114 protein-coding genes, 1 pseudogene and 2 riboswitches (1 of these 117 cut by a window edge) are annotated in these 111637 nt (G+C 74.3%); of the genes and pseudogenes, 47 read left to right on the forward strand and 68 right to left on the reverse strand.

The annotated features are described in order from the left end of the window. Positions 1-229: 229 nt before the first annotated feature. Positions 230-613, reverse strand: a complete 384-nt coding sequence (locus KPL59_RS02440; protein WP_226359801.1) for a hypothetical protein — start codon at positions 611-613, stop codon at positions 230-232. A gap of 18 nt (positions 614-631) precedes the next feature. Next, entirely contained in the window at positions 632-937 is a 306-nt protein-coding gene (locus KPL59_RS02445; RefSeq protein ID WP_226359802.1) for a hypothetical protein, read from the reverse strand. A gap of 290 nt (positions 938-1227) precedes the next feature. Between KPL59_RS02445 and KPL59_RS02450 the strand changes: the two genes are divergently transcribed. Further along, complete coding sequence (locus KPL59_RS02450) at positions 1228-1542, forward strand: hypothetical protein (protein ID WP_226359803.1); 315 nt, start codon at positions 1228-1230, stop codon at positions 1540-1542. A gap of 470 nt (positions 1543-2012) precedes the next feature. Beyond that, positions 2013-2489, forward strand: a complete 477-nt coding sequence (locus KPL59_RS02455; protein ID WP_226359804.1) for a hypothetical protein — start codon at positions 2013-2015, stop codon at positions 2487-2489. A gap of 28 nt (positions 2490-2517) precedes the next feature. On the opposite strand, the gene KPL59_RS02460 is transcribed toward KPL59_RS02455, so the two are convergent. From KPL59_RS02460 to KPL59_RS02530, 16 genes and pseudogenes are all read right to left on the reverse strand, one after another. Next, entirely contained in the window at positions 2518-2808 is a 291-nt protein-coding gene (locus KPL59_RS02460) for a hypothetical protein (RefSeq protein ID WP_226359805.1), read from the reverse strand. 717 nt (positions 2809-3525) lie between these two features. Next, positions 3526-4035, reverse strand: a complete 510-nt coding sequence (locus KPL59_RS02465; RefSeq protein ID WP_226359806.1) for a hypothetical protein — start codon at positions 4033-4035, stop codon at positions 3526-3528. Further along, positions 4028-4432: a hypothetical protein gene (locus KPL59_RS02470; RefSeq protein ID WP_226359520.1), complete on the reverse strand. Its 405-nt coding sequence runs from the start codon at positions 4430-4432 to the stop codon at positions 4028-4030. The genes KPL59_RS02465 and KPL59_RS02470 overlap by 8 nt, the downstream gene beginning before the upstream one ends. Beyond that, positions 4429-4704, reverse strand: a complete 276-nt coding sequence (locus tag KPL59_RS02475) for an HK97 gp10 family phage protein (protein ID WP_226359519.1) — start codon at positions 4702-4704, stop codon at positions 4429-4431. The genes KPL59_RS02470 and KPL59_RS02475 overlap by 4 nt, the downstream gene beginning before the upstream one ends. A 24-nt stretch (positions 4705-4728) precedes the next feature. Beyond that, positions 4729-5037: a hypothetical protein gene (locus KPL59_RS02480; RefSeq protein WP_226351479.1), complete on the reverse strand. Its 309-nt coding sequence runs from the start codon at positions 5035-5037 to the stop codon at positions 4729-4731. An 8-nt stretch (positions 5038-5045) separates the two neighbouring features. Next, a complete protein-coding gene (locus KPL59_RS02485; protein WP_226351478.1) occupies positions 5046-5465 on the reverse strand; it encodes a Gp19/Gp15/Gp42 family protein in 420 nt (139 codons plus the stop codon). A 274-nt stretch (positions 5466-5739) separates the two neighbouring features. Further along, on the reverse strand, positions 5740-6654 hold the full coding sequence (locus KPL59_RS02490; protein ID WP_226351477.1) for a phage major capsid protein: 915 nt from the start codon (positions 6652-6654) through the stop codon (positions 5740-5742). A gap of 9 nt (positions 6655-6663) precedes the next feature. After that, positions 6664-6834 carry a hypothetical protein gene (locus KPL59_RS02495; RefSeq protein ID WP_226359518.1) on the reverse strand — a complete coding sequence of 57 codons (171 nt, stop codon included), beginning with the start codon at positions 6832-6834 and terminating at the stop codon, positions 6664-6666. Between the two features lie 32 nt (positions 6835-6866). After that, positions 6867-7169 (reverse strand): hypothetical protein, encoded by a 303-nt coding sequence (locus KPL59_RS02500; protein WP_226351475.1) that lies wholly within the window; start codon positions 7167-7169, stop codon positions 6867-6869. Positions 7170-7202: 33 nt separating this feature from the next. Beyond that, positions 7203-7337, reverse strand: a complete 135-nt coding sequence (locus KPL59_RS35400) for a hypothetical protein (protein WP_255676110.1) — start codon at positions 7335-7337, stop codon at positions 7203-7205. Positions 7338-7812: 475 nt separating this feature from the next. Beyond that, positions 7813-8004: a hypothetical protein gene (locus KPL59_RS02505; protein WP_226359517.1), complete on the reverse strand. Its 192-nt coding sequence runs from the start codon at positions 8002-8004 to the stop codon at positions 7813-7815. A 40-nt stretch (positions 8005-8044) separates the two neighbouring features. Next, a pseudogene (locus tag KPL59_RS02510) lies at positions 8045-9298 on the reverse strand (phage portal protein); the annotation flags it as partial. Between the two features lie 77 nt (positions 9299-9375). Continuing rightward, complete coding sequence (locus KPL59_RS02515; protein ID WP_226359516.1) at positions 9376-10374, reverse strand: hypothetical protein; 999 nt, start codon at positions 10372-10374, stop codon at positions 9376-9378. Positions 10375-11377: 1003 nt separating this feature from the next. Continuing rightward, positions 11378-12142 (reverse strand): rRNA adenine N(6)-methyltransferase family protein, encoded by a 765-nt coding sequence (locus tag KPL59_RS02520; protein WP_255676275.1) that lies wholly within the window; start codon positions 12140-12142, stop codon positions 11378-11380. Between the two features lie 204 nt (positions 12143-12346). Beyond that, positions 12347-13255, reverse strand: coding sequence for an enoyl-CoA hydratase-related protein (locus KPL59_RS02525; RefSeq protein ID WP_226352207.1), 909 nt, complete (start codon positions 13253-13255; stop codon positions 12347-12349). 24 nt (positions 13256-13279) lie between these two features. Then, positions 13280-14032, reverse strand: coding sequence for a DUF1990 family protein (locus KPL59_RS02530; protein WP_226359808.1), 753 nt, complete (start codon positions 14030-14032; stop codon positions 13280-13282). Positions 14033-14090: 58 nt separating this feature from the next. Between KPL59_RS02530 and KPL59_RS02535 the strand changes: the two genes are divergently transcribed. The 5 genes from KPL59_RS02535 (at position 14091) to KPL59_RS02555 (ending at position 16276) form a co-directional block, all read left to right on the forward strand. Beyond that, complete coding sequence (locus KPL59_RS02535; RefSeq protein ID WP_226352209.1) at positions 14091-14321, forward strand: hypothetical protein; 231 nt, start codon at positions 14091-14093, stop codon at positions 14319-14321. A gap of 56 nt (positions 14322-14377) precedes the next feature. Then, the gene (locus tag KPL59_RS02540) at positions 14378-15043 is read left to right on the forward strand and encodes a DUF1990 family protein (protein WP_226359809.1); all 666 of its coding nucleotides are present in this window, start codon (positions 14378-14380) and stop codon (positions 15041-15043) included. A gap of 31 nt (positions 15044-15074) precedes the next feature. Continuing rightward, positions 15075-15497, forward strand: a complete 423-nt coding sequence (locus tag KPL59_RS02545; protein ID WP_226352211.1) for a DUF5313 family protein — start codon at positions 15075-15077, stop codon at positions 15495-15497. Positions 15498-15611: 114 nt separating this feature from the next. Continuing rightward, positions 15612-16013 (forward strand): nucleotidyltransferase domain-containing protein, encoded by a 402-nt coding sequence (locus KPL59_RS02550; RefSeq protein WP_226352212.1) that lies wholly within the window; start codon positions 15612-15614, stop codon positions 16011-16013. After that, positions 16013-16276 (forward strand): DUF86 domain-containing protein, encoded by a 264-nt coding sequence (locus KPL59_RS02555; RefSeq protein ID WP_226352213.1) that lies wholly within the window; start codon positions 16013-16015, stop codon positions 16274-16276. Before KPL59_RS02550 ends, KPL59_RS02555 begins: the two co-directional genes overlap by 1 nt. A 74-nt stretch (positions 16277-16350) precedes the next feature. On the opposite strand, the gene KPL59_RS02560 is transcribed toward KPL59_RS02555, so the two are convergent. Both KPL59_RS02560 and KPL59_RS02565 read right to left on the reverse strand, forming a co-directional pair. Next, the gene (locus KPL59_RS02560) at positions 16351-17301 is read right to left on the reverse strand and encodes an aldo/keto reductase (protein WP_226359810.1); all 951 of its coding nucleotides are present in this window, start codon (positions 17299-17301) and stop codon (positions 16351-16353) included. Positions 17302-17434: 133 nt separating this feature from the next. Next, a complete protein-coding gene (locus KPL59_RS02565; RefSeq protein ID WP_226360113.1) occupies positions 17435-18577 on the reverse strand; it encodes a Glu/Leu/Phe/Val dehydrogenase dimerization domain-containing protein in 1143 nt (380 codons plus the stop codon). A 327-nt stretch (positions 18578-18904) separates the two neighbouring features. On the opposite strand from KPL59_RS02565, the gene KPL59_RS02570 reads away from it, so the two are divergent. The 5 genes from KPL59_RS02570 to KPL59_RS02590 all read left to right on the forward strand — a co-directional run bounded on the left by KPL59_RS02570 (position 18905) and on the right by KPL59_RS02590 (position 26580). Next, on the forward strand, positions 18905-19855 hold the full coding sequence (locus KPL59_RS02570; protein WP_075307351.1) for a LysR family transcriptional regulator: 951 nt from the start codon (positions 18905-18907) through the stop codon (positions 19853-19855). 122 nt (positions 19856-19977) lie between these two features. Further along, positions 19978-21537, forward strand: coding sequence for a molybdopterin-dependent oxidoreductase (locus tag KPL59_RS02575; protein ID WP_226359811.1), 1560 nt, complete (start codon positions 19978-19980; stop codon positions 21535-21537). A 130-nt stretch (positions 21538-21667) separates the two neighbouring features. Beyond that, positions 21668-22342 (forward strand): fasciclin domain-containing protein, encoded by a 675-nt coding sequence (locus tag KPL59_RS02580; RefSeq protein ID WP_075307353.1) that lies wholly within the window; start codon positions 21668-21670, stop codon positions 22340-22342. A 332-nt stretch (positions 22343-22674) separates the two neighbouring features. Beyond that, complete coding sequence (locus KPL59_RS02585; RefSeq protein WP_226359812.1) at positions 22675-25827, forward strand: arabinosyltransferase domain-containing protein; 3153 nt, start codon at positions 22675-22677, stop codon at positions 25825-25827. A gap of 264 nt (positions 25828-26091) precedes the next feature. After that, positions 26092-26580, forward strand: a complete 489-nt coding sequence (locus KPL59_RS02590) for a carbonic anhydrase (protein WP_020622184.1) — start codon at positions 26092-26094, stop codon at positions 26578-26580. A 101-nt stretch (positions 26581-26681) separates the two neighbouring features. Here the strand turns inward: KPL59_RS02590 and KPL59_RS02595 are convergent, their stop codons facing one another. Next, positions 26682-27485 (reverse strand): helix-turn-helix domain-containing protein, encoded by an 804-nt coding sequence (locus KPL59_RS02595; RefSeq protein WP_226352217.1) that lies wholly within the window; start codon positions 27483-27485, stop codon positions 26682-26684. Between the two features lie 47 nt (positions 27486-27532). Between KPL59_RS02595 and KPL59_RS02600 the strand changes: the two genes are divergently transcribed. Further along, positions 27533-28453, forward strand: a complete 921-nt coding sequence (locus tag KPL59_RS02600; RefSeq protein ID WP_043276436.1) for a TIGR03564 family F420-dependent LLM class oxidoreductase — start codon at positions 27533-27535, stop codon at positions 28451-28453. 187 nt (positions 28454-28640) lie between these two features. On the opposite strand, the gene KPL59_RS02605 is transcribed toward KPL59_RS02600, so the two are convergent. The 8 genes from KPL59_RS02605 to KPL59_RS37385 form a co-directional block, all read right to left on the reverse strand. Further along, the gene (locus tag KPL59_RS02605; protein ID WP_020622181.1) at positions 28641-28844 is read right to left on the reverse strand and encodes a hypothetical protein; all 204 of its coding nucleotides are present in this window, start codon (positions 28842-28844) and stop codon (positions 28641-28643) included. A 109-nt stretch (positions 28845-28953) separates the two neighbouring features. Beyond that, a complete protein-coding gene (locus KPL59_RS02610) occupies positions 28954-30582 on the reverse strand; it encodes an ABC transporter ATP-binding protein (RefSeq protein ID WP_226359813.1) in 1629 nt (542 codons plus the stop codon). Then, positions 30579-31481 (reverse strand): ABC transporter permease, encoded by a 903-nt coding sequence (locus KPL59_RS02615; protein WP_226359814.1) that lies wholly within the window; start codon positions 31479-31481, stop codon positions 30579-30581. The genes KPL59_RS02610 and KPL59_RS02615 overlap by 4 nt, the downstream gene beginning before the upstream one ends. Continuing rightward, positions 31478-32428, reverse strand: a complete 951-nt coding sequence (locus KPL59_RS02620) for an ABC transporter permease (RefSeq protein ID WP_226359815.1) — start codon at positions 32426-32428, stop codon at positions 31478-31480. The genes KPL59_RS02615 and KPL59_RS02620 overlap by 4 nt, the downstream gene beginning before the upstream one ends. Then, positions 32425-34056, reverse strand: coding sequence for an ABC transporter substrate-binding protein (locus KPL59_RS02625; protein ID WP_226359816.1), 1632 nt, complete (start codon positions 34054-34056; stop codon positions 32425-32427). The genes KPL59_RS02620 and KPL59_RS02625 overlap by 4 nt, the downstream gene beginning before the upstream one ends. Beyond that, positions 34053-35429 (reverse strand): NtaA/DmoA family FMN-dependent monooxygenase, encoded by a 1377-nt coding sequence (locus tag KPL59_RS02630; protein WP_226359817.1) that lies wholly within the window; start codon positions 35427-35429, stop codon positions 34053-34055. Before KPL59_RS02630 ends, KPL59_RS02625 begins: the two co-directional genes overlap by 4 nt. Next, positions 35426-36679 (reverse strand): LLM class flavin-dependent oxidoreductase, encoded by a 1254-nt coding sequence (locus KPL59_RS02635; protein WP_226359818.1) that lies wholly within the window; start codon positions 36677-36679, stop codon positions 35426-35428. Before KPL59_RS02635 ends, KPL59_RS02630 begins: the two co-directional genes overlap by 4 nt. A 117-nt stretch (positions 36680-36796) precedes the next feature. Further along, positions 36797-36895: a putative leader peptide gene (locus KPL59_RS37385; protein WP_337819522.1), complete on the reverse strand. Its 99-nt coding sequence runs from the start codon at positions 36893-36895 to the stop codon at positions 36797-36799. A gap of 5 nt (positions 36896-36900) precedes the next feature. Beyond that, a riboswitch (SAM riboswitch) is annotated at positions 36901-36995 on the reverse strand. 583 nt (positions 36996-37578) lie between these two features. On the opposite strand from KPL59_RS37385, the gene KPL59_RS02640 reads away from it, so the two are divergent. The 9 genes from KPL59_RS02640 to KPL59_RS02680 all read left to right on the forward strand — a co-directional run bounded on the left by KPL59_RS02640 (position 37579) and on the right by KPL59_RS02680 (position 46340). Continuing rightward, positions 37579-38673, forward strand: coding sequence for an ABC transporter substrate-binding protein (locus tag KPL59_RS02640; protein ID WP_226359819.1), 1095 nt, complete (start codon positions 37579-37581; stop codon positions 38671-38673). Between the two features lie 28 nt (positions 38674-38701). Next, positions 38702-39502 carry an ABC transporter ATP-binding protein gene (locus KPL59_RS02645; RefSeq protein ID WP_075307369.1) on the forward strand — a complete coding sequence of 267 codons (801 nt, stop codon included), beginning with the start codon at positions 38702-38704 and terminating at the stop codon, positions 39500-39502. Between the two features lie 10 nt (positions 39503-39512). Then, on the forward strand, positions 39513-40388 hold the full coding sequence (locus KPL59_RS02650; RefSeq protein WP_226359820.1) for an ABC transporter permease: 876 nt from the start codon (positions 39513-39515) through the stop codon (positions 40386-40388). A gap of 740 nt (positions 40389-41128) precedes the next feature. Next, complete coding sequence (locus tag KPL59_RS02655; RefSeq protein ID WP_226359821.1) at positions 41129-41974, forward strand: ABC transporter permease; 846 nt, start codon at positions 41129-41131, stop codon at positions 41972-41974. Then, on the forward strand, positions 41971-42690 hold the full coding sequence (locus tag KPL59_RS02660; protein WP_226359822.1) for an ABC transporter ATP-binding protein: 720 nt from the start codon (positions 41971-41973) through the stop codon (positions 42688-42690). Before KPL59_RS02655 ends, KPL59_RS02660 begins: the two co-directional genes overlap by 4 nt. Beyond that, positions 42687-43802: an LLM class flavin-dependent oxidoreductase gene (locus tag KPL59_RS02665; RefSeq protein WP_226359823.1), complete on the forward strand. Its 1116-nt coding sequence runs from the start codon at positions 42687-42689 to the stop codon at positions 43800-43802. Before KPL59_RS02660 ends, KPL59_RS02665 begins: the two co-directional genes overlap by 4 nt. Next, complete coding sequence (locus KPL59_RS36670; protein ID WP_308187822.1) at positions 43799-44881, forward strand: Rrf2 family transcriptional regulator; 1083 nt, start codon at positions 43799-43801, stop codon at positions 44879-44881. The genes KPL59_RS02665 and KPL59_RS36670 overlap by 4 nt, the downstream gene beginning before the upstream one ends. 68 nt (positions 44882-44949) lie before the next feature. After that, complete coding sequence (locus KPL59_RS02675) at positions 44950-45360, forward strand: cupin domain-containing protein (protein ID WP_051050164.1); 411 nt, start codon at positions 44950-44952, stop codon at positions 45358-45360. Continuing rightward, entirely contained in the window at positions 45357-46340 is a 984-nt protein-coding gene (locus KPL59_RS02680; protein ID WP_020623945.1) for an ABC transporter substrate-binding protein, read from the forward strand. Before KPL59_RS02675 ends, KPL59_RS02680 begins: the two co-directional genes overlap by 4 nt. A 76-nt stretch (positions 46341-46416) precedes the next feature. On the opposite strand, the gene KPL59_RS02685 is transcribed toward KPL59_RS02680, so the two are convergent. Further along, positions 46417-47586 carry an LLM class flavin-dependent oxidoreductase gene (locus KPL59_RS02685; protein WP_226359824.1) on the reverse strand — a complete coding sequence of 390 codons (1170 nt, stop codon included), beginning with the start codon at positions 47584-47586 and terminating at the stop codon, positions 46417-46419. A gap of 210 nt (positions 47587-47796) precedes the next feature. Between KPL59_RS02685 and KPL59_RS37390 the strand changes: the two genes are divergently transcribed. The 3 genes from KPL59_RS37390 to KPL59_RS02695 all read left to right on the forward strand — a co-directional run bounded on the left by KPL59_RS37390 (position 47797) and on the right by KPL59_RS02695 (position 50725). After that, positions 47797-47877 (forward strand): putative leader peptide, encoded by an 81-nt coding sequence (locus KPL59_RS37390; protein ID WP_369804877.1) that lies wholly within the window; start codon positions 47797-47799, stop codon positions 47875-47877. Positions 47878-48098: 221 nt separating this feature from the next. After that, on the forward strand, positions 48099-49322 hold the full coding sequence (locus KPL59_RS02690) for an acyl-CoA dehydrogenase family protein (protein ID WP_226359825.1): 1224 nt from the start codon (positions 48099-48101) through the stop codon (positions 49320-49322). Continuing rightward, complete coding sequence (locus KPL59_RS02695) at positions 49319-50725, forward strand: LLM class flavin-dependent oxidoreductase (protein ID WP_075307383.1); 1407 nt, start codon at positions 49319-49321, stop codon at positions 50723-50725. The genes KPL59_RS02690 and KPL59_RS02695 overlap by 4 nt, the downstream gene beginning before the upstream one ends. A 114-nt stretch (positions 50726-50839) precedes the next feature. Here the strand turns inward: KPL59_RS02695 and KPL59_RS02700 are convergent, their stop codons facing one another. The 6 genes from KPL59_RS02700 to KPL59_RS02725 all read right to left on the reverse strand — a co-directional run bounded on the left by KPL59_RS02700 (position 50840) and on the right by KPL59_RS02725 (position 57740). After that, entirely contained in the window at positions 50840-52468 is a 1629-nt protein-coding gene (locus KPL59_RS02700; RefSeq protein ID WP_226359826.1) for an ABC transporter ATP-binding protein, read from the reverse strand. Continuing rightward, positions 52465-53355, reverse strand: a complete 891-nt coding sequence (locus tag KPL59_RS02705) for an ABC transporter permease (protein ID WP_226352291.1) — start codon at positions 53353-53355, stop codon at positions 52465-52467. Before KPL59_RS02705 ends, KPL59_RS02700 begins: the two co-directional genes overlap by 4 nt. Next, positions 53352-54311 (reverse strand): ABC transporter permease, encoded by a 960-nt coding sequence (locus tag KPL59_RS02710; protein ID WP_226359827.1) that lies wholly within the window; start codon positions 54309-54311, stop codon positions 53352-53354. Before KPL59_RS02710 ends, KPL59_RS02705 begins: the two co-directional genes overlap by 4 nt. A gap of 1 nt (position 54312) precedes the next feature. Next, positions 54313-55935, reverse strand: a complete 1623-nt coding sequence (locus KPL59_RS02715) for an ABC transporter substrate-binding protein (RefSeq protein ID WP_226359828.1) — start codon at positions 55933-55935, stop codon at positions 54313-54315. Further along, positions 55932-57335 (reverse strand): ROK family protein, encoded by a 1404-nt coding sequence (locus tag KPL59_RS02720; protein ID WP_226352294.1) that lies wholly within the window; start codon positions 57333-57335, stop codon positions 55932-55934. The genes KPL59_RS02715 and KPL59_RS02720 overlap by 4 nt, the downstream gene beginning before the upstream one ends. Positions 57336-57602: 267 nt before the next feature. Beyond that, positions 57603-57740, reverse strand: a complete 138-nt coding sequence (locus KPL59_RS02725) for a putative leader peptide (RefSeq protein WP_158071509.1) — start codon at positions 57738-57740, stop codon at positions 57603-57605. A 296-nt stretch (positions 57741-58036) separates the two neighbouring features. Between KPL59_RS02725 and KPL59_RS02730 the strand changes: the two genes are divergently transcribed. Next, positions 58037-58966, forward strand: coding sequence for a TauD/TfdA family dioxygenase (locus KPL59_RS02730; RefSeq protein WP_226352295.1), 930 nt, complete (start codon positions 58037-58039; stop codon positions 58964-58966). A 108-nt stretch (positions 58967-59074) separates the two neighbouring features. Continuing rightward, positions 59075-61429, forward strand: coding sequence for an arylsulfatase (locus KPL59_RS02735; protein ID WP_226359829.1), 2355 nt, complete (start codon positions 59075-59077; stop codon positions 61427-61429). Positions 61430-61510: 81 nt separating this feature from the next. Here KPL59_RS02735 and KPL59_RS02740 read toward each other — a convergent pair whose 3' ends face one another. Together KPL59_RS02740 and KPL59_RS02745 are read right to left on the reverse strand one after the other, a co-directional pair. Beyond that, complete coding sequence (locus tag KPL59_RS02740; protein ID WP_226359830.1) at positions 61511-62263, reverse strand: alpha/beta fold hydrolase; 753 nt, start codon at positions 62261-62263, stop codon at positions 61511-61513. Continuing rightward, positions 62263-62631 (reverse strand): DUF1330 domain-containing protein, encoded by a 369-nt coding sequence (locus KPL59_RS02745; RefSeq protein WP_226352298.1) that lies wholly within the window; start codon positions 62629-62631, stop codon positions 62263-62265. The genes KPL59_RS02740 and KPL59_RS02745 overlap by 1 nt, the downstream gene beginning before the upstream one ends. A gap of 71 nt (positions 62632-62702) precedes the next feature. Here KPL59_RS02745 and KPL59_RS02750 point away from each other — a divergent pair, with 71 nt between their 5' ends. Together KPL59_RS02750 and KPL59_RS02755 are read left to right on the forward strand one after the other, a co-directional pair. After that, a complete protein-coding gene (locus KPL59_RS02750; RefSeq protein ID WP_226359831.1) occupies positions 62703-63293 on the forward strand; it encodes a TetR/AcrR family transcriptional regulator in 591 nt (196 codons plus the stop codon). A gap of 176 nt (positions 63294-63469) precedes the next feature. Next, positions 63470-65821: a molybdopterin-dependent oxidoreductase gene (locus tag KPL59_RS02755; protein ID WP_226359832.1), complete on the forward strand. Its 2352-nt coding sequence runs from the start codon at positions 63470-63472 to the stop codon at positions 65819-65821. Between the two features lie 12 nt (positions 65822-65833). Here KPL59_RS02755 and KPL59_RS02760 read toward each other — a convergent pair whose 3' ends face one another. The 12 genes from KPL59_RS02760 to KPL59_RS35405 form a co-directional block, all read right to left on the reverse strand. After that, positions 65834-66943 carry an LLM class flavin-dependent oxidoreductase gene (locus KPL59_RS02760; protein ID WP_226359833.1) on the reverse strand — a complete coding sequence of 370 codons (1110 nt, stop codon included), beginning with the start codon at positions 66941-66943 and terminating at the stop codon, positions 65834-65836. After that, entirely contained in the window at positions 66940-68655 is a 1716-nt protein-coding gene (locus KPL59_RS02765; RefSeq protein ID WP_226359834.1) for an ABC transporter ATP-binding protein, read from the reverse strand. The genes KPL59_RS02760 and KPL59_RS02765 overlap by 4 nt, the downstream gene beginning before the upstream one ends. After that, a complete protein-coding gene (locus KPL59_RS02770; RefSeq protein WP_020623332.1) occupies positions 68634-69491 on the reverse strand; it encodes an ABC transporter permease in 858 nt (285 codons plus the stop codon). The genes KPL59_RS02765 and KPL59_RS02770 overlap by 22 nt, the downstream gene beginning before the upstream one ends. Next, positions 69488-70453: an ABC transporter permease gene (locus tag KPL59_RS02775; RefSeq protein ID WP_226359835.1), complete on the reverse strand. Its 966-nt coding sequence runs from the start codon at positions 70451-70453 to the stop codon at positions 69488-69490. Before KPL59_RS02775 ends, KPL59_RS02770 begins: the two co-directional genes overlap by 4 nt. Positions 70454-70460: 7 nt before the next feature. Next, positions 70461-72104 carry an ABC transporter substrate-binding protein gene (locus KPL59_RS02780; RefSeq protein ID WP_226352302.1) on the reverse strand — a complete coding sequence of 548 codons (1644 nt, stop codon included), beginning with the start codon at positions 72102-72104 and terminating at the stop codon, positions 70461-70463. Continuing rightward, a complete protein-coding gene (locus tag KPL59_RS02785; protein WP_226359836.1) occupies positions 72101-73300 on the reverse strand; it encodes an acyl-CoA dehydrogenase family protein in 1200 nt (399 codons plus the stop codon). The genes KPL59_RS02780 and KPL59_RS02785 overlap by 4 nt, the downstream gene beginning before the upstream one ends. Continuing rightward, positions 73297-74526 carry an LLM class flavin-dependent oxidoreductase gene (locus tag KPL59_RS02790; RefSeq protein WP_226359837.1) on the reverse strand — a complete coding sequence of 410 codons (1230 nt, stop codon included), beginning with the start codon at positions 74524-74526 and terminating at the stop codon, positions 73297-73299. The genes KPL59_RS02785 and KPL59_RS02790 overlap by 4 nt, the downstream gene beginning before the upstream one ends. Positions 74527-74635: 109 nt before the next feature. Then, a complete protein-coding gene (locus KPL59_RS02795) occupies positions 74636-76003 on the reverse strand; it encodes an FAD-binding oxidoreductase (protein WP_226359838.1) in 1368 nt (455 codons plus the stop codon). 154 nt (positions 76004-76157) lie between these two features. Continuing rightward, a complete protein-coding gene (locus KPL59_RS02800; protein ID WP_020622810.1) occupies positions 76158-76301 on the reverse strand; it encodes a hypothetical protein in 144 nt (47 codons plus the stop codon). 125 nt (positions 76302-76426) lie between these two features. Beyond that, positions 76427-78244, reverse strand: a complete 1818-nt coding sequence (locus KPL59_RS36675) for a rhodanese-like domain-containing protein (RefSeq protein ID WP_308187825.1) — start codon at positions 78242-78244, stop codon at positions 76427-76429. Then, entirely contained in the window at positions 78241-79005 is a 765-nt protein-coding gene (locus tag KPL59_RS02815) for an alpha/beta hydrolase (RefSeq protein ID WP_226352305.1), read from the reverse strand. The genes KPL59_RS36675 and KPL59_RS02815 overlap by 4 nt, the downstream gene beginning before the upstream one ends. Before the next feature lie 124 nt (positions 79006-79129). Next, positions 79130-79261: a hypothetical protein gene (locus KPL59_RS35405; RefSeq protein WP_255676263.1), complete on the reverse strand. Its 132-nt coding sequence runs from the start codon at positions 79259-79261 to the stop codon at positions 79130-79132. Between the two features lie 96 nt (positions 79262-79357). Here KPL59_RS35405 and KPL59_RS02820 point away from each other — a divergent pair, with 96 nt between their 5' ends. Continuing rightward, the gene (locus KPL59_RS02820; RefSeq protein WP_226359839.1) at positions 79358-80233 is read left to right on the forward strand and encodes a LysR substrate-binding domain-containing protein; all 876 of its coding nucleotides are present in this window, start codon (positions 79358-79360) and stop codon (positions 80231-80233) included. Between the two features lie 11 nt (positions 80234-80244). On the opposite strand, the gene KPL59_RS02825 is transcribed toward KPL59_RS02820, so the two are convergent. The 7 genes from KPL59_RS02825 to KPL59_RS02855 all read right to left on the reverse strand — a co-directional run bounded on the left by KPL59_RS02825 (position 80245) and on the right by KPL59_RS02855 (position 86740). Continuing rightward, the gene (locus tag KPL59_RS02825) at positions 80245-81231 is read right to left on the reverse strand and encodes an ABC transporter substrate-binding protein (protein ID WP_226359840.1); all 987 of its coding nucleotides are present in this window, start codon (positions 81229-81231) and stop codon (positions 80245-80247) included. A gap of 35 nt (positions 81232-81266) precedes the next feature. Then, positions 81267-82046, reverse strand: a complete 780-nt coding sequence (locus tag KPL59_RS02830; protein WP_305080512.1) for an amino acid ABC transporter ATP-binding protein — start codon at positions 82044-82046, stop codon at positions 81267-81269. Further along, positions 82043-83002, reverse strand: a complete 960-nt coding sequence (locus KPL59_RS02835; RefSeq protein WP_226359841.1) for an amino acid ABC transporter permease — start codon at positions 83000-83002, stop codon at positions 82043-82045. The genes KPL59_RS02830 and KPL59_RS02835 overlap by 4 nt, the downstream gene beginning before the upstream one ends. Then, on the reverse strand, positions 82999-83520 hold the full coding sequence (locus KPL59_RS02840) for a GNAT family N-acetyltransferase (protein WP_020627245.1): 522 nt from the start codon (positions 83518-83520) through the stop codon (positions 82999-83001). Before KPL59_RS02840 ends, KPL59_RS02835 begins: the two co-directional genes overlap by 4 nt. A gap of 221 nt (positions 83521-83741) precedes the next feature. Next, positions 83742-83834: riboswitch (SAM riboswitch) on the reverse strand. A gap of 158 nt (positions 83835-83992) precedes the next feature. Then, positions 83993-84871 (reverse strand): ABC transporter ATP-binding protein, encoded by an 879-nt coding sequence (locus tag KPL59_RS02845; RefSeq protein WP_226359842.1) that lies wholly within the window; start codon positions 84869-84871, stop codon positions 83993-83995. Next, complete coding sequence (locus KPL59_RS02850) at positions 84852-85892, reverse strand: glycine betaine ABC transporter substrate-binding protein (protein ID WP_226352310.1); 1041 nt, start codon at positions 85890-85892, stop codon at positions 84852-84854. Before KPL59_RS02850 ends, KPL59_RS02845 begins: the two co-directional genes overlap by 20 nt. After that, positions 85889-86740 carry an ABC transporter permease gene (locus KPL59_RS02855; protein ID WP_226359843.1) on the reverse strand — a complete coding sequence of 284 codons (852 nt, stop codon included), beginning with the start codon at positions 86738-86740 and terminating at the stop codon, positions 85889-85891. The genes KPL59_RS02850 and KPL59_RS02855 overlap by 4 nt, the downstream gene beginning before the upstream one ends. Positions 86741-87437: 697 nt before the next feature. Between KPL59_RS02855 and KPL59_RS02860 the strand changes: the two genes are divergently transcribed. Next, complete coding sequence (locus tag KPL59_RS02860) at positions 87438-87923, forward strand: OsmC family protein (protein ID WP_226352312.1); 486 nt, start codon at positions 87438-87440, stop codon at positions 87921-87923. Between the two features lie 110 nt (positions 87924-88033). Here the strand turns inward: KPL59_RS02860 and KPL59_RS02865 are convergent, their stop codons facing one another. After that, positions 88034-89134: an LLM class flavin-dependent oxidoreductase gene (locus KPL59_RS02865; protein WP_075307424.1), complete on the reverse strand. Its 1101-nt coding sequence runs from the start codon at positions 89132-89134 to the stop codon at positions 88034-88036. Between the two features lie 381 nt (positions 89135-89515). On the opposite strand from KPL59_RS02865, the gene KPL59_RS02870 reads away from it, so the two are divergent. The 10 genes from KPL59_RS02870 (at position 89516) to KPL59_RS02910 (ending at position 99059) form a co-directional block, all read left to right on the forward strand. Then, a complete protein-coding gene (locus tag KPL59_RS02870) occupies positions 89516-90613 on the forward strand; it encodes an LLM class flavin-dependent oxidoreductase (protein ID WP_226359844.1) in 1098 nt (365 codons plus the stop codon). A 112-nt stretch (positions 90614-90725) separates the two neighbouring features. After that, a complete protein-coding gene (locus tag KPL59_RS37395) occupies positions 90726-90839 on the forward strand; it encodes a putative leader peptide (RefSeq protein WP_020621591.1) in 114 nt (37 codons plus the stop codon). 211 nt (positions 90840-91050) lie between these two features. Next, a complete protein-coding gene (locus KPL59_RS02875) occupies positions 91051-91806 on the forward strand; it encodes an ABC transporter permease subunit (protein ID WP_226352339.1) in 756 nt (251 codons plus the stop codon). Continuing rightward, the gene (locus KPL59_RS02880; RefSeq protein WP_075307428.1) at positions 91803-92516 is read left to right on the forward strand and encodes an ABC transporter ATP-binding protein; all 714 of its coding nucleotides are present in this window, start codon (positions 91803-91805) and stop codon (positions 92514-92516) included. The genes KPL59_RS02875 and KPL59_RS02880 overlap by 4 nt, the downstream gene beginning before the upstream one ends. Further along, the gene (locus KPL59_RS02885) at positions 92506-93633 is read left to right on the forward strand and encodes an ABC transporter substrate-binding protein (protein ID WP_226352314.1); all 1128 of its coding nucleotides are present in this window, start codon (positions 92506-92508) and stop codon (positions 93631-93633) included. Before KPL59_RS02880 ends, KPL59_RS02885 begins: the two co-directional genes overlap by 11 nt. Beyond that, entirely contained in the window at positions 93630-94733 is a 1104-nt protein-coding gene (locus tag KPL59_RS02890) for an LLM class flavin-dependent oxidoreductase (protein WP_226359845.1), read from the forward strand. Before KPL59_RS02885 ends, KPL59_RS02890 begins: the two co-directional genes overlap by 4 nt. Positions 94734-95070: 337 nt before the next feature. Next, positions 95071-95967, forward strand: coding sequence for a MetQ/NlpA family ABC transporter substrate-binding protein (locus KPL59_RS02895; protein WP_226359846.1), 897 nt, complete (start codon positions 95071-95073; stop codon positions 95965-95967). Beyond that, positions 95967-97034 carry a methionine ABC transporter ATP-binding protein gene (locus KPL59_RS02900; protein ID WP_226359847.1) on the forward strand — a complete coding sequence of 356 codons (1068 nt, stop codon included), beginning with the start codon at positions 95967-95969 and terminating at the stop codon, positions 97032-97034. Before KPL59_RS02895 ends, KPL59_RS02900 begins: the two co-directional genes overlap by 1 nt. Continuing rightward, positions 97031-97693, forward strand: a complete 663-nt coding sequence (locus KPL59_RS02905) for a methionine ABC transporter permease (protein ID WP_075333627.1) — start codon at positions 97031-97033, stop codon at positions 97691-97693. The genes KPL59_RS02900 and KPL59_RS02905 overlap by 4 nt, the downstream gene beginning before the upstream one ends. Positions 97694-97715: 22 nt before the next feature. Further along, positions 97716-99059: an NtaA/DmoA family FMN-dependent monooxygenase gene (locus KPL59_RS02910; RefSeq protein ID WP_075307440.1), complete on the forward strand. Its 1344-nt coding sequence runs from the start codon at positions 97716-97718 to the stop codon at positions 99057-99059. Between the two features lie 100 nt (positions 99060-99159). Here KPL59_RS02910 and KPL59_RS02915 read toward each other — a convergent pair whose 3' ends face one another. Then, positions 99160-99558 (reverse strand): DUF3040 domain-containing protein, encoded by a 399-nt coding sequence (locus tag KPL59_RS02915; RefSeq protein ID WP_158071510.1) that lies wholly within the window; start codon positions 99556-99558, stop codon positions 99160-99162. 141 nt (positions 99559-99699) lie between these two features. Here KPL59_RS02915 and KPL59_RS02920 point away from each other — a divergent pair, with 141 nt between their 5' ends. Then, the gene (locus KPL59_RS02920; RefSeq protein WP_226359848.1) at positions 99700-100872 is read left to right on the forward strand and encodes a magnesium transporter; all 1173 of its coding nucleotides are present in this window, start codon (positions 99700-99702) and stop codon (positions 100870-100872) included. On the opposite strand, the gene KPL59_RS02925 is transcribed toward KPL59_RS02920, so the two are convergent. Then, on the reverse strand, positions 100836-102029 hold the full coding sequence (locus KPL59_RS02925) for a TerC family protein (RefSeq protein WP_226359849.1): 1194 nt from the start codon (positions 102027-102029) through the stop codon (positions 100836-100838). The genes KPL59_RS02920 and KPL59_RS02925 overlap by 37 nt on opposite strands. A 280-nt stretch (positions 102030-102309) precedes the next feature. Beyond that, positions 102310-103440, reverse strand: a complete 1131-nt coding sequence (locus tag KPL59_RS02930) for an SDR family oxidoreductase (RefSeq protein WP_226352319.1) — start codon at positions 103438-103440, stop codon at positions 102310-102312. A 199-nt stretch (positions 103441-103639) separates the two neighbouring features. Here KPL59_RS02930 and KPL59_RS02935 point away from each other — a divergent pair, with 199 nt between their 5' ends. Then, entirely contained in the window at positions 103640-103822 is a 183-nt protein-coding gene (locus KPL59_RS02935; RefSeq protein WP_020622520.1) for a DUF1508 domain-containing protein, read from the forward strand. A gap of 229 nt (positions 103823-104051) precedes the next feature. Beyond that, positions 104052-104870, forward strand: coding sequence for a sigma-70 family RNA polymerase sigma factor (locus tag KPL59_RS02940; RefSeq protein WP_226359850.1), 819 nt, complete (start codon positions 104052-104054; stop codon positions 104868-104870). Between the two features lie 46 nt (positions 104871-104916). Here the strand turns inward: KPL59_RS02940 and KPL59_RS02945 are convergent, their stop codons facing one another. After that, positions 104917-105714 carry an SDR family oxidoreductase gene (locus KPL59_RS02945; protein ID WP_226352341.1) on the reverse strand — a complete coding sequence of 266 codons (798 nt, stop codon included), beginning with the start codon at positions 105712-105714 and terminating at the stop codon, positions 104917-104919. A gap of 263 nt (positions 105715-105977) precedes the next feature. Between KPL59_RS02945 and KPL59_RS02950 the strand changes: the two genes are divergently transcribed. Beyond that, the gene (locus KPL59_RS02950; RefSeq protein WP_226352321.1) at positions 105978-106337 is read left to right on the forward strand and encodes a TraR/DksA C4-type zinc finger protein; all 360 of its coding nucleotides are present in this window, start codon (positions 105978-105980) and stop codon (positions 106335-106337) included. 69 nt (positions 106338-106406) lie between these two features. Here the strand turns inward: KPL59_RS02950 and KPL59_RS02955 are convergent, their stop codons facing one another. Beyond that, a complete protein-coding gene (locus tag KPL59_RS02955; protein WP_020622524.1) occupies positions 106407-106985 on the reverse strand; it encodes a type 1 glutamine amidotransferase domain-containing protein in 579 nt (192 codons plus the stop codon). Between the two features lie 153 nt (positions 106986-107138). On the opposite strand from KPL59_RS02955, the gene KPL59_RS02960 reads away from it, so the two are divergent. Both KPL59_RS02960 and KPL59_RS02965 read left to right on the forward strand, forming a co-directional pair. Next, positions 107139-107645: a helix-turn-helix domain-containing protein gene (locus KPL59_RS02960; RefSeq protein WP_226359851.1), complete on the forward strand. Its 507-nt coding sequence runs from the start codon at positions 107139-107141 to the stop codon at positions 107643-107645. Beyond that, complete coding sequence (locus tag KPL59_RS02965; RefSeq protein WP_075307454.1) at positions 107642-108166, forward strand: PaaI family thioesterase; 525 nt, start codon at positions 107642-107644, stop codon at positions 108164-108166. The genes KPL59_RS02960 and KPL59_RS02965 overlap by 4 nt, the downstream gene beginning before the upstream one ends. 72 nt (positions 108167-108238) lie before the next feature. Here the strand turns inward: KPL59_RS02965 and KPL59_RS02970 are convergent, their stop codons facing one another. The 5 genes from KPL59_RS02970 to KPL59_RS02990 all read right to left on the reverse strand — a co-directional run. Further along, a complete protein-coding gene (locus KPL59_RS02970) occupies positions 108239-108799 on the reverse strand; it encodes a hypothetical protein (RefSeq protein ID WP_226359852.1) in 561 nt (186 codons plus the stop codon). A gap of 183 nt (positions 108800-108982) precedes the next feature. Then, entirely contained in the window at positions 108983-109321 is a 339-nt protein-coding gene (locus tag KPL59_RS02975) for a nitrile hydratase accessory protein (protein WP_226359853.1), read from the reverse strand. Between the two features lie 8 nt (positions 109322-109329). Further along, positions 109330-109917 carry a nitrile hydratase subunit alpha gene (gene nthA, locus KPL59_RS02980; RefSeq protein ID WP_226359854.1) on the reverse strand — a complete coding sequence of 196 codons (588 nt, stop codon included), beginning with the start codon at positions 109915-109917 and terminating at the stop codon, positions 109330-109332. Then, the gene (locus KPL59_RS02985) at positions 109914-110645 is read right to left on the reverse strand and encodes an SH3-like domain-containing protein (RefSeq protein WP_226352325.1); all 732 of its coding nucleotides are present in this window, start codon (positions 110643-110645) and stop codon (positions 109914-109916) included. Before KPL59_RS02985 ends, nthA begins: the two co-directional genes overlap by 4 nt. Further along, positions 110646-111637, reverse strand: partial view of an MSMEG_0569 family flavin-dependent oxidoreductase gene (locus KPL59_RS02990; RefSeq protein ID WP_226359855.1) — the 3' portion only. 343 nt of this gene lie beyond the right edge of the window; the window shows 992 of its 1335 coding nt (coding positions 344-1335); its start codon lies beyond the right edge, outside the window; its stop codon occupies positions 110646-110648.

Genomic DNA, 111637 nt, shown 5'->3' on the forward strand with positions numbered 1-111637 from the left:
CGTGCCATACACCGACGTGAACATGTCCGACATCCGCTGCCAGCCAGCTTTGATCAGGTCGAACACCGGCGATAGGGCATTGTTCCACAGCCAGCTGCCGACAGCGCAAAACGCCCGAAACACAGGCGCCACAATCGTGTCGTAGCACCACTGGATCAGAGTACACATGAGCTGCCACGCCAACTTGATGCCGTTACATGCGGGTCTCAACGCGTTCTCGCTCAGCCAGCTAGCCATCTCGGCGAAAGCCTCGAACGTCGGGCTTAATCAGCGTGTCGTAGCCACCACTGGAACGCGACGCCGAGACCTTCCAGGCAAGTACCAGCGGACCGATCGCCAGCGCAATGATCGCCTGGCCGACAAAGATGGCGATATCGTGGAATAGGTCGAGAACTGGTTTAATCAGCGTGTTCCAGGTCCACGAGATCGCATCTCCCAGGCCCGTCCAGGCCACAGTGAATACGCTGGATATCCAGTCGCCCACCGATTGCAGCTTCGCCCACAAATTGAGAATGCCTTCGCGGAACCAGTCCACATTGTTCCAAGCCCACACGATGGCTGCGACGAACGCCGCCAGCGCGATCACGACGAGCGCAATCGGATTTGCCGCCATGACCGCGTTGAACGCCGCCTACGTAACCGTGCAGATTTTCATCCACGTATTGACCAGCATTTGCTTCGAAACGGTCCACGCGAGCCCGTTGCGGAACGCTGCGTACGCATTCGTGCACAATTCCACGGACTTCTTGGCGCCGTCCCACGCAATTTCGAACCCTGCACGACCGGCGTCAACGCAAGCTGCGCAGCCTATACGGATGCCACCGCGATCTTCTGACCGATGAACGCCGCAGACACCGGCGCCGATCGCGATACCCAGAGCCGCCGCGACCGACTCGTGCGCCGAGAGCCAGTCGCCGAACTCGCCCAGCACGTTCATGGAGCGGCCGTAACGCGACCATCGCGGCACCAAACGCGACGCCGAGCCCTACCATGATGCCGCCGGAACACCGGAAGCGCGCCCTGGACGAGTCGCGCGACCGCTGACCGGAAGTCCTCGATCGCAGCCGTGACACCCCAGTCGTCAGCGGTCCTCTTGATCTCCCGGAACGTGCTGGGGATTTGCCGGAGCCCGTCACTGACTCTCGCGCCGAGCTGTGCGATCTGTGGGCGCCCACCGGTCGGTCATGGGCTCCAGCATCTCGCCGAGCGTTATGCGCACGTTTGTCAGTGGCGATCTTCCACTGGTTCTTCATCGATGTACTGGCGCTCTCGGAGCCAGCAATCGTCATCTGGAATGCTTTACTGCTTCCGCTGCCGATCGTGGTCAGCACGTCGTCGATCTTCACGACGCCTTCGGTGACCATCTTCTTGAGCTGTTTCGGTCGTGACGCCCATGTGCTCGGCAAGCGAGGCATAGATCGGGACGCCGGTCTAGGACAGCTGCTGAAGGTCCGAGGCGTACACGCGGCCGGAGTTGACCATCCCGCAGCAGCGTCGTCTGTGCGCGTTCCATCGCGGACGAGTCGCCGCCAGCATTCGTGATCGAGGCGCCCCATTGCGGAGGACATCTTCGGCCTGCTGGCCCTTGACGCCCATGTAGGCGAGCTGCTGCCTCGCTTTCGCGTAGGCCTGGTACTCGATCGGTGAGTTCGACGAGAGCCGCTTCAACGCTCCATCATGTCCCCGGCGTCCTGCGCGGACCCGTAGAGTCCCGTCACGTCAGCCGCGTGTTCTAGATGTCCTGTGCGGCCTGTAGTGCGCTGGAGCCGAGGCTTCCGAGTCCCACGGCGGCTGCGAGCCCACCGGCCCTCCGTGCGACACCTCGCAGTGGAGTGTCGATGCCGTTCTGGATCGATGCACCAATCGACTGGGCCGTTGCACGGATAGAGGTTCCCACGCGGGCGAACGTGGAGCCGAGTCCGCCAATCGCGCGGCGACGACTGACACCCGCCGAGTGTGCCCATGCGCCCGGAGAACGCCGATGACGCCGCGCCGAGCTGTGTGAACCCGGCATGGAAGTTCCGCAACGGTTGCGCTGCGGCCTCGAACGCGCGGCGACTGAGCCCACCCAACGAGCCCATGCGACCGGTCAACGCCGATGCGGCACCATCGGCGCTACGGAAGCCGCGTGGAAGTTCCGTAGCGGCGCCGACGTGCTGTCGAGTGCCCGGCGCGTCGTCGCACCGAACTGGTGCATGCGCGCCGCGACACCGTTTCGCCGTCGACTCCACGCGTTGAAAGCCCGCCGCGAACTGCGCTACGGCTGCCGACGCACGTGGCATCTGCGCTGCGAACGCCTGCGCCACGCGCACGGACGCACGCGCCGCATGGCTCTGCACGCTGTCGAACGCGCGACGCATGCCGACGACCATGCGATCGGTCGCGACCCGCATGGGTACACACGCACCGGCTGGAGCTTTCGCAGCGGTCAGATCACGGCGGACCTGACGTTGGAAGCCGCTCACACTCGGGTACCACGCGGACACTGACCTGGGCGGTCGTGAGCGCCACTGTCGTTCACCTTCCTGGTGTAAGCACTGCTGAGAGCGCATCGAGCTGTTGACGTGACCGACGCCGCTCAAGCCGGTCGAACGCGGTCTCCGGTCTCGGCATGAATCGGGTCGACGGCGCCCGACCGCTCTCGGAGTTCACCGCGACCACCGTCGTGCGCAGCGACAGCAACAGGTCCGCGATGTCGGTCAACCGCGCAAGCACCGGGTCATAGCCCCGGTAGCTCGGCGCCACGCGATCAGCACCGGCGTCGCCCTGAACGCCCATGCGTTCGGCGTACTCGTCGTCATCGAGCATCGCGGCTTTGAAACGAGCCGTGCTCCGGCAGCCGCGCGCTGAGCCGCACGAGTTTGCTCCACCGGTGTTTCGCCGCGGAACCAGTCCAGAAGATCGAGCCCCAGCTCATGGTGCAGGTCGTATTCCAGCTCGGGTCCGTAGCGGTCGATGAGCTCCCAGCAGCGGATCATTTCCCATGTCGTCGAGACCCAGATCGCGCATCACGTCGGTGACGAGAGCTTGTAGCGCGGTGATCGGCTCATCCCCGGCGACCCCGGCGCAGCTTCGCACCGTTCTCGTCGCCGAAGAGCACGTCGATCTGGGACCACTGGTCGTTCGCGTCCAGCGTCGACACCGCTCCATCGCCGTCGACGACGGCACATACACGCGCACGACGCCCTCAGCGCCGAGATCGACCTCGGAGTACTTCTCGCGGGACTCGCGGACATAGGCGTCCCACGACCTGCGCTCAGACCTGCTGCTCATCCACTTCCGTCGGCCCGGCTTGGCAGCGTCATCATCGGAACCGGAACCGGAACCGTTGCCACCTCGCGGCGGCTTCGGCGCAGGCTCAGGCGACGGCGACGGCGACGGCGAGTCCTCCGCTGAAGTCCATGTCGGCGGCCCTCGACTCAAAGCCGGGCCCCGCGAGCACCTGCCGGAAGCTGTACTTGAGGTCCTGGTCCACGGTGGCAGACCACGTCAGTGGATACGTCAGCGCGTCCTCATCCGACCAGGTCAGCTCGCCGTACTCGGAGATCGTCGCGCGCGCGGCAGCACGTTGATCACGTAGAACGCGTCGCTCCCGGAGCCGTCGATGCCGATCGCGATCAGGCGCCAGTAACGCGTCGACGGCGCGACCTGACGCGTGTAGCTCAGCTCCCCGTCGACAAGTCGGGCCTCCGACAGGTCCACGTTGTTCGACAGCTCCAGCGTCAGCCGCGAGGTCTCCTGCGCGGTCATCGCGAGCCCGGTGACGTCCTTGGTGATGTCACGGCGCGTGGGCTCCACCGAGCCGTGGGACTCGATGTCGCTGCTGTCGGTGTCACGGGACCACTTGTAGCCGTCCTTCTTCGACACCCAGCCGATCGTGCGGTACTCCGGCGGCAGCTCCTGCAGCGCGCCAGCCACGGTGAACGTCTCCGGCACCGGTGCGCTCATCGGCGCCACCGCGACCACCGCGTCGAGAACCTTGCGAATGTTGCCTGCCTTCGCACGCTTGAGCGTGAGAAGGTCCGTGTCAGCCATGTGAGCTGTCCTCCATGTAGGGACTGCGTCTGCGCAGTCCGAATCGGTAGCTGGAACTCACCGCGCGGATGTCCAGCCGTGGGTCCGAGAGCTGCTGAGCGGGCGTGACGGTCGACGCGGTGTCGATCAACACCGTGTCGACGACGGTCGCGGCACACGCGAGTACCCGCTGCCGTACGAGACCGTCGAGCGCCCATGACTCCACGCGCGTGGCGCCGTAGCACGTGGTCTCCACGATCGGAGAATCGGTGAGGCCATCGTCGGAGCCGCCGGTCCGGCTCACGCGCACCATCGGCGGTGTGAATCCCTCCGGTGCCTCGGTCACCGTCGGCGCGATGTCGGCGAACAGTGTCACGAGCACCTGTTCGATGTCCGGGAACGGCTCCATGTCGCTCATGCCGACTGCGCTGTACGCCGGAGCCAGAACGAGCCGCGCATACGGCTCGTGCCGAACTCGACTGATGCCGCGTACGGCGCGCTCACCGTGACGTGTGCGACCACGCGGTCGCGCGTGGTGCCGCTGTTGCGCTCGGTGAAGACGTCTACAGAGCCCGCGAGAGCCCCGGTGCGTCGCGGTGCGCTGGCTTGCGCCGATCGCGCGATTCGCCGAGCGACCGCAGCAAGCTCCCGTTCGAGCCTGTCGCTGTTGAGCACCTGCGACAGGTCCACGGAACCTTCATAACGCACGACCTGTCACCCTTCGTATCGTTTTAGCTGCACTACGTAACCGCCGAGTCGTGACGTGAACGGGGACTCCGCACGGGCCGGAACACCGTCCACGTCGAACCAGCTGCCGTCGATGTTGACTTGATCGCCTGCACGGGCCTCCGTGCTCTGTGCGGGCACATAGCACTCGATCCGAGTGCTCGTGCGGTTCTGGCGGCCGTCGGAGTCGTCATGGCTCGACGCGATCCCGATCACCCACGGACTCGTGTCCCAGAACTCGGCGGCCTCCGCGCGGTCGCCGAACGCATCCGGTGGACCCGGTCGACGAAGTTTCACCCGGCGCCTCATGCGAAGTCCCACCACCAGTCAGGTTTCGAGCCACGGCGAACACCGTCGTCGGCTGCACTGATCACCGGCCGGATCGTGAACGCCCCGGTCGCGAGCCCCAGCAGCGCCCACTCGTCTGCGGTGAGCCAGTCGCCGGAGCCCGTCGACGACTGGTCCCGGATCGAGAACGGCCCGATGACCTCGAAACTGCTGGTACCGCCGGTCGGATTACTGATCCGCCGCGCGACGACACTCGCGATCACGTAGTTGACTCGGTCGGCGAAACCGGCCTCACGCGCCACGCGGTCGTCGAGGTCCGGTATCCGCGCCCGCAAGCGTGCTTCGGTCATGGCGATCATGCGCGCGGCGAACTCGCGCTCGGTGTCGGCGAGCTCCCGCATGAGCAGCGTCTCGACGTCAGCGACCGTCGCGTGCATTCCGTCGGCCTCCCGCAGGTCGATGGCCCCAGATGGAATCCGGGGGTCGTACCGGTCGCGACTCCGGTGGAGTCGACTCCGCTGGTTCCGGGGATTCGGTCACCGGGTCCGACTCGGGCTCCGGTGGGTTCGACTCCACGGGGTCCGTAGCTGATCCCGGTGGAGTCGGCTCCGGCCCGGGCGACCCGGTAGCTGGTCCCGGCTCCGGTGCCGGAGGAGTCGACTCCGCTGGTTCCGGTGTCGGCTCCACCGGGACCGCGATCAGCTCCGGTGTTTAGGCCTGCTCCGGGTCCTTGGCGGGCTTACGACCGCCGCTGGCAGCAGCAGGCTTTGCCTTGTCGCCGCTGGTCGCGAGTTCCCACGCGACGAATGCGGTCGGGTCGTTGACGTACCAGCCGAAGGTGCACTCGGCGAGCACCGCGACCTGGTTCGTCTCCCACATCGAGACTCCGCGCACGACCGCCTGGTCCGAGACCTTGATCCGGATCGCGTCGGCGAAGCCGTAGGCGAACTGGGAGAAGTCCCCGCCGATCAGCTTCACGTCGGTACCGGCGTTGTTCCCGATACGACCGGAGACCGCCTTGCCGAACGCCACCGGTAGGCCCAGGAAGCTTCCGACCTGCGCGGTCAGGTTCACCGGGCCCTTGGACTCGACCCCGGTGGCATATGCCAGGTTCCCGAGCCGGTCGCGTGCTGTGGCGAGCTTCGCACGGAACTGCGGGTGCGCGGCAAAGCCGGTGAAGTCGAAATTCTTCTGCTCCGCCGACACGATCAGGTCGTAGCCGGTGAGAATCTGCTCCACGAGACTGTCGGTCGCGTTGACCTGCAGCTTATGGTCGTCGGGGATCGAGCCGATCACGGAGCCGTTGGCGTCGGTGCCCTGGATCGGCTCACCGGTCAGCGAGTTACGGTTGTGGAACGCCGCGAGCTCCACCGCGCGGGAGATCGCGCCGGACAGCTTACCCGCAAGCTCGCTGTAGAGCCCGTCCGGATTCGCCCGCAGGAACTCCTCCGACACGGGCACGATCGTCGCGAACTTCACCGGCGAGAACGTACGCTCCTCACCGTAGGCGAAACCCGACAGCGGCTTGAGGTGACCCTCACGCTCGACGAGCTTCGTGCCGACGCCGACCTGACCGGCCTCGGGATTCGTCGACGCCCGCCGGATCACGTTCTCTCGGATCGACACCGGGATCTGCTATCCCAGGGACAGCAGCGACGAGTTCTCCGCGACCTTGGTGAAGATGTCGCCCGAGACCTCCTTCGGCAGTAGATGCTCTGGCGTGTCCGGGCGCCCGAGGCGTCCCTGACCGTGCGCGATGTCGTCGGTGAACCGGGGATCGATGGGCGCGCCAGAGGCGACATTCACCGGGGCCATAGTCTTCGTCCTTCGTGTAGTGGTCAGTCCCGCCCTAGCTGCGCCTGAATCAAGTCGCGGAGCTGGTTCGCGGGATCAAGTGGTGCAGCATCGCGACGGTTACCGCGACCCTGCGAGTGGTCGACACCGTGCGCGGTGGACCCAGTCGGCGCCGGACGTGTCTGTGTGAACATCCGTGCGAGTTCCACCGCGTCGGCCGTGATCTCGGCGGCATCGGTGCCGCGCAGTCTCGACGCGAAGTCCTCCACGTTCTCCAGCGGCACGCCTGCGTTCACCGTGGCCCGGTAGCGCAGATGCTCCAGTTGGGCCGTGTTCAGCGCCTCCACGTGCTGCGCGTTCTGCTCGGTGAGCTGCTGGTTCTACGCGGTCAGCGCGTTCTCGGAGCTTCGCCGTCGGGCGCACTCGTCGCGCACCGCGCGGAGCTCCTTACGCCAGTGCTCGGGAAGTTCCTCGAACTTGAGCTCGGCCGTGGCGCCAGTGTCGGTGTCTGTCATGGGTCCTCCTGGGGCCTCATGCGGCTCGCCGGGAGCCGTCGGTAGCCAGTGAGCGCCGGAACGCGGTCACTGCTGAGGCACCCGTGGTGCCTCGTGTGGAATCGATCCACTGCTGCTCTGCGCGCATGAACTCTGCGCGACCTGGAAATGAATGTTTTGTGAACACCGGTACGACGACGCAATCACAGTGATTGTGGAAACTCGTCATGGCTCCCGCGCTGACAGCCGACCGGTACACGGGCCCACGGCTGATCAACATCAGGCAAAACGCACACGACGACGTGCCGCCGCTGGTGCGCGCGAACCCGAGCGCGGACCGATCTGTGTGCGTCAGGTCCATGACTCGCAACCGTGGCGCAGCACGTGTGTGTCGAGTCACGGTCGCTACCGCGTGTGGCAACGACGTGAACCGGTGCCCCGGCCGCAGACCCACACGCGCGAGACCCGACGCGAGCGCCGAAGAGCCATAGCGCCGCTACGGTAAGCTGACATGCGACCGCGCGCCGACGTGAACGTCACGTTGACTCTGGTAGAACTCGTCCGCCAGGTGCTCCAGCACCCGACGGGCGCCGAGCACCGTGGACTCCAACGCCCCCGCGACCGCGACGACATCAGACTCGACCGGCTCCGCATCCAACAGCGGCGTCAACACCGACGCTGCTGCCACACTCACACGAGCCGCGACGACGTTCTGGGACCGCTTGAACTCACTCAACCGCACCGCGTGGAGCTTCCTCGCGCGGTGGCGGCACCAACGACTCAAGTACCTGCTGCAACGGATCACCCGACATTAGCGACCGGTACAAGGCCCGCTTGTCCGCGTCATAGCCGAGTTCCAGCCACGCGCCTTCCACCGGCAGAATCCGCGACTGCACGAGCTTCACGACCGCATCAGCTTTCGCCGCCACCGTGGGCGTCGACGCATCCGACCACGTCGTCGACACCGGTAACTGTGCACCCGCGACCAGCCGCAACGCGATGTCACTGACCTGCGACCACGCGGAGCCGAACCCAGACTGCTTACGTTCAGCACGCTTGACATGCCGCGACTCGCCCGAGCGGATCGCATCGGCAGAACTCGGATTCCCGTTCGGCGAAATCCCCAGATAGTGCACCGGTAGGCCCGTCAACGACGACACGACCTTGCCGTACAGCTCAATCGTCTTCGTGAAGTTCTCAAGGCTTGCCCCGTCGAGCTGCACCACGCGGGCCTCAGCGTTGCTCAGCGCGTTCAACCGGCCGAGATAGCCCTCCCACACCGGGATCGGCTCGCCGGTTTCCGCGTCCACGAAGTCATCGCGCGATGCACCGATCACGTACCTCGACGGCACCGCCAGTGTCTCCGACGCCGCCGACAGATTAGTCGCCGTCCGACACACCGCGTCCACGATGGTCATCACGTCTTTCATCTCGGTCTCACCGAACCAGTCGGTGACCCGAGACCTGTTGACCACCGGCACGACCGGCACGACACCCAACCGGTGTTCGTCCTCGTCCACGAGATGCCAGCGCGCATGACGCTGCTGGTAGCTTCTCGTGACGTTCGGCCCATACAACGTCACGAACAGCTCGCCGGTCTCCGGCTCAATGTAACGGCGCAGAGCCGCCCGCAAGTGACGCCCGAACTGGTCGAACTCCACCGTAAGCGCCTCGGAAGACTCCACCGTATAACGCGGCACCGACGGCTCGTCCGGATCACGGCCGACGACCACAAACGCGATGCCTTGCACGAGAGCTTCCGTGTGCGCCGCATCGGAGGCAACCACCATGTCGTTGCGCTTCCACCACGACCACAGCAGCTCATCGGCGCCCGGATCACCCGTGCGGAAACCGCTGACATCGAGTCGTTCGGCTAACGCGTCCACCGTGGTCCGGCACCAGTTCACCACCGTCTGAAGCGACTGCATTTCCGGCGGCGTCGCAAGACCCAACATCGCCAGGCGCTGCGAGCCTCGATAATAGCGGTCCCGCGTCCGCCGCTTCCACTAGAGGCTGCTGCCCGTCGCGAGCAACCGCTCGATCAGCTCCACATCCGGCATCACCGAAACACCACTACCTTTGAGCCCTGAGATCGCCGTGTGTACGCGTCGGACTCCAACACCGATCGGCGCATGAGTCGTGCGAGTACCAACGACACCGCACCATCGATCTTACGGTCCCGGTGACCGCGCCCCAGCGACACGTATTCTCGATACGGGCGGCGCTGAGCGTTGACCACATGCGTCGTCAACAGCGGGTCCCCGACATGCGGGCACGACTTGTTCGCGATGTCGTCTGCGACGAGTTCTGCGGCCCGCGCGACATCGAGCTTCAACGCGCGCATGTCGAAACCAATCAGGTGCTTCGCCGACGCATCAAGCCACAGCCGATCGCCGTACGCGGTCGGCCAGTCCACCAACACGCGACCTTCCAACGGATGTACGTCCGCAGCGAACGCGCGGACCTGAAACCGATCGAATGCGTCCGCGACAGCCGCGTCGAGCGCCGCCACGTCCAGGTCCCGATGCATCGTCGCTGGGTCCCACGTGAATAGCGGCTGTGCGAGCCCGTCCGACAGTCGACAGCCGATAAGGACCGTGGCGTCTTCGGTGAGCGCCGGGTCTAGAGCCAGCACGATCTCGTCGCCATCGACGATTCGATCGTCACACGCGTTGGCGTCCCAGTCCTGTTTCGAAACCCATGAACTCAGGTCCGACACGATCAGATTCCCGAATTCGCGCATGGAACTCGCCACGGGTTTCATCGGCGCCATGATCTTTGACAGAACCTGCGACTGGTTCACCCACGGACACTCATCGTAAATGTATGCCAGTGTCCGTTCGATCGACGCCGGGTCCGACCAATCGGTGTCTGCGGATGCCTCCCGCGACCAATACAACAGCGGACGCTCGTTCACTGTAGCACCAGTGCGTTCGTTAAGCCAGCTATCGTAGATGTCTTCCGCGACGGAGCCCGAGCCCGGTGACCATGTGTTCATGAGTGCGAGCACCCGGGAACCGTCGACCTTCGTCGCGTTGTCGTCAATGGTCTCCCACAAGCGTCGACCACCGTTGGACACTGTCCACTCGGAACACTCGTCCGCGATGACCAATGTCGGGCGAGAGCCGCGAATCGTGGCAGCCCGCGAGGAGACCACGGTGATTTTGCCACCGGCTACGTTACGGGCCCCCGGCGAGAAGATGTGCTTCTTGCCGGGGTCCAGATCGTAGTTCTTGACGAGTTCTGTGCCGCGCGCGTTCCAGCCCGCAACATAGTTGAACGTGTTCTAAGTCTGGCTCTCCGAGACCGCCGCGATCTGAATCAGTGGCATCGACTGCCGTCGACCCAGGAGCTCACCGCAGCGGTTCCGAGACTGGAACCCATTGAATCGCACGGGCCCCGTGAGTTCCACGGTCGCGAGCCAGGCTCCCAGCGGAGACTTCAGCGAGCCGCGCGCGAGCCTAATCGCGCCGCCACGGTAGTAGAACTCTCCGTCGTCGCGTAGCCGGTACCAGTGGCAAATGAACGCGTACTACGACCGCGTGGGTACGAACAAAGCGCCCGCAGACTTGCCGTCGAGGACCCGGAGACCGTTCTCCAGGGACCACCTCACGATCGCGGGACCCAGTGTCGCAAACATGTCAGGTTCGTACGGTGGCAGCGTGTCGGTTCCGACGAGGGGCTCGGTCATCAGGGTCTCTCCGGTGCGGTAGGGTGCTCTGACCTGGGACTTTGGCAGACGTGTGTGATGACCATCATGATTCGGGAACACGAGCGCCGCGGCGGTGGCGTAGAGGTAGAAGTCGTACCACTCGATGGTGGTCCCGACGAGGCTGGCGACGGCGGCGCGGCGCGGGGTGGCGCCGGGCGTCGCAGGAGGGGAACTGGACACGGGTGACCTGCCGGTGTGAGGCGGAGCGGGGCGTCGGGGGCGGGTCAGCGACAGGCGTGCGACGACAGGCGGCCGTGGTCCAGCCACCGCCGCCGGGTCAGCTCCGAGTGCTCCACGTCGCCCACCCGAGCAGACCGCCCCCGCCCGGCGCAACGGAGCGGGACCGGGGTCACCTCCGCCCCGCCACCCTGGCGTGCAGGCTGACCCAGTGCCCCGCGTCGAGGTCGCGCGGCAGCGTCCGCGGCCCGAGCCCGCACTCGCGCGCCCAGTCCCGTGCCAGCGCGCGGCCGAAGCGCCGTCCGACGACGTCGACGGCCCCGCGACCACGGCCGGTGAACACCGCGTCGACGATCCGGTGGTGGTCCCGGGGCCGGGCGTCGAGCAGCGGCACCTCCCGGCGGGCGATCTCCAGCACCCCGCCGTCGACGGCCGGGACCGGCCGGAACGCCCTGGCCGGGACCCGGTCGTGCAGGGTGAAGGTGAACCACGGCCACCAGCGGGCGGTGAGGGCGCTGGTGCCGCCGACCGCGGCCCGCTTGCGGGCGACCTCCCACTGCACCAGCACCAGCGCGTGCGCCCAGCGCGGGGCGGCCAGCAGGCGTCGCAGCAGTGGGGTGGTCAGGGCGAACGGGACGTTGGACACCACGTCGACGGGCCGGTCCAGGCGGACGTCGAGCAGGTCGCCGTGGACGACGGTGAGGGCGTCGCCGAAGCGTCGTCGCAGGCGGGCCACCCGGTACGGGTCGAGCTCGACCGCGGTCAGGGGCCTGCCGGGCAGGCGCAGCAGCGCGGCGGTCAGCGCGCCGTCACCGGGGCCCAGCTCCAGCAGCGGCCGGGGCGGGTACCCGGCGACGACGGCGGCCATCGCGGCCGGGACGGCGTCGTCGACGAGGAAGTTCTGGCCGTGCTCGTGACGGCCGAGCGGACGTGGCAGAGGGGATCGCACAGGAGGCTCCCGGGTGGGGAGCCGGGGGCGCGGCGGGGCGCCGCCCGGCAGGGGTACGAGGACCGGCTGCTCGGACGGCGGCGCCAGGAGATCGGCAGGGATCAGGTGTGGCGCCGCCGACGGGCGACGCGCAGGCGTATCGAGGCCACGGGGGCACGGTAGGGGCGCCGGGGGCGGCGGCGCACCCGGATTTCAGTCCGTCAGGTCGGCGGGCGGGGCGGGCCAGTGCGGCAGGACGTGGCCGGGGTAGTCCTCGGAGACGGTGTCGGGGAAGGCGGGCGGGCGCTTCTCCAGGAACGACGTGACGCCCTCGGCGACGTCGCGGCCCTGCCCGAGGTGCGCGATCGCGGCCGAGTCGACGCGGTGGGCGTCCCACGGGCTGGGCGCGCCGAGCATTCCCCACAGCAGCTGCCGGGTCAGCGCGACCGACACCGCCGAGGTGTTGTCGGCGATCTCGCGGGCGATCGCGTACGCCGCGCCGAGCAGCTCGTCGTCGGGCAGGACGCGGGAGACCAGCCGGCCGTCGAGGGCCTCGGCGGCGTCGAACACCCGGCCGGTCGCGGCCCACTCCATCGCCCGGGAGACGCCGACGATCCGGGGCAGGAACCAGCTCGACGCGGCCTCCGGGACGAGCCCGCGGCGGGCGAACACGAACCCGAACCGGGCCGAGGCGCCGGCCAGGCGGATGTCGGCGGGCAGCGTCATCGTCGCCCCGATGCCGACCGCGGGCCCGTTGACGGCGGCGATCACCGGGGTGCGCAACGCCGCCATCCGCATGGTCACGGTGCCGCCGCCGTCGCGGACGACGCCGCCGATGGTGCCGATGTCCGCGCGGTCCGCGGCACGCTCCGGGTCGGTCGGGTCGAACGAGGAGCCGCCGCGGCCCAGGTCGGCGCCGGCGCAGAAGCCGCGGCCGCGACCGGTGAGCACGATCGCGCGGACGGTGTCGTCGGCGTCGGCGCGGTCGTAGGCGGCGATCAGCTCGCGGGCCATCGTCGCGGTGAACGCGTTGAGCCGGTCCGGACGGTCGAGGGTGATCGTGGCGACCCGGTCGTCGACGTCATAGGAGATCTCGGTGAAGGCGGGAGCGTCGGTGCTCATGACCGGCGAGTCTGCCCCGCCGCGTCACCCGGTGGTCGGGAACCGCCGGGTGTGCACCGTCACGCCGCCGTCCGGCCGGCCGCCGGCGATGGCGGCCGCCCGGATGCAGGCGTGCGTCCACATGTTGAACTGCACCTCCTTGGCCACGCGCAGCGTGTTGTAGAGCACGTGCGACAGCCGGTCCCCGGGCCGTGCCCAGGACTCGATGTCGAAGCGCAGCATCTCCGGGTGGTCCGGGTCGCGACGGGTGCGGAAGTCGATCCGACCGGCCTCCAGGTGCCCGTCCAGGGTGACGAAGGAGAACTCGGTGGGCCCGGCGGCGGCCACCCGCACCGGGCCGTCCCACGGGCCGGGCATGCGGATCAGGAACTCGTCGCCGACGTCCATCCCGCCGGGCTCGCCGCGGGTGCGGCGGAAGACCGCGAACTCCGGTGACCAGCGGTCGGGGTCCGCGCCGAGGCGCGTCATGAGCTCCTCGGGGCTGCACCGGGACCCGCGGATGCGCACGCCGTAGCGCCGGTGCAGCAGGGTGCCGTACCCGTCCGACGGGCGCTGGACGTCGTCGGCGTCGGCGCCCTGCGGCGAGGCGGGCGGCAGGTCCCCCAGGTCCCCGACGACGTCGCTGCGGTGGATCGGTGTGGTGCGCCAGAAGTAGCGCCACGACACCAGCAGCAGACCCACCGGCCAGCGGAGCACCGCCGACACCCGGCGGGACCGCCGGTCACCGGTGACCGGGGTGGTCCGTCCGCTCGTCGAGGCCGTCGTGGGGGTCCGCATCGACCACGGGTACCCCCTGTGCGGGATTACATCCGCCGGCAGCGGGGAACGGACCGCCATGACGGTCGGACGTGTCCTGCACCGGGCCGGGTTGCGCGGTGCCCAGCTCCAGTGGTTCTCCCTCGGCTCGGTGGGCTTCGCCATCGCGCTGTGGCTGCGCGCGAAGACCGTGGACCAGGACGAGCGCGGCAACGCCGAACGCCGCGCGATCTTCGTCGGCCTGTGGCCGTCGATGTTCTGGCTGATCGGCGACGCGATGCGGCGCGAGGAGAAGGGCGCTCGGTCCTGAAGCGCCCCGGCCCCGAGGACCGTCGCGCCGACCTGGACGGGCTCGCCGCACGCGGCGTGAACTTCGACGACGCCGAGACCCCCACCGACTCCCACGACCCGCGCTGGCACGTCGACCACGGCCGGGCGCTGGTCGGCACCGAGCCGCCCGGTGACCCGGTGCCCGACGGCCCCTGGGAACGCGCCTGCGCGGTGCTGCGCGACTACCAGTTCACCGCCCCGAACCGGCTGCGTGGCGTGTTCCGCCCGGCCGACCCGCTGCTGGGCCGCGACATGCTGCTGGAGGGCCGGTTCGGGCCGATGCGCTTCCACCTCGGCGTCCGGGTCACCGGGCTGGTCGACGAGACCGTCGACGGTCGGCGCGTCTGGGGCTGGACCTACGAGACCCTGCACGGACACCTGGAGGAGGGCCGGCTCACCTACGAGGTGGTCAAGGACCTCACGACCGGCGACGTCGAGTTCGTCATCCGCGCGTTCTCCCGGCCCGCGCACATCCCGAACCCGCTGTTCCGGCTCGGCTTCGGGCTGTTCGGCCGGGCGGTGCAGCTGGAGTTCTACCATCGGGCCGGGCAGCGAGTGCGTGAGCTCGTCGCCGGCGCGGCGGCGGGCAGGCCGCTGCCGCAGCCGCTGCCGGGTGCCGACGGTGTGACCGTCGCCCCGCAGAACGCCGGACGGCACTGGACGGACCCGTTCGCCGTGCTCGTCCGGCATCCGGGTGTCTGACCCGGGTGCCCGACCCGGAGGGAACCTGCAGATGGACGACCCGATCCGGCGGCCGAACCCGTTCCGCTGGGTGGCCTACGCGTTCGGCGCCCGGCTGCCGGCCCGCAACCGGCGCTGGGTGCTCCACGACGTCACCACCCGCACCTGGGTGCTGCGCCACCTCGTCCGCACCACGGTCCAGCTGATCCCGCTGCTGGCCCTGCTCTACCTGGTGGTGCCCGGCCCGCCGTGGGTGCGGCTGGGCGCCATCGCCTCGGGCGCGGTGATCGGCTACTTCTACTCGGCGGTCTACACGGTCGAGGCGTGCGAGACCCGGGTGATGAAGGCCGGCTACCCGGTGGGGGCGGCCGCGGCGACCCGGGAGGCGCGCCGCGCCGAGCAGCACGTCGACGCCCGGCTGCGGCACGACCGGGAGTTCGGGGCGGACCGCGAGCGGGACGACCGCCGGGGCTGAGCGGCCGCCGGGGCTGAGTGGCCGCCGCGGTGCGCCCCGGTCGCGCTCACGCCGCGCCGCCGGGCCGGGCCCGTCCGGGTCGACGCCCACGTCGGGGCACGGGTGTGTGCCACGATGACCGGCGTGGAGCCCGACCTCGACCCGGTGTTCGCCGCGCACGATGTCGCGGTGGCCTACCTGTTCGGGTCGCGTGCCGCCGGTACCGCCCGCCCGGACAGCGACCACGACGTCGCGGTGCTGTTCGCCGGCGTCCCCTCCCCCGTGGCCACCGAGCTGCTCGCCGGCGACCTCGCCGCCCTGCTCGGGACCGGGGTCGACGTCGTCGACCTCGCGCGGGCCGGCCTCGAGCTGCGGGGACGGGTCGCCGAGTCGGGCCGGCTCCTCTACAGCGCCGACGAGGTCGCGCGGGTCCGCTTCGAGGTGGACGCCCGGATGCGCTGGATCGAGTTCCGCCCCGTCCTGGAGGAGACGACCCGGTCGTTCCTCGCCCGTGTCGCACGGGAGGGGTTGCGCTGATGGTCGACACCGACCGCGTCCGTCGCTTGCTGGTGATGCTGGAGCGCTACCGAGACCTGCTCGCCGAGGACGCACCCGACCCGTTCCGACGTCGTCACCTGGTGCAGACGGCCGCGCAGATCTGCATCGACCTGGCCAACCACGTCATCGCCGCCGACGGCCACCGGACACCCCGGGACTACGGCGACGCCTTCCGCGTCCTCGCCGAGGTCGGAGTGCTCGACGACGGTCTCGCGGGCCGCATCGCCGCCCTCGGCGCCTGACCCCGTGCCCGCACGCCTACCCGGCGGGGCGGCCGCGGCACCCCGGGAGGTGCGCCGCAGCTGACCGGTCGCGGTCACGCCGCGCCGTCGAGGACCGCCCGGTGCTCCTCGGTGAGGTGCAGGTCCCGGGCGTCGAGGGCCTCGTCCAGCTGGGCGGTCCGGCTGACCCCGACCAGCGGCCATGCCGGTCCGACGGCGAGCTCGCCCGCGAGCCCGGTCCGGCCGTGACCCCCGGTCATGATCCAGGCGAGCACGACCTGGTTGCGGGTGGCGCCGGTGTCGGCGGCGACGGCGTCGAGCGCGGCCAGCCGTGCGGTGGTGCCGGGGTGGTCGTAGGCGTCGGGCAGGGCGCGGTCGGTGCGGGTGAGCGCCCCGTTGACCAACGGCGTGTAGGCCCACAGGGTCAGGCCCTCGGTCGCCGCGAGGTCCGCCGCGCCGGCGTCGAGCAGCATGTGCCCGGAGTCGGGCAGCGCCGCGCCCGGGCGCGGGAGCACGTAGGAGTGCCGGTACTGGACGGCGTCGAACGCGGCGACGCCCTGCGCCGCGGCGGCCGCGCGGGCCCGCTCGACCCGCCACGACGCGTGGTTGGACGCGCCCAGCCGCGCCGCCAGCCCGTCGGTGACCAGGGCACCGAGCGCGGCGACCGTCTCGTCGAGGTCGGTGCCGCGGTCCTCGACGTGCGCCCAGAACAGGTCGACCGACCCGACGCCGAGCCGGTCCAGGCTGCCCCGTGCGGCGGTGCGGACCGCGGCGGCTCCGAGCCCGCCCCGCACCCCGGTCTTGGTGGAGATCCGGACCTGCTCGCGGACGCCGGGCCGCGCCGCGAGCCACGCCCCGAGCACCCGCTCGCTCGCCCCGGGCTCCCCGGCCGGGTCGTTCCAGAACGCGTAGACGTCGGCGGTGTCGAGCCAGACGCCGCCGCGCTCGACGAAGCGGTCGAGCAGCGCGAACGAGGTGGCCTCGTCGACCCGGGTGCCGAAGTTCATGGTGCCGAGCACCGGCTGCGGTGTGGTCGCGGGAGTCATGCCCCGAGGATCCGGCCCGGCGCGCGCCGCGGTTCACGCGGGTACCCACCCCGACACGTGCCGGTACCCCGGGCCGACGCGCGGCACCCACCGTCGGAGTGTCGCACGGCGGCCCGGGGCGCCGGGGGTGGGATCAGGGGATGACGACCGGACCGGTGGTCGGCGCCGGGTCGTCGGCCCAACGGTGCCCGGTCTCGCGCGGGGTGACGCCGTCCTCGGTCCACGCGGCCAGCAGCTGCGCGACCTTGGCGTGCATCACGGTGCGCAGCCGGTCGAAGGAGTTCTGCGGGTCGTCGTCGACCTCGCCGAGCAGCAGCCACCAGGCCCAGGCGACCGCACCGGCGTTCGCGACGAAGTCCGGCAGCACCGGCACCCCGCGCGCGGCGAGCATGGCCTCGGCCTCCGGGGTCGTCGCGGCGTTCGCGGCCTCGACGATCACGCGGGGGCGGACGTCGTAGGAGTTGTCCGGGGTGATCGCGTAGGAGATCGCGGCCGGCACCAGGATGTCGACCTCGGCCGGCAGGATCGCGGTGCGCGGGAGCTGCTCGACGCCGGCGGGCAGCCGGGTGCGGTCGATCTCGCCGTAGCCGTCGCGCAGGTCCAGCAGCGCGGGCACGTCGAGCCCGTCCGCGCAGTGCAGGGTGCCCGCGGCGTCGGCCAGCGTGGTGACCTTCATCCCCGCCTCGTGCAGGTAGTAGGCGGCCGCACCACCCATCGTGCCGACGCCCTGGATCGCGACCGTGGTGTCGGCCGGGATCTGGCCCCAGGACACCGCGGAGGCCAGGCAGGCGTGCGCGACGCCGTAGCCGCCGATCACGTCGCCCAGCTCGAACCCGCCGTCGACCTCGGCCTTCAGCCCGGTGCGGACCCGCTCCAGGGTGGCGGCCGGGTCGGCGGCGCGGCTGATCGCGGCGTGGTAGCTCTGGCCGAGGCCGAGCTTCTCGAAGACCTCGTCGATCAGGTGCTGCGGGACGCCGAGGTCCTCCGCGGTCACCCAGTGCGCGTCGATCCAGGGGCGCATGGCCTCGCAGAAGCGCTGCAGCACCTCGACGGCGCGCGGGTCCTTCGGGTCGAAGTCGATGCCGCCCTTGGCCCCGCCGATCGGCAGGTCGAAGGTGGCGGTCTTGTTGGCCATGCCGCGTGCGAGGTCCTCGACCTCGGACAACGTACAGCCGGCCCGCATCCGGGTGCCGCCGGTGGCGAGCCCTGCCCGCAGGGTGTGCACGACCAGGTAGCCGACGGCGCCGGTCACGGCGTCGTTCCACTGCAGGCGCATGTAGGGCTCGGGACGGCGGACGACCGGGGCGACGGTGGGCGCCGGGGCGCCGGGGACGTAGGGGGCGGCCGTGGCCGCCGTCTGCGGGGTGCCCCCGGCCGGGTTCTGCATCGTCGTCATGGCGACCCACCTCCTGCTCGTACTGCACCGGTCGTCGCCACCAGGGGCCGTTCCGGTCTCGTCGACATCGCGGACCTCGTCGTCCCCCCGGCGGCAGTCGTTCCCGACCGGTGGCCCCAGGTTGCGGGCGCACCGGGCTCCGCGTCCATTTACGGATCATTCACGCCGCTGTTCACCGTTCCTGCACAGCGCAATAGGCTCGGTCGCATGGAGCTGTCCCTGTCCCGGCTGCGCATGCTGCGCGAGCTGCACCGGCGGGGAACCATCACGGCGGCGGCGACGGCGCTGCACTACACGGCGTCGGCGGTGTCCCAGCAGCTCGCGCAGCTCGAGCGCGACGTCGGGACGCGGCTGTTCGAGCGGAGGGGGCGCCGGGTCCAGCTCACCGACCTCGGTGTCCTGCTGGCCGAGCACGCCGAGGAGATCCTCGCCTCGGTCGAGCGCGCCACCCAGGCGCTGGAGGAGGCGGGCGAGACCGTTGCGGCGAAGCTCACCGCCGGGGTGTGGGCCTCGGTCGCCTCGGGTCTGCTGCCCGACGCGCTGACCGCGCTGGCCCGCACCCACCCCGGTGTCGAGGTCCGCACCCGCGAGCTCGCCCCGGAGGAGACCGCGGCCGCGGTGCGCGACGGCGAGCTCGACCTGTCGTTCGTCATCGACTACTCGAACTACCCGATGACGTGGGACAAGGGCCTGGAGCGGGCGGTCATCGCCGTCGAGCGGGTCTACGCGGCGGTGCCCGCCGGGGCGGTGCCCGCCGCGAGCGTGATGCTGGCGGAGCTGGCCGAGCACCCGTGGATCGTCTCGCCCGCCCGGTCGCACTTCGGTCAGGCGGCCCGCCTGGCCTGTCAGAGCGCGGGCTTCGAGCCGCGGATCGACCACGAGGTCGAGGAGCAGGCCACCGCCATGGCGATGGTCGCGGCCGGGCTCGGTGTCACCCTGGTGACGGACCTGGGTCTGGCGCTGCGACCGCCGGGGGTCGACATCGTCGCACTCGGCGACGCCCTCACCCGCACGGTGTCGCTGGCCTACCGCACCACCACCGCGCGCCGGGCCGCGGTGCCGCTGGTGATCGAGGCCGTCCGGACCGCGGCGGCGCAGAAGGGGCTCGGCGCCGACGCCCCGATCCCGGTGCAGCCGGAGTCGCTCGGCCTGACCTGACCCCGTTCCGCAGCGGAATCCGCGGGCCGGTCGAACCGTTTCCGCCGGGGTTCCGAAGAACGGTTGTGCTGACCGAGAACCGGACCGAGGGAAACGGGCCCCTGGTCCTTCCGTCGCGTTCCGTGGCGATCCTGGTGGAACTGCTGGCGATCGCTGCGGCGGTGGCGTCGGGGCACCTCGTGGCGGCCCTGGTGGCGCCGGCGTCGTCACCGTTCGTGGCGGTCGGCGACGCGGTCGTGCGGCTCTCGCCGCAGCCGGTGGTGGAGTTCGCCAAGTCCGCGTTCGGGACGGCCGACAAGCCGGTCCTGCTCGCCGGCATCGGTGTGCTGCTGGTGCTGCTCGGCGCACTGGCCGGGCTCGCGGCGCGCCGGCAGGCGGTGGTGGGGACCGCCGCGGTCGCCGTGCTGGGGCTGCTCGCGGTGGCGGCGGTGCTGACCGGGCCGGTGCCGACCGCGACCGACCTGGCCGCGCCGGTCGTCGCGCTGGTGGTGGGTGTGGCGGTGCAGCGGGGGCTGGACGGCCTCGCCCGCCGTCCCGGCACCACCCGCACCGGGGACGGCGGCGCCGGTGACGGCGGCGCCGGTGACGGTGACGGTGTCCCCCGGCGCACCGTGCTCGCCGGGGCGTCGGCGGCGGTCGCCGCCGGGACGCTCGTCGTGGGCGGGACCGGCCTGGCGCTGTCCTCCGCCGGCAGCGGGATCGTGGCCTCACGGGCCGCGCTGACCGGCAGGCTGGCCGCGGCGACGCTCGCCGAGACCGCGCCGCCGGTGCCGGCCTCGGCCGCGTTCCCCCAGCTCGGGACCGTTCCGTTCGTGACCCCGAACGCCGACTTCTACCGGATCGACGTCGCCCTGACGATCCCCGCGGTCCGGGCCGAGGACTGGTCGCTGCGGGTGCACGGCCGGGTCGGGCGCGAGCTCGTCCTCACCGTCGACGACCTGCTGCGACGTCCGCTGGTCCAGCGGACGATCACGATGACCTGCGTCTCCAACACCGTGGGCGGGAACCTGGTGTCCACCGCGGACTTCGTCGGCGTCGAGCTGGCCCCGCTGCTGCTGGAGGCCGGCGTCGACCCGGCCGCGGACCAGATCGTCTCCACCAGCCGCGACGGCTGGACCGCGGGCACCCCGACCGCGACCGTGCTGGAGCCCGGCCGCGGCGCGCTGCTCGCACTCGGCATGAACGGCGAGGCGCTGCCGGTCGAGCACGGGTTCCCGGTCCGCATGGTCGTCCCGGGGCTCTACGGCTACGTCTCGGCCACCAAGTGGCTCGCCGACATCGAGCTGACGACCTTCGCCGAGCGCAGCGTCTACTGGCGCGACCGCGGCTGGGCCGAGCGCGCCCCGATCAAGACCCAGTGCCGCATCGACGCCCCGGTCGGGTTCTCCCGGCTGCCGGCGGGGCGCGTGCAGGTCGCCGGGGTCGCGTGGGCGCAGCCGGTCGGGATCACCGCCGTCGAGGTCCGCGCCGACGACGGCCCGTGGGTCCGCGCCGAGCTGGCCACCGAGGTCAACCCGAACACCTGGCGGATGTGGCGGGCCGAGCTCGACCTCTCCCCCGGCAGCCACACGCTCACCGCCCGCGCCACCGACCGCCGCGGGCTCGTCCAGACCGACGTCCGTGTCGACCCGATCCCGGACGGTGCGACGGGGTGGCCCAGCACCATCGTCACCGTCGTCTGAACCGATTCCCGAGCCGTCGAAAAAAGATCCGGAAATCTTCCGGAACACCCGAACCGCCCGGCCCCACGACCCGAACAATCAATCGACAGTCCATGTAGGACAGACAGTTTCCTCGAAAGGGAATCCAGCCATGCGCGCTTCTCGCACCCTCGCCACCGTCGGTCTGCTCGCCACCCTGTCGCTCGGCCTCACCGCCTGTGGCGGCGGCAGCGACACCGCCGCCCCGCCGGCCGCGGCCCCGGCCACCTCCTCGGCACCGGCAACCACCGCCGCCGCCGACGGCGTCACCACCAACGCCGACGTCTTCGGCCCGGCCTGCAGCCAGCTGCCGCAGGGCAACGAGCCCGGCTCGCTCGACTCGATGGGCCCGCAGCCGGTCGCCACCGCCGCGAGCACCAACCCGCTGCTGACCACGCTGGTCACCGCCGTCGGCAAGGTCCCCGGCCTGGCCGACACCCTGAACCAGCAGAAGGGCATCACCGTCTTCGCCCCGGCGAACGACGCCTTCGCCGCGGTGCAGAAGCAGCTCGGCGAGCAGAAGTTCAACGCCCTGCTGGCCGACACCAGTGCCCTGCAGGGGCTGCTCTCCTACCACGTGACCCCCGAGCGCCTGGACGCCGCGGGCATCGTGGAGAAGAAGACCCTCACCGAGCTGGCCGGCGGCGACCTCACCATCGGCGGCACCCCCGAGGCCCCCACCGTCACCGACGGCCAGGGCAACACCGCGAACATCCTCTGCGGCAACATCCCGACCGCGAACGCCACCGTCTTCGTGATCGACAAGGTCCTCATGCCCAAGAGCTGACGACCGCCGCACGACACGACGGGCCCGGGGTGCGAACCCCGGGCCCGCCGTCGTACGAACACCCTGCTGTCACGACGGACGTGGCGCATCGAGATCGACCCGGGACCCGGTGAGCGCACCCTGCGCGTGCGCGCGACCGAGCGGACCGGCACGGTGCAGACGGAACGGGAACACGGCTCGATCCCCGACGGCGTGACCGGCCTGCACACGGTGCCGGTCGCCGCCGTCGGACGGACGGCCCGGTCCCGCGCCGCGCTCCCCCCGCCGAGTCGATCCGGAAGTCGATGCACCCCTCAGACCGCTCCGCCCCGTCGCCCGTCTCCCGTCGCCTGGTGGTCGCGACCCTGGTCGCCGGACTGCTGGCGGGGTTGTTCGCCGTGCTGGTGCCGTTCGCCCCCGTCGACACCCGCACGACGACCGTGTCCTGGCCGCGGGCGGGCGAGCGGCCCACGTCGACGACGGCGGCGTTCCAGCCCGCCGCGCCGGAGGCGGTGCGCGTCGAGGTGCCCTGCCGGGTGCTGCGCGCCGCGCAGGCCCGCTCCGCCGGCACCGGGGCCGCGACGACCGTCGTCGGCTCGGAGCGGCCCGGTGCCCCGGGGACCGGGTTCGCCGTGCTCACCGGGGCGGGCGGGGAGCTGCGGGTCCAGGTCGGCGGCCGCGAGCTGCTGCGCGCGCCCGTCCCGTCCGGCGACGCCTGCGGGCTGGTCCTCGACACCGACGAGGCCGGGTCCCGGGTCACCCTCGGCGACGACGCCCCGCGCGCCTTCCCCGGCTATGTCGTGCGCGCCGTGGCCGCGTTCGGCACCCAGCTCTCCCCCGCCGACGCCGACGGGCTGCGGGTCACCGCGCGGACCGCGGACTGGTTCGCCGCCGCCTCGTCGCCGGCCAAGACGGCGCTGCTCGGGCTGCAGTGGCTCGCCGCCGCCGTCGCCGCCGTGCTGCTGGCACGTCTGGCCGGTGACCGGTTCCGGCGCCGCCGCCGCACGGCCCGGGTCCGGCGGGCCCGCCTGGCCGCGGTGGGCACCCCGGCCGGGATCGGGCGGGCCGCCGCGGACGTGCTCGTCGTCGCCACGCTGGCGGGGTGGACGGTGCTAGGGCCGCTGTCGACCGACGACGGCTTCACCGAGGCCATCGCGCGCAACGCGACCGGCACGGCGACCGGCGACTTCGGCAACGTCTACCGCTGGGGCAACGCCTCGGAGGCGCCGTACACGCTGGTGATCCGGCTGGTCCGGGCGCTGGCCGAGACCGGTGTGGGGCCGTTGGTGCTGCGTGTGCCGTCGGTGCTCGCCGGGATCGCGGTGTGGCTGCTGCTGTCGCGGGTCGCGCTGCCCGCGGTGCTGGCCCGCCACCACCGACGGGCCTGGGTGCGGGGCACGCTCGGCGTCGCACTGCTGGCGTGGTGGCTGCCGCTGAACCTCGGGGTCCGCCCCGAGCCGTTCGCGGCGCTCGCGACGACCGCGGCGCTGTGCTGTGCGCTGCGCGCCGCCGCCCGGCCGGGGCTCCGCGGCGGGACGTGGACCGCGGCCGCGGCGCTGACCGCGGGGCTGGCGCTGGCGGTGACGCCGTCGGCGGTGACCGTCGCCGGTCCGCTGGTGCTGCTGCTGCCCGCGCTGTGGCGGCGGGTCGTCCGCCACGGCGGCGGGGGGATCGCCGTCGGGGTGGCGGCGACCGTCGCCGCGGCCGGGATCGCCGCGGCGGGGCTCACGCCGGTGTTCACCGGGCAGAGTCTGTACACGGTCGCGCGGGCCACGCAGATGCACCAGTTCTACGGTCCGGCCACACCGTGGTTCCAGGAGCTGCGCCGATGGGACTACCTGCTCGGATTCGGCACCGAGCAGGGCGGCCTCGGCCGCCGGGTGCCGGTGCTGCTCGCCATCGCCCTGCTGGTCGCGGCGCTGCCGCTGGTCGCCCGCGGCGCGCACCGGTGGGGTCCCGGTCTGCGGTGGACCCCGGTGCCGCTGGTCGGGCTCGCACTCGGGTTCGTGCTGCTCACCCCGGCACCGTCGAAGTGGACCCACTACTTCGGGACGCTCGCCGGGACCGGGGCGCTCGCCGCCGCGGCGGGGGTGGTGCTGGTGGTGGCCGCGGCCCGGCGGCCCGGCGACCCGACCGTGCGCGGCGCGGCCGCCGCCGGGACCGTGGCGGCGGCTGTACTCGCCGCGCTGGCCTTCAGCGGGCGCAACGAGTGGTTCCTGTGGTCCGGCTGGGGTGTGCCGCGCGCCGACGGCCCGTTCACGCCGCTGGACTCGCCGCTGGTGTGGGCGCTGGTGGCGCTGGCGGTGCTGGTCGTGTCGGCCGCCGCGGTCCACCGGGCGGGCCGACGAGCAGGTCTGCTGGCAGGTCGACGGGCGGATCACGGACGGCACCGGACCGGGCGGGACTGCGTGGCCCGGGCCGCGGCGGCACTGCCCGCCGGGGTGGTCGTGGTGGCCCTGCTCACCGGGGTGTCGGTGGTGGTGGCGTCGTTCGTCGTCGCCCCGGTGCGCCAGGGCGGGGGCTACAGCGTCGGCGGACAGCTGTGGAGCGAGCTGACCGGCCGCGACACCTGCGGGATCCTCGACCACGTCACGGTCGGGGTCGACGGGGGCGCGCTGCCCGCCGCGGGCGGCGCCGACACGCTCACCGGGTTCACCGAGGGCCGTGGCTGGGTCGACGCCCCGCCGCGCGGCGGGCTCGCCTGGGGCAGCCTCGACGGCGGAGCGGGCACCACCGGCGAGCTCCGGACCCGCTGGTTCGCCGTCACACCGGGGCCACCGGACCGGGTGCTGTCGGTCGACGTCGCCGGGCGGACCGGGCAGGGCAACACCCTGGAGCTGGAGTACGCCCGCGCCGGTTCGCCGGGCCCGGACGGCCAGGTGTCGTTGGACGACACCGCGACCGGCGCCCGCGGCACCTACCCCGCCGAGCGGGTGCAGGAGGCCGTGCCGCTGGACCGGTCGGGCTGGCGCACCGTGCGGGTGCCCGTCTCCGCGTTCCCGGCGGACGTCGACCGGGTGCGGCTGCACGCCGTCGACACCACCGTCGGGCCGGGCGGCTGGGTGGCCGCCGCCGCCCCGCGGGTGGTCACCTCGGCGCCGGTGGTGCCGATGCTGCGCGACGCCGACGGGCCGGTCTACGTGGACTGGTCGATCCTCTGGGCGGCGCCCTGTCTGCGCGACCTGCCCGCCGTCCGGGCCGGTCTGGTGCAGACCCCGCGCTACCTGGTCCTGGGCCCGTCGTCGCTGGGGTTCGCCGTGGACGTGTCCTTCGCCGACGTCGCCGGGGGCAGCTTCGCGGCGATGCGCCGCACCACCACCGAGCAGGTCGTCGCGACCCGGATCGACACTGCCGACGTCCCGGGCCAGGCCGACTGGGGTGCGGTCGTCCGGATCGACACCGACCTCGCCGTCGACGCCTACGACGTCAGCTCGGTCCCGGTGCGCCGTTGGGGCTGGGAGGGCGACCGGAGTCCGATCGGGTACCCCGCCCTCCCGGTGCCCTGACCCCCGTGGGTCGGGGATGTGTCCGGACACATCCCGCCGCAGGTCCATCCGGTGGACGGCTCCTTGCTCCGGACCGGGTATCGCGATCGAATCATGCGGTGATGCGCACCCTGCTTGAGCCGTTCTGGCCCGGTCGGCGCATCGTCGCGTTCGACGAGCTGTGTCGGTGGGCCGCGTAGCGACCCCCGGGCCGCCGCGTGGCCGCCCCGTGCATCGCGCGCGGGTACGACGCCCGCGTCACCGACCACCACTCCGGAGGACCCCGTGTCCGTCACCGACGAACTGCTCGAGAACAACGCCCGCTACGCCGAGAGCTTCTCCGGCCCGCTGCCGCTGCCGCCGGCACGCAAGATCGCCGTCGTCGCCTGCATGGACGCCCGGCTCGACGTCTACCGCATCCTCGGCCTGGCCGAGGGCGACGCCCACGTCATCCGCAATGCGGGCGGCGTCGTCACCGACGACGAGATCCGCTCCCTGACGATCAGCCAGCGGCTGCTGGGGACCGAGGAGATCATCCTCATCCACCACACCGACTGCGGGATGCTGACCTTCACCGACGACGCGTTCAAGGCCTCGATCCGCGACGAGACCGGCATCAAGCCGCAGTGGGCCGCCGAGGCGTTCGACGACCTCGACGAGGACGTCCGCCAGTCGCTCGCCCGGATCCGGACCAACCCGTTCATCCCGCACACCGACGCCGTCCGCGGCTTCGTGTTCGACGTCGCGACCGGGCGGCTGAACGAGGTGAAGTAGGCCCGCCGCACCGCCCGTGCGGTCGTCGCACCCGTCGCGGCGGGTGCGACGACCGCGGCCCGGGTGCGACCGTCGGCGGGCCGCCACCGGGGCCGCGGGGGTCAGGACGGCAGCAGCACCAGCACTGCCGCGCCCGGTGCGCCGGCCTCGCCCAGCAGGTAGGCCGTGCGCTCGACACCGCCCAGGCGTACCCGGGGCCGCCCGAACGCGCCGACCCCGCGGCACTCCCACAGCGGGGCCCGCTCCGGGGCCTCGGCGTGCAGGACGTCGCGGACCCCGCGGGTGCCCGGGGCGGCCGGGTCGAGGTCGGAGGCCATCCGGAACCTGCGGTGCAGTGCGGTGAGCAGCTCGTCGGGGTCGGGGCCGATCCGGGCACGGGCCGCGGGGTCGGCGGCCAGCTGCCACAGCACGTGCCGGCGTCCCGGGTGCCCGTCGGCCGGGCGGCCGATCGCGGCCTCCCAGGCGTCGTTCACCGCGACGACGCCGAGCTGGGCGTCGAGCAGCGCCGCCGGGTCACCGGGCCAGCTCGCGAGCACCGGCAGCAGCTCCTCGGGCGCCGTCGCCGCCGGGGCCGCGCCGTCGCGGGACAGCCGGACCAGGTGTGCGACCCCGGGGGCGTCGATGCCGAGCACCCCGCCGACGGCGGCGAGCACCTCGTCCGAGGCGGTCACCCGGCCCTGTTCGAGCCACGTGTACCAGGTGAGACCGACCCCGGCGAGCGCCGCGACCTCCTCGCGGCGCAGCCCCGGCGTGCGGCGCCGGCCGCGGTCGGGCAGACCGACCGCGGCCGGCGCGACGCGCTCACGGTAGGAGCGCAGGCAGGCGCCGAGTTCCCGGCGGCGGTCGGTCGTCGTCGTGGGCCGCACACGCGCCGACGCCGATCCTGTCACCACGGGTACCCCCATCGGTTCGCTCCTGGTCCGGTCCCGGCCGCCGGCGGACGGTGGACCCCATGATCGGTATCGGTGTCAACCTCGCGGCCGGGCTCGATGATCCCCCACCCGCGAACCTGGTCGAGGAGATCGTGGCGCGGGCGCGGGTGGTGGCCGCCGCCGGGCTGCGCACGGTGTGGCTGCCCCAGGGGTACGGGGCCGACACGCTCACCCTGTACGCCGCCGTCGCCCGCGAGGTCCCCGACGTCGAGCTGGGCGCGTCGGTCGTCGTGGTGCAGCCGCGGCACCCGCGGGTGCTGGCCGCGCAGGCGCTGACCGTGCAGGCGGCGTCCGGTGGGCGGCTCACGCTCGGTCTCGGGGTGAGCCACCCGGGATTGCTGGAGGTGTACGGCATGCCGTTCACGCGGCCGGTGGCCGCGCTGACCGACCACCTCGACGTGCTCGCCCCGCTGCTGCGCGGCGAACGGGTCCCCGGCTCGTCCGGTCCCGGGTCGGACCCGGCGGACACGGCGGTGCCCGGCGCCACGCCCGAGGTCCCGCTGCTGCTCGGTGCGCTGGGCCCGCGGATGCTGCGGCTGGCGGGTGAGCGGACCACGGGCACCATCACCTTCCTCACCGGGCCGCGGACGATCTCCGAGCACGTCCGGCCGCTGCTCGACGCGGCGGCCGCCGGACGGCCGTCGCCGCGGGTGGTCGTCGGGGTGCCGGTGTCGGCGACGACCGCACCGGACCGGGTGCGGGCAGCGGCCGCGGTCGACTACGCGGACTACGCCCGGCTGCCGTCCTACGCCGGGGTGCTGGAACGGGAGGGGCTGGGCTCCCCGGGCGGGCTCGTCGTCGCCGGGGACGAGGACACGATCGCGGCCGGGATCGCCCGCTACGCCGACGCCGGCGCCACCGACCTGCTGGTCAGCCCGCTGGGCGACGCCGCCGAGCGGGCCCGCACCGTGGCCGTACTCGGCCGGATCGCGCGGTCCTGAGCAGTACCGCGCCCGGGCGGTGGCCGTACGCCGGCTGCCCGGTGGCGCCGTGGCGCGCGCTCCCTCGCCCGCCGAGATGCGGCCCAGCGGGCGCACGGGGTCACTCCGCGCCCCCTGAGCTGCATCTCGGCGTCTCCCCCGGGTCCGCCGGGACGCGACGGGCGTGCCGCGTCCCGGCGGGCGGGGATCAGGCGACGCGCGGTCGGCGGCGCAGCGCCGTGCGGGCCGCCGCGAGCTGCTGGGCCACCTCGGCGGTGATCAGCTCGGCGTGCAGGGCGTCGTTGACGGGGTCGCCGCCGCCACGCAGCGCGCGGTGGCGCCGCACGAGGGCGTCGAGCCCGTCGAGCAGCTGGGTACCCGGATCGGTGGTGGGCAGGGTCGGAACGCTCATGGGATGTCTCCTGGTGACGTGGCTGTCGGGGTCGATCGGCCGCGACGACACAGCGTCGAGGAGATCCGCACGTAGTCGATGTGACGCCGCCGGGACAGGACGGTGCGGGTCACGACACCACCCCCGCCCGTCTACCGGCGATCGCAGCGAGCAGCTCTGCGGTGTACTCGTCCTGCGGATCGTCGAACAGCTCCGCGGTGGGCCGCAGCTCGCGGAGCCGTCCGTCGCGCAGGACGCCGGTACGGTGCGCGACCCGCCGCACCACGGCGAGGTCGTGCGAGATGAACAGGTAGGACAGGCCGTCGCGCTGCTGCAGCTCGGCGAGCAGCTCCAGCACCTGGGCCTGCACCGAGACGTCGAGCGCGGACACCGGCTCGTCGGCGACGACGAGGTCCGGCGAGAGCGCGAGCGCGCGGGCGATCGCGACCCGCTGGCGCTGTCCCCCGGACAGCTCCTCGGGCCGCCGGTCGAGCACCCCGGCCGGCAGCGCGACCCGGTCGACGAGCTCCGCGGCCCGGTCGGCCTGCTCGGCGGCCGACCCGACGGAGAACGCCCGCAGCGGCTCGGTGACGATCTCGCGGACGGCGAACCGGGGGTCCAACGAGGCGTAGGGGTTCTGGTAGATCAGCTGGGCGCGGCGGCGCAGCTGACGCCACGCCTCGCCGCGGACGCGGGTGACGTCCTCGCCGTCGAGGAGCACCTGCCCGGAGGTGGGGTCCTCCAGGCGCAGCAGCAGCCGCGCCGTCGTCGACTTGCCCGAGCCGGACTCCCCGACCAGCGCGACGGTCTCGCCGCGGGCGATCGTGAACGACACCCCGTCCACGGCGCGGTGGGTGCGCCGCGTCCAGGACCCTCGCGCCCGCGGCAGCGGGAACTCCTTGACCAGGTCGCGGACCTCGGCGACCGGGGTCCCCGCCGTGTCGACGGGCGGCAGCACCGGCGGGGCGGTGATCGCGAGACCGGGGGCGGCGGCGAGCAGCTCCCGGGTGTAGGGGTCCTGCGCCCCGGCGAGCAGCTCGGCCGGGGTGCCCTGCTCGACGACCCGACCGTGCCGCATCACGACGATCCGGTCGGCCCGGTCGGTGGCGACGGCGAGGTCGTGGGTGATCAGCAGCAGCGCGGTGCCCCGCTCGCGGCGCAGCGCGTCGAGGTGGTCGAGGATCCGGCGGGCGACGGTCGCGTCCAACGCGCTGGTCGGCTCGTCGGTGACGACCAGCGAGGGTCCGGCGGCGAGGGCGATCGCGATGAGCACCCGCTGGCGCATCCCGCCGGACAGCTGGTGGGGGTACTGCCCGGCGCGGGTCCCCGGATCGTCGAGACCGGCCGCGGCCAGCAGCTCGACGGCGCGGGCCGCGGCCGTGCGGCGGTCGGCGAGCCCGTGGGCGCGCAGGCCCTCGGCGACCTGCACACCGACCTTCTGCACGGGGTTCAGCGCGACGCCCGGGTCCTGCGGGATGAACCCGATCCGGGCTCCGCGCACCGACCGGTAGGCGCGCTCGGACAGCCCGGTGAGGACGGTGCCGTCGAGTGCGACCGTGCCCGCGGTGACCGACCCTGCGGCGGGCAGCAGCCCGAGCACCGCGGAGGCCAGGGTGGTCTTGCCCGACCCGGACTCCCCGACGACGGCGACGACCTCCCCGGGCGCGACGGTCAGGTCGACGCCGCGCACGGCGTGCACCGTCCCGCCACCTCCGGCGTAGGCGACCTCCAGGCCCGTCACCTCCAGCAGGGCGCTCATGCCGACCGCCTCCACTCGCCGTCCAGGGCCCGGGCGATCCGGTTGACCGACAGCACGGTCGCGGCGATGACGAGGCCCGGCATCGCGCACACCCACCAGGCGACGGCCAGGTAGTTCCGGCCGTCGGCGACCAGCGAGCCCCACTCCGAGGCCGGTGGCGGGGCGCCGTAGCCGAGGAAGCTCAGCGCGGACACCGCGAGGATCGCCAGCCCGAACTCCAGCACAGCGAGCACGGCGACCGGTCCGGCCGCGTTGGGCAGGACGTGCCGCCACAGCGAGACGTACCAGCGGGTGCCGACGGCGCGGGCGGCCTCGACGTAGAGGGCGCGGCGCACCCGCAGGGTCTCGGCCCGCATCACCCGGGCGAAGCTCCCGACGCTCGCCACGCCGACCGCGATCGCCACCTTCACCGTGCCGAAGCCGAGCGCGGTGATGAGCGCGAGCGACAGCAGGATCGCCGGGATGGCGAGCAGCACGTCGACGCCGCGCATGAGGACCTCGTCGACCCAGCCACCGGCGAACCCGGCGACCAGCCCGATCAGCCCGCCCGCGACGAGCGCGACGGCGACCGCGATCACCGTGGCCTGCAGCGACAGCGAGGCGCCGTGCACGACGCGGGTCCACACGTCGCGGCCGAGGTGGTCGGTGCCGAACCAGTGGCCCGGTCCGGGCGGGGACAGCCGGCGTGCGGTGTCGCCGACGGCGGGGTCGCCGGGGGCGAGCAGCGACGGCACGAACGCCGCGGTCAGCACCAGCAGCACGATCGCCGCGGCGAGCACGAGCCCGGGCCGGGCCCGCAGGAGGCGGCCGAGCCGGGCCGCCGGGCGGCGCGGGGCCGGAACCGGCTCCGCGCCGGGCGCGGGAGCCGGGGTGGCCAGGTCGCGGTCGAGCAGGGTCATCGGGAGCTCCCGGAGGCGACGGCGACCCGCGGGTCGAGCAGCGGGTAGGCCAGGTCGACGAGCAGGTTGACCACGACGAACGCGAGTGCCGCGAACAACACGATGCCCTGCACGACGGGGATGTCCTGCGCCCCGACGGAGGCGACGGTGAGCCGGCCCAGACCGGGGCGGGTGAACACCGTCTCGACGACGACGGACCCGGCGAGCACGTTGCCGACGACGTAGCCGAGGACGGTGAGGGCGGGGATCGCGGCGTTGCCCAGCGCGTGGCGCAGGTGCACCGCGGCCTCGCCGACGCCCTTGGCGCGGGCGGTGGTGACGTAGGGCGAGTCCAGTGCCTGGCCGAGGCTCTTGGCCAGCACCTGGGCGACGAGCGCGCCGGTCGGGAGCCCGAGGGTGACCGCGGGCAGCACCAGCGACTCCGGACCGCGGTCGCCGACCGACGGCAGCCAGCCGAGGGAGAACGAGAACAGCTGCACCAGCATCAGCCCGACCCAGAACACCGGCAGCGACACCGCCAGCGACGGCAGCGACGCCAGCACCTGCCGCAGCCACGGCGACCGGACCCAGGTCGCCGCGACGGCGACCGCGGTGCCCGCGACGACCGCCACGACCAGCCCGGCCGCGGCGATCTGCAGGGTCGGCGGGAGCGCCTCGGCGACGGCGGTCCGCACGTCCTGCCCGCTGACGAAGGAGGTCCCGAGGTCACCGTGCAGCGCGGCCCACAGCTTGGTCACGTACTGCACCGGCAGCGGCTGGTCCAGGCCGTAGCGGGCGCGCGGGGCGGCGAGCTCGGCCGGGGAGACCGGCTCGCCGTCCGACGCCGACGCCATGGTCGCGACCGGGTCACCGGGCAGCAGGTACAGCACGACGAAGCTGACCGTCCACGCCGCCCACAGCACGACGGCGGCGAGCCCGAGGCGGCGCAGCAGGTAGGGAAGGGTCATCGCGCGTCGGACTTCCAGGCGTCGTGGAGCTGGATGCGCGAGGACGCGTCGAACGCGACCCCGTGCGCGTCCGGGCCGACGCCGAGCACCGTGGTGAGCTCGACGACGGGCGCGGTGTCGAAGCGCTGCGCGAGCAGCGCCTGCGCCTGCCCGACGAGTGCCGCACGCCGCGCGGGGTCCACCGTCGCGGCCTGGGCCAGCAGCGGTGCCTGCAGCGGCCCGTCGGGCAACCGGTACCGGTTGACTCCGTCGGTGCCGTAGGTCGACCGCAGGATGTCCGGGTCGGCCCGGGTCAGGTTGCCCCACGCGGCGACGAAGTCACCGCCGTCGAGGACGGCCTGGGTCTCGGCGATCTGGACCTCGCGCAGCGCCACGTCGATCCCGATCCGGCGCAGCTGCTGCTGGATCAGCTCCAGCGCGGGCTTGGTCGTGCCGATGTTCTGCGCGAAGGTCAGCGGCACGGTCAGCCGCTGCCCGCCCTTGGCACGGATGCCGTCCGGACCGGGCACCCAGCCGGCGCGGTCGAGGGCGGCGGTCGCGGCGGCCGGGTCGTAGCCGACGAGCGCGGACTGGTCGGCGTAGGACGGCGTCGTCGACGACAGCGGGCTCGTCGCCGCGCGGGTCTGGCTCGGGTACACCGCGGCGACGACCTCGTTGCGGTCGATGCCCCGGCTCACCGCCTCCCGGACGGCGGCGTCGGCACCCAGCGGCGTGCCCTGGTTGAACGTGATCCCGAACGGCAGGCCGGGGTTCGGCCGGGCCGGGAGCTGCACGCCCGCCGCGGTGAGCGGGGCCTCGTCCTGCTGGCCGACGCTGGCGATCGCGTCGACCTCGCCGGACTGCACGCTGCCCGCCCGCACCCCGGACTCGGGGACGACGCGGAACTCGGCCCGGTCGAGCCAGGCCTCGCCGGGGTGGGTGAACAGCTGCGAGCCCCAGTCGTAGCCGGCCCGCTTGGCGAGCACGGTGACGTCGTTCTTGGCGTAGCGCTCGAGGGTGAACGGCCCGGAGCCGACGACGCCCGCGCAGCGCTCGTCGTCGGAGCGGGCGGCGCTGGCCGGGGAGAGCAGGCCGAGGCTGTGGGTGGAGGTGCCCTGCAGGAACTGCACGTTGGGCCGGGAGAACCGGACGGTGAACTCGGTCGGGCTCGCGACGTCGGTGCCGACGTACCCGGCCAGGTAGCCCTTGGGCAGGCTGCCGCGGGCGCCGAGCGAGCCGACCCGGTCGAAGTTGGCCTTGACCGCGGCCGCGTCGACCGGGGCGCCGTCGGAGAAGGTCGCGCCCTGGCGCAGCGTGAAGGTCCAGGCGGTGGCGTCGGCGTTCGACGACCAGCGGGTCGCCAGCCACGGCACGATCGCCCCGGTGGACGGGTCCTGGTCGGTGAGCGAGTCGACGATCTGGCGCAGCGAGTAGATCGAGTAGTTGCTCTGCACCTGCTGCGGGTCGGCGCAGCCCTGGTCCGAGGACACCGCGAACACCAGGGTGCCGCCAGGACGGGGCGGCCCGACATCGTCACCGGCGCCACCGGCGCCCGATCCGCAGGCCGTGAGGACCAGCGCGGTGGCGGCGAGCAGCACCGCGCAGCGGCCGGCGGTCACGCCCCGCCCGGACCCGAACCGGCGGCTCACGCCGTCACAGCCGGGGTGTGGCGCTCGCCGAACCGCGACGGGTGCGCGAGACCGAGGTTCTCCCGCAGCGTCGCGCCCGGGGTGTAGTCGGTCCGGAACACCCCGCGCTCCTGCAGGATCGGCACCACCCGGTCGACGATCTCGTCGAGGCCGGTCGGGCTGACGTGGGAGCCGAGGATGAACCCGTCGGAGGCGTCGTTCTGGACGTAGCGGTCGATCTCGTCGGCCACGTGCTCGGGGGTCCCGACGAACACGGCGCGGTCGAACACGTGCTTGACCGTCTCGCGCAGCGAGTACCCGTGGGCGTCGGCGAGCTCGCGCCAGGCGGCGACCGTGGCGTGCGCGTCCTGGGTCAGCGGGGCCCGGCCCTCGATCCACTTCGGGGCCTCGGGGGTGGGCTCGACGTCGGGCAGCGGCCCGTCCGGGTCGTAGCCGGACAGGTCGCGGTTCCAGACCATCTCGGCCAGCACGATCGAGGTCCACGGGTCGACCTGCTGGTCGTGGATGTACTCGTGACGCTCGCGGGCCTCGGCGTCGGTGTCGCCGAGCACGACGCCGGCGCTGGGCAGGATCCGCACCTCGTCGGGGTCGCGGCCGGCCTTGCGGACCCGGGCCTTGACGTCGTCGTAGAAGGCGCGGGCCTCGTCGAACTTCTGGTACCGGGAGAAGATCGCGTCGGCGGACGCGGCGGCGAAGTCGCGACCGGCCGGGGACTCGCCGGCCTGCAGCACGACGGGGTGGCCCTGCGGGCTGCGCGGGGTGGTGAAGCGCCCGGCGATGTCGAACTGGTTGCCCGAGACCGCGAAGTCGCCGACGTGGCCGTCGCGCAGGAAGGTGCCCGACGCGGGGTCGGCGACGACGGCGTCGGAACCCCAGGAGTCCCAGAGCGCCCGGACCGCGGCGAGGGTCTCCCCGGCACGCTCGTAGCGCTGGTGGTGGCCGAGGTAGGCGCCGCGGCGGAAGTTCTCGCCGGTGGGGGCGTCGGAGCTGGTGACGACGTTCCACGCCGCGCGCCCGCCGGAGAGGATGTCCAGCGTCGCGAACCTGCGGGCCAGCTCGTAGGGCTCGTTGAAGGTGGAGTTGATCGTCCCGGCCAGACCGATGTGCTCGGTGACCGCGGCCAGCGCGGCGAGCACGGTGAAGGTGTCCGGGCGTCCGACGACGTCCTGGTCGAAGATCTCCCCGCCGCGGGTGCGCAGCCGCAGGCCCTCGGCGAGGAAGAGCAGGTCGAGGCGCCCGCGCTCGGCGGTGCGCGCCCAGTGCTCGAACGACTCCCAGGCGATGTGGCTGCCCGAGGCCGGGTCGCTCCAGACGGTGTCGTGGTTGACGCCCGGGAAGTAGGCGCCGAGCACGATCTGCTTCCTGTTGCTCATGCGGTGGCTCCGGAGAAGGTCGGGACGACGGCGGACCCGGCCCCGGCGGCGTAGCGGCTGGCGGGCCTGGGCAGCCCGAAGCGCTCGCGCAGGGTGGTCTCGCCGTAGGCGGTGCGGAACGCGCCGCGGGACTGCAGCTCGGGGACCAGGCCGTCGACGACGGCGTCGAGGTCGGTCGGCAGGACGGCCGGGCGCAGCCGGTAACCGTCGAGCCCGGCGCGGCGCCAGGACAGCAGGGTGTCGGCGAGCCCGGCGGGGGTGGTGGCGAGGATCGGGGCGTCGGAGGAGAGCGGGTCGAGTGCGTCGAGCCGGGCGAGCCGTTCGCGGGCGACGCGCTGGGTGTCGGCGAGCACCACGACCACGTCGCCGAGGATGCGCAGCGGCGGCGCGGTGCGGCCCGCCGCGGCCTCGGCGGAGCGGACCTGGGCGACGATGCGGGCGGCGTCGTCGGCGTCGTGCGGGGTGGTGGCCACGACGTCGCCGACCCGGGCGGCGAGCAACGCCGGCTCGTAGCCGTGGGCCAGCGACAGGACCAGCGGCTGGCCCTGCGGCGGACGCGGCACGATCGAGGGGCCGGCGACGCCGAAGTGCTCCCCGGCGAAGTCGACCCGGTGCAGCTTGTCGCGGTCGACGAAGCGCCCGGTGAGCGCGTCGCGGATCTCGGCGTCGTCCTCCCAGGAGTCCCACAGCCGGCGGACGACCTCGACGACGTCGGCGGCCTCCCCGAACAGCTCGGCGACCAGCGCGCGGCCGGCCGGGGTGTCGAGGTCGGCGCGGCGCAGCCCGGGGACGGTGCGGCGCCCGAAGTGGGCGGCCTCGTCGGCGCGGACCGAGGTCTGCACCCGCCAGCCGGCACGGCCGTGGCTGTCGTGGTCGAGGGTGGCCAGCGCGGACGCGACGTGGAACGGCTCGGTGTGGGTGGTGGTGACAGTCGGGACCAGCCCGATCCGCGACGTCAGCGGGGCGAGGAAGGCGGCGACCAGCGAGGCGTCGAGGCGTCCCTGGACCCGGTCGGTGCGGCGCTGTGCCCCGTGGAGGTGGTCCCCGGACTGCAGGCCGAACCCGTCCTCGATCGTGAGCAGGTCGAACAGCCCGCGCTCGGCGGTGCGGGCGAGGTCGGCCCAGTAGCGCGCGGTGAACAGCTCGCCGGGCCGGGTCCCGGGCTCGCGCCAGGCGGCGGGGTGCCAGCCGGCGCCGTCGAGCGCGACGGCCAGGTGCAGCGGCCGGCCTGAGGTGTCCGTTGTGGACATGAGGGCATCGCTTCCTCGTCGCACGGGGTGCGACGGAACGGGTGGGACGTCACGGGGGCGGACGCCACCGCCGACGGGGCGCCGACGGGGCGAGGCGCAGCGCGGGACGGGGCGGTGTCAGGCCCGACAGGTCGCGCCGGCCACCCGCATCAGGTCGACGTGGCGCCGGTACCGAGGGTGGTGCGCGCCGCGCACCTGCTCCGCGATCGACCGCATGATCTCCTCCATCGAACCCGGCTGGAGCACCCGCACCCGCTGATGCGGGGGGTTGCTGCGGCGTCGTCGAGCCGGGTCTCTCGGCCGCTCCGGATGGTGTGCACCCCGACTGTAGGGAGCCCGTGCCCGATGGTGTCAACCCGCGGAGCCGGCCCAGTGATCCCCGCCGCACCGAAGCTCCCGACCGGCGGAATCGGGATGCCTAACCGGCTCGACCTGTCCGGACAAGCCGGTCGCTTTCCTGGGGGGGTGGACACCAGGTTGTCCGGAGAGGTGACCACGACGCACCCTGGTCGGGTGACGACGAGCCGACGGAGGCCCTCGCGCCCCCACCGGTTCGCAGGGGGTGCGACCGAGCCCTCCCCCCACCAGCCGGCCCGAGCCGCACGGCGTGCGGTGCCGGTGCGTCCGACCGGCCTCGAGCCGTTCTGGCCGAGCCGGCGCGCCCCCGCCTACAGCGAGCTCTGTCGCTGACCGAGCCGTACCGGTCCCCGCTCTTCCGCGGACGGTAACGCCACACGTCCGGCGTCCGACGCATCCGCCGGAACCGGGATCGCCCGCCGGACACCGGTCCGGCCCGCCACCCGTCCTGCATCCCGGCACGCCGTCCCGGCCGGCCGGACCCGGCGCGCCGCGGTCGTCCCGACCGCCCACCGCCCACCACGGAAGGACCCCGTCCCGCGATGTCCCCGCACGTCCTGCGCCCCGGCTCCCGGGTGCGCACCGCCGCCGTCCTGCTCGCGCTGCTGACCGCGCTCGGACTCATGGCCGGCTGCTCCCGCGCCGCCGAGAGCACCACCGCCGCAGGTGCCACCTCCCCCGCCGCCGAGGTCCGCGTCGGCTACTTCCCGAACATCACCCACGCCCCCGCGCTGGTCGGGGTGAAGCAGGGCCTGTTCGCCAAGGAGCTGGGCAGCACGAAGCTCACCACCCAGACCTTCAACGCCGGCCCGGACCAGGTCAACGCCTTGCTCGGCGGCTCGATCGACGTCGCGTTCATCGGCTCCGGCCCGGCGATCAACGCCTTCACCAAGTCGAACGGCGAGGCGGTGCGTCTGGTCGCCGGCTCCACCTCGGCCGGGGCCCAGCTGGTGACCAGCCCGGACATCACCTCGCCCGAGCAGCTCAAGGGCAAGATCATCGCGACGCCGCAGCTGGGCAACACCCAGGACATCGCCTTCAAGACCTGGCTCGAGGAGAACAACCTCCCGATCGGGGACGGCCCGGACGCGGTGACCGTCCAGAACATCGACAACCCACAGACCCTCGACCTGTTCAAGCAGGGCAAGCTCGCCGGCGGGTGGCTGCCCGAGCCGTGGAGCTCGCGCCTGGTCGACGCCGGCGCGAAGGTGCTGGTCGACGAGAAGTCCCTGTGGCCGGACGGGAAGTTCCCGACCACCGTCGTCATCGCCCGGACCGAGTTCCTGCAGCAGCACCCCCAGACCGTCGAGGCGATCCTGCGCGGCGAGCAGGCCGCCATCTCCTTCATCCGCAGCGACCCGGCGCAGGCCAAGACCGTGTCCAACGCCGCGATCGGCGAGATCACCGGCAAGCCCCTGGCCGCGAACATCCTCGACCGCGCCTTCACCGAGCTGTCCTTCGACACCGACCCGCTCGCCTCGACCTTCCCGCAGCTGGCGAAGGACTCCGTCACCGCCGGCATCGCGCAGAGCGAGGCGAACCTGACCGGTTTCCTCGACCCGACCGCGATCGACGCGGTCCGCACCAGCTCCGGGGAGGCCGCCGTGGACCCGGCCGGTCTCGCCGCCGCGAACTGACCATCCCGACCGACGAGGGGAACCACCGATGACCGTCGACCTCACCACCCGGCGCCCCCCGGCCCGCGACACGGCCGTGGAGCTGTCGGGGGTCGCCAAGACCTTCGGCACCGGCCCCGGGGCGGTGACCGCGCTCAACGGGATCGACCTGCGGGTCGGCGACGGCGAGTTCGTCTGCGTGCTCGGTGCCTCCGGCTGCGGCAAGTCGACGCTGCTCAACCTGCTCGCCGGGCTCGACGAGCCGACCGCGGGCGAGGTCGCGGTGGGGTCCGCCCGACCGTCGTTCATGTTCCAGGAGGCCGCGCTCATGCCGTGGCTGACCGCGCTGCGCAACGTCGAGCTGCCGCTCAAGCTCGCCGGGCACGGCCGGGCGGCCCGGCGTGAGCGGGCCGAGGAGCTGCTCACCCTGGTCCGCCTGGAGGGCGTGGGCGGGAAGCGGCCGCACGAGCTGTCCGGTGGCATGCGCCAGCGCGTGTCGCTGGCCCGGGCGCTCGCCGCCGCGACCGGACTCGGCGACGAGCCCGGCACCGGCGGGCTGCTGCTGATGGACGAGCCGTTCGCCGCACTCGACGCGATCACCCGAGACGTGCTGCAGGGCGAGCTCCTGCGGGTCTGGCGGGCCACCGGCACGACGATCGTGTTCGTCACCCACGACGTGCGCGAGGCGGTCCGGCTGGCCGAGCGGGTCGTGCTGCTGTCCTCGCGTCCCGGCACCGTGGTCCGCGAATGGTCGGTGCCCGCCGACGGACACGACGCCGAGGCCCAGGCCGAGCTGCACGACGACATCACCGGACGACTGCGGCAGGTGATCACCAGCCATGCCGCGTGAGGACTCCTCGATGACGGTCGTCGACAACGACCGGGACTCCGCCGCCGCGGTAGCCGGGCTCGACGCCCTCGACACCCCGGTCGAGCGCACCACCCCGTGGTGGCAGCGGTTCCTGCGGACCTGGCTGCCACCGCTGGTCGCGCTCGTCCTGATCGTCCTGGTCTGGCAGATCGTCTGGGCCTCGGCGGTCACGCCGGAGTACAAGCTGCCCGCACCGGGGGCGGTGGCCGACGCGTTCGGCGCGACGGTCGCCAGCGGCGAGATCTGGTCGATCCTGTGGACCTCGATCAGCCGGGCCGCGCTCGGCTTCCTGCTCGCCCTGGTGATCGCCACCCCGCTCGGCGTCCTGGTCGCCAAGGTGCCGGTGATCCGGTCAGCGATCGGCCCGCTGCTCACCGGCCTGCAGTCGCTGCCGTCGGTGGCCTGGGTGCCGGCCGCGGTGCTGTGGTTCGGGCTGACCAACGCCACGATCTTCTTCGTCGTGCTGCTCGGCTCGGTGCCCTCAATCGCCAACGGCCTGGTGGCGGGGATCGACCAGGTGCCGCCGATCCTGCCGCGGGCCGGCCAGGTGCTGGGCGCCACGGGCTACCAGATGGCCCGCTACGTGCTGCTCCCCGCGGCGCTGCCCGGCTACCTCGCCGGCTGCAAGCAGGGCTGGGCGTTCTCCTGGCGCTCGCTGATGGCCGCGGAGATCATCGCCGCCGGCCCGGCGCTGGGGGTCGGGCTCGGCGCCTACCTGAAGAACGGCGCCGACGTGAACGACATCGCCCAGGTGTTCGCCGCGATCCTGCTGATCCTCATCGTCGGCATCGGGGTGGAGCTGCTGGTCTTCCGCCCTCTGGAGCGACGGGTGCTGCGGGCCCGGGGGCTCGCCCTCACCGTCTGACCCGCCGGCACCCGAGCGGGCCGTCCGTACGCACCCCGTACGGACGGCCCGCTCGTGCCGTGCGCTGCCGGGTGTCCGGACGGGCGATCAGAACCGTTCCCACCAGCCGAAACGCCGTGACCCCAATCCCAACTCCAGGGGTTGGGTTTCGGACGCGGGCCGGTTACCGTCACCGTATGTCCGTTCCGGTTCCGCTGACCACGCGCGCGCACATCGACCTCGCGCGCGTCGCGTCGGCGCTCTGTCGGTCCTGACACCGGTCCCGCCGCGCCGCGCCGCCGACCGCACCGCCCGGCCGACCGCGGCACCCGACGGCGACCGCGACCGCACCACCGGCGAACCACGACCGCGGTGCCGGCCCGGCGCCCGGCCCACCGGGACGGTTCCCGCCGGAGTCCACCTCGTTCCGGGGTGGTGCGGCGGTTCCCCACAGTGCCGACGCACCGGACCCACCGAGGCGCCGGACCGCCCGGCAGCACTGATCCCACCGGCCGACGCGAGGGCACCGACCCCACCGTGCCGCCCTGCGCGTCGAGCCACGGCGTGCCGGCACCGCCGGCGCCCCACCCGCACCCGACCCGCCCGGCGACGGCCCACCCGCACCACACCGCCACGTCCGTCCGGCACCGACCTCCGCACCAGACCTCCGCGTCCGGCATCCGCATCCGGCATCCGCACCGCCCGAGCCGCACCGGCGACCCGGGCCGGTCGGGCATGCCCTCCGAGCCCCAGGAGCCCCCATGACGACCACCTCCGAACGGGAGCGCACCAGCTCCCCACCCGAGGTCGAGACCCTCCGCACCCGCCACACCCGAGGCCCGGACCGGGTGCCCCGCTGGGTGGTCAAGACCGCCTCCCCGGTCGTGCTCATCGTGCTGTGGCAGGTGCTGTCGCGCACGGGGGTCCTCCCCCGCGACGTCCTCGCCTCGCCCGCGACCGTCGCGGTCACCGCCGCCGAGATGTGGGCCGACGGCGCGCTGCAGAGTGCGGTGGCCGTGTCGAGCGTGCGGGTGCTGTCCGGCATCGCGATCGGCCTCGTCGCCGCCGTGCTGCTCGCCACCCTGTCCGGGCTGTTCCGCCGCGGCGAGGACGTGATCGACGCGCCCGTGCAGATGCTGCGGACGGTGCCCGTCATCGGGCTCATCCCGCTGCTGATCATCTGGTTCGGCATCGGCGAGGAACCCAAGATCGCGCTCATCGCGCTCGCCGTGACCTTCCCGCTCTACATGAACCTGTTCGGCGGGATCCGCAACGTCGACGCGACCCTCGTCGAGGCCGCCCGCACCCTGGGGCTCGGCTGGTTCGGCCAGGTCCGCCACGTGATCCTGCCCTCGGCGATGCCCCAGTTCCTGGTCGGTCTGCGCTACGCGCTGGGCACCGCGTGGCTCGCCCTGGTCTTCGGCGAGACGATCAACGCCACCTCCGGGATCGGCTACGAGATGAACACCGCCCGGGAGTTCTTCCAGACCGACGTGATCGTCGTCTGCCTCGCGCTCTACGCGGTGCTCGGACTGGTCGGCGACCTCGTCGTGCGCACCCTGGAGAGGGGGCTGCTGTCGTGGCGACCGGCGTTCAGCGGACGGTGAGCACCACCGCGCGACCCGTGTCGGTCCGTGGCCTCGGCCGGCACTTCGGTGACCGGGCCGTCCTGACCGACCTCGACCTGGACATCGAGCCCGGACAGTTCGTGGCGCTGCTCGGGGCCTCGGGCTGCGGCAAGTCCACCCTGCTGCGGATCCTGGCCGACCTCGACAACGACGTCAGCGGCGAGGTCACCGTCGCCCGCCGACGGGCCGTCGGGTTCCAGGCGCCGCGTCTGCTGCCGTGGAAGAAGGTGTGGCGCAACGTCGTGCTCGGCCTGCCCGGGCGCCCCGACCGCGCCCGCGCCGAGGCCGCCCTGACCGAGGTCGGCCTCGCCCACCGCACCGACGTGTGGCCCAAGGTCCTCTCCGGCGGCGAGGCCCAGCGCGCGGCGCTGGCCCGCGCCCTCGTCCGTGACCCGGACCTGCTGCTGCTCGACGAGCCGTTCTCCGCGCTCGACGCGCTCACCCGGATCACCGCCCGCGGGCTCGTCGACGAGCTGTGGCAGCGCCACCGGTGCGCGGTGCTGCTCGTGACCCACGACGTCGAGGAGGCGCTCGTGCTCGCCGACCGCGTCCTGGTGATGGACGGCGGCCGGATCGCGCACGACGCGCCGGTGGATCTCCCCCGCCCCCGCGACGTCACCGACCCCGACTTCCAGCGCCTGCGTGCCGACCTGCTCGGCCGCCTCGGCGTGCACCGACCCCAGGAGCGCACATGAGCATCGAGTTCATCGGCATGATCGGGACCCAGGAGGTCTCGGAGATCCTGCCGGCCACCGGCCCGGTCCTCGACCCGGCGCTCGTGCGCCGGTTCGCCGCCGTCCACGAGGAGGCCGGCTTCGACAAGGTCCTCATCGGCCACTCGTCGTCCACCCCGGACGGGCTGCAGGTCGCCGCGTACGCGGCCGCGCACACCGACCGGCTCGGCTTCCTCGTCGCGCACCGGCCCGGCTTCACCGCCCCCACCCTGGCCGCCCGCCAGTACGCGACGCTCGACCACTTCAGCGGCGGTGGCCGGGTCGCGATGCACGTCATCTCCGGGGGCAGCGACACCGACCAGCGCCGCGACGGCGACTGGCTCGGCAAGGACGAGCGCTACGCCCGCACCGACGAGTACCTCTCGGTCGTGCGCCGGGCCTGGACCGAGCGCGAGCCCTTCGACCACGCCGGCGAGCACTACCGGGTCGCCGGGGTCGCCCAGGAGATCCGCCCGCTCGGCCCGATCCCGGTGTACTTCGGCGGGTCCTCCGAGGCCGCGTACCGGGTGGGCGGGCGGCACGCCGACGTCTTCGCACTGTGGGGCGAGCCGCTGGCCGGGACCGCCGAGCAGATCGCCCGGGTGCACGAGGCCGCCCGCGCCGCGGGCCGCTCCGAGCTGCCCCGGATCAGCGTGTCGTTCCGCCCGATCCTCGGCGACACCGAGGAGCAGGCCTGGGCCCGCGCCCACGACGTCCGCGACCGGATCGTCGCCGCCCGCGGCGGGCACGGCTCGTTCACCGGCACCCGGATGCGCGAGCCGGGGGCCCCGGCCAACGTCGGGTCGCAGCGCCTGCTCGCCGCCGCCGAGGCCGGGGAGCTGCACGACCGCTGCCTGTGGACGGCCACCGCGGCGGCCTCCGGCGCGGCCGGGAACTCCACCGCCCTGGTCGGCACACCGGACACCGTCGCCGCGGCGCTCGCCGACTACGTCGACATCGGCGTCAGCACGCTGCTCATCCGCGGCTACGACCCGATCGACGACGCCCGCCGCTACGGCCGCGAGCTGCTGCCCGCCGTGCGCGCCGAGCTCGCCCGACGCGGCGCGGCCGCCGGGGTGGGGGTCCCCGCGTGAGCGCACCCGCCACCACCGGCACGGTGTGGACCCCCGAGGGGACCTCGCGCGGCACCGTCGCCGTCCTGACCGGCCGGGGCGAGCACCCCGGCCTCTACGCCCGCCTCGGGCGGCGGCTCGCCGTCGACGGGTGGACCCTCGCCGTGCCCGCTCCCGGTGCCGGGGCCGACGAGGTCACCGCCGCACTGGCCGGCGCGACCGGGGCCCGGGTGCTGCTCGGGTCCGACACCGGCGCGCTGCGCGCCTGGGAGCTGGCCGGGGCCGTCCGCCCGGACGGGCTCGTGCTGGCCGGGCTGCCCACGGGCGCCCCGGGCGAGCCGCCCGCGGACCGGGCCGGGGAGCTCGACGCCCGGACCGCCTGCCCGGTGCACCGCGGGCTCCTCGAGTCCGACCCCGACTTCGCCTGGAGCGCGCTCGCGCAGGTCCCGCCCCCGCCGCCGTCCGACCCGCTGCCCGACGCGGCGGTGCTGTGGCTGCACGGCGACGCCGACCCGGTCGCCCCGGTCGCCGGGATCCGGTCGCTGGCCCGTCCGGGCGACGACGTGGCCGTCGTCGACGACGGGGTGCACGACGTGCTGAACGACCAGTTCCACCGGATCGTCGCCGCGCGGCTCGTGCAGTTCCTCGAACGCCTCGCCAAGGGTGCCCGCTTCGCCGAGGAGGCGCCGCCCGCCGCGGCGGGGCCCGCCCCCGGTCGCGCCGCGCCGCTGAACGTCTCCGCGCGGCTCGACCACGCGATGCGCGCACTCGCCGAGCTCGTCGCCGCCGACGGTGCGACCGTCACCTGCGACGCGATGGCCCGCGCCCGAGGTGTCCCGCTGAACTCCCTGGTCAACGTGATGCTCGCGCTGCGCCGGGCCGGTCTGGTGACCAGCCGTCGCGGCTGCGAGGGCGGCTACCGGCTGGCCCGCCCGGCCGCGGAGATCACCGTCGCCGACGTCGTGCGCGCCACCGAGGGCTCGATCGCCTCGGTCCGCGACACCGGTCCGGCCGCCCCGCTGTGGGCGGACCTGGAGCGCACCGTCGCGGACTTCCTGACCACCCGCACCCTGACCGCCCTGGAGGGCGATACCCGGTGACCACGCACCCGCACGGGACCGACCCGTTCCACCCCGACCTCGCCCCCACGCCGCCCGACCACGCCAGGGTGCACCTGGTCCGCGGCTCGGAGCTGTCCGCCGACACCGCCCAGACCAGCGGGATGTCCCGCCGCGAGGCGGTGAGCGGGCGGACCGTCGGCTCCTCGAAGCTCTGGACCGGCGAGACCCACGTCGCCCCCGCCACCAACTCCGGCGACCACCACCACGGTGAGGCCGAGACCTCCATCTACGTCGTCTCCGGCCGGCCCCGGTTCGTCTTCCACGACGGCACCGGCGAGGTCGTCCTGCAGACCGAGCCCGGCGACTACGTGTTCGTGCCGCCGTGGGTCCCGCACCGCGAGGAGAACCCCGACCCCGAGGTGCCGGCCGTCGTGGTCATCTCCCGCAGCACGCAGGAGGGGATCGTCGTGAACCTGCCCTCGCTCACCCCGCTCACCGACCCGGAGACCACCCCGTGACCCGCCGTCCGCTGCTCGCCCTGCCCGCCCTGCTCGCCGCGCTGGCGCTGCTGCTGACCGGCTGCTCCGGAGCCGCCGACGACGGCCCGGTCGACCTGTCGCAGGTCACCCTGCGGGTCGGCGACCAGGCCGGCATCCAGCAGGCCCTGCTCAACGCCTCCGGCGCGCTCGACGGCGCGCCGTACCGGGTCGAGTGGGCACAGTTCCCGGCGGCCGCGCCGCTGCTGGAGGCGCTGCGCAGCGAGGCGATCGACGTCGGCGTCGCCGGCGACGCACCCACCCTGACCGCGCTGTCCTCCACCGACCGCATCAAGATCGTCGAGGCGACCCGGTCCCCCAGCCAGGGCGGGCTGGCGCTGCTCGTGCCGAAGGACTCGCCGATCCGGTCGGTCGCCGACCTGCGCGGGAAGACGGTCTCGCCGACCACCCAGGGCAGCATCGGGCACTACCTGCTGCTGCGCGCGCTGGAGGAGGCCGGGGTGCGGCCGGACGAGGTCACCATCTCGTTCCTGCAGCCGGTCGACGCCGCCGCCGCGATGAACTCCGGGGCGATCGACGCCTGGTCGACCTGGGACCCCTACACCGCGGTCGCCCAGCAGGAGTCCGGCGCCCGGGTCCTGCGCGACGCGAAGGGCCTCGGTACCGGGCTGACCTTCCTCGACGCCAACACCGCGGCGCTGGACGACGCCGGCACCCGCGCGGCCCTGACCGACTTCACCGAGCGCTACGGCCGTGCGCTGCAGTGGGCCCGGGAGAACTCCCGGGAGAACGCCGCGATCTACGCGGAGCTGACCAAGCGGCCCGCGGCCGTGGCCGACCTGATGGCGCAGCGGGCGCTGCGCGACACCCAGCCGTTGTCCCCGGAGCTCGTCGCCGAGCTGCAGGGGGTGGCCGACCGCTACTCCGACTACGGCGTGCTGCGCAACCGGGTGGACGTGGCCTCCGCGGTCGAGGACCTGCGCGCCCCCTCCGGCTCCTGACCCGGCCGGACCCGCCCCACCGATCGGCGGGGCGGGTCCGGTCCGTCCTGCCGCGCCACGGCGGGCGCGGCGTGGTTCACGTGCGGTAGTCGGCGGCGAACGGCACGGAACGAGCGGCGTCGTCGACATCGGCGACGCCGTCGGGCGGGGTCCACAGGCCGCGCTCGCGCAGCACCGGCATGACCCCTTCGCCCATCCACCACGCCTCCTCCAGGTGGGGGTAGCCGGAGAGGACGAACTCGTCGATGCCGGCCTCGTGGTACTCGGCGATCCGATCCGCGACCTCGGTGTGGCTGCCGACGAGCGCGGTCCCCGCACCACCCCGGACCAGGCCGACACCGGCCCACAGGTTCGGCGCGATCGTCAGCTCCTCGACCGAGGTCTTGACCCCGCCGTGCAGCGCGCGCATCCGGCGCTGGCCCTCCGACTCGCTCGCGGCCAGACCCGCCTGCACACCCGCGATGGTCTCGGGGTCGAGCGCGTCGAGGAGCCGGTGCGCCTGCGCCCACGCCTCGTCGGCGGTGTCGCGGGTGATCACGTGCAGCCGGATCCCGAAGCGCACGGTGCGCCCGCGGTCTGCGGCGAGCTTGCGGATCCGTTCGATCTTCTCGTGGACCGCCTCGACCAGTTCGCCCCAGGTCAGGTAGACGTCGGCGTGCTCGGCGGCGACCTGGGCCGCGGCCGGCGAGGAGCCGCCGAAGTAGACCGGCGGGACCGGGTCGGGCAGCCGCGACAGCGACGCCTGCTCGACCCGCACGTGCTCGCCGTCGAGGTCGACGGTCTCGCCGCGCCACAGCCGGGTGACGACCGAGAGGAACTCCCCGGTGCGGGCGTAGCGGGAGTCCTTGTCGAGGAAGTCGCCGTAGGCGCGCTGCTCGCGCGACTCGCCGCCGGTGACGACGTTGAGCAGCAGCCGGCCGCCGGAGTGCCGCTGGAAGGTGGCGGCCTGCTGGGCGGCGAGCGTCGGGGAGATCGACCCGGGCCGGAACGCGACGAGGAACCTCAGGCGCTCGGTGTGGGCCACGAGCATCGCGGTGGTGAGCCACGCGTCCTCGCACCAGGCGCCGGTCGGGGTGAGGGCACCGTCGAACCCGGCCTGCTCCGCGGCACGGGCGACCTGGGTGAGGTAGCCGATCGAGGCGGGGCGGAGGGCGCCGGCGGACCCGGTCGCGTTCCCGTGGCCTCCCCCGACGAGATGGCGGCCGTCGCCCATCGTGGGCAGGAACCAGTGCAGCGTGACTCCCATCCGGCAGACGCAACAGGGCCGCACCGGCCGGCGCAAGTCGGTGGGGACGACGGTCACATCATGCTCCACAGTGGACCGTCCACCCCGCGGGACACCTGTCCGGACGCCCGGGACCGGGCCTCCCACCAGGCAGGACGCCGGTGATCCGGGTCGCCGACGTCTTGGGAAGCGGAGCCGGTCGCGGCTACCGTGGACCCCGTGACCGGATCGGTGCTGTTGACCACGCGGGGGCATGTCGATCTCGCGCGCGTGGCGTCGGCGCTCTGTCGTCGCCCGCTCCGCCGCCGCTGAGGCCGCGCACCCACCGACCCGGATCCGCTCTGCGCCCGCCCCACGCGCCCGCCGCACCGGGACCGTCTCCGACGGCCACCACCGGCCGGCCCGCCTGCCACAGGGCGGAGCGGACATGCCCGTGCGACCGGCCCCGCACGGCGGTGACCGTCCGTCCCCCCACCCCGCCATCACCGCGCGACCGTGCCCGGCGCACCGCCGGCCCCACCGGAAGGACCCCCATGACCACGACCTCCCCCGCCCCCACCGGCACCGACGGCCGGGCCGCCTGGACCGACGAGCAGCTCGACGCCGTCTTCGCCCCGGTGTTCGCCCGCATCGCCGAGGGCGCGGTCGCCCGTGAGCAGGGCCGCACCCTGGCCCACGACGAGGTGGCCGCGCTGCGCGCGGAGCGCTTCGGCGCCCTGCGGCTGCCCGTGGAGCTCGGCGGCTACGGCGCCACCGTGCGCCAGCAGTTCCGGCTGCTCGTCGACCTCGCCGCCGCCGAGTCGAACCTGCCGCAGGCGCTGCGCGTGCACTGGTGGTACGTCGACGACCTGCTGCTCGCCGCCCCGGGCCCGGACCGCGACGCCCGGCTGGCGGCCGTCGCCGAGGGCCGGCTCGTCGGCAACGCCATCACCGAGCCCGGCGTCGGCGCGATCGACCGGTACCGCACCGCCCTGACCCCCGACGGCGACGGCTACCGCCTCGACGGCACCAAGTACTACTCGACCGGCAGCCTCTACGCCGACCAGATCCTGGTCGCCGCCGACCTCGACGGGCAGCGCGTGTCCGTGCTCGTCGACGGCGACGCCCAGGGCGTCGTCCAGCACGACGACTGGGACGGCTTCGGGCAGCGCCTCACCGCCAGCGGCACCACCGAGTTCCACGGCGTCGCCGTCCCCCGCGAGCGGGTCCTCGGACCCGGGTACGGCACCGAGGGCCGCGGCTGGGGCACCTCCTACCTACAGCTCGTCCAGCTCGCCGTGCTCGCCGGGATCGCCCGGCGCGCCACCGACGACGTCAGCGCCTGGGTCCGCGAGCGCACCCGCACCTTCACCCACGCCCCGGCCGACCTGCCCCGCCACGACCCGCTCGTCCAGCAGGTCATCGGGCGACTGTCCGCGGCCGCCTGGTCATCCCGTGCCCTGGTGCTGGCCATCGCCGAGCAGCTCGACACGCTGCTCGCCGCGGGCGGGGAGGACCCGGAGCTGCTCGACCGGGTCGAGCTCGACGCCGCCCACGCCCAGGCCACGATCATCCCCGCGGTGCTCGACGCGACCACCCAGCTGTTCGAGGTCGGCGGTGCCTCCGTGACCTCGGAGAAGCTGCGGCTGGACCGGCACTGGCGCAACGCCCGGGTGATCTCGGTGCACAACCCGCTGATCTACAAGCTGCAGTCGGTCGGGGACCACGTGCTCAACGGGACCGACCTGCCCTACGCCTGGAGCGCCGGCAAGCGATGAGCCGCGCGATCGACCCGGCACCGCGCCGCATCCATCTCAACGCCTTCGACATGACGTGCGCCGGGCACCAGTCCCCCGGCCTGTGGCGCCACCCGCAGGACCGCTCGCACACCTTCCACGACCTGCGCTACTGGACCGAGCTGGCGCAGCTGCTGGAGCGCGGCGGGTTCACCAGCCTGTTCATCGCCGACGTCGTCGGCCTCTACGACGTCTACCGCGACGGCCCCGAACCGGCGATCCGCGACGGCGTGCAGGTCCCCGTCGGCGACCCGACCCTGGCCGTCTCGGCGATGGCCGCGGTCACCGAGCGGCTCGGCTTCGGGATCACCGTGTCGCTGACCTACGAGAAGCCCTACGCGCTCGCCCGGCGCTTCTCCACCCTGGACCACTACACCCGGGGCCGGGTCGCGTGGAACGTCGTCACCTCCTACCTGGAGTCCGCGGCCCGCAACCTGGGGCTGGAGAAGCAGGTGCCGCACGACCGGCGCTACGACGTCGCCGACGAGTTCATGGAGGTCTGCTACCAGCTGTGGGAGGCGTCCTGGGACGACGACGCGGTGCTGCTCGACCGGGACAAGGGCGTCTACACCGACCCGGCGAAGGTCCGTCCGATCGGCCACCACGGCGAGTTCTTCGACGTGCCGGGCATCGGCCTGACCGAGCCCTCCCCGCAGCGCACACCGACGATCTTCCAGGCAGGCGCCTCCGCGCGCGGCACGACGTTCGCCGCCCGGCACGCCGAGGGCGTCTTCGTCATCTCCCCGACCCCGGAGACACTGGCCCCGCGGGTCGCCGAGCTGCGCAGGCAGACCGCCGAGCAGGGCCGCGATCCCCGTGCGGTGAAGGTCTTCACGATGGTCACCGTGGTCACCGGCGCCACCGACGAGCAGGCCAGCGAGCGCTACGCCGACCTCGCGCAGTACGTGAGCCTGGAAGGTGCCCTCACCCTCTACGGCGGCTGGTCCGGCCTGGACCTGTCCACGATGGACCCCGACGAGCCGCTGCGGTTCGCCGAGACCGAGGCCATCCGCAGCGCGGTCGAGCTGTTCACCACGGCGGATCCGACACGGGAGTGGACGCCGCGGGCGATCGCCGAGCACATCGGGATCGGCGGGATGGGCGCCGTCGTCGTGGGCGGGCCGCAGACGGTCGCCGACGAGCTGGAACGCTGGGCCGAGGTCGCCGACGTCGACGGCTTCAACCTCGCCTACGCGGTCACCCCCGGCACCTTCGCCGACGTCGTGGAGCACGTGGTGCCCGAGCTGCGCCGGCGTGGGGTGCTCGCCGAGGCCCCGGAGGGCGCGACCCTGCGCGAGCACCTGCAGGGTGCGGGCCAGGCACGGGTCCGTGCCGACCATCCCGCGGCCGTCCACGCCCGGCGCCGGGGCGCCGCCCCCGCCTGACCCCGGTTCCCGGTCCGGACCCGGACCCGGCCCCACGGTCCTGCTCCCCACTGCACGAGCGGACCGGTCGTACGGACCCTGCCGGACGACCGGTCCGCTCGTGCGGGGCGGGTGTCAGATCCGGGCGGGGACGCGGGGCACGGTGTCGACGAGGCGGCGGGTGTAGTCGTGCCGCGGGGTCCCGAACACCTGGGCCGGCGTGCCGAGCTCGACCACCTCCCCCGCCCGCAGGACGGCGACGCGGTCGGAGACCCGGTCGACGACCGCGAGGTCGTGGCTGACGAACAGGCAGGCGAACCCCAGCTCGCGCTGCAGCGACGCGAACAGCTCCAGCACCTCGGCCTGCACCGACACGTCCAGCGCGCTGGTCGGCTCGTCGGCGATCAGCAGCCGCGGCGACAGCGACAGGGCCCTGGCCAGCGCGACCCGCTGGCGCTGCCCGCCCGACAGCTCGCCGGGCCGGCGGGTCGCGAACTCCCGTGGCAGGCGGACCGACTCCAGCAGCTCGCCCACCCGGGAGCGCAGCTCCGGGCCGGGCCGGGCGCCGTGCACCCGCAGCGGCTCGGCGACCGAGTCCTCCACGGACCGGCGCGGGTCCAGCGATGCCGCCGGGTCCTGGTGCACCATCGCCAGCCCGCGACGCACCCGGCGCAGCCCGGAGCGCGACAGCCCGGCCAGGTCGGTGCCGTCGAGCAGCACCCGGCCCTGCGCCGGCGGGAGCAGCCCGGCCGCTGCCCGGCCGATCGTGGTCTTGCCCGACCCGGACTCGCCCACGAGCCCGACGACCTCGCCGGGCGCCACGTCCAGGCTCACGGCGTGCACGGCCCGGAACGCGGGCCGGCCGCGCCGGGCCGGGTGCACCACCGACAGGTCCTGCAGGGACAGCACCGGCACCGGCCCCTCCGGGTCGCGCGGCGAGGGGACGTCGGCGGCCTGCGCCACCGCCGCGACGGCGCTCCCCCGCGGCCGGTCGGCGAGCGTCGGCACCGCCGCGAGCAGAGCCCGCGTGTAGTCGGTCGCCGGCCGCTCGAACAGGTCCGCGACGGAGCGCTGCTCCACCACCCGGCCGCGGTGCAGCACCACGACGCGGTCGGCGAGCTCGGCGACGACGCCCATGTTGTGGGTCACCAGCAGCACGCCCACGCCGGTGCGGTCGCGCAGGTCGCGCAGCAGCTCCAGGATCCGCGCCTGCACGGTGACGTCGAGCGCGGTCGTCGGCTCGTCGGCCAGCAGCAGGTCCGGCTCCCCGGCCAGCGCCAGGGCGATCACGACGCGCTGCTTCTGGCCGCCGGAGAGCTGGTGCGGGTAGGACCGCACGCGGCGCTCGGGCTCGGGCAGGTCGACCAGCCGCAGCAGCTCCACCGCCCGGCGGCGGGCCTGCGCGCGCGGCACCCGGGCGTGCGCCCGGATCGCCTCGACGAGCTGCCAGCCGACCGTGCGCACCGGGTTCAGCGCGGTCTGCGGTTCCTGGAACACCATCGCGGCGCGGGTCCCGCGGACCCGGTCCAGCGCCTCCTCGGGTGCGCCGAGGACGGAGTCCCCGGCGAGCTCGACCGAGCCGGACGCCGTCGCGGCGTCGGGGAGCAGGCCGAGCACCGACCGCGCCGTCAGCGTCTTGCCCGACCCGGACTCACCGACCAGCGCGACGACCTCCCCGCGGCGCACCGTGAGGTCGACGCCGTCGACGGCGACCGTGTCGCCGAAGGAGATTCGCAGGTCCCGCACGCTCAGCACGGTGCTCATCCGGCCACCCGCCGTCCCGCCGCGAGGGCCTGCGCGACGAGCAGGAAGCCCAGCGTCAGCATCGTGACCACGGCCAGCGGGCCGAGCGCCATCGCCGGGTTGACGTCGAGGTACAGCACCGAGTCGGCGACGATCGACCCGAGCGAGGGGTCCGGTGGCCGGACCCCGATACCGATGAAGCTCATGGCCCCCTCCACGAAGACGGCGACGGACAACGACACCGCGACCTGCACACCGGCGGGCTCCGCGGCGCCCGGCAGCACGTGGCGGCGCAGCACCCACCAGCGCCCGGCCCCGACCACGGTGGCCGCCTCGACGTAGGGCATCTCCCGCACCCGCAGCGCGGCACCCCGCACGAGCCGCCCGAAGATCGGGATCTCGGCGAGGACGATCACCACGACCACCGCCGTCGTGCCCGGCCCGAGGACCGCGGCCAGTGCGATCCCGAGGATCAGCACCGGGAACGCGAGCAGCACGTCGAACACCCGCTGTGCGACGACGTCGACGGCCGCCGACAGACTCGACACCAGACCGACCAGGCCACCGGCGACCGCCCCGAGCGGCACCGCGACCGCGATGATCGACAGGTTGGCGAGGATGCCGTACAGCGTCCGGCTGAAGACGTCGCGGTTCACCTCGTCGGTGCCCAGCCAGTGCGCACCGGACGCGGGCAGCAGGTTCGCACCCGGGATCTGCGCCAACGGGTCGTACGGCGCGAGCAGCGGTGCGGCGAGACCGGCGAGCACGACGACGCCGACGAGCACCGCCCCGACCAGCCCGCGCCCGCGGTACAGCGCCGACAGCGCGTGCGGGCGGCGGGTGGGACCGGGCAGGGCCGGCGCGGCCGTCCTCGCCGGGAGGATCTCGCCGGGGGCGGTGACGGTCATGAGTTCCCTCCGATCCGCACCCGCGGGTCCAGCGCGGCGTGCAGGATGTCGGTGACCAGCTGGACGGCGACGAACACCGCGACCGACAGCAGCAGCAGGACCTGCACCACCGGGTAGTCGCGGCGGCTGATGCCCTGCTCGATCAGCTGACCGAGCCCGGGCCAGGTGAAGATCAGCTCGACCAGGACGGCGCCGCCGAGCAGGTTGCCGATCTGCAGCCCCAGCACGGTGGCGACCGTGGGCAGCGCGGCGGGCAGGGCGTGGGCGAGCACCAGACGCCGGCGGGGCACGCCGAGCGCGCGGGCGGTGAGCACGTAGGGCTGCGCGAGCTCGGTGCGCAGCGACTCCACGACGAACCGCGACAGCGCGCCGGCGACCGGCAGGGCCAGGCACACCGCCGGCAGCAGCAGGTACTGCCATGTCAGGTCGGGGCGGGCGAGGAACCCCCCGGGCGGGGCCCCGCCGGAGGGCAGCACCGGGAAGGCGACCGCGAACAGCAGCACCAGCACCACACCGGTGACGAACGTCGGGACCGCGAGCGCCAGCGTGGTGAACCCGGTGACGACGGTGTCGACCCACCGGGCCCGCGACAGCACGGCCGCGACCCCGACGACCAGCGACAGCCCCACGGCCAGGACGAGCGCGGCGCCGGCCAGCCAGAGCGTGTTGACCAGGCCGGCCGCCACCAGGGTGCCGATCTCACCGCCGATCAGGTACGAGCGGCCGAGGTCACCGGTGAGGACGTTCCCCAGCCACAGCACGTACTGCTCCCACACCGGCCGGTCGAGCCCGAGCGAGACCCGGATCGTCTCGACCACCTCGGGCGAGGCGTCCGGCCCGGCGAGCGTGGTCGCCGGGTCGCCGGGGACCAGGCGCAGCAGACCGAAGATCAGCACCGAGGCGAGGAACAGCACCGCGACCGCCGACGGCAGCCGGGAGATGACGAAGCGCAGCATGTCAGGCCGCCGTGTACGCGTCGGTGAGGTCGATCTCGGCCCGCTTGGACCAACCGACCCCCTGGACCCGGTCCGAGGCGGCGAGCTGGTTGAGCACCACGCCGATCTCGACCAGGAACAGGTGCTCGAGCAGCTCGTCGGACAGCGCCGTGTAGGCGCGGCCGAGGCCGGCGGTGTCGGTCGCGGGCAGCGTCCACGCGGTGGCGGCGGCCCGCTGGTAGTCGGGCGAGACGAACCGCGAGGAGTTCTTCTGCGCGTTGAAGGGGTAGGCGCTGACGGTCAGCGTCGACGGGGTGTGCTGGGCCCACGAGTGGAACGTCGTCCACAGCCCGGGGAACTGCGCGCCGATCAGCTGCTTCACGAACTGCGCGGAATCGACCGGCTGCAGCGTGGTGGTGATGCCGATCTCGGCGAGGTCGGCCTGCACGATCTGCGCGACCGGTTCGTGGACGGGGTGGCTGGCCGGGAACGTCAGCGGCTGCGGTGGCACGGTGCCGACCTCCGCGACGAGCGCACGGGCCCGGTCGAGGTTGCGGGTGTAGGTGGCGTTGCGGGCCTCGTCGTAGGCCGGGGAGCTCTTCGGCCACGGCAGGTTGATCGGGTAGCCGGAGCCGCGCAGCACCTCGTAGACGACCCGTTGCCGGTCGATCGCGTAGGCGACGGCCTGGCGGACCCGCACGTCGGACAGCCCGGGGGCGGTGACGTTCGCGCCCACGTAGGTCTGCAGCTCCGCGCCCTCCATGGTGATCGCGTGGAAGCCCTCGGCCGCGTCCAGGGTCGCGATGTCGCGGAACGGGAGCCCGCCGACGACGTCGAACCGGTTGGACCGCAGGCCGGCCAGCAGCGCCTGGGCGTCGCCGCCGATGCTCAGCTCGACCCGGTCGAGATAGGGCCGCTCGGGGTCGCGGAAGTGCTCGTTGCGCACGTAGACGATCGAGGTGTTCGGGGTCCAGGACTCGAACCGGAACGGGCCGGTCCCGACGAACGCCTCGCCACGCCCGAGCGCGTCGATGGTCGCGGAGTCCAGGATCGGGACGGTGTCGAGCAGGTCGAGGATGTTCGACAGGGGCTCCGCGAGCCCCAGCACCACCCGGTGCGGCTGCGAGGTGTCGAACGAGGTGACCGCGGCGGCGGTGCTGCGCAGCTGCGCGGTCCACTTCGGGTCGGCGTAGGTGCGGATCGAGAACTCGACGTCGGCCGAGGTGAACGGCCGGCCCCGCTCGGTGCCGCGGCCGTGGAAGAAGACGTCGTCACGCAGCTGCAGGGTCACCGTGCGGCCGTCCGGGCTGATCTCCCAGGACGTCGCGAGCCGCGGCTGCGGCTCGAACCCGGTGTTCGGCCGGCGGACCAGGGTGTCGTAGACCAGGCCGACGGTGGTGGTGACGCCGTCGTTGGAGTTGGTGAGGAAGTTGCCGGGCACCAGGTCGGTCCGGGCGGCCAGCTTCAGGGTCCCGCCGCGCACCGGTGCGCTCGCGGCGGCGTTCCCGGCGGCACGCCGCTCGTCGACGGCGGAGGCGCACCCGGTCAGGCCCGCGCCGGCCGCGCCGGCGGCCAGGACACCGAGTCCGGCGCGGCGCAGCAGGCTGCGCCGGTCGAGCGGGGAGGACAGGAGTCGGGTGGTCATCGGTGGTTCGCCTCTCGGGGGGTGGTGGGGGTCGGGAACGGCCGAGGCGCCGCGCGCGCGTCGGCGGCGACCGCGGCGGCGCGGCGGGTGGTGCCGAGCGGGTCGGCGTAGATCGGGCGCAGGCCGGCGGTGCACGCGGCGACCGCCTGCAGTGCGGACCCGAAGGTGCCCGCCTGCAGGCTGATCGGCGGGAGCGCGCTCGCCTCGGCGAAGCTCCGGGAGACGTGGGCGAGTCCGGCCCGGTAGGCGGTGAACGCCTGCCCGGCGAGGACGACGCGGTCGGGGTTGAGCACATCGCGGACCAGCGCGACGCCGCGGCCCAGCAGGGCGGCCCGCTCGGCGAGCAGGTCGTGCGCCCGTCGGTCGCCGCCCTCGGCCGCGCCGACCACCTTCTCGATCACGGGTGCGTCGACGATCCCGGCCGCGTGCGCGGCGCGGGCCACGGCGGAGTCGCCGGCGGCGGCCTCCAGGCAGCCGGTCCGCCCGCAGTGGCAGCGTTCCCGCCCCAGCACCCCGTCCCCGCCGACGGGCAGGTGGCTGACGGTGCCGGGGCCGCCGGCGGGGGCGTGCACCCTGCCGTCGACGGTGAGCACGGCACCGACGGCCTCGCGGGCGTAGACGTGCAGCGTGGTCCCCTCGTCGACGTGCGGGGACAGCAGCGACTCGGCGCCGGCCATCGCCTCGATCTGCGGGACGACGACGACCCCCGGCAGCCCGACCCGGTCGACGATGTCGGCGAGCGGGGCGGGGTCCCAGCCGAGCCGTGGATGACCGAACCGGTCGCGCTCACCCGACACCTGGCCGCCGACCACGAGGCCGACCTGCAGCACGGTCCGCCCCGGGCCGCGGGCGGCGAACCGTCGCAACCGGGCGGCGAGCCCCGCCAGCGCGGTGCCGGGCTCGGCGTCGCGCGGGGTGGGCACGTCGGTCGCCGACACCACGGTGCCCCGCAGGTCACCGACGGCGAGCGTGGTGCGGTGCAGACCGACGTGCAGGCCGAGCACGCCGAACCGGTCGGTGTCGATCTCCAGCGGGATGCGGGGCCTGCCGACCGTGCCCGTGGGCACGAGGTCGGGCCGCTCGCGGACCACTCCGGCGGCGACGAGCGCGACGACCTGACGGTTGACCGTCGCGTGCGACAGCCCGGTGGCCGTGACGAGCTCGTCGCGGAACACCACCCCGGCCCGGCGGACGGCGCCGAGCACCGCCGCCGCGGCCGGCACGCCCGCCCCGGTGACCGGCTCGGGGGCCGCGGCGCGCACGACGGCGCGGTGGGCGGGACGGTGGCCGCCGACCTGGCGGACGTGGTGCGGACGCGGCCGGGCCGATGGGCGCGGGGCCGGGTCGGCGGGTGCGGAGGGGAGGTCGGCAGAGGGTCCGGGCGTGGTGGAGCCGGGCATCGGTGGTCCTCGGGGCGCGGGCCACGACGTCGCGCGGCCCCCCGGTGGGGTCCGCGGCGCGCGGTGGCCGGGTGGTCCTGGGTGTCGGCGGGCCCCGTCCGGGCCGCGGCGGCGGACGGTCGGGGCACGGCGGCGCCGGTGGGACGTGGACCCGGCGGGGCCGTTCGAGGGGGCGCGCGTTCCGGGCGGGACGGCGCGGCGGGACCGCGGGTGCGGTGGCGCCGCGCCCGCTCCGGGGTCGCGGGACGCGTCAGGGCGTCGGGTGGGTCAGACCGGTCGACAGAGTGCGGTCGCCGTGCGGCACAGATCGACGTGCCGGCGCAGGACCAGGAAGGGCAGGACGCCGGGGACCAGGCCGCGGCGCACGCCGGGCCGCGGCCCGGGTCGGTCGCGGTCGTCACTCACACCGGTGACGCTAGCAGCGGCCGGGAGACCGGGTCGATGCCTGGAATCACGGCAGCGGATCACATTGACAACCGCGGCCCGCGCGGTCCCGGCGCAGGGGTTGGGATCGGCATGAGCGCAACCGTTGCCGCCGCGGCGGGCGCCTCCCTACCGTCGACGACGTGCCGGGACCGTGGTGCCCCGCTCCCCCACTCCGTCCGGAGTGGACGGTGGGCGGCCCGCCCGCCGGCGTCCTCCCGCCCCTGCCGCCGCGACCGGCGCCCCCGGGCCACCCGCACCCCACGTCTGGAGATCCGATGACCCTGCAGGCCGAGAACCCGACCCCCACCGCAGCCGCGCAGCCCGTCGTGCGCAAGGTCGGCGGGCGCATCGGCGCCCGCGTCGAGGGCGTCCGCCTGGGCGGCGACCTCGACGCCGCCACCGTCGCCACGCTGCGTGCGGCGCTGCTCGAGCACAAGGCGCTGTTCTTCGGCGGACAGGGCCACCTCGACGACGAGTCGCACCTCGCGTTCGTCTCGCTGTTCGGCCGGCCCACGACCGCGCACCCCACCGTGCGCGGCGAGAAGACCCATGTGCTGCCGGTGGACTCCGACCGGGGCAAGGCCAACAGCTGGCACACCGACGTCACCTTCGTCGACCGCATCCCCGCGATCAGCTCGCTGCGCACGCTGGACCTGCCGCCCTACGGCGGCACCACCGTGTTCGCCAACACCGGCGCCGCCTACGCCTCGCTCCCGCTGCCGCTGAAGAACCTCGTCGACGAGCTCTGGGCGGTGCACACCAACGCCTTCGACTACGCCCGCGACGCCGAGACCACCACGGCGCCCGACGACGACCGGATCGCCGCCTACCGCGCCGAGTTCCGTTCCACCACCTACGAGACCGAGCACCCGGTGGTGCGCGTCCACCCGGAGACCGGCGAGCGGGTGCTCGTGCTCGGCCACTTCGTCCGGGAGTTCGTCGGGCTGAACTCCAAGGAGTCCCAGACCGTCTACCACCTGCTCCAGGACCGGATCGTCCGGCTGGAGAACACCGTGCGCTGGAACTGGTCCGACGGCGACTTCGTGCTGTTCGACAACCGGGCGACCCAGCACTACGCCGTCGCCGACTACGACGACCACCACCGCGCGCTGCGCCGGATCACCCTGGCCGGCGACATCCCGGTCTCGCCCAGCGGGGCGCGCAGCGTCGTGCGCACCGGCGACTCCTCGCACTACACGAACTGAGCCCGGCCGCCGGCCCGGTGCCCGCACCCGCGGACGCCGGGCCGGCCTGCGTCACCCGTCCGTCGGCGCCCCGCCCCGTCCCGCCCGTCCCCGCCCGGAGGTCCCGCCGTGCCCACCGATCCCCCGCCCACCGCGGCGTCGCCGGTCCCCCCCGTCCCGCCCGGCGCGCGGGGCTACGACGGGTTCGGCGGCGCCATCGGCCGGACCGCCGCGACCTCGACCCGCTGGTGGCCGCCCGAGCCCGCGCGGGTCCGGCGACCGAACGTCGTCGTGGTCGTCGTCGACGACCTGGGCTACAGCGACATCGGCCCGTACGGCTCGGAGATCCCCACCCCGCACCTCGACCGGCTGGCCGAGGCCGGGCTCACCCTGGCCGAGCACCACACCGCACCGCTGTGCTCCCCGGCCAGGGCCGCGCTGCTGACCGGGCTCAACCCGCACCGGGCCGGGTACGGCTGGGTCGCCAACGCCGACCCCGGCTTCCCCGGCATGCGCCTGGAGCTGGGCGACGACGCCGCGACCCTCGCCGAGCACCTGCAAGCCGGCGGGTACGCCACGTTCGCCGTCGGCAAGTGGCACCTGGTCCGCGACGCGAACCTGGCGCCCGGCCGGCCGCGGGACTCCTGGCCGACCCGGCGCGGGTTCGACCGCTACCACGGCTCGCTGGAGGGCCTGAACTCCTTCTTCCACCCCAACCAGATCACCGTCGACGAGCACGCCCTCGACGTCGACGAGTACCCGCCGGGCTACTACGTCACCGACGATCTGACCGACCGCGCGTGCGCGATGGTCTCCGAGCTGCGCGCGCACGACGCCACCCGGCCGTTCCTGCTGTACCTCGCGCACGTCGCGATGCACGGGCCGCTGCAGGTGCCCGCCGCCGACCTCGCCGAGCAGGAGGGCCGCTACGCCGCCGGGTGGGACGCCGTCCGCGAGGCCCGCTTCGCCCGCCAGCTCGACCGCGGCCTGTTCCCGCCCGGCACCCGGCAGGCCCCGCGCAACCCCGAACCCGGCTACGACGTGCCGCCGTGGGAGTCGCTGTCGCCCGACGAACGCCGCCGCTACGCCCGCTACATGGAGGTCTACGCGGCGATGGTGTCCACCGTGGACGCCTCGCTCGGCCGGGTCACCGCCCTGCTCGAGGAGCTGGGCGAGCTCGACGACACGATCATCGTGTTCACCTCCGACAACGGCGGCACCGCCGAGGGCGGCCCGGAGGGCACCCGCAGCTACTTCACCCGCTTCGTGCACCATCCCGTCCCCGCGGACTGGGAGCGCGACGTCGACCACGACGAGTCGCTCATCGGGTCCGAGGAGCTCGGCGCGCACTACCCGCGCGGCTGGGGACAGGTGTCGAACACCCCGTTCCGGTTCTACAAGGGGCAGACCTACGCCGGCGGGGTACGGGTGCCGCTGCTGGTGTCCTGGCCGCGGGGCCTGCCCGCCGGACGGGTGCTGCGCGACTACACCTACGTCACCGACCTGGTCCCGACACTGCTCGCGCTGACCGGGGTGCCCCGGCTCGCCGAGCGCGCGGGCACGCCGACCGCCGAGCCCGACGGCGTCGACCTGGGCGGGTTCCTGCGCGGCGAGGTGACCGCGAGCCCGCACCTCGAGCAGTACTCCGAGATGGGTGGGCACCGCGGCCTCTACCGCGACGGCTGGAAGCTGCTCGCCCGCCACGAGCCGGGCCACCGCGACATCGACGACCCGGCCTGGGCGCTCTACGACGTGCGCACCGACCCCGCCGAGCTGGTCGACCTCACCGCCGCCCATCCGCAGCGGGCCGCCGAGCTCGCCGCGGCCTGGGAGCGCGCCGCCTGGGAGCGCGCCGCCTGGGAGAACACCGTGTTCCCGCTGCTCGACCGCGGTGACCTGGCGGTGCGACGGCCGGGCGAGGCCCGCCTGGCCGAGCCGGTGCGGATCCTGCCCGGCACCCCGGTGCTGGAGCGCTACCGGTCCGCGCAGCTCGTCGCGTTCCGGTCGTTCGACGTCGAGGTCGCTCTCGGCGGGCTCGCCCCGGGCGACGAGGGCGTGCTCGTCGCGCACGGCGACGCGTTCGGCGGCTACCTGCTCGCAGTCGAGGACGGGCGGCTGGTCGTGCTGCACAACGCGGGCGGCCGGGTGTCCACCGCGGACGGCCCGGCCCCGGCCGGGACCCGCACGGTCGTCCTGTCCGTGACGGCGACCCCGGACCTGCGCTGGCACCTCGCCGTCTCCGCCGACGGGGCCCCGGTCACCGCACTGCCCGACCCGTGGGCGCTGACCGGGATGGCACCCTGGAGCGGCATCTCGGTCGGCCGCGACGCCCGCGGGCCGGTGTCCTGGGCGCTGCGGCGGCAGCGCGGGATCTTCCGGTTCACCGGCGACCTGCGGTCGGTGACCTACCGGCCGGGCGCCCGCGTCGTGCCGGACGAGGTCGCCCGCGCGGTCACCGCCGAGGCCGCGTCCCGGGCGGACTGACCCGTCGAACGGGCGGCCGGGCGCGGCGCCGTCGCGCTTCCCCCGTCCGCCCCCGGGCCGACCAGCACCGCCCGCCGTGCCTCAGTGCAGGCACGCCCAGAACCCGGTCAGCGCCGCGGCGCCACGGGCCGGCTCGTGGGTCATCCACCAGTGGCCGAGACCGTCGAGGACCGCGACCCGGGCCCCGGCGCGGGCGGCCGCCCTGCGGCGTTGCTCCTCGGTGCCGACGACGTGGTCGGCGGTCGCCAGGACGGCGAGACCCGGCCGGGCCGCCGCGCGTTCCAGCGGCAGGCCGAGGCCGGGCGCACCGGCCGCGGCGGCGGACCGGTACAGGGAGAGCACCGCGCGGCCCATCTCCTCGCCCTGCCCGGCTGCGACGCGCGCCGCGACCGCCCGACCCATCCCGCGTTCCACCAGCACCGCGGCGCGCTCGGCGGGCGCGGCACCGAAGCGCGCCGCGACGTCGGCCTCGCCGACGCCCGGGGTCTGCCAGCGGCGGGCGAGCTCGTGCCACTCGTGGTCCGGGTCGAACACTCCGAGGGCGTCGCTGACCCAGCTGCGGACCAGGTGCGGGTGGCTCAGCACGACATTGAGGACGTGGATGCCGCCGACGTCGTGGCCCACCAGGTCCACCGGCTCGCCGAAGGCCGCCAGCTTGCCGGCCAGCCAGTCGCGGTAGCCGGCCGGGGTGGCCTCGAACCCGGCGGGCAGGGGCGCACCGAAACCGGGCGGCGACAGGCACACCACGTCGGTCCGCGTGGGCGCGAGTTCCGCCAGCAGCAGGTCCCAGACCGCCGCCGTCTCGGGGTTGCCGTGGACGAACACCGCGGGCATCAGCCCGCCACCGGCGTCGTCGGTTGCAGGACCGACTCCACCAGCGCCTCGGTGCGCAGGTGGGTGATCGCCTGGTACTCGGGATCGCGCACCATGGCCGCGAAGGCCTCCCGGTCCGGGTAGCGGACCAGCACCACCATGTCCCACGCCTGCCCGCTCTCGGCGACCAGCGCCGGCTCACCGACACCGAGGTACACCACCTGCAGGCCGTAGCGGGGGTTGAGCTCGGCCCGGAGAGCGTCGGCGTAGCGCTGGTAGCTCTCCCGGCCGCCGTCCGGGCGGAACCGCAACAGGTTCAGCATCACGACCGGGCCACCGGGGTCGTCGGCCAGCAGGGCGTCCAGGGCGTGGTCTTCGATCTCGATCATCGGAACCTCCTGACACCCACCCTACGCATACTTGTTGGATAACACGCAAGTTCGTTTGCTAGTGTCCGGCCATGCGCCGTACCCAGCAGGAACGCCGCGACCAGGCCGAAGCCGCGTTGCTCACCGCTGCCGCCGAACTCGTCGTCGAGCAGGGCGTGCGGTCGCTGACGCTCGCCCGTGTCGGGGAACGGGCCGGGTACAGCCGCGGCATCGTCACCCACCACTTCGGCGGGAAGCAGGCGCTGGTGGAGCGGCTGGCGCGCGCCACCCAGGCCGGGTTCGTCCCGGGACTCGACGGCCTCCCACCCGGCCTCGACCGCCTGCTGCGGCTGATCGACGGCTACCTCGGGGAGCTCGGCCGGATCGGTGCGTTCCATCAGGCCTTCCTGCTGCTGTGGGCCGAGGCCGCCACCCAGCCCGAGCTCGCCCCGATCTTCCGCGAACGGGACGCGGCCTTCCGCGCCGACCTGCGCGACGACGTCGAGGCCGGCATCGCGGACGGCAGCATCACGGCGGACGCCGGCGCGGACGAGGTCGCGACCGCCGTCGTCGGGCAGCTGCGCGGGATCGCGTTGCAGCGGCTGCTCGCCCCGGACAGCGTCGACACCGAGGCGCTGCGCCGGAGCGTCACCGCCCAGTGGCGCCGTGCCCTGGCCCGGTAGCCCGCTCCAGGTCCCGCAGCCACGGGGGCGCCGACACCGGGGCGGCGCCATAGGGCGCCCGTCCGGTCCTGGGAGAGGGCGCCGGATTCCGCTCCCGGCACCGCGTCGTCGGGTGCCCCACAGGGGTGCGACCCGGCACCGCCGGCCGGACCGATCGCGCAGGACGATCGACGGCGATGGCGGATCGTCGTTGGACACCGCCGGTCCCGGCCGCCTTGACTCGGACGGTGGCCGTCCCCGCTCCCCCGCCGTCCGCCCGCCACCACAGCTCGCACTGGGGTTCGTTCCGGGCCGTCACCTCCCCCTCCGGGCTCGCCGTGTTCCCCCGGCCCGGCGACCCCGACCCGTCGCCGCTGCTCGGCAACGTCGCCTCCGCCGTCGACCACCCGGCACGGGTGCGGCGCCCCGCGGTGCGGCTCGGGTGGTGGACCGACGGCCCCGGCCCGGACGCGCGACGCGGCGCCGACCGCTGGGTCGAGGTCGACTGGGACGAGGTGCTCGACCGGCTCGCCGCCGAGCTCGCCAGGGTCCGCGACACCCACGGCCCGCAGGCCGTCTACGGCGGCAGCTACGGCTGGGCCAGCGCGGGCCGGTTCCACCACGCGCAGAGCCAGGTCCACCGCTTCCTGAACACCGTGCTCGGCGGGTACGTGCGCTCGGTCGGCACCTACAGCGCGGCCGCCGCGGAGACGGTGCTGCGCCACGTGCTGGGCCCCACCGATGTCGTCTCCAAGGGGCCGGTGACCTGGGACCAGGTGGCCGCGCACACCGACACGGTGCTCGCCTTCGGCGGGATGAACCTGAAGAACTCCACGGTCGGGGCGGGCGGGATCAGCGCCCACGTGGAGCGCTCGGCGCTGGCCGCGGCAGCCGCGCGCGGCGCGCACCTGGTGAACATCGGGCCGCTGCGCTCGGACCTGCCGGCGCAGGCGCGCCCGCGGTGGCTGTCGCTGCCGCCGGGCACCGACACCGCGCTGATGCTCGGGCTGCTGCACACCCTGCTCGAGGAGGACCGGCACGACCGGGCGTTCCTGGACCGGTACTGCGTCGGCTGGGACCGGGTCGCCGGGTACCTGCGCGGCAGCGACGACGGCGTCGTCAAGGACGCCGTCTGGGCGGCGGGGATCACCGGGGTGGCGGCCGAGGCGATCCGCGGGCTCGCGCGGTGCGCGGCGGCCGGGCGGCCCCTGGTCACCGTCGCGCAGTCGCTGCAGCGCGCCGAGTTCGGCGAGCAACCGGTCTGGGCGGGGATCGCCCTGGCCGCCGCACTCGGCCAGATCGGGCTGCCCGGCGGCGGGTTCTGCTACGGGCTGGGCTCGATCGGGCACTACGGCAGGCCCCGGGTCGACGTCGCGATCGGGGCGCTCCCCCAGGGCACGGGTGGCGTCGACGAGGCGATCCCGGTGGCCCGGGTCGCGGACATGCTGCTGCACCCCGGCGAGCCCTACGACCACGACGGCCGCCGCGGCCGCTACCCGCACGTGCGACTCGCCTACTGGGCGGGCGGCAACCCGTTCCACCACCACCAGGACCTCGGGCGGCTGCGCCGGGCCGTCGCCCGGCTCGACACCTTCGTGGTGCACGAGCCGGCCTGGACCGCGACCGCCCGGCACGCCGACGTCGTGCTCCCGACGACCTGGACGATCGAGCGTGACGACATCGGCGCGAGCCGCCACGACCCGGTGATGACCGCGATGCACCGGCTCACCGACCCGCCCGGCGAGGCCCGCGACGACCATGCCGTCCTCGCCGCGCTCGCCGAGAGGCTCGGCGCGGGCGCGGCGTTCACCGGCGGCCGGGACACCGACGGCTGGCTCGCCCACCTCTACGAGGTGACCCGCGCCGACCTGGCCGCCCGCGGTCTGCCCGCTCCGTCCTACGACCGGTTCCGCGTCGAGGGCGAGCTCGCGCTCCCCACCCGTCCCGGCGACGGGGACGTGCTCGCCGCGTTCCGCGCCGACCCCGCAGCGCACCCGCTGCCGACGCCGTCGGGCCGCATCGAGCTGTACTCGGCGACCGTCGCCGCATTCGGCTACGCCGACGCCCCCGGGTACCCGGTGTGGCGGGCACCGACCGACGCGCCGACCGCGCGGCACCCGTTGTGGCTGGTCGCGAACCAACCGGCGACCCGGCTGCACTCGCAGCTGGACTTCGGTGAGCACAGCGCCGCGCACAAGATCGACGGCCGCGAGGTCGTCGCCGTCCACCCGGACGACGCCGCGACCCGCGGCATCGCCGACGGCGACCTGGTCCGGCTGCACAACGACCGCGGGGCCTGTCTGGCCGCGGCCCGGGTCACCGACGAGGTGCGGGCCGGGGTGGTGCAGCTGCCGACCGGGGCCTGGTTCGACCCACTGGACCCGGCGGCGGAGCGGCCGTTCTGCGTGCACGGCAACCCGAACGTGCTCACCCGCGACGTGGGCACCTCGCCGCTGGCGCAGGGCTGCACCGGCCAGCACGCGGCCGTCGAGCTGACCCGCCACGACGAGCCGGTGCGCCCGGTGGGGGCGCACCGGCCGCCGGTGTGACCCGGGCGCGGGTCAGGCCGGGGACCAGCCCCAGGCCGGGGCGACGGCGGCGAGGTCGGTGAGCAGCCGGACGTTCGCCCCGGGCCCGAAGCCCGGTGGCAGGAACAGCACGACCTCGTCGGCGGCGGCGATCCCGGGGTCGGCGAGCACCGAGGCGGCGACCTCGTCGGGGGTGCCGTGGTGCACCGGGCTGATCCGCTGCCCGGCCGGGAGCTGCGCGCCGACCACCGGTTCGAGTGCGCCGCGCGGCCGGGACGCGGCCATCCCCTCGGTGCGGCGCGGGTGGTCGTAGGCGGCGTAGGTCTCGCGCAGCGCCGCGGTGGTCCCGGGCAGGATCGACGCGGCGACGGCGACCGGCGGCGGGGTGGAGCCGCGCACCTCGTACCAGGTGTCGCGGTAGGCCGCGATCACCCGGGCCTGGTACTGCGCGAACGTCTCCCCCTCGGCGAGGCCGTGCAGCACGGTGCCGGTGATCAGGCCGAGCCCGAGGCGGGCCGCGCGGCGCGCGGAATCGGTGCTCGCCGCGCCGATCCGCAGCCGGCCGCGCAGCCCGGGGCTGTGCGGGGTGACCCGGATCGGGGTGCCGACCGGGGCGCCCTGGCCCGGCCCGTCGACGACGTGCAGCGCCTCGCCGGACACCCCGGCGAGGAACCGGTCGAGCCGGCGCAGCGCCTCGGTCCGCGGGTCGGTGTCGACACCGCCGAACACCGCGTCCCACGACGCCTGGGAGCCGGTCGCGAGCGCCAGCTCCAGCCGGCCGCCGACGAGCAGGTCGGTGGTCCCGGCGGCCTCGGCGAGCAGCACCGGGTCCTGGTAGCGCATCGGGAGCACCGCGGAACCGAGCCGGATCCGCGACGTGTGCTGCCCGACGGCGGCGAAGAACGGCAGCGGCGAGGACAGGTAGTGGTCGAAGTGACGCTGGTAGGCCCACCCGGTGTCGTAGCCGAGGTCCTCGGCGGCCCGGTAGAGCGCGATCCCCTCGGCGAGCCCGGCGGCGGGGCCGTGGTCGTCGGACCAGGACACCCGGGTGTTGAAGCCGAGCCCGGTCACCGGGCGGGGCCCGCCCGCCGGAGCGGCCGTCCGTGGGCCCGACGCGGTCGACGACGTGGCCGGGGCGTTCACGCGGCGGCCCGCCCGGTCCCGGGCAGCGAGGAGAGCAGCGTGCGGGTGTACTCCGCGCGCGGCTCGTCGAAGATCGACGCGACCGGACCGGACTCGACCACGCGTCCGTGCTGGAGCACCGACACCGTGTGCGCGAGCTGGCGGACCAGTGCCAGGTCGTGCGAGACGAACACGTAGGTGAGCCCCAGCTCGGCCTGCAGCCGCAGCAGCGTCTCCACGATCCCAGCCTGCACCGTGACGTCGAGCGCGGAGGTCGGCTCGTCGAGCACGATCACGTCCGGTCGCAGCACCAGGGCGCGGGCGAGCGCGACCCGCTGCCGCTGCCCGCCCGACAGCGCGGCCGGGCGCCGGTCGAGCAGCTCCTCGGCCAGACCGACCGAGGCGAGGGCGGCCCGCACCAGCGCGGTGCGCTCGCCGCGGTCGCCGACCCGGAACCGGTCCAGCGGCTCGCGGACCAGCCGTCCGACCTTCCATCGCGGGTCCAGCGAGGTGAACGGGTTCTGGTAGACGAGCTGCAGGTGGCGACGGATGTCGCGCAGCTCGGCGCGCGAGCGGCCGTGCAGCGTGCGACCCGCGACGACGATCCGCCCGGCGTCGGGCCGCTCCAGACCGAGCAGCATCCGGACCGCGGTCGTCTTGCCCGACCCGGACTCGCCGACCAGCGCGTGGGTGGTGCCCGACGGCACGCGGAACGACACGTCGTCGGCGGCGACGACACCGCCCGGGAAGGTCTTGGCGACGCCGTCGAGCTCGATCCGCGGCTCGGCCCCGGACCGGGACCGGCCGACCGCGCGCAGCTCGGCCCAGCGGTCGGGGTGCAGTGCGGGCACGTCGGCGTGCAGCCGGCGCGCGTACTCCGAGGCCGGGCGCTGCGAGACCTGCCGGGTCGGGCCGGTCTCCTGCACGGTGCCGTCCTTGAGGACGAGCAGCTCCTCGGCCCGGTCGGCGGCGACGGCCAGGTCGTGGGTGATCAGCAGCAGGCCAATGCCGAGCTCGGTGCGCAGACCGGTGAGCAGGTCGAGGATGCGGCGCTGCACGGTCACGTCGAGTGCCGAGGTCGGCTCGTCGGCGACCAGCAGCGACGGCTGGGGCAGGACCGCGAGGCCGATGAGGACGCGTTGCAGCATCCCGCCGGAGAGCTGGTGCGGGTAGGCACCGTAGACCCGGACCGGGTCGGGCAGCCCGACGCGCTCCAGGGTGTCGAGCACCAGGGCGCGCCGGTCGGCGGGCGCGACGCCGGCGGCGAGCGCGGCCGCCTCCAGGGCCTGCGAGCCGATGGTGCGGACCGGGTTGAGCGAGCTGGCCGGATCCTGCGGGACGAACCCGAGGGTACGTCCGCGCAGTGGCCGGAACGCGCGCTCGGACAGGCCCAGCACCTCGCGGCCGTCGACCTCGACCCGGCCGGTGGCCCGGCCGGGTGTGGGCAGCAGCCGCAGCAGCGAGCGGGCGATCGTGGACTTGCCCGATCCGGACTCGCCGATCACCGCGAGCGAGCCGCCGGCGGCCAGTGTCAGGTCCACACCGGACACGACGCGGTGGTGGCCGTAGTGCACGGTCAGGTCCGAGACCCGCAGCAGCGGCGGTCCGGGCAGGTCGGTGGGTTCCGCGGCGCCGGCGGGATCGGCGCCGGTGTCGGTGTCGGTGTCGGTGTCGGTGTCGGGGTCGGTGTCGGTGTCGAGGACGGTGCCGGTCAGTCGGTCGTGCGGAGCCATCGGCTGATCCTGTTCACGGAGAGGACGGTGACGATCGTGACGAGTGCCGGCGCCCAGACGAGCCAGGGCGCCAGCGGGTAGTCCTTGCCGGTCGCGACGAGCAGACCCCAGTCCGAGGCGGGCGGCGGGTCGCCGTAGCCGAGGAACGCGAGGCTGGCGATGACCAGCACCGAGAGCCCGAACTGCAGGACGGCGAGCTGCAGCACCGAGCGCGAGGCGTTGGGCAGGACGTGGCGCAGCAGCACGTGCCAGCGGGAGCCGCCGAGCAGCAGGGCGGCCTCGACGTAGACGGCCGAGCGGGTCTTGAGCACCTCCGAGCGCATCACCCTGGCGAACACCGCGATCGCGGAGATGCCGGTGGCGACGGCGGCGTTGATGGTCTGGAACCCCAGCGCGCTGACGATCACCACGGCGAGCAGGAAGCTGGGGATGGCGAGCAGGACGTCGACGAGCCGGGCGAGCACGACGTCGACGAGGCCGCCGAGGAACCCGGCGAGCAGCCCGATCGCGCCACCCACGAGGACACCGATCGCGACCGCGACCAGCGCGCTGGTCACCGAGGAGGCGGTGCCGTGCACGATCCGGGCGAACACGTCACGGCCCAGCTGGTCGGTGCCGAGCAGGTGCCCGGCACCGGGTGGGCGGAACAGCTCCGAGGGGATCCCGTCGACCGGGTCGTGGCTGGTGAACAGCCCGGGCGCGACCGCCCAGGCCAGCACGAGCGCGACGACCACGAACGAGGCCAGCACCGTCGGCGGCGCCCACCGACGGGTCCGGGCGGCGCGGGCGTCCGGCTCGGGTGCCCCGTCGGTGCGGGTGAGGGCGGGGGCGCTCATGCGGTCACTCCTGCTTCCTGGCGGGCCACCGGTCGCACCCGCGGGTCGAGCAGCGGATAGACCAGGTCGGCGACGAGGTTGACGACGACGAACACGACGGCGACGAGGGTGACCACCGCCTGCAGGACGGGCAGGTCCTGCATGGCGACCGAGCGTTCGACGAGACTGCCGAGCCCGGTGCGCCCGAAGACCGCCTCGATGATCACCGCGCCGCCGAGGACCTCACCGACCATCAGCGCGAAGACCGTCACCACCGGCAGCGACGACGGCCGGAGCAGGTGCCGCGCCAGCAGCCGGGTCCGGGTGAGCCCGCGGGAGCGGGCCACCGCCACGTACTCCTGGTCGGCCTCGTGGTCGAGGTTGGCGATGAGCACCTCGGCGATCTGGGCGGAGACCCAGATCCCGAGGGTGAGCGCCGCGAAGAAGGTCGCGACGGCGGAGTCGGCGTCGATGGCCCGGAACCACCCGAGCCGGAAGGAGAACACCTGGATCAGCAGCAGCCCGACCAGGAAGGTCGGCGCCGACAGCGACAGCGCGGGCACCGACCGCAGGATCGAGCTGTACGGGGCGGGCAGCCGGTGCACACCGAACGCGACGCCGAAGGCGATCACGACGGCGATCGTCATGGCCGATGCGGCGAGCGCCAGGGTGGAGGGCAGCGCCTCGGCCACCATCCCGGACACCGGCAGGTTGGACCGCAGCGAGAGGCCGAGGTCGCCCGTCACGAACCGGGACGCCGACTCCCACAGCTGGACCGGGACGGGGCGGTCGAGGCCGTAGTAGGCCACGATCCGCGCGATCTCCTCCTCGGTGAACCCGTTCTCGGGGTTGCGCAGCGTCGTCGTCACCGGGTCGCCCGGCAGGACGCTGATCACGACGAAGGTGAACACGTAGGCGAGGGCCACCACGACGAGCGACTGCCCGGCGCGGCGCAGCGCGTAGCTGACGTAGTCCCGGTTCATCGCGCGATCAGTCCTGCAGCCATGCGGTGTAGTAGTTCGCGTAGGCGACGCCGTTGTAGGTCACGCCCTGGACCCGAGGGGACTGCGCGTAGATGCGCTGCACGATCTGGGTGATCGGCACGAAGTACCCCTGGTCGAGGACGTGGGCCTGCAGCTGGTCGAGGAGCTCGTTGCGCGCGGCGGTGTCCTTCGCCCCGGCGATGCCGTCGGCGAGCTGGTCGAGCTTCTGGTCGCTGCGGCCGAGGCCGAACCAGTTCTCCCCCTTGTTCGCGTCGGTGAGCACGCCGGAGACGGTGCCGGCGTCGATGAAGCTGCGGGTGACCTCGTAGGCGGGCACCGTGGGGCTCCCGACGACGACCTTCTGCGTGTAGTTGACGACGTCGAGTGCCTGGATCGGCGCCTCGATCCCGACCTTGCGCAGCTGCTGGGCGATCAGCTCGTCGATCGCCCTCGAGGTGGCGAGGTAGGGGTTGGGGTGCAGCGTGACCGAGAGACGCTTCCCGTCCTTGACGCGGATCCCGTCGGGGCCGGGCACCCAGCCGGCCTGGTCGAGCAGCGCCGTGGCCTTCGCCACGTCGAAGGCGAACGACGACGAGTGGTCGGTGGCACCGGGGACGTTGCTCTGGATGAACGACTCGGCCTTCTGCCAGTCCGGGGTGTAGACGGTCGCGATGATCTCGTCGCGGTCGATGGCGTGCTGCACGGCCTGGCGGACGCGGACGTCGTCGAACGGGGCGACCGTCGTGTTCAGCGCGAAGCCGTTGACGAAGCCGAGGTAGCGCGGGGTGGCGGTGGTCAGGCCCTGCGCCTTGAGCGTCTCCAGCTCCTTGGGCGAGGGGTTGTAGGCGACGTCGGCCTGCCCGGACTGCACCGAGGAGGTGCGGACCTGCTGCTCGGAGACGACCTTGTAGGTCAGCGTGTCGATCCGGGCCGGGCCCTGGTGGTCCAGCGCGGCGGGCGCCCAGTCGTAGTCGGGGCGCTTGCGGAGCACGACGTTGTCGTCGTCGCGCCAGGACTCGACGACGTACGGGCCGGAGCCGATGTCGTTCGACAGGTCGGCCTGCTGGGCGGCGGGCAGCGCGAGCGTCTTCGGCGAGATCAGGATCGAGCCGTGGTAGCCCAGGGTCGGGATGAAGCCCAGCGTCGGCGAGCGGAACGTGACCTGCACCGTCGTCGGATCGACCGCCCGGGCGGCCTGGTAGGTCTTCGGGAACAGCCCGATCGGCTTGATGCCCTCGTCGGGGCGGCCCTTGGCCCAGATGTCGAGGTTCGCGACGACGGCGGCCGCGTCGACCGGGGACCCGTCGGAGAACGTGACACCGGGACGCAGCTTCAGGGTGAACTCGGTGGCGTCGGCGTTCTGCTGCCAGCTCTGCGCGACCCACGGCGACACGGCGCCCTTGTCGTCGACGTAGACGAGCTTGTCGGTGACGTGACCCCACACGTGGCCCTGGAAGCTGGAGATCGAGCTGTCGTTCGGGACCCAGGTGTCGCCGAGCGAGTCGATGAGGAAGGTCAGGTCGCCGCCGTCGGTGGGGGCGCCGGCGGCGGTGTTCTGCACCGCTCCGGTGCCGCAGGCCGACGCGAGGACGGCGGCGGCGAGGACACCGGCGGCGGCGCGCAGCACCGACCGGCGGGAGGGGGTGGTCATCGGGGGTTCTCTTCCTGCGGGGTGGGGCGGGACAGGAGGCGGCGGCCGGCGTCGAGGAACGCGGCGTCCGCCTGCGGCGGGTGGACCCGCACGCAGAGCACGTCCCGCAGGTGCCGTTCGAACGGCAGGTGTCGGGTGAGCGCGGGGTTGCCCAGCGCGGCGACGGCGGTCTCGACCGCCGTGATCGCCGAGTGGGCGATCTGCACCTTGAGCAGCGAGAGCTGCGGCAGGTGCGAGGTCTCGCCGGAGCCCGCTCGCAGCAGGGCCCCGTACAGGAGGGTCTCGGCCTGCGCGACGTGGGCGTCGATCTCGCCGGCGACGGTGCGGATGCGGTCGGTCTCGGCGATCGGGCGCCCGAGCGCGGTGGGGACCCGCTCGCGGACGTAGCGGACGAACGCGGCCCGGGCGGCGCGCGCCACCCCGACGTAGAGCGCGGGGTGGCCGAGGCTCGCCGGGTCGGCGACGGCGGCCGGGTCGCGGTAGACGCCGTCGTCGCCGCGGGGGATCTCCACGAACGCGTCGAGCGGGAGCGCGACGTCGTCGTAGACCACATCATGGGTGTTCGAGGCGCGCAGGCCCAGGTGGTCCCAGGTCTCGACCCAGCTGATGCCCGGGGCGTCGGCGGGCACGAGCAGGTGCCCGACGCGCGGCTCGTCGTCGGTGACCGCCCAGACCACGTGGTGGGCCAGCGCGGTGCCACCGGTGGCGTAGGCCTTGCGGCCCGAGAGCGACCACCCGTCGCGGGTGCGGCGGGCGACGGTGGCGGGCAGCCCGCCGCGGGCCGGGGCACCCAGCTCGGGCTCGGCACGCACCGCGTTGATCAGGACCGGCTCGTGCACCGAGCGGCGCAGGATCTCCGCGTAGGTGGCCTCCGGCCAGGTCGCGGCGGCGGCCTGGCCCTGGTGCGCGTTGAGGGTGTTCGCGGTGATCAGGGCGACCGAGGGGTCGCCCTCGCCGAGCGCGACGAGGATCCGGGCCGCGTCGAGCAGCGACACCCCGGGGCCGCCGTGCCGCCGGGCGACGGTGGCGGTGAGCAGCCCGGCCCGGTGCACCGCGGCGATGCCCGCCTCGGGGACGGCACCGCTGCGGTCGTAGGTCTCGGCCGTGGCGGCGAGCTCGGCGGTCACCGCGGCCAGCGCGGCGTCGGACAGGTCGGGGACCGGGAGCGCCGCGGTCCGCTCGTCGAGCGCGGTCACCGGACACCGGCCAGCGCGTCGGCGTCGAAACCGGGGGCGAACGCGCCCGGGTGGTCGGCCTGCAGGGTGCCCCGGCGCCCGGTGGCGGCGCGGTGCGCGAGCTCCTCACGGACCAGGGGCAGCACCCGGCGGCCGTAGTCGGCGGCGTCGGCGAGGGTGTCGTAGCCGCGGATGGACACGAGGTCGGCGCCCAGGTCGATGTAGTCGACGATCGCCGCGGCGACGGTCTCGGGGGTGCCGACCAGCGCGGTCGACGCACCGCCCGCGTTCGTGACGGCGGCGGTGCGGGTCCACAGCGCACGGTCGTAGACCTCGGCGCGAGCGGCGAACTCCAGTGCCCGCTGCGAGCCGACGTTCTGCGGGCTGCCGGTGAAGCGGTGCTTGGTCGCGCCGCGCCGGAAGCTCGCACCGATGGCGTCGGCGTAGCGGTAGGCCTTGGCCCACGCCAGCTCGTCGGTGCGGTCGACGATCGGGCGGAAGGTCACCCAGATCCGCGGCCGCGGCCGGCCCGCGGCGTCGGCGATCGCGTGCACCCGGCCGATCTGGGCGCGGATGTCGGCGAGCGGCTCGCCCCAGAAGCTGAACACGTCGGCCTGCCGGCCACCGATCTCGAACGCCTCGTCGGACTGGCCGCCGATGGAGATCGGGATGGTGTCGCCGTAGGGCGCGAAGCCGGGCCCGAAGTCGTCGAAGCGGTAGAACTCCCCGTCGTGGCCGAACGCCTCGGTCTCGGTCCAGGCGCGGCGCAGCAGCGTGATGAACTCGCTGGTGCGGGCGTAGCGGCGGGCCTTGGGCAGGTAGTCGCCCTGGCGGGCCTGCTCGGCGTCGCTGCCGCCGGAGATGAGGTGGACGACGGCGCGCCCCTCGGTCAGCTGGTCGAGCGTGGCGAGCTGCTGGGCCACCACCAGGGGGAAGGCGGTGTTCGGCCGGACGGCGACGATCGGGCGCAGCCGCTCGGTGAGCTGTCCGACCGCGGAGGCCACGACGAAGGAGTCCGCGGTGTTCGAGCCGTAGGGCAGCAGCGTGTAGTCGTAGCCGGACTCCTCCAGGGTGCGCACGTAGCGCCGGAAGTAGGGCAGGTCGATGCCGCGGGTCGGCAGCGGGGCGAGCTCGGTGGAGGGGTTCAGGTGCGACAGCGAGATGAACTCGACGCGGCGGGCGGCCGTCTCGGGAACGGTGTCGGACGGGGCGGTGTGGGACGGAGCGGTCACGGGCGTGTCGGGCACGGTGTCTCCTCGGTGCGGGTACGGGCGGACGGCCGGGGCGCGGCGGTGCGGCACGTCCGGGCGGGTGTCGGGTCACGGGTGGGCGGTCGGGCGCGGCGTCCCGGGGATGTCAGAGGGCCTTGCCGGGGTTGAGGACGCCGCGGGGGTCGAACACCGACCGCAGCCGCTGCTGCAGGTCCACCAGGTCGTCGCCGAGCTCGTCGCGCAGCCAGCGGCGCTTGAGCAGGCCGACGCCGTGCTCCCCGGTCAGCGTGCCGCCCAGGCGCAGTGCCGTCGCGAACACCTCCCCGGCGACGTCCCACACCTGCTGGTCGAGCTCACGGCCCGGTTCGAGGACGAGGATCGGGTGCAGGTTGCCGTCGGCGGCGTGCGCCATCGTCGCGATCCGGATCCCGCTGCGGGCCGAGATCGCGGCGATCGCGGTGACCGCCTCGGCGAGCCGCGAGCGCGGCACCGCGACGTCCTCGACCAGGACCCGGCCCAGCCGCTCCAGGGCCGGCAGCCCGGCGCGGCGGGTGGCGAGCAGAGCCTCCGACCCGGCGTCGTCGGTGGCGAGGTCGACCCGCGACGCGAGCGGGGCGACCACGGCGCGCACCGCGTCGATCTCCGCGGCGGCGCCGAACCCGTCGGTCTGGACCAGCAGGAACGCCGCCCCGTGCGACGCGGCCCCGCCGGCCGCGGCGATCGCGTCCAGGCACGTCGTGTCGAGCAGCTCGGCGACGGCGGGCTGCAGCCGGGCCGCGGTGATCGCGGCGGCCGCGGCGGCGGCCGTGGTGACGTCGTCGAACCAGGCGGCCAGGGTCGCGGTCGCGACCGGGACCGGCCGCAGCCGGACGGTCGCGCCGACGACCACCCCGAGGGTCCCCTCGGAACCGACGAACAGTCCGGTCAGGTCGTAGCCGGCGACGCCCTTGACGGTGCGCCGTCCGGTGGCGACCCGGCGGCCGTCGGCGAGGACGACGTCCAGGCCGAGCACGGCCTCGCGGGTGACGCCGTACTTGGCGCAGCGCAGCCCGCCCGCGTTGGTCGCGATGTTCCCGCCGATCGTGGAGATCGCCGCGCTGGCCGGGTCCGGGGCGTAGCGCAGGCCGTGCGCGGCGGCCGCGGCATCGAGGTCGGCGGTGAGGACCCCGGCCTCGACGACGGCGAGCTCGTCGACCGGGGAGATCTCCACGATCCGGTCGAGACCGCTCAGGTCGAGCACCACGCTCCCGGCCCCGGCGACCGCTCCCCCGGACAGCCCGGTCCCGGCCCCGCGGACGACGACCGGGGTGCCGGTGGCGTGGGCGTGGGTCAGCAGCTCGACGACGTCGTCCACCGAGCGGGCGGCGACGACGGCATCCGGGATCGAGCCCGGGTCGAACCCGGAGCGGTCCAGGCGGGCGGCGGTCCGGACGGCCGGGTCGGTGCTCCATCCCGCCAGGGCGGACGGGTCGGTACGGGGGTGGGTCACGGTGCTGACGGCACGGCTGGGCACAGGGAGGTCTGCTTCCGGTTCGGCGCCCCGCCGCGGACCGCAGGGCGGTACGGCGGGGGCGGGCCCGCCGGGAGGGCGGGTCGGGAGGGCGGCGCGCGGTGGGGGCACGCAGGGACCGGAGGAGGGACCCGGGGGGCGGCGCTGCGGCCGGGTCTCAGCGGGCGCGACAGCCCGCGGAGAACACGGTGCCGTGGTCGATCACGCGGCGCCGGGTGAAACCGGTCGGCGCGGGCGGCGGGCACGACGGTGCCGGACGGCGGCGCGGCGCCGCGGGCCCGGTCGAGGTCGTCGTGTCCACACCGACGAGTGAATCCCGGACGACCGGTCGGGGTCCAGCGACGAATCGGGATCGGTTCCGATCACGCGACGCGATCGATGACCGCGTGGTGCCCCGTCCGGGCGGCGTGCGGGCCTCGGCGCCGGTCACGGCTGCGCCCGGGTGGCGACCGGGCGCGCCGGGTCGTTCGACCACGCCGACCAGGACCCCGGGTACAGCGCGGCGCGCACACCGACCGCGGCGAGCGCGGCCACCTGGTGGGCGGCGGTCACCCCGGATCCGCAGTAGACACCGACCGGCCGGTCGAGCGCACCGAGCGCGGCGAAGCGGGCGCGCAGCGCGGCGGGGTCGCGGAAGCGGCCGTCGGGGGCGAGGTTGTCCCCGGTGGGAGCGCTCACCGCGCCGGGGACGTGCCCGGCGCGCGGGTCGACCGGCTCGGTCTCACCGCGGTAGCGCTCCCCGGCGCGGGCGTCGAGCAGCAGCCCGTCGCGGGCCAGCGCGGCGGCGGAGTCGGCGTCGAGGACCGGCAGCGCGCCGCCGGTGAGCACGACGTCGCCGGGCTCGGGGTCGGGCACGTCCCCGGACTCGACGGGCAGGCCCGCGGCGGTCCAGGCGGCCAGGCCGCCGTCGAGCAGCCGGACGTCGTCGTGCCCGGCCCAGCGCAGCAACCACCACGCGCGCCCGGCGGCGAGCCCGCCGGTGGCGTCGTACACCACGACCGGGCGGTCGGCGCGCACGCCCCAGCGCCGCGCCGCCGTCTGCAGGGCCGCGACGTCGGGCAGTGGGTGGCGGCCGTCGCGGGGGTCGTCGGAGTGCGCGGCGAGCTCGGTGTCCAGCGGCACGTACACCGCGCCGGGCAGGTGCCCGGCGCGGTGGTGCTCGCGCCCGTGCGGGTCGCCGAGGGCCCAGCGGACGTCGAGCAGCACCGGCGGGGTGTCCCCCGCCAGCTCGGCGGCCAGCGCACCCGCGTCGACGAGCACGGACACCGAGGGCAGGGTCGCGGCCAGGTCGGCGTCGTCGAGGTCGTGCGCCCCGGCCCCGTCGGCGACGGCGCGGCGCACCCGGTCCGCGACGGCGGCGTTGCGCGGCGCCGTGGTGCCGTGCAGACCGGCGAGCAGCACGATCTCGCCGTTGAGGAAGTCGGTCTCCGGGCTCACCCCGCGGCGCAGGCTCTGCCAGGTGGAACGCCCCGCGGCCGGTGCTCCGGGCACCGGCCGCACCATCAGTGAACCGAGGTCCACGGTGGACTCCGCACGGTGGTCGGCCGGGTCGACGCCCGCGGCCCGGTACACCTCGCGGGCCTCGGCGCGCAGCGCGGCCGCGGCCCGCTCACGCAGTCGCCCCGGCGGGTAGAGCGCGTCGAGGGCGTTGCCCAGCACCTGCGGGAGCTTGCCCGCCTTCCAGCGCGGCACGTCGTCGACGAGCTGGGTGGGGTGGCGGGCCGCGGTCAGGTCGGCGGCGATCTCCTCGGCGCGCGCGTCGCGGCCCGCCGGGTACCGGCCGAGCCAGACCAGCCCGGCCGCGGGTGCGCCCGGCGAGACGACCTCGCCGGGGGTGAGGTAGGTCGTCGGCGAGCGCACGACGGCGCCGTACACGGTCGTGAACCGGCGCAGTGCGGCCCACTCGGTGTCCATGCCGTTCTGCAGCACGACGACCGGGAGCGACGCGGCCGCGGTGCCGCCGGCGACTGGGCGTGCGGCCCAGTGGGCCAGCGCCGCGTCGGCGTCCTGGGCCTTCGTGGCCAGCAGGAGCACGTCGTCGGCGCGCAGGGTCACCTCGTCCTGCCCGGCGACGGGCACGCCGACCCGCTGCTCCCCCTCGGGACGCAGGTACCGCAGGCCGCCGCGGAGCGCGGCGAGCTGTGCACCGCGGGCGACGAGCACGACCTGGCGCCCGGCGAGGTGCAGCTCGGCGGCCAGCGTGGCGCCGACCGCCCCGGCGCCGACCACGACGTAACGCGTCACCGCGGCACCGCCGCGACCTCGACACGGGCCAGCGGGGACCCGACACGCAGCCGCTCCAGGAACAGCACCGCGGTGGCGGCGGCGATGCGGTGGGTCGCGTCGTTGAGGGCGTCGTGCACACCGCCGGCGACGCCGACCAGCTCCCCGTCCGGGAGGGCGGCGTAGAAGTCGCGGACGTCGGCGAGCGGGCTGACCGCGTCGGCGGCGCCGTGCAGGCCGAGGACCGGCACCCCGAACGCGGCCGGGCGGGCCCGGTCGACCCAGCCGTCGGGGAGCCGGCCGGTGAGCGCGCCGCGGCGGACGGTGTCGTCGGCGTCGAGGCGGCCGCGATGGGTCGGGCAGGACGTGCGCAGCGCGAGCTCGTCGGCCCAGTCCGGTGCGCCCGGGGTGGTGTGCAGCGGGAGCCCGGCCAGCACGAGGCCGTCGATGCCGGCGGCGCCGTCGGCGACCAGCCCGGCCGCGAACAGCGCGCCGGTGTCGGAGCCGACCAGCACCCGCGGCGGCGGACCGGCCTCACCCGGCTCCTCGGACGGGGTGCGGTCGAGCAGCGAGCGGATCTGGCCCAGGGTGCGGGCGGCGTCGACGGTGGGGTCGCTGACCGCCCAGACGCGGTAGCCGTCGGCGGCGATGCGCCTGCCGAACCGCTCGTAGACCGCGGCGTGCTCGCCGCGGCCCGGGACGACGACGACGGTGCCGCGGGGACGGATGCCCTCGGGCTCGGTCCAGGACGCGAGGACCGGGGTCGTGCCGACTGCAGTCATGGAGGACTCATCTCTTTCTCGGGTGACGTCGTCTCGGGTGACGCCGGAGGACACCGGCCCGGGGAGGGCCGGCGGAGGGCGACCGGGGCCGCGCGCTCCGGACGGGTCGCGACCGACCCGTGGTTCAGCGGGCCGGACAGGCCGCGGAGCAGACGGTGCCGTGGTCGACGACCCGGCGACGCGTGAACCCGCCGTCACGGCACGCGACCGCGGCCGGAACGTGCCGGCCGGGGGTCGCGGAGCGCGGGCGGGTCATGCCCACCATCACAGACGGCCGGGGCGCCCGGGTCCAACGACGAATGCGCATCACAACCGATCGCGATCCGCGATCATTGTCGGTAGCCTCGGTACCGTGCCCGCCGCCCTCGACATCACCGCGCTGCGGAGCATCGTCGCCGTCGCCGACCAGGGCGGGTTCCACCGCGCGGCGCAGTCCCTGACGTTGTCCCAGTCCGCGGTCAGCCAGCACGTCCGCCGCCTGGAGAAGGCCGTCGGACGCCCGCTGGTCCGCAAGGACGGCCGGGTCAGCCGGTTCACCGCCGAGGGCGAGGCGCTGCTCGGCGAGGCCCGTCGCATCCTGGCCGCCCACGACGACGCACTGCGCCGTCTCGGCGTCGGCGACACCCGCGAGTCCCTGGTGCTGGGCTCCACCGAGCACGCCGCGGACGAGCTGCTGCCCCGGGTCATGGAGCGGCTGCAGGAGGTGTTCCCCGGCACCGCGGTGCGCTTCCGACTCGACCGCTCCAGCCGGCTGAACGACGCCGTCGACCGCGGCACGCTCGATCTGGCGATGTACATCGGCGACGTGGTCGACGGCCCCGGCGTCGCCGCCGGGGCGATCCCGCTGACCTGGTACGCGGCGCCGGGCTGGCGTCGTCCCGCGGACGGTCCGGTGCCGCTGGTCGTGATCGACTCGCCGTGCACCATCCGGCGCCGCGCCCTGCAGACGCTGTCCGCCGCCGGGATGGCGGCGACCGTCGTCGGGGAGGCCGCCTACCTCGCCGGGGTGCTGAACGCGGTGCGCGGTGGTCTGGGGGTCGCGCTCGTCGCCGGGCTGGGCGACCCACCCGAGGGGCTGGAGGAGTGCACCGACCTGCCCGGGGCGCCGTCCGAGCCGCTGCACCTGCGGGTCCGGGCCGGGGCCGACCCCCGGCTGGTCGAGACGGCCAGCGCGGCGCTGGCCGCGGTGCTGCCGCCGGCCGGGGACCACCCGCCCCCGGCCGGCTGACCGCGCGTCGCTCAGGACGCCGCCCGGCGCGGCAGCCCGGGCGGGTTGATCCGGGAGTCCTGCAGCGCCTCGTTCTCCAGGTGCCACCGCGCCAGCACCTCGCCGTACTTGCCGCTCGCGATGAGCGCGTCGATCGCCTCGTGGATCGGGCCGACCAGCCCGTCGCCGCGGCGGGTCATGGCCGCGATGTCGGCCTGCACTCCCCCGCCGCCGCCGTTGAGCGAGCCGACCGCCTTCGTCGTGCCACCGGTGGCGACGTGGTAGGCGACGCCGGGGTTCGGGCCGAGGTAGGCGTCGAGGCGTCCGGAGTCCAGGGCGAGGTAGTAGTCACCGGTGTTCTGGTAGTACTGGATCGTCGCCGGTGCGACCCCCGCGGCCTCGTTCTGCCGGTTCCACTCGACCAGGATCTGCTCCTGGTTGGTGCCGGGTGAGACGCCGATGGTGAGCCCGGAGATGTCGGCGGGCTTCTCGATCCGCTCCACCCTCCCCGCGTTGCGGGCCTCGAAGGTGACGGTGTCGACGCGGTAGGTCGCGAAGTCGTACTTGTCCTTGCGCTCCTCGGTCACGGTGATGTTGGAGAACCCCGCGTCGTAGGTGGGGGACTCGACGCCGAGGAACAGGTTCTCCCACGACGTCGGCTGCAGGTCGAGCCGCAGCCCGAGCGTGTCCGCGACGAGCTGGGCCAGGTCCGGCTCGACGCCGATGACGGTGCGGTCGTCGTCGGCGCGGAAGGACAGCGGCGGGTTACCGCTGCCGGTGGTGGCCACGGTGAGCTTTCCCGACTCGCGGACCGCGGCGGGGACCGTCGCGGCGATGGCCTCGATGCGGTCCGCACGGACGCGGTTCTGCTCCGGGCTGGTGTTCACCGCCGTCCCGGGGTCCACCGGGGCGGCCTGGTCGGGATCGGCGCCGGAGCAGCCGACGGCGGCGACCAGGGGCAGGACGAGGGCGACGGCCGCGAGGCGCAGGTGGCGCAGCGGCCGGGGGATCCGGGACATCGATACTCCTGTGGGGAGGTCGGCGCAGACCGGGGTCAGCGCAGGACCGCGCCGAGGAAGGCGCGGGTACGGGGTTCACGCGGGGTGTCGAGCACCGCGGCGGGCGGGCCGGACTCGACGACGCGGCCCTCGTCGAGGAACACGACGGTGTCGGCGACCTCGCGGGCGAAGCCGATCTCGTGGGTGACCACGACCATCGTCGTGCCGTCCCGGGCGAGATCGGAGATGACCTCGAGGACCTCGCCGACGAGCTCCGGGTCGAGCGCGGAGGTCGGTTCGTCGAACAGCAGCAGCTGCGGGTGCAGGGCGAGCGCGCGGGCGATCGCGACGCGCTGCTGCTGACCGCCCGACAGCCGCCGCGGGTACTCGTCGGCCTTGTCGGCGAGCCCGACCCGGGCGAGCAGCTCACGGGCCTCGGCGTGGACGGTGGCACGGTCGCGGCGTTGCGCCGACAGCGGCGCCTCGACGACGTTCTCCAGCACCGTCAGGTGGGCGAACAGGTTGAAGCTCTGGAACACGAAGCCGATCCGGCTGCGCCGGCGCAGGATGCGCCGCTCCGGCAGCTCGTGCAACCGGTCGCCGACCCGCCGGTAGCCGATCAGCTCGCCGCCGACCCGGACCGTGCCGCGGTCGACCTTCTCCAGGTGGTTGATGGTGCGCAGCAGGGTGGACTTGCCCGACCCGGACGGCCCGATGACGACGGTGACCTCGCCGGGGGCGACGGTCAGGTCGACCCCGCGCAGCACCGGCAGCGGACCGAAGCTCTTGTGCACCCCGCGCAGCTCCACCATCGGGACAGTGCCGGCGGCGGTCATGCCGTGGCCCCCCGCCGGCGCCGTCCGGACACCGCGGCCCGCGCGCGTTGCAACGGGGTCGGTGGCAGCGTGCGCTGCGCGCCGCGGGCGTAGTACCGCTCGACGTAGAACTGGCCGACCGACAGCGCGCTGGTCAGCACCAGGTACCAGACGGCGGCGACAAGCAGCATCGGGATGACCCGTCCGGTCCGGGTGTAGATGACCTGCACCTGGTAGAAGAGCTCGGACAGCGCCATGATGTAGACCACCGAGGTGCCCTTGACCAGGCCGATCAGCTCGTTCGCCGCGGTCGGGACGATGATCCGCATCGCCTGCGGCAGCTGGATCCGCCGGAACCGGCGCCAGGCCGGGATGCCGAGCGCGGTGGCGGCCTCCAGCTGGCCGGCGTCGACGCCCAGGAACCCCGAGCGCACGACCTCGGCGGCGTAGGCGGCCTGGTGCAGGCCGAGCCCCAGCACCGCCGCGGTGACCGGGCTGACCAGCTCCATCGTGCCGAACTCGACGAACGACGGCCCGAACGGGATGCCGATCGAGAGCCGGTCGTAGAGCAGGGCGAGGTTGTACCAGAACAGCAGCTGCAGGATCAGCGGCACGGACCGGAAGATCCAGATGTAGGTCCAGCTGACCGAGCGCAGCAGCGGGTTGGGCGAGAGCCGCATCACCGCGAGCACCGTGCCGAGCACGAACCCGACGACGATGCCGAGCACCGTGAGCTGCAGCGTCAGCAGCACCGCGTTCACGATGGACGGGGCGAACAGGTAGCGGCCGACGGTCGGCCAGTCCCAGGCCGGGTTGGTGACCAGCGCGTTGACCGCCATCGCGGCCAGGACCGCCACCACCGCGGTCCCCGCCCACCGCCACGGGTGCCGGGCCGGGACGACCCGCAGGCCGGCGTCGTCGTCCCCGGTGGGCGGGACGGCGCCCGGGGCGGCCCGGGCCTCGGTGCGGCTGCTCACGCGAAGCCCCCGGTCAGGTACTTCTCGAACGGGTGCGGCCCGACCGTCTCCGGGTGCAGGGTCCGGTCGTAGAGCGGCGTGTAGCCCGCGGCGAGGTAGAGGTGGCGGGCCTCGGGCTGGCGCGGACCGGTCGTCAGGTAGATGCGCCGGTAGCCGCGGGCGGCGATCGTGTCCTCCAGCTCGGTGAGCACCCGGCGGGCCAGGCCGCGGCGGCGGTACGCCGAGCCGGTCCAGATCCGCTTGAGCTCGGCGGTGTCGGAGTCCCACCGGCGGAAGGCGCCCCCCGCGACGGGGGTACCGCCGTCGAGCAGCAGGACCACCCCGCCGGACGGTGGGGCGAACCGGCTCGCCTCGCGGAGGGTCTCGGCGTCGAGGTCGCCGAGGGTGTGGCCGTAGCGGACGCCGTACTCCTGGTCGAGCTCGACCAGCATCGGGCGGACGAGCGGGTCGGTGTAGGCGACCCAGCGGACCTCCGGACGGGCGGAGGTGGTGGGCGGAGCGGGGTGGAGCGCGGTCACGGTGGGGACCTCTCGGTGCGAGCGCTGCCCTCGGGCAGGCGGGGACCGGCCGCCCGCGGTGGCGGGCGGTCCGGTGCGGGGCACGGGTGGAGAGGTCAGCGACAGAGCGCGGCGCCGGTGCGGCACAGGTCGACGTGCCGGCGACGGACCCAGCGCAGCCGGATCCGGGCCCGCTGCCCGGCGTCGGGCCGGTGTCTCGCGGGGCGGTGGGGCATCGGGGTCTCCCATCGGACCCGGCGGTAGCACCCTGCCCGGAACGGGGCGGGTTGCTGCGGCGTCGACGAGCCGGGACTCTCGACCGCTCTGGATGGACCTCACCACTGCAGCCGACGCACCGATCCGGTGTCAAGCGCGGACCGGGAGATCGGTTGTGGCATCACCCAGTGGGACGGCACGGTGCCCGGGCGCAGTGGCGCACCCCGTCGGTGCGGGCGGATCGGCGGACGACCCGCCCGCGCCGCGGAGCGGGTGCTCAGGTCGCGGCGGCCTCCTTCACCGCCGCCCCGACCCGGGCCCGCAGCTCGGCGAACTCCGGCGAGCCGCGCAGCGCCTCGGCGTCCACACCGGAGCGCGGCAGGTCGATCCGCAGGTCCAGCGCGATCCGTCCGGGGCGGGCGGTGAGCACCACGACCCGGGAGCCGAGGAACACCGCCTCATCGGCGGAGTGGGTGACGAACACGCTGGTCCGGCCGGTCTCGTGGCTGACCCGGCGCACGTCGTCCTGCAGGCGTTCGCGGGTGAGCGCGTCGAGCGCACCGAAGGGCTCGTCGAGCAGCAGCAGGTCCCGGTCGGCGGCCAGCGCCCTGGCGATCGCGACCCGCTGCTGCTGGCCGCCGGAGATCTCCCAGATCCGCCGGTCCGCGACACCGGTGAGCCCGACCCGCTCCAGCAGCCCCTCGCGGGCCACGGGACGGTCGGACGGGTTCACCCCCGCGTACTTCAGGGCGAGGTCGACGTTGCCGCCGACGCTGCGCCACGGGAACAGCCGCGGCTGCTGGAACACCACGCCGGCGCCGACACCCGGCTCGGGTGCCCGGCCGGCGACGGTCAGCGTCCCGTCGGTGGGCCGCTCGAACCCGGCGACCAGCCGGAGCAGAGTCGACTTGCCGCAGCCCGAGGCCCCGACCAGCACCAGGAACTCGCCGCGCTCGACGGTCAGGTCGAGCGGTCCGAGCGCGTGGACCCGGTCCCGGCGGCCCGGGTAGGAGTGCCCGAGCCCGGACGCGGCGATCGCCGGCACTCCCTCCCCCGCCACGGCCCCGGTGTCGGGGTCCGTATCGGTGTCGGTGTCGGCGTCGGCGTCGGTGTCGGCGTCGGTGTCAGCGTCGGTGTCAGCCTGCGGCGAGGACATCCGGGAGACCCTTCGTGTAGATCGCCTTCTGGAAGGTCGCGAGGTCCGGCGCCGTGGGGATCTGCTTCTGCGCGGCGAGGAACTGGGCGGCGCTCTGCAGGTTCTGGGCGAGGTTGCCCGGGGCGCCGTCGGTGCCGAGCCACTCGGCGGAGGCCAGCTCCTGCGGGGACAGGAACACGCCCTGCTTCAGCTGGGACGCGGCGTTCTCGGGGGTCGTGCCGATCTCGGCGGCGACGGCCTGCGCGGCGGCCTGCGGGTCGTTGCGCACGGTCTCCAGGGCGCGGGCCTCGACCTTGCGCCAGGTGTCGACGACCTCGGGGTGCTGCTCGGCGAACGGGGTGGAGACCACCCCCAGGTCGAGGGTCGGCTTGCCGGCCGTGGCCAGCTCGCGGCTGGTGACCAGGGTCTTCCCGGTCTTGCGGAGCTCGTCGAGGGTCGGCAGCCAGGTGTAGACGGCGTCGACGTCGCCGCGCTCCCAGGCAGCCAGCGCGGCCTGCGGCTGCAGGTCGATCAGCTGCACGTCGGTGGGCTTCAGACCGGCGCGGTCCAGGGCGGCGAGCAGGCTGTAGTGCGAGGTGGACGCGAACGCGGTGGCGACCCGCTTGCCGCGCAACCCCGCGACGTCGGTGATCCCGGTGGCGTTGCGGGCGACGAGCGCCTCGTTGTCGCCGGCGACGTCGAGCACGAACGCGACCTGGTACGGGATGTTCAGCGGCGCGGAGAGCCCGCGGGCGACCGGGCTGGACCCGATCGCACCGAAGTCCAGCTCACCGGCGACGAACGCGGTGTTGATGTCCGCGCCGGAGTCGAACTTGGTCCACTGCACGTTCCAGTCGGGCAGGGCGTCCTCCAGCCAGCGGTTGTGCTTGGCGACCAGGTCGCCGCTGGGGAAGCTCTGGTAGGCGATGCGGATGGTCGGCTTGCCGGAGTCCTGCCCGGCAGGGCCGACGGCGCAGCCGGCGAGGACGCCGACGGCCAGCAGGCCCACGAGCAGTGCGGTCAGTCGGGTGCGGGTGGTCATGCTCGTCCCCTCCACGGAACGGTGCGGCGCTCGACGGCGCGCAGCAGCGCGTCGATCACCAGGCCGGAGATGCCGATCGCGAAGATGCCGACGAGCACGACCGGGGTGTTGTTGTAGTTGCTGGCGTCCTTGACCATCCCGCCGATGCCGGGGATGCCGTTGAACAGCTCGGCCGCGACGACCGAGGAGTAGGCGATCCCGACGGCCAGCCGGATGCCGGTGAAGGTCTCCGGCAGCGCCGACGGGACGATGACGTCCCGCACCACCTGGCCGCGGGTCGCGCCGAGCGCGCGGGCCGCCTCGACCAACCCGACCGGGGCGGCGGCGACGGCCGCCGTGGTGGCGACGGCCGCCGGTGGGAAGGCGGCGAGCGCGAGCAGGGTGATCTTCGGCGCCTCGTCGATGCCCAGCCAGATGACCAGCAGGAAGAAGTACGCCAGCGGCGGCAGTGCCCGCAGGAACGTCAGCCACGGCTCCAGGACCCGGCGGACCCAGCCGACGGTGCCCATGAGCAGACCGACCAGCACACCGACGACCACACCGAGGACGACACCGGCCAGGACCCGGCGCAGGGTCATGTAAAGGTGCTCCCACAGCAGGTAGCCGCCGTAGCCGCGGGTGCCGTCGTGGGTGGTCGACACCTCCACGAACGCGCGCCACACCGTCGACGGGTACGGCACGAACGTCTCGTTCCAGACCCCGCTCGCCGCGGCGGCCTGCCAGACGGCGAGGAACACCAGCACCGACAGGACCGGGAGCAGCGCGGTACGGGGGTCGAACGCCAGGCGGCGCGGGGACGGGGGTGCGGCACGAGCCGCCCCGGACGGGGTGTCGGTGGACGCGGACACGGTGGACCTCTCGGCGGGCACGGGGCGCGGACCGGCGCCGGGGTGGGCCGGGTCGTCCGCGCGCGGACGACGTGCCGGGGGGCGGCCGCAGGCGCGGCCGTCGGCACGGGTGCGGACGAGGGCTCCGTCGTCTGAGGGCTCGCCGGTCACGGTTCGGGTGCAGCTCGCCCTCCACCGGGGCCCGCGGGAGCAGGGGCCGGCGGGCCGGACGGGGCGTGCACGGTCAGCGGCAGCCGACCGTGCACCGGGGACGGTGGCCGGGCGTCGCGCGTCCTGCCGTCGTCCCCCGCGGCACCGTAGAACAGATACCGGACGGCTGTGCCGCGGACAAGGACGGACCCGCTGTCAGGAACACCACGCACCGGCCCCGTAACACCGGACGGACCGTCCCGGTCTCCCGACCGGCGGGACGGAGACCCACGTTGTCCGGACCGCGACCGCCGTTCGTCCACCGACCGGACGGGGGGGCGGGCGTGGCTTGCCGCCCGTGGAGCGGATCGGACACGATCGCTCCCGTGACCGGAACCGCGCGTCTCGTCGCGCGCCTGCACGTGGACCTGGGTCGTACCCGGTCCGCACTCTGTCGCTGACCCGGTCACCCCCTCGGCCCGCAGCCCACCGCACCCCGCCCGGCGGCGGTGCCGGCCCGCTGCGCACGCCCGTTCCCGCCGCACCGACCTCGTCCGGGAGGACACCCATGACCGCAGTCCGTCCGAAGCAGACCGTCGTTCCGTTCGTCGTGCACTCCGAGGGCACCGGGGTCTTCCAGACCCTGCGCCCCGAGGGCGACGCCGGGCACGTCTTCACCGCCGACGCCTACCCGGCCTTCGGCGGCGCCGACTCCGCGCCCAGCCCGCTGTTCTACGCACTCGGCTCCCTGACCTCGTGCAACCAGGTGACGGCGAGCCTGGTCGCGAAGGACCTGGGGATCCGCCTGGGCCACTGGACCTTCGAGGTGCACGGTGACCTCGACACCGCGGTGCTCGTCGGTGGCGCCGAGGGCAACGCCAACTTCGACCGGGTGCAGGTCCGGGCCACCGTCGAGACCGACGCGACGCCCGAGCAGTTCGAGCGGCTGGTGTCGGAGACCGCGCGGCGGTGCCCGGTCACCCAGCTGTTCGAGCGCAGCGGCCTGGAGTTCGCCAACGACTGGACCCCGGTGGCGCTGCCCGACGCCGACTGACCCGGCACCGCCGTCCCGCTCCCCGCACCGCACGGGCGGACCGGTCGCGCTGGACCAGTGCGACCGGCCCGCCCGTCGCGCCGGGCAGCGGCCGGTGGGAGGGGCCGGGGTCAGGCGGCGGCGGTGAACCCGGCCGCACGGCCGGCGTCGTCGGGGCCCCACAGCGTCGTCGACACCTCGCGACGCACCAGCGGCACCACCTCGGTCGCGAACCGGGTCAGCACCTCGTGCTGGCGTGCGTAGGGCAGCACCGGGTTGACCGACACCGACTGGACGTCGTGGCCGTAGGCCCCGTGGTAGTCGAGGATCTTCGCCGCGACCCGCTCCGGGCTCCCGACCAGCGCGGGGCCGTGCGCCACCGCCTCCTCGACGGTCGCGAACGAGGTGGCCTTGCCCGGACGGTCGTCCCCGGCGTGCGCGGCCCGCATCTTCGCGGCGAACCCCTCGTAGACCGGGCGGTACTCCGCGATCGCCTCGGCGTCGGTGTCGGCGAGGAACAGCCCGCCCGAGCCGGAGCCGACGTAGCCCAGCGCCGGGTCGTGGCCGTGCTCGACGAGCTTCTCCCGGTAGCGGTCGATGAGGACGCGGTAGTTCTCCCGCGGCTGCAGCGCGTTCGCCGAGAAGATCGGGTCGCCCCAGCGGGCGGCGAGGTCGACGGCGACGGTCGAGGTCGCCGAGCCGTGCCAGATCCGGAACGGGCCGGCGAACGGTCGTGGGAAGGTCGTCACGCCCGCCAGGTCGGCGTGGTGGGTGCCCTTCCAGTCCACCCCGTCCTCACGCAGCAGGCGGCGCAGCAGCTCGTAGTTCTCGGTGAGGTACTCGTACTGGCGGCCGAGCTCGAGCCCGAACATCGGGAAGTGCCGGTCCTCGTTGCCCTTCCCGATCACGATCTCCAGCCGGCCGCCGGAGAGCTGGTCGACCGTCGCGTAGTCCTCGGCCACACGGACCGGGTCGAGCAGCGACAGCACCGTCACCCCGGTGGAGAGCAGGATCCGGGACGTGGCCTGGGCGATCGCTCCCAGCAGCACGGTGGGCGCGGACGAGACGAACTCTCCGGCGTGCCGCTCGCCGACGGCGTAGGAGTCGAACCCCAGCCGCTCGGCGAGCACCGCGGTGTCCACCACCCGACGCAGCCGCTCGTGGGTGTCGACGATCTCGCCGGTCACCGGGTGCGGGGCGTGCGGAACGATGTCGAGAACCTGGAACCTCATGGGAAGCACCGCCTCACGCGCGGCCGCGCCGCACGCGTCGTCACCGGACGTGCCGGGTGGGGCCGGGCGCCGGCGGAGCGCGGGTGCGCCGGGGGCGTCCCGGCCGGACCGGGCCGTCGCGCGGTCCCGCGGGCGGGCGGCGCGGCGGGGCGGCCGACACGACGTCGACGGTAGCAAGCAGCACCGGGGTTGCGCCCCCGTCGCGCGCGGGGTGAGGATCGGCGGGCGACGGCGTCGCTCCGGGCCGTAACCGCCCGGAGCGCACCGCCCGAGCCCGCGCCCCGGCCCGCCCACGTCCCGCGTCGGGCTCGCCGGGGGCGCACACCCCTCGCCCGGCCCGGTCGTCGCGACCGCCCCGGGCACGTCCGGAGGGCTGCCGCCGTGCCCGTACCGCTGTCCGTACTCGACCTCTCCCCGGTGCCGGCCGGTTCGACCGTCGCCGACGCCCTGCGCGACACCCTCGGCCTGGCCCGCTCCGCCGAACGGGCCGGCTACGCCCGGTTCTGGCTCGCCGAGCACCACCTCAACCCGGGCGTCGCGGGGGCATCGCCCGCCGTCCTGATGGGCGCCGTCGCCGCCGCGACCACCACGATCCGGGTCGGTTCGGGGGCGGTGCAGACCGGCCACCGGACCCCCCTGTCGGTGGTGGAGGACTTCGGGACCCTCGACGGGCTGCACCCCGGCCGGATCGACCTCGGACTCGGCCGCTCCGGCGGGCCGCGCCCGCCGGCCCGCGAACCGGACGGACGCGGCGACCGCGTCGTCGACGGCGTGCTGATCCCCGCCCCGGTGTCGCTCGCCGCGCTCGCGACCTCGCCCCGGTTCCGCGCCACGACGGTCGCTCTGCGCCAGCCGGGGGCGCAGGCGCCGCCGTACGAGCAGTTCCTCGACGCCGTCGAGGGGCTGATCGCCGGCACCTGGGCCCCGGGCGGGGTGCAGGTCCGGGCCGTCCCCGGCGAGGGGGCCGGCCTGCAGACCTGGGTGCTCGGCTCCAGCGGCGGGGAGAGCGCCGTGCTCGCCGGGCGCCGTGGGCTGCCGTTCGCGGCGAACTACCACGTCAGCCCGGCGACGGTGCTCGACGCCGTGGCCGCCTACCGGGAGGCGTTCCGGCCGTCGGACCGGCTGGACCGACCGCACGTGATGGTGTCCGCGGACGTCGTCGTGGGCACCGACGACGCGCACGCCGCCCGGATCGCGGCGGGCTTCGCCCCGTGGGTGCACAGCATCCGCACTGGGGTGGGCGCCATCCCCTACCCCCGCCCCGAGGACGCCGAGGCACTCCCGGCCGACCCGGCGCTGGTGACCGACCGGGTCGGGACCCGCCTCGTCGGCGGACCGGCCGCCGTCGCCGACGGTCTGGAGCGGCTGCGCGCCGTCACCGGCGCCGACGAGCTGCTCCTGACCACCATCACCCACCGGCACACCGACCGGGTCGCCTCGCAGGAGCTGCTGGCGCGGGAATGGGCCACCCGAGCCTGAGATCCCACCCAGCGGGACGCACGGGAGCCGGCGGTCCGCACACCTCCTGTCACCCGTCCCGCGGTCCGGACACCGTTTTGTGAAGGTCCGGACGCCGTGGTCACCTGGTGGCATGAACACCGGCCGGCGCACCCCGTCACGCACGGTCGCCGTCGGTCCGGGCCGGGACCTCACCCGTCGTCGCCACGTGGACCTGCTCCGCCTCGCCGGCTGCACCTGTCGCTGACCGCGGCGATCCCGCCGCGCCGTGCCGCCCGTGCCGCGGGGCCGCCCCGTCGTGCGCCCACCCCTGCCCACCCCTGTCATCACCGTGAATCCCGGGAGCCATCGTGTCCACGACCTGGACCCCCGCACCGGCCGACGCCGGTGCACCACCCGCCACGCCGTCGTCACCCGTCGTCGCACCCGTCGCCCGCCGGACCCGGCGCCGCCCCGACCTGCGCCGCTGGATCTCCCCGGTCGCCCTGATCCTCGCGTGGCAGCTCGCGTCGTCGACCGGGCTGCTCGCCGAGGACGAGCTCGCCTCGCCCCTGCGGGTGGTGACCGCCGCCGTCGACCTCACCCGCAGCGGGGAGCTGCCCGAGGGGCTGCTGGTCTCGCTCGCCCGGGTCACGACCGGGCTGGTCCTCGGCCTGGTCGTCGGGGTCGGGCTCGGCGTGGTCTCGGGGCTCTCGCGCTGGGGCGGGCTGCTCGTGGACCCGCCGGTGCAGATGCTGCGCACGCTGCCGCACCTCGGCCTGGTGCCGCTGTTCATCCTGTGGTTCGGCATCGGAGAGCTGCCGAAGGTGCTGCTCGTCGCGCTCGGCGTGCTGTTCCCGATGTACCTCAACGTGCACTCCGGGGTCCGCGGGGTGGACCCGAAGCTGATCGAGGCGACGTCGGTGTCCGGGTTCACCCGCGCCGAGCAGCTGCGCCACGTGGTGCTGCCCGGCGCGATGCCCTCCACGCTCACCGGCCTGCGCCTGGCACTGGGGATCGCCTGGCTGTCGATCATCGTCGCGGAGACGACGTCGGCCGACGCCGGACTCGGCTACATGATCATGAACGCCCGCGAGTTCCTGCGCACCGACGTGATCGTCGTGGGCCTGGCGGTGTACGCGCTGCTCGGCCTGGGCACCGACGCCCTGGTGCGCCGGCTGGAGCGCCGTGTCCTGGCCTGGCGCCCGGCCGGACCGGCGGGGGCCGACCGATGAGCGCCCGCGTGCACGACCTGGTCCGCGAGTTCGACGGCCGCCGGGTCCTCGACCGGCTGGACCTCACCATCGGCGACGGCGAGTTCGTCGCCCTGCTCGGCCGGTCCGGCTCGGGCAAGTCGACGCTGCTGCGGCTGCTCGCCGGCCTCGACGACGCCTCCGACGCCGGGGTGTCGGGCACCGTCGAGGTGCCCGGCTCGGTCGCGGTGGCCTTCCAGGAGCCGCGGCTGCTGCCGTGGCGCACGGTCCGCGACAACGTCGCGCTCGGCCTGCACCGCGACCTGGGCGGCGACACCCCCGCCGGGGTCGCCGACGCCGCGCTCGCCGAGGTCGGGCTGACCGCACGGGCCGACGCCTGGCCGCTGACCCTGTCCGGCGGCGAGGCCCAGCGGGCGTCGCTGGCCCGGGCCCTGGTCCGCGAGCCGGACCTGCTGCTGCTCGACGAGCCGTTCGGCGCGCTGGACGCGCTGACCCGCATCACCATGCACCGGCTCGTCCTCGACCTGTGGCACCGGCACCGCCCCGGCGTGCTGCTCGTGACCCACGACGTCGACGAGGCGCTGCTGCTCGCCGACCGGGTGCTGGTGCTGACCGACGGCCGCATCGGCGACGAGCACCGCCCCGGCGACCGCCCGCGCGACCCCGAGCGGCTCGCCGCGCTGCGCCGCACCGTGCTCGACGAGCTGGGGGTCGCCGCCGATGCCGCGTGAGCGTCCCCGTCGCACCCCGGATGCGGTCGTCGCGACCCGTGCGGCGGGTGCGACGACCGCCGCGCGGGTGCGCCGGCGGGTCACCGTCCTGGCCGTCGCGGTCGCGGCGCTGGTGCTCGCCGGGTGCTCCTCGGTCCCGGTGTCCCGGCCCCCGGTGCAGCCGCCGGTCGACCCGGCCGCGCTGGCCGGGGTGACCCTCGTCGTCGGGGACCAGAAGGGCGGCTCCCGGTCACTGCTGCGGGCCGCCGATCTCCTCGACGACCTGCCCTACCGGATCGAGTGGCGCACCTTCACCGCCGGCCCCCCGCTGATCGAGGCGGCCCGGGCCGGCGCGATCGACGTCGGCGGCACCGGCAACACACCGACGATCTTCGCCGCCGCGGCGCGCGCCCGGGTGCAGGTCGTGTCGGCCAACCGCGGCAACGTCACCAGCGACGCGATCCTCGTGCGCCGCGACTCGCCGATCCGCACCGTCGCCGACCTGCGCGGGGCGCGGATCGCCGTCGGGAAGGGCACGTCGGCGCACGGGCAGGTGTTGTCCACGCTGCGGGCCGCCGGGATGACCCTCGACGACGTCGACCTGACCTTCCTCGCCCCCGCCGACGCCTACGGCGCGTTCCGCCAGGGCGACGTCGACGCCTGGGCCGTCTGGGACCCCTACACCTCCCAGGCCGAGCTCGACGCCGGCGCCCGGATCGTCGCCGACGGCACCGGCAACGCGAACGGCTACGGCTTCCAGGTCGCGTCCAACGCCACCCTCGCCGACCCGGCCCGCAGCGCCGCGCTGGCCGACTACCTCGCCCGGGTCGCGGCCGCCCAGGTCTACTCCGACTCCCACCGCGAGCAGCGGGCCCGGGTGTGGAGCGAGGAGACGACCATCCCGCTGCCGATCACCCGGCGGGCCGTCGCACGCGGCCCGGACCTGCCGGTCCCGCTCGACGACACCGTCGTCGCCTCCCAGCAGGCGCTGGCCGACGCGTTCTCCGAGGCCGGGGTGATCCCCGGCCGGGCGGACGTCGGCGCGTTCGTCGACCGCCGCTTCGAGGCCACCACGCTGGCCGCGGCCCGGGACGGCATCCCGGGCACCCCCACCGACCGACGGACGGGAGCACCATGAGCATCGTCCCGCACTGGTTCCTGCCCACCTCCGGCGACGGCCGCACCATCGTCGCCCGCCGGCACGCCGACCGCGGCGAGGCCGGCTCGACGGCCCGCGAGGCGAGCATCGACTACCTCGCCCAGATCGCCAGGGCCGCCGAGGCCCAGGGCTTCCACGGCGTCCTCACCCCGACCGGAACCTTCTGCGAGGACGCCTGGCTGACCACCGCGGCGCTGCTGCGCGAGACCCGCACGCTGCGCTACCTCGTCGCGTTCCGGCCCGGTGTGCTCTCCCCGACGCTCGCCGCCCAGATGGCCGCCACCTACCAGCGCGTCTCCGGCGGCAGGCTGATGCTCAACATCGTCACCGGCGGGGATGCCATCGAGCAGCGCCGCTTCGGCGACCACGCCTCCCACGACGAGCGCTACGCCCGCACCGACGAGTTCCTCACCGTGCTGCGCGGCGCCTGGTCACCCGAGCCGTTCGACTTCACCGGCGCCCACTACGACGTCGACGGCGCCACCACCCTCTCCCCGCCGGACCCGCTGCCCCCGGTCTACTTCGGAGGCTCCTCCGACGCCGCGCTGCCGGTCGCCGCCCGGCACGCCGACGTCTACCTGACCTGGGGCGAGCCACCCGCTGCCGTCGCCGAGAAGATCGGGCGGGTCCGCAAGCTCGCCGACGACCTGGGCCGCAGCCCCCGCTTCGGCATCCGGCTGCACGTGATCACCCGCGACACCGCCGACGAGGCGTGGGCCGAGGCAGCCCGGCTACTCGACGCGCTCGACCCGGCCGAGATCGAGCGCGCCCAGGCGACCCTGCGGGCCAGCCAGTCGGTCGGACAGCAACGGATGCTCGCGCTGCACGGCGGCTCGGCCGACGCGCTGACGATCGCGCCGAACCTCTGGGCCGGGGTGGGCCTGGTCCGGGGCGGTGCGGGGACCGCGCTGGTCGGGTCGCACAGCGAGGTGGCCGACCGGATCGCCGAGTACCACGAGCTGGGGATCGACGAGTTCGTGCTGTCGGGCTATCCGCACCTGGAGGAGGCCTACCGGGTCGGCGAGGGTGTACTGCCCGAGCTGCGCCGGCGGGGCCTGCTCGCCGAGCCGCCCCGCTGAGCGACCGGCCCCGGTCGGCTCCGGTCGGCTCCGTTCGGCCGGGTTCCGGACGCCACGCCCGGCCACCGTGAGCTTCGTCGCGGCGGTGCGGTCCGGGTGGTTCGTCCGATGTAGGTTCTCCGATCGTGCCGACCGCCCCGCCGCGGCCGGTCGCGCCCACCCGGCGGGACCCGGTCCGGTGGCCCGGTCTCCCCGGTCACGCCCCCGGAGCACCTGCTCCCGCCCGGCGTCACCTTCGCGGGGCGCCGTACCCGGTGCCCGGCACATCCCCCCGCTGCACCGCCGCACCGGCACCCGGACGCGACCCGTCCCGGGGCCGGAGCCGAGAGGAAGTCCGATGCGCCTGCCACGCGCACTGTCCCTGCTGGTCCCCGTCGCCGTGCTCGCCGTGCTGGCGGCCGGCTGCTCCGCCCCCGGCGAGTCCTCGTCCGGTGGTGGTGAGAGCGGGTCGCGGACCGTCCGGATCGGCGTCTCCGACGGCGCCGAGCACTACTGGAAGGTCTTCACCGACAAGGCCGCCGCCCAGGGCATCACCGTCGAGCTGACCAACTTCACCGACTACAACCAGCCGAACCCGGCTCTGGCCCAGGGCCAGCTGGACCTCAACCAGTTCCAGCACCTGCAGTACCTGGCGAACTACAACGTCCAGAACAACGACACGCTGGTGCCGGTCGGCGCGACCGCGGTGTACCCGCTGCCGCTGTACTCCACGAAGCACACCGACCTGGCGCAGATCCCGCAGGGCGGGCAGGTCGTCATCCCGAACGACGCGGTGAACCAGGCCCGGGCGCTGACCGTCCTGCAGTCCGCCGGGCTGCTCAGGCTGACCGACGGGGGCACCACCACCTCCACCCCGGCCGACATCGACCGCGCCGCCTCGAAGGTCACCGTCACCCCGGTCGACGCGGCCCAGACCGCGGCGAACCTGGCGAGCGCCGACGCCGCGATCGTCAACAACAACTACGCGCAGTCGGCCGACCTGACCCAGGACCAGGTCCTCTACCAGGAGGACCCGGACTCGGAGAAGGCCAAGCCCTACATCAACCTGTTCGTCGCCCGGGCCGACCAGGCCGACGACCCGGTGTACGCGACGCTGGTCCGGATCTACCACGACCCGGAGGTCCTCGCCGCCGCCCGCCGCGACCTCGGCGACGGCGGTGTGTTCCGCGACAACTCCGCGGAGGACCTGCGCCAGACCCTGGCCGGCATCGAGCAGCAGCTGCGGGCACGCTGATGGCGGAGCCGGTGATCTCGTTCTCGGGCGCGACCCGCACGTTCCCGGCCCGCCGCGGCCCGGGGGTCACCGCCGTCGACGACGTGGACCTCGACATCGCCGAGGGCGGGATCACCGGCGTGATCGGCTGGTCGGGGGCGGGAAAGTCCACGCTCGTCCGGATGATCAACGCACTGGAGCTGCCGACGGCGGGCACCGTCACGGTGCGCGGGCGGGTCACCTCCGAGCTGTCCGAGCGGGGGCTGCGCGAGCTGCGCGGCGAGGTCGGGATGATCTTCCAGCAGTTCGCGCTGATGAACTCGCGCACGGTCGCCGGCAACGTCGGCTACCCGCTCGCCGTCGCCGGCCGCTCGCGGGAGGAGCGTCGGGCCCGCGTCGCGGAGCTGCTGGAGTTCGTCGGGCTCGCCGAGCTGGCCGGGCGCTACCCGGCCCGGCTGTCCGGCGGGCAGAAGCAGCGGGTCGGCATCGCCAGGGCGCTCGCCACGTCGCCGTCGATCCTGCTCGCCGACGAGGCGACCAGCGCGCTGGACCCGGAGACGACCCGGGAGGTGCTGGCCCTGCTGCGCCGGGTCAACCGCGAGCTGGGCACCACGGTCGTCGTGATCACCCACGAGATGGAGGTCGTCGCCGACGTGTGCGACCGGGTCGTGGTCATGGAGCAGGGCAAGGTCATCGAGGACGGCGAGGTGTACGACGTGTTCGCCGCGCCGTCGCACCCGGCGACGCGCCGCTTCGTGCACGGCGTCCTGCAGGACGTGCCGTCGCCGGAGACGCTCGCCCGGCTGCGCGACCGGCACCCCGGCCGGCTGGTGACCGTCGGCGTCGGCGGGCCCGGCTCGGCCGCCGCCGACGCCCAGGACGCGATCGCGCGGGTCCCGGCCGCGCACGGGGTCCGCGCGACCGTGGTGCACGGCGGCATCCGCGAGCTGTCCGGTCGCCCCGTCGGCAGCCTCACCCTGGCCCTGACCGGCGACGACGACGCCGTCGACGCCTGCGTCGACGAGCTCTCGCGCATCACCCGGGTCACCCCGGACGCCGTCACCACCCAGGACGAGGAGTCCGCATGAAGGCCGACTGGGAGACCCTGAGCCCGGTGCTGTGGCTGTCGGTGCTCCAGACCGCCTACATGGTGTTCTGGACGATGCTGTTGGCCGGGCTGCTCGGGCTGCTGCTCGGCGTCGCCCTGCACACCACCCGTCCCGGCGGCCTGTACGCGCACCGCGCCGTGTTCGGCGTGCTGAACGTGCTGGTCAACATCGTGCGGCCGATCCCGTTCATCATCTTCATCACCGCCGTGGGCCCGCTGACCCTGCTCGTGATGGGCACGACGATCGGCACCCGCTCGGTGCTGTTCCCCATGGTCGCGATGGCGACGTTCTTCATCGGCCGCATCGTCGAGCAGAACCTGGTGTCGGTGGACCCGGCCGTCGTCGAGGCGGCGCGGGCGATGGGCGCGAGCCGGTTCCGGATCGTGTGGAGCGTGCTCGTACCCGAGGCGCTGGCACCGCTGGTGCTCGGCTACACGTTCGTGTTCGTCGCGGTCGTCGACATGTCGGCGATGGCCGGCTACGTCGGCGGCGGCGGGCTGGGCGACTTCGCCATCACCTACGGCTACCAGCAGTTCGACTGGCCGGTGACGCTGCTGACGGTGGCGATCATCGTGGTCGTCGTGCAGTGCGCGCAGCTGCTCGGGAACACCCTGGCCCGGAGGGTGTTGCACCGGTAGGAGCCACGTCGGGAGGACACGCATGCCACGCAAGCAGATCCACCTCGCCGCCCACTTCCCGGGCGTCAACAACACCACGGTCTGGAGCGACCCGGCGTCCGGCAGCCACATCGAGTTCGAGTCGTTCGCGCACTTCGCGCGGACGGCCGAGCGGGCGAGGTTCGACTTCCTGTTCCTCGCCGAGGGCCTGCGCCTGCGCGAGCACCGCGGCGAGATCTACGACCTCGACGTGATGGGCCGCCCGGACACCTTCACGATCCTGAACGCCCTGGCGGCGGTCACCGACCGGCTCGGCCTCGCCGGCACGATCAACTCCACCTTCACCGAGCCCTACGACGTCGCCCGCCAGTTCGCGTCGCTGGACCACCTGTCCGGCGGCCGGGCCGCCTGGAACGTGGTGACCTCGTGGGACGCGTTCACCGGTGAGAACTTCCGCCGCGGCGGCTTCCTGCCGAAGGAGAAGCGCTACTCCCGGGCGAAGGAGCAGCTGGCCGCGACCGCCGCGATCTGGGACTCGCGCACCGGCGCGGGCGACCGCGGCGAGTTCGCGTACACCTCCGACCAGTTCGACGTGCACGGCCGGTTCTCGCTGCCGCGCAGCCCGCAGGGCCGCCCGGTGATCCTGCAGGCCGGGGACTCCGAGGAGGGGCGCGAGTTCGCCGCCGCGTCGGCCGACGCGATCTTCTCCCGGCACGCGGAGCCCGAGGCCGGACGGGCGTTCCTCGCCGACGTGAAGGGCCGCCTCGCCCGCTACGGCCGGGCCTGGGACGACCTGAAGATCCTGCCCGCCGCGACGTACGTGCTGGGTGACACCGACGCCGAGGCCGCCGAGCGCGCCGAGGTGATCCGCTCCCAGCAGGTCAGCCCGCAGACCGCGATCGTGTTCGCCGAGCAGCTCTGGAACACCGACCTGTCCGACCGCGACCCGGACGGCCCGCTGCCCGAGTTCGACCCGGTCGAGGGCGAGCTGGTGTCGAAGGGCCGCGCCAGCGTGCGCCAGTACCGGGACCCGAAGGCCGTCGCCGACCAGTGGCGCGCCCTCGCCGCGGAAAAGGGCCTCTCGCTGCGGGAGACGGTGATCGAGGTGACCGGGCGGCACACCTTCGTCGGGAGCCCCCGGACGGTCGCCGACGCGATCGACGACGCCGTGCAGTCCGACGCCGCGGACGGCTACGTGCTCGTCCCGCACGTCACCCCGGGCGGGCTCGACGAGTTCGCCGACACGGTCGTGCCGCTGCTGCAGGAGCGCGGGTCGTTCCGCACCGACTACACGGGGACGACGCTGCGCGAGCACCTCGGGCTCCCGGCCGTCCGCTCGACGACCGACCCGACCGAGGCGGCGACGGCGGCTCCGACCGCGGGCTGACGGTGCCGCTGACGGTAGCGTCGTGCTCGACGGTGGCTCCCGCGGTCGACGCTGGTCGACGGCGCCGCCGGATCCGATCGGGCCGCGGCGGGCCCGGCGCTCAGGGGCGCTCGTCGTCGCGGCCCTCGGCCTGCTCCCGGGCGACGTTCTCCCGGTGCGCGCGGACGGCGATCCAGGCCATCACCACCGGGATGCCGAGCAGCAGCCCGAACGACAGCAGCCCGGCGATCCAGTCGCCCGGCACGAGGACCAGCACGATCACGGTGATCGCGACGGCCTGCAGGATCCGGTCGGCACGGCCGCCCGCGGCGCGCGATGGCCGGTGCGGTGCGGTCAGCTCGGTGTCGAGCCGCGGGTCGGAACGGCGCAGCTCCTGCTCGAGGGCGGAGAGGCGGAGCTCCTCGTCGCGGTCCAGGGGCCGCGCGGACGGGTGCGGATCGGGATCGCCGGTCCCACCGCCGGGCGACGACGGCGGCAGGGGCGGGGGTGTGACGGACATCGTGACCTCCTCGGTGCCACCGACCGGGTTCCCGCTCCCGGCCACAGCCATCCGGGATGTGCTGAAGATGTCACCGATCCTACCGAAACGGACATACTCCCGCCGCTGCACGCGGCAGGCCCCGGCGGCAGGATCGGCCGCATGGAACGCTGGACCGATCTCGTCGAACGCCACGACCCCGCCGGAGTCCTCGACCGGCTCGACGGACGGCCCGCCCACGAGATCGCCGACGCGCTGGCCCGGATGGAACCGGTCGACGCGGGATGGGTGTTCCGGCTGCTCGACAAGGACCGCGCGCTCGACGTGTTCGAGGAGCTCGACCCGGTCGACCAGCAGGAGCTGCTGGCCGGGCTGCGCGACGACGCGGTGACCGCCCTGGTCGAGGACATGGATCCCGACGACCGCGCACGGATGCTCGGCGAGGCCCCCGCGAAGGTCGCGACCCGGATGCTCGCCGGGCTCTCGGCCTCGGAGCGGGAGACGACCGCGGCGCTGCTGGGCTACCCCGACGGCTCGGTCGGGCGGGTGATGACCCCGGAGACCGTCGCCGTACCGCTGCACAGCAGCGTGACCGAGGCGCTGGCCGTCGTGCGGCGCAAGGGCGCCCGGGCCGAGACCGTCTACACCCTCACCGTCACCGACGCCGGGCGCCGGGTGATCGGCACCGTCTCGCTGCGCGACCTGGTGCTGGCCCGCCCGGACGACGCCGTCGAGATCCTGGAGCGGGCCGACACCGAGGACACCGCCCGCCAGTCCGGTGCGACGCCGTGGTCGGGCCACTACATGTACGTGCGGGTCACGAAGCTGGCGCGCACCCGCGCGGTGTGGCTGGCGGTGCTGCTGCTCGCCGCGGTGCTCACGGTCAACGTGCTCCAGATCTTCGAGGACGCCCTGGAGCAGGTCACCGCACTGGCCCTGTTCATCCCGCTGCTCGTGGGCACCGGCGGCAACGCCGGTGCCCAGTCCGCGTCGGCGGCGGTCCGGGCGATCGCCGTCGGGGAGGTGCGGCTGGCCGACCTGCCCGCCGTCGTCTGGCGGGAGCTACGGGTCGGGCTGCTGCTGGGCACCCTGCTCGGCGCGCTCGGCCTGCTCGTCGCGTCGCTGCTGGTCGGGGTCCAGGTCGCCGTCGTGGTGGCGGTGACCCTGGTGGCGATCTGCGGCTGGGCGGCGACGGTCGGCGCGACGATGCCGCTGCTGGCCCGCCGGGTCGGAATCGACCCGGCGGTGGTGTCCGCTCCCCTGGTCACGACCCTCGTCGACGCGACCGGGCTGCTGATCTACTTCTCGGTCGCCCGGCTGGTGCTGGGGCTCTGACCCGCGCGCACGGTGTCGTCGCCGTGCCCGGTGTCGTCGCCGTGGCCGGTGGCGTCGCCGTGGCCGGTGGCGTCGCCGTGGCCGGTGGCGTCGCCGTGACCGGCGGCCCCGCCGTCGTCGGAGCCGGTGCCCTCGGAGCCGGTGCCGGCAGCACCGGAGGGGGCGTCACCGGCCGCGGCGGCGCGGCGGCGCGAGACCACCAGGCTCGCGACGGCGGCGACGGCGATCGTCCCGGTGATGACCAGCAGCGACAGCCAGATCGGCACCTCGGGCACCGGCACCGGCTGCCCGCCGTTGATGAACGGCACGTTGTTCTCGTGCAGCGCGTGCAGGGTGAGCTTGACGCCGATGAACGCGAGGATCACCGAGAGGCCGTGCGCCAGGTAGATCAGGCGCTCCAGCAGGCCGCCGATCAGGAAGTACAGCTGGCGCAGGCCGAGCAGGGCGAAGGCGTTCGCGGTGAACACCAGGAACGGCTCCTGGGTGAGGCCGAAGATCGCCGGGATCGAGTCGAACGCGAACAGCAGGTCGGTCAGCCCGATCGCGACCATGACCAGCGCCATCGGGGTGAGGAGCCGCTTGCCGTCGATGCGGGTGACGAGCTTCGCGCCGTCGTACTCGGTGGAGGTGGGCAGCACCCTGCGGACCAGGCGGATGAGCCTCGAGTCACCGGCGTCGGCCTGCTCGTGGTCGTCGGAGGACAGCGCCTCGCGGATCTGGGACCAGGCGAGCCAGAACAGGATGATCGCGAACAGGTAGAACACCGCGACGAACTGCTCGATGATCACCGCACCGACCGCGATGAACGCACCGCGCATGACGATCGCTATCGCGATGCCGATCAGCAGCACCTTCTGCTGGTGCACCTTCGGCACCGCGAAGCTGGTCATGATCAGCAGGAAGACGAACAGGTTGTCGACCGAGAGGGCCTTCTCGGTCAGCCAGCCGGCCATGTACTCGCCGCCGTACTGCCAGCCCGAGAAGACACCGACACCGACGCCGAACAGCAGGGCGATCGCGATGTAGCCGGCCGACCAGATCGCCGACTCGCGCAGCGTGGGCTCGTGCGGGTCACGGGCGTGCCCGACGAAGTCGAACACGAGCATGCCGATGACGACGGCGACCGTCGCCAGCCACACCCAGAGGGGAACATTCATTGCGGGATCCTCCAGCGCAGATAGGGGCGCTGAAGGTCTCCTCCGCCCGCCGCGGTGACCGCGATGGACCGGCGCCACCGGGACCAGCTCGTCCTGGTTCCGTATTGACGGCGACGCCGTGTTCGGGAGTACTCCCCTTCGACCGGGCAAACGCTAGGGCATGGCTCTGGGTTCCGACAACGGGGGGTACGCGAGCCTCGTCACATCTGTCCGTTTCCGCCGTCGAACGCGCGGTCCCCGCCGACGGCCCGGAACCGGCCCCGGAGCCGGCCCGGGGCTCTCAGCCCGCGGCGAGCCGGACGGTCGCGACCTCGCGGGCCGGCTGCACCGGACGGGGGGCGGCGGGCAGCCTGCGGACGGCGGCGCGGGCCGTCGCGGAGGTGGCCGCCCGCGCGGCGGTCGGGCGACCCGGGAGGGCCCCGGACCCTGCCACGGCCGGACGGGTCACGACGGGCAGCGGCCCGGTGCCCGACACCCGCGGCGCCGGGACGGTCGCGGCGGCGACGTGCGCGGGCCGCACCGGCTCCTCGGGCAGGACCGGCGGCACCGGCGTCGCCGGGCCCACCGCCACGGCGGGCAGCGGCCGGGACGGAGCGGGCTCGTCGCGGAACGGCGTCGGGACCGGCGACGGCCGGGTGTGCCCGCTCCCCCGCTCCAGCCGCTCGCAGCGCTCCCGGCCCCGGCCCGCGACCCGTGCGGCCAGCCGCAGCGCGGTGCGCGGCGCCTCCAGGTAGCCGACCAGCGCCCGGTACACCCAGCCCGGCGCGGACAGCGTGCGGCCGCGGGCCAGGTCGTCGAGCGAACGGCGCACGACGTCGCGGGAGTCGAGCCACAGCGGGCCCTGCGGGTCGTCGTCGGTCCGGATCCGGCCCGCGGCGACTGCGGTCACGGTCACCCCGGTGCCGTGCAGCGACGCCGCGACGGTGTCGCTGAACGCCAGCACCCAGGACTTCGACGCGCCGTAGGCGTTGCCCCCCGAGGGCAGGTACCCAGCGACGCTCGCGATGTTGAGGACCCCTCCGTGGCCGCGGGCGGTCATCGCCGGGACCGCCGCGCGGGTGAGGCGCATCAGGGCCGTCACGTTGAGGTCGATCTCGCCGGTGAGCACCTCGACCGGCGCCTCGGCGAACACCGCGTCGGTCTCGACGCCCGCGTTGTTGACCAGCACGTCGATCGGCAGGTCCCGGTCGGTGATCCGGCGCTCGACGGCGGCCAGCCCCGCCGGGTCGGTGAGGTCGGCGGGCAGCGTCTCCACGATCGCGCCGGTGGCCCGGCCGACGGACTCGGCGACCTCGGCGAGGCGGGCGGCGTCGCGCGCCACGAGGACGACGGAGTACCCGCGCTCGGCGAGCTCGCGGGCGTAGACGGCGCCGAGCCCTCGGCTCGCTCCGGTCACCAGTGCAGTCGGCATGTCCGGGACGCTAGGACCCGGACGCTGTGGTGCCCCTGAGAAGGTCACGGCCCGCTGAGAGCCCGCTGAGACCCTTCCGGGACCACCGGGACCGGTGACCCCGGGCCCACCGCGTCGTTCCACATCGCAACGCCATCTGGACTAACGTGCGCCCCCATCCGCAGCAACCGCGGGTACCGGTCGAGACGAGGAGGTCCCTGTGGCAGGCAAGTTCGAGGTGTACGAGGACCGGGGCGGAAAGTTCCGGTTCCGGCTCAAGGCGAGCAACGGACAGGTCGTCGCGGTCGGCGAGGCCTACGAGACGAAGGCGGCGGCGCACAAGGGCTGCGAGGCGGTGCAGCGCGCCGCGGAGGGCGCCACCGTCGCCGAGGTCGACGCCTGACCGACCACCGACTCCCCGGAGACGAGCGCACCCCTCGTCGGACGCGCCGCGCCCGACGAGGGGTGCGGTCACGGCGTTGCCCGGCAGCGGCTCCGACGGGTTGTGGGGGCCGCGGCCCGGGGTTACGGTGATCGTCCGGCTCCGATACGTACCGTGCCCGAGGGAGCCGATCCGAGATCCGTTCAACACGCAGCGGACCCCGCACTGCCATCGGCGATTGCGAGGGACCATGCACAGTCCCACACTTCCCACCCGGCCCGCGGAGCGCACCCGCGACGGCCGCCACGGCTACGACGACCTCATCCCCGACCTGCACCAGCTGGCGGCCACCCCGGACGGTGCACCCGGCCGGGCGGCGTTGCGCGACCACGTCATCACCGAGTTCCGTCCCCTGGTGCGCAACCTGTCCCGGCGCTTCGCCGCTCCCGGCCGGGGCGCCGAGGACATCGAGCAGGCCGGCATGCTCGGCCTGGTCAAGGCGGTCGACCGGTACGACCCGGGGTCGGCGACCGGGGGCCCGCTGGGCTACCTGGTGCCGAGCATCCGCGGCGAGATGAAGCGTCACCTGCGCGACCACTCGTGGTCGGTGCGGGTGCCGCGCGACCTCAAGGAGCTGGCCGTCGCGGTCGGCCGGATCGCCGACGAGATGGGCCAGCGCCTCGGGCGCCCGCCGCGGCCGTCGGAGATCGCCGAGGAGGCCGGCGTGTCGGTCGACGAGGTCGTCGATGCGCTCGGCGCGCTGGAGTCGCACCACGCCAGGTCCCTCGACGCCCCCGTCGGCGACGGCAACGGCCCCGGTCAGACCCTGCCGCTCGTCGAGCGGTTGGGCGGAGAGGACCCGGCGCTGGACCTGGCGGCCCACGGCCCGGGCATGCGCGCGGCGCTGGCCGAGCTGCCCGAGCGCGAGCGCCGCATCCTGGTGCTGCGCTTCTACGGCGACCGGACCCAGTCCCAGATCGCCGCCGACCTGGGCATCTCCCAGATGCACGTGTCCCGGCTGCTGTCCCGCACGCTGTCGCGGCTGCGCGAGCGGCTCACCGGCGACTGACCCGTGCGGGCCTCCCCGGCGGCGGCCGCCCCGCGACCTCCCGGTGTCAGCCGGGCAGGGTCTCGCCACCGACCGGGGCGAGCACCTCCCCGGTGTAGTACGAGGACAGCCGCGGCGCGGCGAAAAACACGAAGGACGGGGCGATCTCGTCCGGGGACGCGGGCCGCCCCATCGGGGTCTGCTCCCCGAAGCCCTCGACCTTCTCCTCCGGCATGGTCGCCGGGATCAGCGGGGTCCACACCGGGCCGGGGGCGACGCAGTTGACCCGGATGCCGCGCGGGGTCAGCGACTGGGCGAGCGAGTACGTCAGGGACTGCACCGCGCCCTTGGTGGCGGAGTAGTCGATGAGGCTCTTGTTGCCGCGCAACCCGTTGATCGACCCGGTGTTGACGATCGCGCCGCCGTCGGGCAGGTGCGCGAGGGCCGCCTTGGTCACGCGGAAGTAGCTGTGGATGTTCACCTCGAAGGTGCGCAGCCAGGCGTCGTCGTCGATGTCGGTGAGATCGTCGACGGGTTCCTGGGTGGCGATGTTGTTGACCACGGTGTCCAGGCGGCCGAGCTCGTCGACGGTGCGGCGCACGACCTCGGCGCAGTGCCCGGCGTCGCCGAGGTCACCGGGCAGGGTCAGGCAGCGGCGGCCCTCGTCGCGAACGAGCCGCGCGGTGTGCTCGGCGTCGGCGTCCTCGTCGAGATAGGCCAGGGCGACGTCCGCGCCCTCCTTGGCGAAGGCGACGCAGACGGCGCGCCCGATGCCGGAGTCGCCGCCGGTGACCAGTGCGACGGTGCCGGCGAGCAGGTCACGGCCCCGGTAGCCGCGCATCTCGTCGCGGGGCTCGGGGGTCATCGCCGCGGTGTCACCGGGTGGGGTCTGTTGCTGAGCGGGCGGGCTGTCGGGCACGGGGGCTCCTCACGGTCGTCCCGCGTCGGTGCGACGGCGGGCGGGAGACCGACGGGCACGACCGAGGGGATCGACGGCCGCGCCCGACGACCGGTCCGCGGCTACCCGTGGTTCCGGCAGCGAAACGGTGCGCGTGTGCCGGACGGCGGGCGGGGTAGTCCGGTCCCCGTGCGGCCGGCACGGTCGCACGACGAGGAGAGGAGACCCCGATGGACGCGCAGCGGGCACGGTCCCTGCTGACCGAGGAGCTGGACCGGCTGGAGGGCGGTACGGCCGCGACCGAGCGGCCGGCCCCGGGCCAGGACCGCGTCGGCGACGGTCTCGACTTCGGCGACGAGGGCGCTCGGGCCTACGAGACGATGGCCCACGACCTGGACGAGAACACCCGCCGCGCCCGCACGCAGCGGGTGCGCGCGGCGTTGACCCGCCTCGACAAGGGCGAGTACGGCCGCTGCGACGTGTGCGGCGGACGGATCGACGACGAGCGGCTCGAGGTGCGCCCCGACACCGACCGCTGTCGCGAGCACCCCGAGGACGACGCGCAGATGCCCGGCCCGGTCGAGGGCTGACCCGGACCGACGCCGACGGGGCCGCCCTCTCACCTGGGAGGACGGCCCCGTCCGTCGTCCGTGGGGCGCTCAGGCGGTCGCACCCTCCGGGTGCACCGGGTGCCTGCCCTCGGCGAACTCCTCGACCAGCTTCGCGCAGAACGCGTCGAGGTCGTCGGGGTTGCGGCTGGTGACCAGCCCCTCGTCGGTCACGACCTGCTCGTCGACGACGGTCGCGCCGGCGTTGCGCAGGTCGGTCCGGATGCTCGGGAACGAGGTGAGGGTGCGGCCCTTCACGACGTCGGCCTCGACCAGCGTCCACGGCCCGTGGCAGATCGCGCCGACCGGCTTGCCCGCCGTGAAGAACGCCTTCACGAACGCCACCGCGGTGGCGTCGGCCCGGAGGTTGTCCGGGTTCACGGTGCCGCCGGGCAGCACCAGGGCGTCGTAGTCGTCGGCGGACACGTCCGCGACGGCACGGTCGACGTCGAGCTTCTCGTCCGGGTTGATGTCGGCCGACATCGACTGGATCGGGTCCGTGGACAGCGAGACCACCTCGACCCGCGCGCCGGCCTTGCGCAGCTCGTCGCGGGGCTGGACCAGCTCGACCTTCTCGACGCCGTCCGTGGCCAGGATCGCGACGGTCCGGCCCTGCAGTTCGTTCGCCACCGTGGGTTCCTCCTCGGTCTCGTGCTCGTGCGGTGTCCCGTCCCGCCTTCCCGCTGTGGGCGCGGTCAATCGCGCACGAGGGACCGGCACCTGTCGCCGTCCTCCCCGCCGGGCTACGCTGCCTGGGTAGCTCGGCGATACCCAGGGGGCGGGATGGACGCACGGACGGCGGCGGCGTCCCAGGTGTGCTCGGTGGCCCGCACCGCGGCGCTGCTGGCCGACCCCTGGACGGTGCTGCTGGTGCGCGACCTCGGCCGCGGGATCACCCGCTTCGACCAGCTGGCGCGCGGCCTGGGTGTCGCGCGCACCGTGCTGAGCCGGCGCCTGTCCGAGCTGGTCGACGACGGCGTCGTCGAACGGGTGGACTACCGCGAACCCGGGGCGCGGACCCGTGCCGAGTACCGCCTGACCCGGCGCGGCCGCGATCTGGGCGTCGTCCTGGCCGCACTCATGGACTTCGGTGACCGGCACCTCGCCGGCGACGCCGGACCTCCCGTGGTCCGCGTGCACACCGGCTGCGGCGCCCCGGTGCGCCTGGTGAGCGTGTGCGGTGCCGGACACCGTCTGGGCCGTACCGACGAGGTCCACCTCGAACCGGGGCCCGGAGCCCCCGACACCGACACCGACACCGACACCGACACCGACCAGGAGCCACGATGACCTCCGCAGCAGGGCCCGCCACCGGGCCGGCCGCCACGCGCCGCCGCGAGCACGAGTGGACCGACCCGATGGCGCTCGCCGCCGCCGCGTCCGGTCTGGACGGACTGGAGTACCTGCGCCGGATCGTCGACGGCCGTCTCCCCGGTGCGCCCGTCGCGAGTCTCGTCGGCTTCCGCGCCGTCTCCGCCGAGCACGGGCGCGTCGCGTTCGCCTTCGAACCCGGCGAGCACCAGTACAACCCGATCGGCTCGGTGCACGGCGGGGTGTACGCCACGCTGCTCGACTCCGCCTGCGGGTGCGCGGTGCACTCCACGCTCCCCGCCGGGACCGGCTACACCAGCCTGGACCTGTCGGTGCGCTTCCTGCGCCGGATCACCGTCGACACGGGCACCGTGACGTGCACCGGCCACGTCGTGCAGGCCGGGCGCCGCACCGCGCTGGCCCGGGCCGAGCTGACCGACGCCCGGGGCAGGCTGCTGGGCGAGGCCACGTCGAGCTGCCTGATCCTGCCCGGGGACTGAGCTGATCCCGCCCACGGGCCGAGCTGACCCTGCCCGGGGGCCGGGCTGATCGTGCCCGGGGGCGATCCCGGATCAGCGCGGGACGATCGGGCCCTGGGTCGGCGCGACGCCGGAGCGTTCGGCGCGCTGCGCGGCCTCCACGCAGGTCGCGGCGCGGACCGCGCCCGCGGCGTCCGGGCCGGTGGCGTAGAGCGCGGGCCCGGGGAGCTCGGGGGTGAGGGCGCGCGCGTCGTCGGTGACGGCGGCGAAGCCCTGGCGCCCCCACACCCACACGGCGCGGTCCCCGGCGCCGCGCACCGTGCCGGTGATCGGCGCCGAGACGAACGTGAGGTCCCCGTCGGTCGCGGTGAACCGGGCCGCGCCGGGCACCGCACCGGCCGGGAGCGCGCCGGAGAGGGCGTCGAGGAGGGTCCCCTGCGCGGGGGTGCACGAGCGCAGCGCGGCGGCCGGGTCGTCGACGGCGAGCCGGGCGAACTCGGTGGCCGGGTCGATCTCGCGGGACGCGCGCGCCTCCCCCGGTGCGACGAGCGCCCCGACACCGACGACGACGGCGGCCAGCACGCCGGCACCCACCAGCAGGACGCCCGCGCACCAGGCGACGGTCCGCAGGACCATCGGCCGCGATCCGCTCATGACCACAATCTATCCGCGCACCGGGACATCGGCCCCGCGAAACATGATCGGTTACCGAGCGGTGACACCGGCCGGGTCGTTCACCGCCCCGATCGGGTCGGCGCAGTTCCCTTCCCCATTCGCGCGGGGTAATGCGCGGAATGCGACCACCGAACCATTCTGTGACGATCGGTGCACGTTCTCCTACCGAGCGTGGTCGGCGTGGTCGTGGTCGGCGTGGTCGTGGTCGTGCCCGGCCGGGCGGGCGGCGAGGTCGGCGGCCCGGGTGAGGACCTCCGCCCCGTCGAGACGGCCCGCGGCGACGAGCGCGTCCTCGCAGGCGGCGAGCCAGCAGCCGTAGTAGGGGGCGGCGGGATCGGCGGCGATCCGCGCGACCAGCCGGTCGCGGAACCCGTCCCAGGTGAACACCCCCGCCTCGGCGAGCGCGACGGCCAGCCCGAACGCGCGTCCCTCCCAGGGCGCGGCGAACACCAGCTCGCCGTTGCTGCGAGGCGGGGCCGCGGGACCCGTGGTGTCGAGCACCGGCCCGCTCACGACGGCCCGGCCACGTCGGCGACCCCGACCATCGCGTCCCGCCCGACCAGCCCGGCGAGCTGCTCGACGGTGAACCCGTCGGTGCCGGCGGGTCGGCGCGGCAGCACCAGGTAGCGGACCTCGGCCGAGGAGTCCCACACCTCGATCCGGCGCTCCAGGGGCACGTCGAGCCCCATCTCGGCGAGCACGGTGCGCGGCTCGCGCACGACCCGGGCCCGGTAGGCGGGGTCCTTGTACCAGCTCGGGGGCAGGCCGAGGACCGGCCACGGATAGCAGGAGCACAGCGTGCAGACCACGACGTGGTGCACCTGGTCGGTCTGCTCCAGCACCACCATGTGCTCGCCCTGCGGCCCACTGAACCCGAGCGCGGCGATCGCCGCCGTGCCGTCGCGCAGCAGCCATTCCCGGTACTCCGGGTCGGTCCAGGCGCGGGCGACGACCGTCGCCCCGTTCAGGGGACCGACGTCGCGTTCGTAGGTGCGCACGAACCCGTCGACGACGGCCGGGTCCACCAGCCCCCGTTCGACCAGCAGCTCCTCCAGCGCCGCGGTGCGCAGCGCCGGACCGGGATCGTCGTCGGTCATCGTGGCTCCAGGTAGGACTCGAACAGGTCGGCGTGCACGATCACGTCCGGGTCCGCGCCGGGGCCCCACACGTCGGGGGCGGCGAAGGCCACGGTGTACACGTGCTCGGGGTGCTCCCCGGCGAACACCGCGTGGGTGTCGGGCAGCACGTGCGCGGGCCGGACCGCGGTCACGACACCGGGCGCTCCGCGCAGGTAGCGGGGCAGCTTGCACGGTCCCCGCCCGACCGGACCCGCCGACGGCGCGGGCGGCGCGACGTCCGGGAGCTCGCGGCGGGCGCGGACCGGGTCGCCGGGGGCGAAGCGCGGCGCGGCGTCGACGGTGCGCAGCGACCCTGGCGCGGTGGGTGCGTAGTCGGGCTTCGCCAGGGGCGGGTCGGCCGGCTCGGGCACGTCCTCGCCGCGGGTGCGACGGGCACGGGCCTCCACCGCGCCGGGCGCCAGCACGCCCGAGTCGACCAGCATCAGCTCGGCGGCGTGCAGCCAGCGGCCGTAGTAGCCGTCGTCGAGGTAGCGGGTGCGGTCCAACCGGGACAGCGCGTGCCGGAACGCGTCCAGGTTGCGTCCGGAGATCCGGCCCATGGTCAGCGCGGTCAGTGCGAACGCCCGCCCCTCCCAGGCCCGGGCGAACGGCGGCTCGGGCTCGACGTCGCCCGGGGCGACGACCCGGCCCCAGCCCGTCGTCCCGCCCAGGTCGGCCGGGTCGTCGGGGTCGACGGACCCGTCCACTCAGGACCCCAGGGCCAGGACGTTGCAGACGTCGCCGCGGCCGCCGGTCGAGGTCAGGCCGCGCTGGGAGCGGATCCGCTCGGCGAGGAACGCCGCGTCGGCGCCCACCCCGGAGAACCGCCCGGACCCCCAGGTCCACTGCCAGGGCAGACCGAGGAAGAACAGCCCCGGGACGCTCGTCACGCCGCGGCTGTGCACCGGCGAGCCGCGGCCGGTGAACACACCGAGGTCGACCCAGGAGAAGTCCTGCCGGAACCCGATGCACCAGACCACCGAGGTGATCCCGGTGTCGGCCAGCGCCAGCTCGGTGACCTCGCGCTCCGGGCGCCACACCGGGGTGTAGCGCTCCTCGACCGGGGCGTCGATGCCCTTGTCGGCGATCCAGCCGTCGATGGTGTCCTTGATGGACTCGCTGACCTCGTCGGCGTGGTCCAGCGAGGACTCCAGGTCGGGGGCGAAGGTGAGCCGCCCCGCGGCGTGGTCGGTGAGCGCGCCGTAGAGCCGCATGCCCTCGGTGGCGAAGCGGCGCAGGTCGATGTCGCGACCGCCGTCGCGGCCGGTCACGTAGTGGTTGGCCTGCGCGCGCACGGCCTCGCGACGCGGGTGCCGGGTGACCGGCATCCGGTAGTAGCCCATCTCGTCGAGCCAGTCGGTGACGTCGCGACCCCGGTAGAAGCGGGCCACCCGCGGTGCGTGCCCGACGACGAGGTGCACCGTCCGCCCCGCCAGGTGCAGGTCCTCGGCGATCTGGGCGCCGGACTGCCCGGACCCGACCACCAGCACCTCCCCCGGCGGCAGCTGCCCGGGATTGCGGTAGTCCTGGGACCCGATCTGCGTGATGTCGGCCGGCAGCGGCTCGGACAGCGGCGGGGTGAGCGGTGTGTGGTACCCGCCGGTGGCGACGACGACCTGGTCCGCGGTGCACGTCCCGGCGGAGGTCTCGACGACGAAGGTCCCCCGCTCGTCCTGGTGCACGCGTCTCACCTCGACGC

Source organism: Pseudonocardia sp. ICBG1142 (assembly GCF_020496255.1).
In the GTDB taxonomy this organism is placed as follows: Bacteria; Actinomycetota; Actinomycetes; order Mycobacteriales; family Pseudonocardiaceae; genus Pseudonocardia.

Excerpts from the sequence above, each read along its gene's own strand:
- KPL59_RS02440 (WP_226359801.1), bottom strand. The coding sequence starts at position 613 with ATGGCGGCAAATCCGATTGCGCTCGTCGTGATCGCGCTGGCGGCGTTC.
- KPL59_RS02445 (WP_226359802.1), bottom strand. The coding sequence starts at position 937 with ATGAACGTGCTGGGCGAGTTCGGCGACTGGCTCTCGGCGCACGAGTCG.
- KPL59_RS02455 (WP_226359804.1), top strand. The coding sequence starts at position 2,013 with ATGGAAGTTCCGCAACGGTTGCGCTGCGGCCTCGAACGCGCGGCGACT.
- KPL59_RS02460 (WP_226359805.1), bottom strand. The coding sequence starts at position 2,808 with ATGCTCGATGACGACGAGTACGCCGAACGCATGGGCGTTCAGGGCGAC.
- KPL59_RS02465 (WP_226359806.1), bottom strand. The coding sequence starts at position 4,035 with ATGGCTGACACGGACCTTCTCACGCTCAAGCGTGCGAAGGCAGGCAAC.
- KPL59_RS02470 (WP_226359520.1), bottom strand. The coding sequence starts at position 4,432 with ATGAGCGACATGGAGCCGTTCCCGGACATCGAACAGGTGCTCGTGACA.
- KPL59_RS02485 (WP_226351478.1), bottom strand. The coding sequence starts at position 5,465 with ATGCACGCGACGGTCGCTGACGTCGAGACGCTGCTCATGCGGGAGCTC.
- KPL59_RS35400 (WP_255676110.1), bottom strand. The coding sequence starts at position 7,337 with ATGACAGACACCGACACTGGCGCCACGGCCGAGCTCAAGTTCGAGGAA.
- KPL59_RS02525 (WP_226352207.1), bottom strand. The coding sequence starts at position 13,255 with ATGAGCACCGACGCTCCCGCCTTCACCGAGATCTCCTATGACGTCGAC.
- KPL59_RS02530 (WP_226359808.1), bottom strand. The coding sequence starts at position 14,032 with ATGCGGACCCCCACGACGGCCTCGACGAGCGGACGGACCACCCCGGTC.
- KPL59_RS02535 (WP_226352209.1), top strand. The coding sequence starts at position 14,091 with ATGACGGTCGGACGTGTCCTGCACCGGGCCGGGTTGCGCGGTGCCCAG.
- KPL59_RS02545 (WP_226352211.1), top strand. The coding sequence starts at position 15,075 with ATGGACGACCCGATCCGGCGGCCGAACCCGTTCCGCTGGGTGGCCTAC.
- KPL59_RS02550 (WP_226352212.1), top strand. The coding sequence starts at position 15,612 with ATGACCGGCGTGGAGCCCGACCTCGACCCGGTGTTCGCCGCGCACGAT.
- KPL59_RS02555 (WP_226352213.1), top strand. The coding sequence starts at position 16,013 with ATGGTCGACACCGACCGCGTCCGTCGCTTGCTGGTGATGCTGGAGCGC.
- KPL59_RS02560 (WP_226359810.1), bottom strand. The coding sequence starts at position 17,301 with ATGACTCCCGCGACCACACCGCAGCCGGTGCTCGGCACCATGAACTTC.
- KPL59_RS02565 (WP_226360113.1), bottom strand. The coding sequence starts at position 18,577 with ATGCGCCTGCAGTGGAACGACGCCGTGACCGGCGCCGTCGGCTACCTG.
- KPL59_RS02570 (WP_075307351.1), top strand. The coding sequence starts at position 18,905 with ATGGAGCTGTCCCTGTCCCGGCTGCGCATGCTGCGCGAGCTGCACCGG.
- KPL59_RS02580 (WP_075307353.1), top strand. The coding sequence starts at position 21,668 with ATGCGCGCTTCTCGCACCCTCGCCACCGTCGGTCTGCTCGCCACCCTG.
- KPL59_RS02595 (WP_226352217.1), bottom strand. The coding sequence starts at position 27,485 with ATGGGGGTACCCGTGGTGACAGGATCGGCGTCGGCGCGTGTGCGGCCC.
- KPL59_RS02600 (WP_043276436.1), top strand. The coding sequence starts at position 27,533 with ATGATCGGTATCGGTGTCAACCTCGCGGCCGGGCTCGATGATCCCCCA.
- KPL59_RS02605 (WP_020622181.1), bottom strand. The coding sequence starts at position 28,844 with ATGAGCGTTCCGACCCTGCCCACCACCGATCCGGGTACCCAGCTGCTC.
- KPL59_RS02610 (WP_226359813.1), bottom strand. The coding sequence starts at position 30,582 with ATGAGCGCCCTGCTGGAGGTGACGGGCCTGGAGGTCGCCTACGCCGGA.
- KPL59_RS02615 (WP_226359814.1), bottom strand. The coding sequence starts at position 31,481 with ATGACCCTGCTCGACCGCGACCTGGCCACCCCGGCTCCCGCGCCCGGC.
- KPL59_RS02620 (WP_226359815.1), bottom strand. The coding sequence starts at position 32,428 with ATGACCCTTCCCTACCTGCTGCGCCGCCTCGGGCTCGCCGCCGTCGTG.
- KPL59_RS02630 (WP_226359817.1), bottom strand. The coding sequence starts at position 35,429 with ATGAGCAACAGGAAGCAGATCGTGCTCGGCGCCTACTTCCCGGGCGTC.
- KPL59_RS02635 (WP_226359818.1), bottom strand. The coding sequence starts at position 36,679 with ATGTCCACAACGGACACCTCAGGCCGGCCGCTGCACCTGGCCGTCGCG.
- KPL59_RS37385 (WP_337819522.1), bottom strand. The coding sequence starts at position 36,895 with ATGCGGTCGATCGCGGAGCAGGTGCGCGGCGCGCACCACCCTCGGTAC.
- KPL59_RS02640 (WP_226359819.1), top strand. The coding sequence starts at position 37,579 with ATGTCCCCGCACGTCCTGCGCCCCGGCTCCCGGGTGCGCACCGCCGCC.
- KPL59_RS02645 (WP_075307369.1), top strand. The coding sequence starts at position 38,702 with ATGACCGTCGACCTCACCACCCGGCGCCCCCCGGCCCGCGACACGGCC.
- KPL59_RS02650 (WP_226359820.1), top strand. The coding sequence starts at position 39,513 with ATGACGGTCGTCGACAACGACCGGGACTCCGCCGCCGCGGTAGCCGGG.
- KPL59_RS02655 (WP_226359821.1), top strand. The coding sequence starts at position 41,129 with ATGACGACCACCTCCGAACGGGAGCGCACCAGCTCCCCACCCGAGGTC.
- KPL59_RS02665 (WP_226359823.1), top strand. The coding sequence starts at position 42,687 with ATGAGCATCGAGTTCATCGGCATGATCGGGACCCAGGAGGTCTCGGAG.
- KPL59_RS02685 (WP_226359824.1), bottom strand. The coding sequence starts at position 47,586 with ATGGGAGTCACGCTGCACTGGTTCCTGCCCACGATGGGCGACGGCCGC.
- KPL59_RS02690 (WP_226359825.1), top strand. The coding sequence starts at position 48,099 with ATGACCACGACCTCCCCCGCCCCCACCGGCACCGACGGCCGGGCCGCC.
- KPL59_RS02695 (WP_075307383.1), top strand. The coding sequence starts at position 49,319 with ATGAGCCGCGCGATCGACCCGGCACCGCGCCGCATCCATCTCAACGCC.
- KPL59_RS02700 (WP_226359826.1), bottom strand. The coding sequence starts at position 52,468 with ATGAGCACCGTGCTGAGCGTGCGGGACCTGCGAATCTCCTTCGGCGAC.
- KPL59_RS02705 (WP_226352291.1), bottom strand. The coding sequence starts at position 53,355 with ATGACCGTCACCGCCCCCGGCGAGATCCTCCCGGCGAGGACGGCCGCG.
- KPL59_RS02710 (WP_226359827.1), bottom strand. The coding sequence starts at position 54,311 with ATGCTGCGCTTCGTCATCTCCCGGCTGCCGTCGGCGGTCGCGGTGCTG.
- KPL59_RS02715 (WP_226359828.1), bottom strand. The coding sequence starts at position 55,935 with ATGACCACCCGACTCCTGTCCTCCCCGCTCGACCGGCGCAGCCTGCTG.
- KPL59_RS02720 (WP_226352294.1), bottom strand. The coding sequence starts at position 57,335 with ATGCCCGGCTCCACCACGCCCGGACCCTCTGCCGACCTCCCCTCCGCA.
- KPL59_RS02730 (WP_226352295.1), top strand. The coding sequence starts at position 58,037 with ATGACCCTGCAGGCCGAGAACCCGACCCCCACCGCAGCCGCGCAGCCC.
- KPL59_RS02740 (WP_226359830.1), bottom strand. The coding sequence starts at position 62,263 with ATGCCCGCGGTGTTCGTCCACGGCAACCCCGAGACGGCGGCGGTCTGG.
- KPL59_RS02745 (WP_226352298.1), bottom strand. The coding sequence starts at position 62,631 with ATGATCGAGATCGAAGACCACGCCCTGGACGCCCTGCTGGCCGACGAC.
- KPL59_RS02750 (WP_226359831.1), top strand. The coding sequence starts at position 62,703 with ATGCGCCGTACCCAGCAGGAACGCCGCGACCAGGCCGAAGCCGCGTTG.
- KPL59_RS02755 (WP_226359832.1), top strand. The coding sequence starts at position 63,470 with ATGGCGGATCGTCGTTGGACACCGCCGGTCCCGGCCGCCTTGACTCGG.
- KPL59_RS02765 (WP_226359834.1), bottom strand. The coding sequence starts at position 68,655 with ATGGCTCCGCACGACCGACTGACCGGCACCGTCCTCGACACCGACACC.
- KPL59_RS02770 (WP_020623332.1), bottom strand. The coding sequence starts at position 69,491 with ATGAGCGCCCCCGCCCTCACCCGCACCGACGGGGCACCCGAGCCGGAC.
- KPL59_RS02775 (WP_226359835.1), bottom strand. The coding sequence starts at position 70,453 with ATGAACCGGGACTACGTCAGCTACGCGCTGCGCCGCGCCGGGCAGTCG.
- KPL59_RS02780 (WP_226352302.1), bottom strand. The coding sequence starts at position 72,104 with ATGACCACCCCCTCCCGCCGGTCGGTGCTGCGCGCCGCCGCCGGTGTC.
- KPL59_RS02815 (WP_226352305.1), bottom strand. The coding sequence starts at position 79,005 with ATGACTGCAGTCGGCACGACCCCGGTCCTCGCGTCCTGGACCGAGCCC.
- KPL59_RS35405 (WP_255676263.1), bottom strand. The coding sequence starts at position 79,261 with ATGACCCGCCCGCGCTCCGCGACCCCCGGCCGGCACGTTCCGGCCGCG.
- KPL59_RS02825 (WP_226359840.1), bottom strand. The coding sequence starts at position 81,231 with ATGTCCCGGATCCCCCGGCCGCTGCGCCACCTGCGCCTCGCGGCCGTC.
- KPL59_RS02830 (WP_305080512.1), bottom strand. The coding sequence starts at position 82,046 with ATGACCGCCGCCGGCACTGTCCCGATGGTGGAGCTGCGCGGGGTGCAC.
- KPL59_RS02845 (WP_226359842.1), bottom strand. The coding sequence starts at position 84,871 with ATGTCCTCGCCGCAGGCTGACACCGACGCTGACACCGACGCCGACACC.
- KPL59_RS02850 (WP_226352310.1), bottom strand. The coding sequence starts at position 85,892 with ATGACCACCCGCACCCGACTGACCGCACTGCTCGTGGGCCTGCTGGCC.
- KPL59_RS02860 (WP_226352312.1), top strand. The coding sequence starts at position 87,438 with ATGACCGCAGTCCGTCCGAAGCAGACCGTCGTTCCGTTCGTCGTGCAC.
- KPL59_RS02865 (WP_075307424.1), bottom strand. The coding sequence starts at position 89,134 with ATGAGGTTCCAGGTTCTCGACATCGTTCCGCACGCCCCGCACCCGGTG.
- KPL59_RS37395 (WP_020621591.1), top strand. The coding sequence starts at position 90,726 with ATGAACACCGGCCGGCGCACCCCGTCACGCACGGTCGCCGTCGGTCCG.
- KPL59_RS02880 (WP_075307428.1), top strand. The coding sequence starts at position 91,803 with ATGAGCGCCCGCGTGCACGACCTGGTCCGCGAGTTCGACGGCCGCCGG.
- KPL59_RS02885 (WP_226352314.1), top strand. The coding sequence starts at position 92,506 with ATGCCGCGTGAGCGTCCCCGTCGCACCCCGGATGCGGTCGTCGCGACC.
- KPL59_RS02890 (WP_226359845.1), top strand. The coding sequence starts at position 93,630 with ATGAGCATCGTCCCGCACTGGTTCCTGCCCACCTCCGGCGACGGCCGC.
- KPL59_RS02895 (WP_226359846.1), top strand. The coding sequence starts at position 95,071 with ATGCGCCTGCCACGCGCACTGTCCCTGCTGGTCCCCGTCGCCGTGCTC.
- KPL59_RS02900 (WP_226359847.1), top strand. The coding sequence starts at position 95,967 with ATGGCGGAGCCGGTGATCTCGTTCTCGGGCGCGACCCGCACGTTCCCG.
- KPL59_RS02905 (WP_075333627.1), top strand. The coding sequence starts at position 97,031 with ATGAAGGCCGACTGGGAGACCCTGAGCCCGGTGCTGTGGCTGTCGGTG.
- KPL59_RS02910 (WP_075307440.1), top strand. The coding sequence starts at position 97,716 with ATGCCACGCAAGCAGATCCACCTCGCCGCCCACTTCCCGGGCGTCAAC.
- KPL59_RS02915 (WP_158071510.1), bottom strand. The coding sequence starts at position 99,558 with ATGTCCGTCACACCCCCGCCCCTGCCGCCGTCGTCGCCCGGCGGTGGG.
- KPL59_RS02920 (WP_226359848.1), top strand. The coding sequence starts at position 99,700 with ATGGAACGCTGGACCGATCTCGTCGAACGCCACGACCCCGCCGGAGTC.
- KPL59_RS02925 (WP_226359849.1), bottom strand. The coding sequence starts at position 102,029 with ATGAATGTTCCCCTCTGGGTGTGGCTGGCGACGGTCGCCGTCGTCATC.
- KPL59_RS02930 (WP_226352319.1), bottom strand. The coding sequence starts at position 103,440 with ATGCCGACTGCACTGGTGACCGGAGCGAGCCGAGGGCTCGGCGCCGTC.
- KPL59_RS02940 (WP_226359850.1), top strand. The coding sequence starts at position 104,052 with ATGCACAGTCCCACACTTCCCACCCGGCCCGCGGAGCGCACCCGCGAC.
- KPL59_RS02945 (WP_226352341.1), bottom strand. The coding sequence starts at position 105,714 with ATGACCCCCGAGCCCCGCGACGAGATGCGCGGCTACCGGGGCCGTGAC.
- KPL59_RS02950 (WP_226352321.1), top strand. The coding sequence starts at position 105,978 with ATGGACGCGCAGCGGGCACGGTCCCTGCTGACCGAGGAGCTGGACCGG.
- KPL59_RS02960 (WP_226359851.1), top strand. The coding sequence starts at position 107,139 with ATGGACGCACGGACGGCGGCGGCGTCCCAGGTGTGCTCGGTGGCCCGC.
- KPL59_RS02965 (WP_075307454.1), top strand. The coding sequence starts at position 107,642 with ATGACCTCCGCAGCAGGGCCCGCCACCGGGCCGGCCGCCACGCGCCGC.
- KPL59_RS02970 (WP_226359852.1), bottom strand. The coding sequence starts at position 108,799 with ATGAGCGGATCGCGGCCGATGGTCCTGCGGACCGTCGCCTGGTGCGCG.
- nthA (WP_226359854.1), bottom strand. The coding sequence starts at position 109,917 with ATGACCGACGACGATCCCGGTCCGGCGCTGCGCACCGCGGCGCTGGAG.